Origin of the sequence: Ruminococcus sp. zg-924, assembly GCF_024433635.1 — a bacterium.
Lineage (GTDB): Bacteria > Bacillota > Clostridia > Oscillospirales > Acutalibacteraceae > UBA7067.
The window spans coordinates 1-108,302 of record NZ_WNJZ01000006.1; the positions used below are offsets into that span (position 1 = coordinate 1).

At 44.2% G+C, this 108,302-nt stretch carries 93 protein-coding genes and 4 other annotated features; of the genes, 74 read left to right on the plus strand and 19 right to left on the minus strand.

Features of this window, described 5'->3' with window-relative positions:
• Positions 1-352: 352 nt before the first annotated feature.
• Together GMA13_RS03885 and GMA13_RS03890 are read left to right on the plus strand one after the other, a co-directional pair.
• Complete coding sequence (locus GMA13_RS03885; RefSeq protein WP_255884207.1) at positions 353-1,315, plus strand: ROK family protein; 963 nt, start codon at positions 353-355, stop codon at positions 1,313-1,315.
• A gap of 17 nt (positions 1,316-1,332) precedes the next feature.
• Entirely contained in the window at positions 1,333-2,607 is a 1,275-nt protein-coding gene (locus GMA13_RS03890; RefSeq protein WP_255884209.1) for an SPFH domain-containing protein, read from the plus strand.
• A gap of 326 nt (positions 2,608-2,933) precedes the next feature.
• On the opposite strand, the gene ilvC is transcribed toward GMA13_RS03890, so the two are convergent.
• The 6 genes from ilvC to GMA13_RS03920 all read right to left on the minus strand — a co-directional run bounded on the left by ilvC (position 2,934) and on the right by GMA13_RS03920 (position 9,347).
• Complete coding sequence (gene ilvC, locus GMA13_RS03895) at positions 2,934-3,941, minus strand: ketol-acid reductoisomerase (RefSeq protein WP_255884210.1); 1,008 nt, start codon at positions 3,939-3,941, stop codon at positions 2,934-2,936.
• 61 nt (positions 3,942-4,002) lie between these two features.
• A complete protein-coding gene (gene ilvN, locus GMA13_RS03900; RefSeq protein ID WP_255884212.1) occupies positions 4,003-4,491 on the minus strand; it encodes an acetolactate synthase small subunit in 489 nt (162 codons plus the stop codon).
• 14 nt (positions 4,492-4,505) lie between these two features.
• Complete coding sequence (gene ilvB, locus GMA13_RS03905; RefSeq protein ID WP_255884215.1) at positions 4,506-6,131, minus strand: biosynthetic-type acetolactate synthase large subunit; 1,626 nt, start codon at positions 6,129-6,131, stop codon at positions 4,506-4,508.
• A 65-nt stretch (positions 6,132-6,196) separates the two neighbouring features.
• A complete protein-coding gene (locus tag GMA13_RS03910; RefSeq protein WP_255884216.1) occupies positions 6,197-7,651 on the minus strand; it encodes an aminotransferase class I/II-fold pyridoxal phosphate-dependent enzyme in 1,455 nt (484 codons plus the stop codon).
• Positions 7,652-7,665: 14 nt separating this feature from the next.
• Positions 7,666-8,580: a cohesin domain-containing protein gene (locus GMA13_RS03915; RefSeq protein ID WP_255884218.1), complete on the minus strand. Its 915-nt coding sequence runs from the start codon at positions 8,578-8,580 to the stop codon at positions 7,666-7,668.
• On the minus strand, positions 8,577-9,347 hold the full coding sequence (locus tag GMA13_RS03920; RefSeq protein ID WP_255884220.1) for a TatD family hydrolase: 771 nt from the start codon (positions 9,345-9,347) through the stop codon (positions 8,577-8,579). The genes GMA13_RS03915 and GMA13_RS03920 overlap by 4 nt, the downstream gene beginning before the upstream one ends.
• A 260-nt stretch (positions 9,348-9,607) precedes the next feature.
• On the opposite strand from GMA13_RS03920, the gene GMA13_RS03925 reads away from it, so the two are divergent.
• Positions 9,608-10,774, plus strand: a complete 1,167-nt coding sequence (locus GMA13_RS03925) for a C39 family peptidase (protein WP_255884222.1) — start codon at positions 9,608-9,610, stop codon at positions 10,772-10,774.
• A gap of 71 nt (positions 10,775-10,845) precedes the next feature.
• Here GMA13_RS03925 and GMA13_RS03930 read toward each other — a convergent pair whose 3' ends face one another.
• Positions 10,846-11,547, minus strand: coding sequence for a DUF6062 family protein (locus GMA13_RS03930; protein ID WP_255884224.1), 702 nt, complete (start codon positions 11,545-11,547; stop codon positions 10,846-10,848).
• Between the two features lie 109 nt (positions 11,548-11,656).
• Here GMA13_RS03930 and GMA13_RS03935 point away from each other — a divergent pair, with 109 nt between their 5' ends.
• From GMA13_RS03935 to GMA13_RS04020, 18 genes are all read left to right on the plus strand, one after another.
• Entirely contained in the window at positions 11,657-12,490 is an 834-nt protein-coding gene (locus GMA13_RS03935; RefSeq protein ID WP_255884226.1) for a DNA-3-methyladenine glycosylase, read from the plus strand.
• An 80-nt stretch (positions 12,491-12,570) separates the two neighbouring features.
• The gene (gene metG, locus GMA13_RS03940) at positions 12,571-14,523 is read left to right on the plus strand and encodes a methionine--tRNA ligase (RefSeq protein ID WP_255884228.1); all 1,953 of its coding nucleotides are present in this window, start codon (positions 12,571-12,573) and stop codon (positions 14,521-14,523) included.
• Between the two features lie 93 nt (positions 14,524-14,616).
• Positions 14,617-14,763 (plus strand): six-cysteine ranthipeptide SCIFF, encoded by a 147-nt coding sequence (gene scfA, locus GMA13_RS03945; protein ID WP_255884229.1) that lies wholly within the window; start codon positions 14,617-14,619, stop codon positions 14,761-14,763.
• Between the two features lie 93 nt (positions 14,764-14,856).
• Positions 14,857-16,233 (plus strand): thioether cross-link-forming SCIFF peptide maturase, encoded by a 1,377-nt coding sequence (scfB, locus tag GMA13_RS03950; protein ID WP_255884269.1) that lies wholly within the window; start codon positions 14,857-14,859, stop codon positions 16,231-16,233.
• Between the two features lie 169 nt (positions 16,234-16,402).
• Positions 16,403-17,104: a site-2 protease family protein gene (locus GMA13_RS03955; RefSeq protein WP_255884231.1), complete on the plus strand. Its 702-nt coding sequence runs from the start codon at positions 16,403-16,405 to the stop codon at positions 17,102-17,104.
• Between the two features lie 9 nt (positions 17,105-17,113).
• A complete protein-coding gene (locus GMA13_RS03960) occupies positions 17,114-17,851 on the plus strand; it encodes a ScpA family protein (RefSeq protein ID WP_255884232.1) in 738 nt (245 codons plus the stop codon).
• Positions 17,832-18,428: an SMC-Scp complex subunit ScpB gene (scpB, locus tag GMA13_RS03965; RefSeq protein WP_255884233.1), complete on the plus strand. Its 597-nt coding sequence runs from the start codon at positions 17,832-17,834 to the stop codon at positions 18,426-18,428. The genes GMA13_RS03960 and scpB overlap by 20 nt, the downstream gene beginning before the upstream one ends.
• Before the next feature lie 21 nt (positions 18,429-18,449).
• Positions 18,450-19,094, plus strand: coding sequence for a DUF2953 domain-containing protein (locus tag GMA13_RS03970; protein ID WP_255884235.1), 645 nt, complete (start codon positions 18,450-18,452; stop codon positions 19,092-19,094).
• Positions 19,095-19,182: 88 nt separating this feature from the next.
• Positions 19,183-19,596 carry a GerW family sporulation protein gene (gene ytfJ / locus GMA13_RS03975; RefSeq protein ID WP_255884237.1) on the plus strand — a complete coding sequence of 138 codons (414 nt, stop codon included), beginning with the start codon at positions 19,183-19,185 and terminating at the stop codon, positions 19,594-19,596.
• A gap of 54 nt (positions 19,597-19,650) precedes the next feature.
• Positions 19,651-20,796 carry a D-alanyl-D-alanine carboxypeptidase family protein gene (locus GMA13_RS03980; protein WP_255884238.1) on the plus strand — a complete coding sequence of 382 codons (1,146 nt, stop codon included), beginning with the start codon at positions 19,651-19,653 and terminating at the stop codon, positions 20,794-20,796.
• Between the two features lie 15 nt (positions 20,797-20,811).
• Positions 20,812-21,558 carry a pseudouridine synthase gene (locus GMA13_RS03985; RefSeq protein WP_255884239.1) on the plus strand — a complete coding sequence of 249 codons (747 nt, stop codon included), beginning with the start codon at positions 20,812-20,814 and terminating at the stop codon, positions 21,556-21,558.
• Between the two features lie 10 nt (positions 21,559-21,568).
• The gene (locus GMA13_RS03990; protein ID WP_255884240.1) at positions 21,569-23,455 is read left to right on the plus strand and encodes a YgiQ family radical SAM protein; all 1,887 of its coding nucleotides are present in this window, start codon (positions 21,569-21,571) and stop codon (positions 23,453-23,455) included.
• Positions 23,436-24,332 (plus strand): ComEC/Rec2 family competence protein, encoded by an 897-nt coding sequence (locus GMA13_RS03995; RefSeq protein ID WP_255884241.1) that lies wholly within the window; start codon positions 23,436-23,438, stop codon positions 24,330-24,332. The genes GMA13_RS03990 and GMA13_RS03995 overlap by 20 nt, the downstream gene beginning before the upstream one ends.
• Positions 24,333-24,344: 12 nt before the next feature.
• The gene (locus GMA13_RS04000) at positions 24,345-24,506 is read left to right on the plus strand and encodes a DUF3006 domain-containing protein (RefSeq protein ID WP_255884242.1); all 162 of its coding nucleotides are present in this window, start codon (positions 24,345-24,347) and stop codon (positions 24,504-24,506) included.
• A gap of 87 nt (positions 24,507-24,593) precedes the next feature.
• Positions 24,594-24,791, plus strand: coding sequence for a hypothetical protein (locus tag GMA13_RS04005; protein ID WP_255884243.1), 198 nt, complete (start codon positions 24,594-24,596; stop codon positions 24,789-24,791).
• A gap of 88 nt (positions 24,792-24,879) precedes the next feature.
• Positions 24,880-25,122: a binding site (T-box leader), on the plus strand.
• Between the two features lie 172 nt (positions 25,123-25,294).
• Positions 25,295-26,518 (plus strand): tyrosine--tRNA ligase, encoded by a 1,224-nt coding sequence (gene tyrS / locus GMA13_RS04010; protein ID WP_255884245.1) that lies wholly within the window; start codon positions 25,295-25,297, stop codon positions 26,516-26,518.
• Between the two features lie 20 nt (positions 26,519-26,538).
• Entirely contained in the window at positions 26,539-26,973 is a 435-nt protein-coding gene (mscL, locus tag GMA13_RS04015) for a large conductance mechanosensitive channel protein MscL (RefSeq protein ID WP_255884247.1), read from the plus strand.
• Between the two features lie 42 nt (positions 26,974-27,015).
• Positions 27,016-28,101 (plus strand): D-alanyl-D-alanine carboxypeptidase family protein, encoded by a 1,086-nt coding sequence (locus GMA13_RS04020; protein ID WP_255884249.1) that lies wholly within the window; start codon positions 27,016-27,018, stop codon positions 28,099-28,101.
• A 39-nt stretch (positions 28,102-28,140) separates the two neighbouring features.
• Here the strand turns inward: GMA13_RS04020 and GMA13_RS04025 are convergent, their stop codons facing one another.
• Positions 28,141-28,683 carry an N-acetylmuramoyl-L-alanine amidase gene (locus tag GMA13_RS04025; protein WP_255884251.1) on the minus strand — a complete coding sequence of 181 codons (543 nt, stop codon included), beginning with the start codon at positions 28,681-28,683 and terminating at the stop codon, positions 28,141-28,143.
• A gap of 162 nt (positions 28,684-28,845) precedes the next feature.
• Positions 28,846-29,733 (minus strand): polysaccharide deacetylase family protein, encoded by an 888-nt coding sequence (locus GMA13_RS04030; RefSeq protein ID WP_255884253.1) that lies wholly within the window; start codon positions 29,731-29,733, stop codon positions 28,846-28,848.
• A gap of 155 nt (positions 29,734-29,888) precedes the next feature.
• Here GMA13_RS04030 and GMA13_RS04035 point away from each other — a divergent pair, with 155 nt between their 5' ends.
• Entirely contained in the window at positions 29,889-30,305 is a 417-nt protein-coding gene (locus GMA13_RS04035) for a transcriptional repressor (RefSeq protein ID WP_255884255.1), read from the plus strand.
• A gap of 51 nt (positions 30,306-30,356) precedes the next feature.
• Positions 30,357-30,902 carry an NADH peroxidase gene (locus GMA13_RS04040; protein WP_255884256.1) on the plus strand — a complete coding sequence of 182 codons (546 nt, stop codon included), beginning with the start codon at positions 30,357-30,359 and terminating at the stop codon, positions 30,900-30,902.
• A 113-nt stretch (positions 30,903-31,015) separates the two neighbouring features.
• Here GMA13_RS04040 and GMA13_RS04045 read toward each other — a convergent pair whose 3' ends face one another.
• Complete coding sequence (locus GMA13_RS04045; protein WP_255884258.1) at positions 31,016-31,360, minus strand: phenylpyruvate tautomerase MIF-related protein; 345 nt, start codon at positions 31,358-31,360, stop codon at positions 31,016-31,018.
• Between the two features lie 620 nt (positions 31,361-31,980).
• On the opposite strand from GMA13_RS04045, the gene GMA13_RS04050 reads away from it, so the two are divergent.
• The gene (locus tag GMA13_RS04050; protein WP_255884260.1) at positions 31,981-32,253 is read left to right on the plus strand and encodes a hypothetical protein; all 273 of its coding nucleotides are present in this window, start codon (positions 31,981-31,983) and stop codon (positions 32,251-32,253) included.
• A gap of 8 nt (positions 32,254-32,261) precedes the next feature.
• On the opposite strand, the gene GMA13_RS04055 is transcribed toward GMA13_RS04050, so the two are convergent.
• Positions 32,262-32,840, minus strand: coding sequence for a DUF6512 family protein (locus GMA13_RS04055; protein ID WP_255884262.1), 579 nt, complete (start codon positions 32,838-32,840; stop codon positions 32,262-32,264).
• Between the two features lie 227 nt (positions 32,841-33,067).
• A complete protein-coding gene (locus GMA13_RS04060) occupies positions 33,068-34,714 on the minus strand; it encodes a C1 family peptidase (RefSeq protein WP_255884263.1) in 1,647 nt (548 codons plus the stop codon).
• Positions 34,715-34,812: 98 nt separating this feature from the next.
• On the opposite strand from GMA13_RS04060, the gene gpr reads away from it, so the two are divergent.
• From gpr to GMA13_RS04105, 9 genes are all read left to right on the plus strand, one after another.
• Positions 34,813-35,700, plus strand: coding sequence for a GPR endopeptidase (gene gpr / locus GMA13_RS04065; RefSeq protein WP_255884264.1), 888 nt, complete (start codon positions 34,813-34,815; stop codon positions 35,698-35,700).
• A gap of 58 nt (positions 35,701-35,758) precedes the next feature.
• Positions 35,759-36,823, plus strand: a complete 1,065-nt coding sequence (gene spoIIP, locus GMA13_RS04070; RefSeq protein ID WP_255884266.1) for a stage II sporulation protein P — start codon at positions 35,759-35,761, stop codon at positions 36,821-36,823.
• Between the two features lie 100 nt (positions 36,824-36,923).
• Positions 36,924-37,466 carry a hypothetical protein gene (locus tag GMA13_RS04075; protein ID WP_255884268.1) on the plus strand — a complete coding sequence of 181 codons (543 nt, stop codon included), beginning with the start codon at positions 36,924-36,926 and terminating at the stop codon, positions 37,464-37,466.
• A 46-nt stretch (positions 37,467-37,512) separates the two neighbouring features.
• The gene (locus GMA13_RS04080; protein ID WP_255910463.1) at positions 37,513-39,249 is read left to right on the plus strand and encodes a glycoside hydrolase family 13 protein; all 1,737 of its coding nucleotides are present in this window, start codon (positions 37,513-37,515) and stop codon (positions 39,247-39,249) included.
• Positions 39,250-39,428: 179 nt separating this feature from the next.
• Positions 39,429-39,617 carry a 50S ribosomal protein L28 gene (gene rpmB, locus GMA13_RS04085; protein ID WP_255883675.1) on the plus strand — a complete coding sequence of 63 codons (189 nt, stop codon included), beginning with the start codon at positions 39,429-39,431 and terminating at the stop codon, positions 39,615-39,617.
• Between the two features lie 70 nt (positions 39,618-39,687).
• The gene (locus GMA13_RS04090; RefSeq protein ID WP_255883674.1) at positions 39,688-40,803 is read left to right on the plus strand and encodes an acyltransferase; all 1,116 of its coding nucleotides are present in this window, start codon (positions 39,688-39,690) and stop codon (positions 40,801-40,803) included.
• 170 nt (positions 40,804-40,973) lie between these two features.
• Entirely contained in the window at positions 40,974-42,677 is a 1,704-nt protein-coding gene (locus GMA13_RS04095; RefSeq protein WP_255883673.1) for an Ig-like domain-containing protein, read from the plus strand.
• The gene (locus tag GMA13_RS04100; protein ID WP_255883672.1) at positions 42,677-43,720 is read left to right on the plus strand and encodes an alpha/beta hydrolase; all 1,044 of its coding nucleotides are present in this window, start codon (positions 42,677-42,679) and stop codon (positions 43,718-43,720) included. Before GMA13_RS04095 ends, GMA13_RS04100 begins: the two co-directional genes overlap by 1 nt.
• Positions 43,721-43,867: 147 nt before the next feature.
• Positions 43,868-45,229, plus strand: coding sequence for a citrate/2-methylcitrate synthase (locus tag GMA13_RS04105; protein WP_255883671.1), 1,362 nt, complete (start codon positions 43,868-43,870; stop codon positions 45,227-45,229).
• 142 nt (positions 45,230-45,371) lie between these two features.
• Here the strand turns inward: GMA13_RS04105 and GMA13_RS04110 are convergent, their stop codons facing one another.
• Positions 45,372-45,827, minus strand: coding sequence for a C-GCAxxG-C-C family protein (locus GMA13_RS04110; protein ID WP_255883670.1), 456 nt, complete (start codon positions 45,825-45,827; stop codon positions 45,372-45,374).
• A gap of 122 nt (positions 45,828-45,949) precedes the next feature.
• Between GMA13_RS04110 and GMA13_RS04115 the strand changes: the two genes are divergently transcribed.
• Entirely contained in the window at positions 45,950-46,795 is an 846-nt protein-coding gene (locus tag GMA13_RS04115; protein ID WP_255883678.1) for a fumarate hydratase, read from the plus strand.
• Between the two features lie 24 nt (positions 46,796-46,819).
• Positions 46,820-47,368, plus strand: coding sequence for a Fe-S-containing hydro-lyase (locus GMA13_RS04120; RefSeq protein WP_255883669.1), 549 nt, complete (start codon positions 46,820-46,822; stop codon positions 47,366-47,368).
• Positions 47,369-47,495: 127 nt separating this feature from the next.
• On the opposite strand, the gene GMA13_RS04125 is transcribed toward GMA13_RS04120, so the two are convergent.
• The 3 genes from GMA13_RS04125 to GMA13_RS04135 all read right to left on the minus strand — a co-directional run bounded on the left by GMA13_RS04125 (position 47,496) and on the right by GMA13_RS04135 (position 49,814).
• Positions 47,496-48,158: an HAD family phosphatase gene (locus GMA13_RS04125; protein ID WP_255883668.1), complete on the minus strand. Its 663-nt coding sequence runs from the start codon at positions 48,156-48,158 to the stop codon at positions 47,496-47,498.
• 63 nt (positions 48,159-48,221) lie between these two features.
• On the minus strand, positions 48,222-48,380 hold the full coding sequence (locus tag GMA13_RS04130; RefSeq protein ID WP_255883667.1) for a rubredoxin: 159 nt from the start codon (positions 48,378-48,380) through the stop codon (positions 48,222-48,224).
• Positions 48,381-48,464: 84 nt separating this feature from the next.
• A complete protein-coding gene (locus GMA13_RS04135; RefSeq protein WP_255883666.1) occupies positions 48,465-49,814 on the minus strand; it encodes a PepSY1/2 domain-containing protein in 1,350 nt (449 codons plus the stop codon).
• A 202-nt stretch (positions 49,815-50,016) separates the two neighbouring features.
• Between GMA13_RS04135 and GMA13_RS04140 the strand changes: the two genes are divergently transcribed.
• The 5 genes from GMA13_RS04140 to phoU are packed head-to-tail and all read left to right on the plus strand — an operon-like array spanning position 50,017 to position 54,138.
• Positions 50,017-50,931 carry a substrate-binding domain-containing protein gene (locus GMA13_RS04140; RefSeq protein ID WP_255883665.1) on the plus strand — a complete coding sequence of 305 codons (915 nt, stop codon included), beginning with the start codon at positions 50,017-50,019 and terminating at the stop codon, positions 50,929-50,931.
• Positions 50,928-51,797 carry a phosphate ABC transporter permease subunit PstC gene (pstC, locus tag GMA13_RS04145; RefSeq protein WP_305119691.1) on the plus strand — a complete coding sequence of 290 codons (870 nt, stop codon included), beginning with the start codon at positions 50,928-50,930 and terminating at the stop codon, positions 51,795-51,797. Before GMA13_RS04140 ends, pstC begins: the two co-directional genes overlap by 4 nt.
• The gene (gene pstA / locus GMA13_RS04150) at positions 51,790-52,692 is read left to right on the plus strand and encodes a phosphate ABC transporter permease PstA (RefSeq protein WP_255883664.1); all 903 of its coding nucleotides are present in this window, start codon (positions 51,790-51,792) and stop codon (positions 52,690-52,692) included. Before pstC ends, pstA begins: the two co-directional genes overlap by 8 nt.
• A gap of 28 nt (positions 52,693-52,720) precedes the next feature.
• Complete coding sequence (gene pstB / locus GMA13_RS04155; protein WP_255883663.1) at positions 52,721-53,470, plus strand: phosphate ABC transporter ATP-binding protein PstB; 750 nt, start codon at positions 52,721-52,723, stop codon at positions 53,468-53,470.
• Positions 53,470-54,138: a phosphate signaling complex protein PhoU gene (phoU, locus tag GMA13_RS04160; protein WP_255883662.1), complete on the plus strand. Its 669-nt coding sequence runs from the start codon at positions 53,470-53,472 to the stop codon at positions 54,136-54,138. The genes pstB and phoU overlap by 1 nt, the downstream gene beginning before the upstream one ends.
• A 297-nt stretch (positions 54,139-54,435) precedes the next feature.
• Here the strand turns inward: phoU and GMA13_RS04165 are convergent, their stop codons facing one another.
• A complete protein-coding gene (locus GMA13_RS04165; RefSeq protein WP_255883661.1) occupies positions 54,436-56,415 on the minus strand; it encodes a VanW family protein in 1,980 nt (659 codons plus the stop codon).
• A 331-nt stretch (positions 56,416-56,746) separates the two neighbouring features.
• Here GMA13_RS04165 and GMA13_RS04170 point away from each other — a divergent pair, with 331 nt between their 5' ends.
• The 3 genes from GMA13_RS04170 to GMA13_RS04180 all read left to right on the plus strand — a co-directional run bounded on the left by GMA13_RS04170 (position 56,747) and on the right by GMA13_RS04180 (position 60,250).
• On the plus strand, positions 56,747-57,886 hold the full coding sequence (locus tag GMA13_RS04170; protein WP_255883660.1) for a glycosyltransferase: 1,140 nt from the start codon (positions 56,747-56,749) through the stop codon (positions 57,884-57,886).
• 138 nt (positions 57,887-58,024) lie between these two features.
• Positions 58,025-59,161, plus strand: coding sequence for a lysylphosphatidylglycerol synthase transmembrane domain-containing protein (locus GMA13_RS04175; RefSeq protein WP_255883659.1), 1,137 nt, complete (start codon positions 58,025-58,027; stop codon positions 59,159-59,161).
• A gap of 69 nt (positions 59,162-59,230) precedes the next feature.
• Positions 59,231-60,250 carry a glycosyltransferase gene (locus GMA13_RS04180; protein WP_255883657.1) on the plus strand — a complete coding sequence of 340 codons (1,020 nt, stop codon included), beginning with the start codon at positions 59,231-59,233 and terminating at the stop codon, positions 60,248-60,250.
• 148 nt (positions 60,251-60,398) lie between these two features.
• Here the strand turns inward: GMA13_RS04180 and leuA are convergent, their stop codons facing one another.
• Both leuA and pyk read right to left on the minus strand, forming a co-directional pair.
• A complete protein-coding gene (gene leuA, locus GMA13_RS04185) occupies positions 60,399-62,102 on the minus strand; it encodes a 2-isopropylmalate synthase (protein WP_255883655.1) in 1,704 nt (567 codons plus the stop codon).
• A gap of 72 nt (positions 62,103-62,174) precedes the next feature.
• Positions 62,175-62,397: a binding site (T-box leader), on the minus strand.
• Positions 62,398-62,560: 163 nt separating this feature from the next.
• The gene (pyk, locus tag GMA13_RS04190; protein WP_255883654.1) at positions 62,561-64,321 is read right to left on the minus strand and encodes a pyruvate kinase; all 1,761 of its coding nucleotides are present in this window, start codon (positions 64,319-64,321) and stop codon (positions 62,561-62,563) included.
• Between the two features lie 226 nt (positions 64,322-64,547).
• On the opposite strand from pyk, the gene rpmE reads away from it, so the two are divergent.
• The 31 genes from rpmE to dusB all read left to right on the plus strand — a co-directional run bounded on the left by rpmE (position 64,548) and on the right by dusB (position 107,966).
• Positions 64,548-64,751 carry a 50S ribosomal protein L31 gene (gene rpmE, locus GMA13_RS04195; protein ID WP_255883653.1) on the plus strand — a complete coding sequence of 68 codons (204 nt, stop codon included), beginning with the start codon at positions 64,548-64,550 and terminating at the stop codon, positions 64,749-64,751.
• A gap of 74 nt (positions 64,752-64,825) precedes the next feature.
• Positions 64,826-65,452 (plus strand): YigZ family protein, encoded by a 627-nt coding sequence (locus tag GMA13_RS04200; protein ID WP_255883652.1) that lies wholly within the window; start codon positions 64,826-64,828, stop codon positions 65,450-65,452.
• A 100-nt stretch (positions 65,453-65,552) separates the two neighbouring features.
• Entirely contained in the window at positions 65,553-66,554 is a 1,002-nt protein-coding gene (locus GMA13_RS04205; protein ID WP_255883651.1) for a deoxyguanosinetriphosphate triphosphohydrolase, read from the plus strand.
• 24 nt (positions 66,555-66,578) lie between these two features.
• Positions 66,579-68,354, plus strand: a complete 1,776-nt coding sequence (dnaG, locus tag GMA13_RS04210; RefSeq protein ID WP_255910475.1) for a DNA primase — start codon at positions 66,579-66,581, stop codon at positions 68,352-68,354.
• A gap of 32 nt (positions 68,355-68,386) precedes the next feature.
• A complete protein-coding gene (gene rpoD / locus GMA13_RS04215) occupies positions 68,387-69,484 on the plus strand; it encodes an RNA polymerase sigma factor RpoD (protein ID WP_255883647.1) in 1,098 nt (365 codons plus the stop codon).
• Between the two features lie 10 nt (positions 69,485-69,494).
• Positions 69,495-69,881 (plus strand): metallopeptidase family protein, encoded by a 387-nt coding sequence (locus GMA13_RS04220; RefSeq protein WP_255883646.1) that lies wholly within the window; start codon positions 69,495-69,497, stop codon positions 69,879-69,881.
• Positions 69,882-69,955: 74 nt separating this feature from the next.
• Positions 69,956-70,178: a binding site (T-box leader), on the plus strand.
• A gap of 146 nt (positions 70,179-70,324) precedes the next feature.
• On the plus strand, positions 70,325-71,347 hold the full coding sequence (locus GMA13_RS04225) for an ABC transporter substrate-binding protein (protein WP_255883644.1): 1,023 nt from the start codon (positions 70,325-70,327) through the stop codon (positions 71,345-71,347).
• A 33-nt stretch (positions 71,348-71,380) separates the two neighbouring features.
• Complete coding sequence (locus tag GMA13_RS04230) at positions 71,381-72,349, plus strand: ABC transporter permease (protein ID WP_255883643.1); 969 nt, start codon at positions 71,381-71,383, stop codon at positions 72,347-72,349.
• Complete coding sequence (locus GMA13_RS04235; RefSeq protein ID WP_255883642.1) at positions 72,336-73,127, plus strand: ABC transporter ATP-binding protein; 792 nt, start codon at positions 72,336-72,338, stop codon at positions 73,125-73,127. Before GMA13_RS04230 ends, GMA13_RS04235 begins: the two co-directional genes overlap by 14 nt.
• 263 nt (positions 73,128-73,390) lie before the next feature.
• The gene (gene feoB / locus GMA13_RS04240; RefSeq protein ID WP_255883641.1) at positions 73,391-75,748 is read left to right on the plus strand and encodes a ferrous iron transport protein B; all 2,358 of its coding nucleotides are present in this window, start codon (positions 73,391-73,393) and stop codon (positions 75,746-75,748) included.
• 1 nt (position 75,749) lies between these two features.
• Positions 75,750-75,929, plus strand: coding sequence for a hypothetical protein (locus GMA13_RS04245; RefSeq protein WP_255883640.1), 180 nt, complete (start codon positions 75,750-75,752; stop codon positions 75,927-75,929).
• Between the two features lie 206 nt (positions 75,930-76,135).
• Positions 76,136-78,010, plus strand: a complete 1,875-nt coding sequence (locus GMA13_RS04250; protein ID WP_255883639.1) for a nucleoside-diphosphate sugar epimerase/dehydratase — start codon at positions 76,136-76,138, stop codon at positions 78,008-78,010.
• A gap of 78 nt (positions 78,011-78,088) precedes the next feature.
• Entirely contained in the window at positions 78,089-79,912 is a 1,824-nt protein-coding gene (gene glmS, locus GMA13_RS04255; RefSeq protein ID WP_255883638.1) for a glutamine--fructose-6-phosphate transaminase (isomerizing), read from the plus strand.
• A 218-nt stretch (positions 79,913-80,130) separates the two neighbouring features.
• Positions 80,131-81,255 (plus strand): cysteine desulfurase family protein, encoded by a 1,125-nt coding sequence (locus GMA13_RS04260; protein ID WP_255883637.1) that lies wholly within the window; start codon positions 80,131-80,133, stop codon positions 81,253-81,255.
• 25 nt (positions 81,256-81,280) lie between these two features.
• Positions 81,281-82,471, plus strand: a complete 1,191-nt coding sequence (gene thiI, locus GMA13_RS04265) for a tRNA uracil 4-sulfurtransferase ThiI (RefSeq protein WP_255883636.1) — start codon at positions 81,281-81,283, stop codon at positions 82,469-82,471.
• A 1-nt stretch (position 82,472) separates the two neighbouring features.
• On the plus strand, positions 82,473-84,680 hold the full coding sequence (gene srtB / locus GMA13_RS04270; RefSeq protein WP_255883635.1) for a class B sortase: 2,208 nt from the start codon (positions 82,473-82,475) through the stop codon (positions 84,678-84,680).
• Positions 84,681-84,696: 16 nt separating this feature from the next.
• On the plus strand, positions 84,697-85,083 hold the full coding sequence (locus tag GMA13_RS04275; RefSeq protein WP_255883634.1) for a hypothetical protein: 387 nt from the start codon (positions 84,697-84,699) through the stop codon (positions 85,081-85,083).
• Between the two features lie 294 nt (positions 85,084-85,377).
• Positions 85,378-86,493 carry an acyl-protein synthetase gene (locus GMA13_RS04280; RefSeq protein WP_255883633.1) on the plus strand — a complete coding sequence of 372 codons (1,116 nt, stop codon included), beginning with the start codon at positions 85,378-85,380 and terminating at the stop codon, positions 86,491-86,493.
• Positions 86,494-86,512: 19 nt separating this feature from the next.
• On the plus strand, positions 86,513-87,781 hold the full coding sequence (locus GMA13_RS04285; RefSeq protein ID WP_255883631.1) for an acyl-CoA reductase: 1,269 nt from the start codon (positions 86,513-86,515) through the stop codon (positions 87,779-87,781).
• A gap of 66 nt (positions 87,782-87,847) precedes the next feature.
• Positions 87,848-88,083, plus strand: a binding site (T-box leader).
• A 79-nt stretch (positions 88,084-88,162) separates the two neighbouring features.
• A complete protein-coding gene (ilvB, locus tag GMA13_RS04290; RefSeq protein WP_255883630.1) occupies positions 88,163-89,827 on the plus strand; it encodes a biosynthetic-type acetolactate synthase large subunit in 1,665 nt (554 codons plus the stop codon).
• 28 nt (positions 89,828-89,855) lie between these two features.
• On the plus strand, positions 89,856-91,427 hold the full coding sequence (gene cimA / locus GMA13_RS04295) for a citramalate synthase (protein WP_255883629.1): 1,572 nt from the start codon (positions 89,856-89,858) through the stop codon (positions 91,425-91,427).
• Between the two features lie 172 nt (positions 91,428-91,599).
• Positions 91,600-92,991 (plus strand): citrate/2-methylcitrate synthase, encoded by a 1,392-nt coding sequence (locus tag GMA13_RS04300; RefSeq protein WP_255883628.1) that lies wholly within the window; start codon positions 91,600-91,602, stop codon positions 92,989-92,991.
• Between the two features lie 69 nt (positions 92,992-93,060).
• Entirely contained in the window at positions 93,061-93,507 is a 447-nt protein-coding gene (gene spoVAC, locus GMA13_RS04305) for a stage V sporulation protein AC (protein WP_255883627.1), read from the plus strand.
• Positions 93,508-93,859: 352 nt separating this feature from the next.
• Positions 93,860-97,591, plus strand: a complete 3,732-nt coding sequence (gene rpoB / locus GMA13_RS04310; RefSeq protein ID WP_255883626.1) for a DNA-directed RNA polymerase subunit beta — start codon at positions 93,860-93,862, stop codon at positions 97,589-97,591.
• 21 nt (positions 97,592-97,612) lie between these two features.
• Complete coding sequence (gene rpoC / locus GMA13_RS04315) at positions 97,613-101,173, plus strand: DNA-directed RNA polymerase subunit beta' (RefSeq protein WP_255883625.1); 3,561 nt, start codon at positions 97,613-97,615, stop codon at positions 101,171-101,173.
• Between the two features lie 348 nt (positions 101,174-101,521).
• Positions 101,522-101,941: a 30S ribosomal protein S12 gene (gene rpsL, locus GMA13_RS04320; RefSeq protein WP_255883624.1), complete on the plus strand. Its 420-nt coding sequence runs from the start codon at positions 101,522-101,524 to the stop codon at positions 101,939-101,941.
• A 162-nt stretch (positions 101,942-102,103) separates the two neighbouring features.
• Positions 102,104-102,574 carry a 30S ribosomal protein S7 gene (rpsG, locus tag GMA13_RS04325; protein WP_255883623.1) on the plus strand — a complete coding sequence of 157 codons (471 nt, stop codon included), beginning with the start codon at positions 102,104-102,106 and terminating at the stop codon, positions 102,572-102,574.
• Positions 102,575-102,592: 18 nt separating this feature from the next.
• Positions 102,593-104,689 carry an elongation factor G gene (gene fusA, locus GMA13_RS04330; protein WP_255883622.1) on the plus strand — a complete coding sequence of 699 codons (2,097 nt, stop codon included), beginning with the start codon at positions 102,593-102,595 and terminating at the stop codon, positions 104,687-104,689.
• Between the two features lie 91 nt (positions 104,690-104,780).
• Positions 104,781-105,983 carry an elongation factor Tu gene (gene tuf / locus GMA13_RS04335; RefSeq protein WP_255883621.1) on the plus strand — a complete coding sequence of 401 codons (1,203 nt, stop codon included), beginning with the start codon at positions 104,781-104,783 and terminating at the stop codon, positions 105,981-105,983.
• 206 nt (positions 105,984-106,189) lie between these two features.
• Positions 106,190-106,972 (plus strand): putative ABC transporter permease, encoded by a 783-nt coding sequence (locus GMA13_RS04340; protein ID WP_255883619.1) that lies wholly within the window; start codon positions 106,190-106,192, stop codon positions 106,970-106,972.
• 16 nt (positions 106,973-106,988) lie between these two features.
• Entirely contained in the window at positions 106,989-107,966 is a 978-nt protein-coding gene (dusB, locus tag GMA13_RS04345) for a tRNA dihydrouridine synthase DusB (protein WP_255883618.1), read from the plus strand.
• The last annotated feature ends 336 nt before the right edge of the window (positions 107,967-108,302 follow it).

A 108,302-nucleotide genomic window follows, 5' to 3' on the forward strand; every position in this document is an offset into this window, starting at 1 on the left:
GTGTGTAAGTGCCGTGAGGCATTCAGCTTGGCAGTACTAATAGGTCGAGGGCTTGACCACAGTCCTTTTGGTTAACTCAGTGCAATGTTTCTTCTTTTCTAAATCTTTATTCAGTTTTCAGGGTGCTCTTCACAATGAATATCAGTGATTTAAGCAGAGGGTTAAACCTCTGCTTTTTTGTTCTCTGCAAAGTTAACAAGCGATTAGAAGAAAAACTGTAAATACTCAACAAAATTATATTTTTTTCTATTATAACCTTTATTATATTTAGTGCATATGCTATAATTTACTTGTATTTTTACGCCTAAAAACTGCATATAATTAATCACAGATGTAAGAAAGGGATGTTATTATGTTTCATTTAGGAATTGACCTCGGCGGCACCAATATTGTTGCCGGAATTGTAAACGAAAAATATGAAATCGTTGCCAAGGCAAGCTGTAAAACTGCTGTGCCAAGACCTGAAGCAGAGATTTGCGACTCTATGGCTGCATTGTGCAAGGAGGTTGTAAAAAAGGCCGGCATTAAAATGGCAGATATTAAGGAAATCGGCATTGGTGTTCCGGGTGCTATTAATCCTGCAACGGGTGTTGTTGAGTATTCAGCTAACCTGTTCTTTCACAATTGGGACCTTGGCGAAATGATGTCTGAAAGGCTTGATAAAAGAATTCTTATTGAGAATGATGCAAACGCTGCCGCTTATGGTGAATTTCTTGCCGGCTCTGCGAAGGGAGCTACAAATTCTATTACAATAACACTTGGTACGGGCGTAGGCGCAGGTATCATTATTGACGGAAAAATTTACAGCGGTTCTAACTATGCGGGCGCTGAGATGGGTCATATGGTAATTGTGATGGATGGCAGAGAGTGCAATTGCGGCAGACGTGGTTGCTGGGAAACATATGCCTCGGCTACCGGCCTTATAAATATGACAAAAGAAGCAATTCTTGGTGAAAGAGCAGATTCTTCATATATGCTCAAGGCGCTTGACGGTGATATTTCCAAGGTTAACGGAATTACGGCATTCGATGCAATGCGCAATGGCGACGCAACCGGTGCAGCCGTTGTTGAAAAATATATTAAGTATCTCGGCTGCGGTATTGTTAACGCAATTAATATATTCCAGCCGGATATTCTGAGCATAGGCGGCGGTATCAGCCACGAGGGTGAAACCTTGCTTGCTCCGCTGAGAGCTTATGTTGAAAGAGAGAGATATACAAAGCATAATGACAAACAGACAGTAATCTGCGCTGCTACACTCGGTAATGACGCCGGTATTATTGGTGCGGCTATGCTTAGGCCTGTTAAAAAATAAAAAAGGGGAATTGAAAAATGGGACTTATTAAAATTCTTACAGGAGCCGTTGGCGGTGCTATCAAGGAGCAAACCCTTGAAGCTTATCAGCCGTCTGAAATGGGCGATACAACCGTGTTTGCTCCGGCTGTTGCTCCGCATTCAAATAACAACAAGTATGCCAGCACAGATGGCGTAATCAGCAACGGCTCTATTATTCAGGTTTACGATAACCAGATGATGATTCTTGTTGATGGCGGACGTGTTGTTGACTACACTGCAGAACCCGGCTACTTCAAGGTTGAGAACTCTTCTATGCCTTCAATGCTTAACGGTCAGTTCAAGGATACCTTTAAGGATGTATGGAACAGAATTAAATTCGGCGGCTCTACTCCGCAGACTCAAAGAGCATTCTACATAAATCTTCAGGAGATTAAGGGTATCAGATTCGGTACCCCAAATCCGTTGAATTATTTTGACAGCTTTTACAATGCCGAGCTTCGCTTAAAGGTTCATGGCGTTTATTCAATGATAATTAGGAATCCGCTCCTTTTTTATGAGAATGTTGTACCAAAGGAGTATGTAACAGGCAACAAAAGACTTGATTACTCACAAATTTCGGCTCAATACAACGGCGAATTTCTGACTGCTCTCAGTACAGCTATTGGTCAGATGTCAGCAGCAGGCGAGAGTATCCGCTTTATTACCTCTAAGGGTGATCAGCTCAGTGCTTATATGCAGACGGCTCTTGATCAGCTCTGGCTTCAGAACAGAGGTATGGACTTGTTCTCTGTCGCCGTTTCTGCTCCAACCTACGATGAAACCTCGCAGAAGCTCATCGACAAGAGAAATGAGATTGCTTTACAGGCATCAGCTGTTTCTGATCCTGCAGCGCAGGCTGCCTACCTTGCAACAGCAGCAGGTCAGGCTATGATTAATGCCGGCAGCAATGATGGCGGCAGTATGGCAGGCTTTATGGGTCTTGGAATGGCTATGAATCAAGGTGCAAACATTCTTGGCGGCTATCAACAGCAGCAGATTGCGGCGCAGCAGGCGGCAGCTCAAAAAACAACAGTTGCAGGCGGCTGGAAGTGTGAATGTGGCACAGAGAATACAGGGAAATTCTGTCAGAACTGCGGCAAGCCAAAGCCGGTTGAAAGCGGCGCTTGGAAGTGTGAATGTGGTGCAGAGAATACAGGTAAGTTCTGCCAGAACTGCGGCAAGCCGATGCCGAGTGACGGCAAATGGAAGTGCGAATGCGGCACAGATAATTCAGGCAAGTTCTGCCAAAACTGCGGAAAGCCAAAGCCATAACGTAATAATCGGTGTTTATAGCATAATTTCAGGGGCGTACGATTTCGTACGCCCCTGAATGTGCTTCTCATACGATTTCTAAGGTACATATAATCGTGGTCACAAAATCCTATCAGCAGTAAGCCGTCAAGATTACACAAAGAAGCAAATTTGATTATTTCCTGCGGAGAAGTTAATTTTTTACCATTATATACTGTCCGTTTTACTCTATATCTTTTGACAGAGAGTTCAGGTAGGAAGCTATGATAAAATTATTATCCCTAGGTGCAGAAACACCCTCGGAATTAACCGAGGGTGTCGAATTTGATATAATAAAGTGCGCTTAATTAGTCAGCGTACTTGTCCTCACCGTTCCATGAGTACATCTTTCTAAGCTCTGCGCCAACCTTCTCAAGCTGGTGCTCAGCAGCAATTCTTCTGCATGAGTTGAAATGTGCTCTGCCGTTCTTGTTCTCTGCAATCCACTTTGAAGCGAATGTACCGTCCTGAATCTCTGAGAGAACCTGCTTCATCTCTTTCTTTGTTTCCTCTGTGATAAGGCGCTTACCTGTTTCGTAGTCGCCGAACTCAGCAGTATCGGAAATTGAATATCTCATCTTCTTGAAGCCGCCGCTGTAAATAAGGTCAACAATGAGCTTCATCTCATGGATACACTCAAAGTAAGCGTTCTCCGGAGCGTAGCCTGCCTCAACAAGAGTTTCAAAGCCTGCCTTCATCAAAGCTGTAACGCCGCCGCAAAGAACAGCTTGCTCGCCGAAGAGGTCTGTTTCTGTTTCAATCTTGAAGGTTGTTTCCAAAACGCCTGCACGGCTGCCGCCGATGCCTGCTGCATATGCAAGACCAATTTCTGTTGCTTTGCCTGTTGCGTCCTGCTCAACAGCGATAAGACAAGGAGTACCCTTGCCCTCAACGTACTCGCTTCTTACTGTGTGGCCCGGAGCTTTAGGAGCAATCATAAATACGTCAACATTTGACGGAGGTGTGATTTGCTTGTAGTGAATGTTGAAGCCGTGTGCAAATGCAAGTGCCTTGCCCTCTGTGAGGTACGGCTCGATGTCCTTCTTGTAAAGGTCAGCCTGCTTTTCATCAGGAACAAGAATCATAATGATGTCTGCTGCCTTTGCAGCCTCGGCTGTTGTCATTACTGTAAGTCCGGCCTTCTCGGCTCTTGCACGGCTCTTGCTGCCCTCGTAAAGACCTACAACAACGTCAACACCGCTGTCGTGAAGGTTAAGTGCGTGTGCGTGACCCTGGCTGCCATAACCGATGATAGCAACCTTTTTACCCTTTAAGAGATTAAGATCACAGTCTGCTTGGTAGTAAATTTTTGGCATAATAATTTTCCTCCTTGCCAATTTGGCATTATTGTATATGTTATTTCTGTAAAACCGCTTATTAGTTTGTGCTTGCTGTGCCTTTTTCGATGGCAACAGTGCCTGTGCTTACGATTTCACGGATACCATATGGCTTTAATAAATTCAAGAGTATCTCTGTTCTTTCTGTTGTGTCGGAAAATTCTATTGTAATGGTGTTAGCCGCAACGTCGCACACGTTTGCGTGCATCATTTCGGCAATCTTAAGAAGCTCCGGCCTCTTTGGGGAAGGACAGCATACCTTTATAAGTGAAAGCTCACGGCTTATATAATTGCCGTCCTCAAGAGCCTTAACCTTGATAACGGGGATAAGCTTATTGAGCTGTTTTTCAAGCTGTTCCAAAACATATTCGTCACCGTCGGCAACGATAGTGATTCGTGAAAGCTTAGGGTCGGTTGTTACACCAACCGCAAGGCTGTCTATGTTAAAGCCTCGCCTTGAGAACAGTCCGGATATTTTACTTAAAACACCGGCCTGATTTTCAACCAGAACTGTTAATGTGTGTTTCATATAAAATTCCTTTCTTAAATCGAGGGTGTTTCGGGGCTAACATTGCATACAAGCATAAACGAACTGTCGCTTTTAAGCATTTCCTCGGCAATTTTCTCAGCCTCTTCGTTTGAGTTTGCGCATGCAGACGGAATGTTGTATGCTTCGGCAATCTTCATAAAGTCGGGTGCGTCGTCATCAAGGAAGGTTGCGTTGAAGCGTCCTTTATAAAGATTCTTTTGCAGCTCCCTTACCATTCCGAGCCTTACGTTTCTCATAATGATGATTTTTATGTTCAGGTGGTTCTGGGCTATTGTGCCAAGCTCATTCATACTCATCTGGAACGAGCCGTCACCGCAGACAACAACAACCTCTCGGTCCGGTCTGCCAAATTTTGCACCAATAGCGCACGGAATGGAATAGCCCATTGTGCCCATACCGCCTGTTGTTAAAAATCTGCCTTCTTTTATGCGGAAATTGTTAGCGCACCATATTTGGTTTTGTCCAACGTCAGCCGCTAAAATTGCCTTTGACGGCAGCATTTTTGATAAGGTTGCAACAAAACGCCTTGGCTCAACATAGCCCTCAAATTCCTGCGGAATACGGAACAAATCTGTTTTCCAGCGTTCTACTGTATCGTCCCACATAGGTGAAACGTGGTATTCGCCGACTTCATCAGCAAGCCTGCTCATAATATTGCGCATATCGCCGACAATCGGAACGGTTGTTTTTATATTCTTGCCTATTTCGGCAGGGTCAATATCAATATGTATAATCTTAGAGCGTTCAGAAATCTGGTCGGGTGCGGCTACTGCTCTGTCACCGAGTCTTGCGCCGCATACGATAATCAAATCCGACTCATGAATAACCCTGTTTGCAACGCCCTTGCCGTGACTGCCGAGCATACCGAGATACAGCCTGTGCTCAGACGGCATAACGCCGATGCCCATCATTGTTGAAACAACGGGAATACCTGTTTTTACGGCAAAATCTACAAGCTGAAGCTTAACACCGGATGAAAGCACACCGCCGCCTGCAACTATAACAGGACGGGAGGAACTGTTAATAAGCTGAGCCGCCTTCTTTATCTGAACAGCATGTCCTTTTACATTCGGCTTATAGCCTACTATATTGGCTTCCGTAGGATATTCAAAGCTTTCAATCTTGTTTGTCTGCATATCTATCGGAATATCAATAAGAACAGGACCCGGTCTGCCTGTTGTGGCAATATGGAACGCTTCCTTGAAAATTCTCGGCAAATCAGCTGTGTTCTTAACAAGATAGCTGTGCTTTACAAAAGGCTCGCAAGCTCCTGTTATGTCTGCCTCCTGAAAAACGTCACGCCCCAAAAGATCGCTTCTGACCTGTCCTGTTATTGCAATAATCGGAATTGAGTCGGTATAAGCCGTAGCAATACCTGTAATTAAATTTGTAGCGCCCGGACCGGAGGTTGCAACGCAAACACCCGGTTTGCCGATTGATCTGGCGTAACCGCTTGCGGCGTGTGCGGCGTTTTGCTCCTGTCTGACAAGTATGTGTTTTATATTAGAGTCTAAAAGTGCGTCGTAAAATGGGCAGATAGCGGCTCCGGGATAACCAAAGATGACGGATACACCCTCGCTTTCCAAACATTTTACCATAATTTCAGCACCGCTTATCATGTTTCCGTCACTCCTTCTAATTCACAAGCTTTTACCTATTATTATAGTATGTCATAATCAATAGGTCAAGTTTTTGCGGCGTTTTTTTCGCAAATTAGCTGATTATCAATAATTGTTATATACTCTGCACAGCCCGAAGCACTGCTTTTTAACAATACACCTGCCGATTTTAGCTCAGAAATGACTATGAGAAGCTCTTTGGTGATAATCTCGCCGGGCACAACAAGCGGTATTCCCGGCGGATATGCAAATAAAAACTCTCCACATATTTTGCCTCCGGCTTGCACAAGAGGTATTTCTGTTTTGTCAAGCTCATCGGCTTCAAATATCTCCATTGCCCTGATATAACCTGTCGGCATTGCCGCAGACTTAGGCGAATATGAGCCGACAGTGCCGCAGTCAATTTCACGCAGAGCAGATATAAGGCGGTCAAAACCCTCGTCAGTGTCGCAGTATGAGGTCATTGCAACAACGTAGTTGAGCGAGGACATTTCAACCTGTATTCTGTATTTATCAAGCAGAATTTTGGAAAGCTGCGCACCTGAATATCCGTTTTTTACTGCACTTATGATGAGCTTGCTTCTGTCAAAAGCGAATATTTCGCCGTTCTTTTCGTATTGGCTGTTCCCGTAAAAGAGAATATCTGTATGTTTAAGCTGTTTTACTTTTTCTGAAAAATCATCAAGCCGCTTCAGATAAGCAGAAAAGAGGTTTTTGCCGCTTTTTTGCAGAATATTAATCGTGCTGTCTATGCTTTCCGTTATCAGGTATGACGGTGAGCTTGTTTCAAAAACAGCAAGCTTCTGCGCTATTTTTTTGCTGTCGGCTAACTTGCCGCAAACGTGCACAAGTGCGCTCTGCGTAACTGCGCCCAAGGTTTTGTGTGTGCTTTGTATAACAATGTCTGCGCCGCTTTTTACTGCGCCGTTAGGAAAGCCGCCAAAAAGGCCGAGATGAGCACCGTGTGCTTCGTCGACAATAAGCGGTACGCCGTAATGGTGGCATAAATCGCTTATCGTTTTTATATCCGATATTATTCCTTCGTATGTAGGGGACGTGATGATTACTGCTGCGGTGTAAATGTTCTGCTTTAAAAGCCTCTCAACGTCTGTTGGGTTGATTGAGCCGTAGCACCCAAACGGCAGTGGAATGGTGTTTGGCGTTATGTACTGAGGTTTAAGTCCGAGCAGGGAAATTCCGTTGTAAACCGACTTGTGGCAGTTCCGTGCGCAGATGATTGTATCGCCTCGCTTTGTGCAGGCGGCAAGAGAGGCTAAAATGCCGCAGGTGCTTCCGTTTACAAGAAAAAAGGTTTTGTCTGCGCCGAAAAAGCAGGCGGCGTTGTCCATTGCGTCTTTAAGTATTCCGTCAGCACAGTGCAAATCGTCAAGACCGTCAACCTCGGTCATATCATGAGTGATTGACAGCGGCATAGCCATTTCGGCGTTTCGCTTGTGCCCCGGCATATGAAAGGGATAAATACCCGATTCCGAGTAAAGTTTAAGTGTATTGTAAAGCATTTTATTTTCCTTTGTTACTTCTCCTTGCCTTCAAACAGGTCGGCGTTATCAGATTCAAAAGCTTCGTTGAGTGCGTTGGTGTCGGAAACAGGAGGTTGTACATTATCGCTGTTGATTGCTTTCTCGTCCTGTTCGGCGTCAGGATTGCTCTGTTTTGCTTTTTGAGCCTGCTCAGCTTCGCCGTGTTTTTTGCCGACTTTGTAAATGGCGAATACAGCGCAAACAACGCATAGAGTGATAACTGCACCGAGCATAATATAAGCTGTATTTGACTGCGCCGCTTCCTTTGAACCAAGGCTTACGATTCCGTTTTGGTGTTGCTGTGTCAAGCCTTCTGAAGATTCGCTGCCGGATATACTGCTGCCTTTGTCGGCTGAAGAAGCCTTGCTGTTTGAGCTGCTTGATGACGGCTTTGAATTAACCTTTGTTCCGCTTGAGCGTGAAACACTGCCGCTTATCTTATCGGCAAGCTCAACAGGGTACTCTACGCCGTAGCTGCAAGGAAGATAGCTTTCGTTACAGCACACAGCCTGCTCACAGTAAAGTGTGATATAAGCATTGCACGGGGTTGACAGCGCCTTGAATTTAAGCGATATAATGCCGTTTTCTTCACCCGTCAGCGGCTGACCCTTTGTGTTCAGAAAAACAAGCTTTGTTGTACCGCCAACAGTGTTGTATTCAAGCTTTCCGTCTGTTCCGTCGCAAAGCTCAGCCGATTTAAGCTCCATTACAGAAGAATCAAAGCAGACTGTAAATATTGCGGCGGCAACGTCACCACCGCCAAAAACATTAAGCTGTGCTTTAAAGCTCTTTCCTGTCTGAACCTTGCTGTTAAGCGTGAGTGAATAGCAGTATTCTGCGGCAAGCACAGGCTGAGTTGCAGAAAGGAGAATCAGCACAGCGGCAAGCATAGAGATAATGCGCTTCATATTGATATACCGTAGGTTAAGCAGGCGTTTTCAATGTTTTGCGTCAGCAGCTTGTCTATTGTAATGCCTCTGATTTCAGCAATTTTTTCGGCGGTGAATTTTATCATACGTGAGTCGCACCGCTTTCCTCTGTACGGAACAGGTGTAAGATACGGGGCGTCGGTTTCAAGCATAAGACGGTCAAGAGGAATTTCACGTACTACATCAACGCTGTGCCGAGCGTTTTTGAAGGTGACAACACCGCCTATGCTTATCGACATACCAAGCCGCACAACCTCTCTTGACAACTCAACGCTGCCTGAAAAGCAGTGAACTATGCCCATGGGGCGGTACTTCCTCAAAAGCTCGTATGTGTCGCCGTGAGCGTCACGGTCGTGAACTACAACAGGCAGGTCAAGCTCCTTTGACAAGGCAAGCTGTTTTTCAAAAACCTCAAGCTGAATTTGCTTAGGCACGTTCTTCCAATAGTAGTCAAGGCCTATTTCACCGATTGCAACAGCCTTTTGGTGCTGCAAAAGCTCAGCTATTCTGTCAATAAAGTCCTTTGGTGCGCTTTCAGCGTTTTCGGGGTGATAGCCTGCGCTTGTGTAAAAGCCGGCGTATTTTTCCGCTGTGCTTATCCCGAACAGGGTTGTTTCAATGTCGGTGGCTCCGTTAACAATTCCGACTATTTCGCCGCTGTTTAGCATTGTGTCAAGCAGCTCATAACGGTCGCTGTCAAATGCTTCGTCGTCATAATGTGCGTGTACGTCAAATATTTTTTGCATAATTTTCACCAAATAAAAGAAAGAATTTTTACCCATTCCGACATCGTTTTGCAGAACTTTTTAACCAAATTGTTAAATATTTTTTTGAGTGTCGAAAACGAATGACGAAATGAAATTTATGTGTTAAGATTATTACATCAAACCGTGTTTTAATTATACTCAATAACACGGCTTAATTCAATAAAAACGAGTGTTGATTGAATATGAATGGATTGAAATTAAATTCAAAAAACAAAATAACTATCATGGTTATTTTGTTTTTGTTTGTTATTTTAGCGGCTTTGTTTATTGCCGTTAAGGTTATATTCCCGTTTGAAAGCGCAGAAACAGCGATGAAGCCTGCCCGGGTTGAAAAGCAAACGGTTGTAAACCTAAGTTCCGCAGTTGAGAGAGAGCCTGCCAAGGCTAATGTTGAGCAGACCGAGAATGATGAGAAAACCACCGAAAGTACCCGCTCTATTGATACAAAGCAATTCACCGACGAAAGCAAGCTTGCCTTTGAGCAAAGCGAGTATAATGCGCAGGTGTTTGCAAGTGTTGATTTAAAGCTTAAAGTCAACTCCGATTCAATTTTGCCGACAAGCATCAAGTGGACGTTAAGTGATGAAAAAGCGGGCGAGCTTAAGGTGAAAAACGGGACAAGCGCAGTGCTAACTATTAATAAGGTCGGAAAGTTTGAGGTAACAGCGTCATCCCCTTCGGGGCTTTACGCAAAATGCACAGTGGTTTCCGTATCGCCGAATAAACATCGGATAGAAAATGTTCCGTTTATATCACAAAACGGACAATATCCCTCCGGCTGTGAGTCAATAAGCGCAACAATGCTATTGAATTACTACAATTATGATATAACGCCGGAAACCTTTATTGACGGTTATCTGCATATGGATTATCTCAGAATAAGCGATGACGGAATGTATGTTGTGGGGCCGGACCCGTACACTGCGTTTATAGGTACACCGTATAATGAGGATTCTCTTGGGTGCTATCCGCCTGTAATAGTTGACGCTCTTAACAAGGTTTTTGACGAAACCGATTCTAAAAATACAGCTAAGGATACAACAGGAATGAGCCTTGAAGAGCTGATTGATACATATATTGTTCAGGATGAACCGGTGCTTGTGTGGTCAACAATGTATTTGTGGAGCCCTGTTGAAACCGATAGCTGGATTGTTCAGGGCGCCTCTGAAAATTCACCCTATAATGACGGGGATATATATAATTGGATTGCAAACGAGCATTGCCTTGTGCTTACAGGCTATGACGAGCATTATTATTATTTTAATGACCCGTTGTCCTACGGCAATACGGTGCAGTATGAAAAGTCGGCTTTTAATATGCGATTTGAGCAGTTAGGAAAATGCTCCGTTGCTATAAACGGCGGAGTGCTGAGTAACAAAATCAGCGTAAAAATGCCGCAGGAATAAACACCAAATTTTAAACGAGCCGGAACAGAAAAGCTAATTGATAAAAAACTATAATTGTGATTCAATCCTTATCACTCGATATAATCCGGTTTCTCTGAGGTCAGAAACTCCACGCTGCGCTCAATGGAATCCCTTGAATTGCCCCAATCCTGTCCGTTGCTTCTGTAATCAAACATTTTGCAATAATGCGAAATATCGTCCTTGAGCGTGCTTAAATACTTGCCCGAAAGCTTTGCCGTGCTCTTGTAAAAGTCCGACAGCTGTGAGCCTTTCATACCGCCCTTTGATGATGCGGATTTTATAAGCATCGTGTAATGCGGCAGACATATAAACGGCTGCTGCTCAAAAAGCTTTCTGAATTCGGGATCGTTTGCAAAGCTTGAAAAAATAGTTCTGAACATATGCTCCATACCCCAGTTTATTTTGTCGCACACATAGCAGCTGCGTTGAAGCTGTTCAAGTGCGGCAATATTTTTTTTGTCGGGCTTGCCCTTGGCGTTTTCGCTTATAAGCTTGTTTTTTATATTGTCAAGGTGAGTTTCAAGGATAAGCGCATTTTGCAGTCTGCGGCCCTTGCCAACCATCATATGAAAATGCTTTGTGCAAAACCCCTTTTCGTTTGTTTCTATTCTTACATCAGGCTCCATCATAGCAGCGCCTAAGATATAGTCAAGATAATTCTGTTCAAGCATATTGTGAAGTCGACAGATAGGACAGCCGTCCTTAGGACCGAACACATCATTTATCGGAATGGTGCAGATAGTTTCTTTCATAAGCTTACGTCCTTTCACTTGGTTATTAATAAATATATTGTAGCACAAAGTGCCGCTTTATGATATACTCATTACAATAAAAGCTATAATTTTGTAAAGCGGTGTCAATATGGAATGTGAAGTATTAGAAAACGAAATTGTATATAGGGGAGTGGCTGACCTCAACCTTGGGCAAACTCTCGACTGCGGGCAGAGCTTTCGATGGGAGGAGCAGGAAAACGGTGATTTCAGGGGTATAGCCTTTGACCGTGAGATTACGGTGAGACTTAAGAGGGGCGACCTATATATAATTGGCGGTAAGGCAGAGGATAACAGGCTGTGGAGCGATTATTTTGATTTAGACCTTGATTACGGCGCAATAAAGCGTGAGTTGTCTAAGTTAAGTCCCGTACTGAAAAGTGCGGCGGAATATGCGCCGGGTATCAGAATACTCAGGCAGGACAGCTGGGAGGCTCTGTGCTCGTTTATTATATCTCAAAACAACAATATTCCTCGAATCAAGGGGATAATAAAAAGACTGTGCGAGTGCTTCGGCGATAAAACAGCAGACGGCGGCTACACCTTTCCGAGTGCCGATAAGCTTTCAGGGCTTAGTGTGGAGGATTTGTCGCCACTGAGAAGCGGATTTCGGGCAAAATATCTGATTGATGCGTCGCAAAGGGTAAGCTGTGGGGAAATAAGCCTTGACGATGTGCAGAAAATGCCGATAGACGAGGCAAGGCAGAGCCTTATGAAAATAAAGGGTGTAGGGCCAAAGGTTGCCGAGTGCGCATTGCTGTACGGTATGCACAGGCTGGAGTGCTTTCCGATGGATGTTTGGATGAAGCGTGCAATGGCGGTGCTGCTGCCGGAATTTACAATAGAAGACTTGGGTCGGTACGCAGGAATTGCACAGCAGTATATTTTCCATTACAGCCGTATGCATCCTGAGCTTTTTGAATAATTGTGCTGTTGCACTTTTTTACATAAATTGCTATAATTAAATATACAGCTCATTTGCTGAAGTTAAGGAGGAATCACTCTATGTGTAAGAAAGAACCGTTTTACATTACAACACCAATCTATTATCCGTCCGGCAATCCGCATATCGGGCATTGCTACACCACTGTTGCCTGCGACAGTATTGCCCGTTACAGACGAATGCAGGGATATGACGTAATGTTTCTTACAGGAACAGATGAACACGGTCTTAAAATAGAGCAGAAGGCTGCCGAAAAGGGAATTACCCCAAAACAGTATGTTGATGAAATAGTTGAGATTTTTAAGAACCTTTGGCAGTTTATGAATATAAGCTATGACAGATATATACGCACAACGGACGATTATCACGTTGAAACAGTGCAGAAAATCTTCAAGGAGCTTTATGACAAGGGCTATATTTACAAGGGCGAGTACAAGGGCAAGTACTGTACACCGTGCGAAAGCTTCTGGACGGACAGCCAGCTTGTTGACGGCAAATGCCCTGAGTGCGGCAGAGAGGTTGTCGAGGCTAAGGAGGAGGCATACTTCTTAAGGATGTCGCCGTTTGCCGACAGAGTTGAAAAGCTCCTTACCGAAACCGACTATCTCCAGCCGAAAACAAGAGCAGTGGAGCTTGTAAATAACTTTATCAAGCCCGGGCTTGAGGATTTGTGCGTGTCGAGAACATCGTTCAAATGGGGAATTCCCGTTACCTTTGACGAAAAGCATGTTGTTTATGTCTGGATTGACGCTCTTTCAAACTATATATCTGCTCTCGGCTTTTATAACGATAAATATAACGACTTTGAAAAATTCTGGCCTGCAAATGTTCATATGGTTGCTAAGGATATTATGCGATTCCACGCTATTATATGGCCCGCAATGCTTATGGCGCTCGACCTTCCGTTGCCAAAGCACCTTGCAGTTCACGGCTGGATTACCTTTAACGGACAAAAAATGTCAAAGTCGCTCGGCAACGTTGTTGACCCGCTTATTTTGGGTGAGCGCTACGGAGCAGACGCTATCCGCTATCATATACTGCGTGAGATGGCTCTCGGCGCAGACAGCTCGTTTTCAAATGAGATTATGATTAACCGAATTAACTCCGACCTTGCAAACGGACTTGGTAACCTTGTTTCAAGAACCGTTGCTATGGTTGAAAAATACTTCGGCGGCACACTGCCGACCGAGCGTGAAAGCGGTGACTTTGATGATGAGCTGATTGAGTGCGCAACAGCGCTTAGTGCCTCAGTTGACGATTATATGGACAAGACCCAGCTCAACAACGCTCTTGCTGAGATTTTCAAGGTTGTGTCACGTGCCAATAAGTATATAGACGAAACAATGCCTTGGGTTATTGCAAAGGACGAAAGTAAAAAAGCAAGGCTTGCAACCGTTCTCTATAATCTGCTGGACACAATACGAATTGTTGCAACTCTGCTTTCTGCATTTATGCCGACAACTATGCCGAAGGCTATTGAGCAAATAGGCGGCTGTGAGAAATGTGCAAGCTATGAAAATGCCGACAAATTCGGCGTTCTGCCACTTGATGTAACCGTTAAGAAGGGCGAGGCTCTGTTCCCAAGAATTGATGTTGACAAGGAAATTGAGGAGCTTAACAGCATTATCAAGAACAGTGAGAGTGCAAAGGAACAAAAGGAAGAGAAAAAGGTTAAAATTGAGGGCCTTGCACAAATTGGTATTGATGATTTTGCAAAGGTTGAGCTAAGAGTAGCCAAGATTGTTGACTGTGAGCCTGTTAAAAAGGCGAAAAAGCTATTAAAGCTTACGCTTGACGACGGTGAGGGCGAGAGAATTGTAGCCTCCGGCATTGCAAAGTTCTACACGCCTGACGAATTAAAGGGCAAGAAGATTATCCTTGTTGCTAACTTAAAGCCGGCTGTGTTGTGCGGTGTTGAAAGCTGCGGAATGATTCTGGCGTCAGATGACGGTGACGGCGGCGTTAAGGTTATCTTTGTTGATGACAGTATTCCGTGCGGCTGCAAAATAAGATAATCGCTATAATCGCATTATGCAGATATTGACATAAGCGTAAAAATAGGATAAAATAATTTTGGAACAACCTAACCCGAAAGAGGTGAATTCACAGTGAAAAGAATTCAGACAGTTCAGACAAGAGATCTTGCAGAATCTGCAAAGAAGGGCGGCTGCGGCGAGTGCCAGACATCATGCCAGTCAGCTTGCAAAACATCATGCGGCATTGCAAACCAGCAGTGCGAAAAGAGCAAGAAATAATTGCTTTTTAGAATTAATAATCGCTGTATGGCAATGGCTGTGCGGCGATTTTTTCTGCAATGGGTTTTCTTAACGGAGAGAAAGGATAACGGTATGATTCATCAATATAAGCTCAACGGATATAACATAGTTTTAGATGTAAACAGCGGCAGTGTTCACCTTGTGGACGAGGCGGCTTACGATATAATTGCACTTTACGGCAAGAAAAACGCTGATGAAATAGCGGCGCAGATAACCGAAAAGTACGATAACATAACAGCAGATGAGGTTTACGAGGTTCTTGATGATATAAAGTCGCTTAAGGAGCAGGGCAAGCTCTTCAGCGAGGACAAGTATTTGCCGTTGGCGCAGGAGCTTCAAAACCGCCCGACCGTTTTAAAGGCTTTGTGCCTGCACATTGCGCATGACTGCAACCTTGCGTGCAAATACTGCTTTGCAGGTGAGGGCGAATACTGCGGCGATCGTTCGCTTATGAGCTTTGAGGTCGGCAAGAAGGCTCTTGACTACCTCATTGAACATTCGGGAACAAGAAAGAACCTTGAGGTTGATTTCTTCGGCGGCGAACCGCTTATGAATTTTGAGGTTGTAAAGCAGCTTGTTGAGTATGCAAGAGGCAGAGAAAAGGAGTGCGGCAAGAATTTCCGATTTACGCTTACAACAAACGGTGTGCTTCTTGATGAAGAGATAATGGACTTTGCCAACCGTGAGATGCACAATGTTGTTTTGAGCATTGACGGCAGGAAGGAAACTAACGACAGAATGAGGGTCAGCCGAAATGGTAAGGGTAGCTATGACCTTATACTGCCGAAATTCCTTGAAATGGCTGAAAAAAGAGGGCAGAAGGACTACTACATAAGAGGAACCTACACACACTACAACACAGACTTTTCAAACGATATTCTTCACCTTGCCGATTTGGGCTTCAAGCAGCTTGCAATGGAGCCGGTTGTCGCTTCTATGGACGCTGATTATGCGCTGAAGGAGGAGGATTTGCCTGTTCTGTGCGAACAGTACGAAAAGCTGGCGGTTGAAATGCTCAAGCGTCACAGAGGCGGAAACGGCTTTAACTTCTTCCACTATATGATAGATTTGACAGGCGGTCCGTGCATTTACAAAAGAGTTGCAGGCTGCGGAGTGGGTACTGAATATATGGCTGTAACTCCGTGGGGCGACTTTTATCCCTGTCACCAGTTTGTGGGCGACCCGAAATATCTTATGGGCAATGTAGATGACGGCGTGACTAACCTTGACGTATGCAATGAGTTTAAAAGGTGCAACGTCTATGCAAGAGAGGAATGTAACGATTGCTTTGCAAGGCTGTTTTGCAGCGGCGGTTGTGCGGCGAATGCTTACCATTCAACGGGCAGTGTTACAGGTATATACAAGCTTGGATGTGAGCTGCACCGCAAGAGAATTGAGTGTGCTATAATGCTCAATGCGGCTATCAGCATTGATAATGAGAACCAATAATTGCTGAATTGTGCGCCTTCCTGATGGAGGGCGTTTTTTTATTTGTGCGTGGTTTATAACATTTCTCTCGTTTCAACGCTTTGTTATCCTTGTAATTTTGCAGGCGATAATGTATAATGCTAATATGAATTTATAAATTAGGGTAATATACCCTCACGGAGGTATGAATATGCTGCTTGAAGCTATACAAGGGCGGCTTTCGTTTGAGAGTGCAGTCGCCGGAATACTTGCTTGTCTTGTGATTATTTTTTTGGTATTGCCTTTTCATGAATGGGCGCACGGTTTTACGGCTAACCTATTGGGTGACAGAACAGCAAAATACAGCGGAAGATTGTCTTTAAACCCAATGTCACATATCGACCCTCTCGGTGCGGCGTGTATTTTACTTATCGGCTTTGGCTGGGCAAAGCCTGTTCCGGTTAACCCGAACAATTTTAAACACCCCAAAATCGGTATGGCTATAACTGCGGCGGCAGGCCCGTTTTCAAACCTTGTGGCGGCTTTTGTTGGTGCGCTGATTTTTAACCTTATTATATTTGTTAACCCTCGCATGTATTATGAGTCGCTTCTCTCAGGATCGGGATTTGTGTACTATGTGGTGCTGTTTTTAGACAACTATATTTCAATCAATATCGCCTTAGCGGCGTTCAACCTCATTCCGATTCCTCCGCTTGACGGTTCAAAGGTGCTTTTTGTGTGCCTGCCGGCAAGAATTACAAACGTGATTTATCGCTATGAGCAGTTTTTTATCATCGGAATATATGTTCTTATTTTCGCCGGATTTTTAACAGGCCCGCTTGCTGTATTTCAAAGAACGTTGGCAAGCGGTGTTATGTGGCTTGCAAATCTGCCGTTTTTGCCGTTTGCATAAGGAGAGAATATGCAGCAGAGTACGAAGCTTCAATACAAGCTTGAGGCATTTGAAGGCCCGCTTGATTTAATGCTGAGCCTGATTGCAAAGCACAAGCTTGATATATATGACATACAAATATCTGAGCTTTTAGAGCAGTATATGATACAGATAAACGCCATGCAGGAAAATCAGATGGACATAGCAAGCGAATTCCTTGAAATGGCGTCAAGGCTTGTGTACATCAAGTCGGTTATGCTGTTGCCGAAGCACGAGGAAGCCGAGGAGCTTAAAAAAGAGCTTGAGGGACAGCTTCTTGATTATCAGGAGTGCCGCAAAACAGCAAAGCTTTTGGGTGCAATGTCCTGCTTTGATATATACGCAAGGCAGCCGGCGAAAATTGAATACGATATGACCTACACAAGACTGCACAAAACACAGGATATAGCCGATGCTTTTGTGTCGGCGGCAGGCAGAGGAAAGCGGCGGTTGCCGCCTCCTGTTGACGCTTTTTCGGGTATTGTAAAAAGAAAAGTTGTGTCGGTTAATTCAAGAATAGTCTATGTACTGCGCAAGCTGCGGGGAGGACAAGAGGTAAAGTATTACAGCCTTTTCCCAAACGGCAGCGAAAAGTCAGAGCTTGTTGCAACCTTTCTTGCTCTTTTGGAGCTTATCAAAGGCAAGCGTGTCAGGGTAAACGGCGATGACGATAATGCAACGGTTGTAATTGTAAAGGAGGATTTGGCCCTTGACGGACAAGGAAATTAAGGCGGCTTGCGAGGCGGTGCTTTTTGCCTGCGGTGAAAGCGTTAACGCAAAAAGAATTGCACAGGCGCTGGAGCTTGATGAAAAACAGGTGGAGCCTCAGCTTGAAGCCTTGGTAAAGGATTATGAAAACGATAACCACGGAATCGCTGTGATAAAGCTTAACGACAGCTACCTTATGTGCAATAAAAAACAGCACGGCGAAGCGATAAGACGGGTTATGGATATTAAAAAGAATTCCCCTTTGTCGCAGGCGGCTCTTGAGGTGCTTGCTGTTGTGGCATATAATCAGCCTGTAACAAAGGCATTTGTGGAGCAGGTCAGAGGCGTTGACTGCTCAGGAGTTATAGGAAGTTTGACAACAAAGAATCTTATTGAGGAAAAGGGCAGGCTTGAGCTGCCCGGACGTCCGCTGCTTTACGGCACAACAGAGAACTTCTTGAAGTGCTTCCAGATTTCAAGCCTTGATGAGTTGCCTGAACTGCCAAAGCAACAATCGGATAATAAGGACGAAAACGCCGAAAACGCCGAAGATGACGACAAAGAAAACGGCGATTGCGAAAACAGCACGAGCGAATAAATTCTGTTAGGAGGGTGTAAAATGACTGCGCTTATTGTTATATCGGCAATAATCCTGTTTTTTTTATTCCTCCTGTTTATGCCCGTTGTATTATATGCCGATTTTACGGACGAGCTTCGCCTAAGTATTCGTTATCTGTTTGTTAAAATCCGCCTTTTACCTGAAAAGCCGAAAAAACCTAAAAAGCAAAAGGAGAAAAAGGCTGATAAAAAGGCGAAGGAAAAGACCGAGCCTGAAAAGCAAAATGAAACCGTAAAGAAGCTCAAAGAAGTTTTGAAAAAGACCGGTGTAGGCGGATTTTTGGAGATAGTTGCAGAATGTGCAAAAATAATCGGCAGCGGCGCAATGGGAATTGTCCGACACATTGTAATTTCAAGGCTTAATATTGAAATCAGAAACGGCGGCGAGAATGCGGCGCAAACGGCGATTAACTACGGCTATATTTCAGCTGCACTTTATCCGGCTGTTTCGGTTGTTTTGAGTAACATAAAAAAATACAAAAGCGCCTGCGTGCAGATTTTTCCCGACTATGACAGCAAGAATACAACGGTAAATTGCAGCGTTAAGGTAAAAATAAAACTGTGGTGGATAGCAGACTCAGCCTTGAAAACTCTGTTCGGATTTGTAAAAGAGCTTATGAAGCTGAAAAAAATGGAAATACTATAATGGAAAGCCAATGCTTTTTACCTGCACTTTCCAAGAAAAACCTATTATAATTTTATATATAACTAAAAATAAAAAGGCGGTGCTTTAAATGAGCGAACAGCAAAATCATCCTATTCAGGGTCTTATGGACACAACACTGGACAAAATCAAGCAGTTGATTGACGTAAACACAATAATTGGTACACCAATAACAACGCCCGACGGCACAACAATAGTTCCCGTATCTAAGGTGAGCTACGGTTTTGCTTCCGGCGGCAGTGATATTCCGTCAAAAAATGCTATTAATAAGCAGGTTTTCGGCGGCGGCAGCGGCGCAGGAGTTTCTATAACTCCGATAGCGTTTATTGTTGTTAATCAGGGCGACGCTAAAATTTTGAGAATTGACAATGACAGCAACACTGCCGATAAGATTGCAGAAACTGTTCCGCAGGTTATTGATACAATATCAGGCATTTTCAAAAAGGACAAAAAGAAAACCGAGGACAAAGAAATAGCCGAATAAACAGAATAAAAAGAGCATAATTATTGCTGTATACAAAAGTAAGGAGTAACTGCCTTGAAAAAACGCATAACAGCATTAATTATCTCTTTTTCTATGATATTTGCCATTTCGCCAAGCGTTGCCGCCGAGGATGAAATTTCGGTTTCTGCACAGGCGGCGGCTCTGCTTTGCATTGATACGGGAGAGTTTCTGTTTATCAAAAACGGCGAAGAAAGGCTTCCTATGGCAAGCACCACAAAAATTATGACCTCTCTGCTGGCTCTTGAGGCGGCGCAAAAGAATGACAAAGAGGTGGTATTTACAAAGGAAATGATAGCCGAAGGCTCGTCTATGGGGTTGAAGCTTGGTTATAAGCTCGCTCTTTCCGACCTTGCCGCAGGTATGATGACAGTGTCGGGCAATGATTCGGCAAATGCGGCGGCTATTGGGGTAAGCGGAAGCTATGAGAAATTTGCCGAGTTGATGAACAAACGTGCAAAGGCATTGGGGCTTGATAATACAAGCTTTGTAACGCCGTCCGGTCTTGACGATGAAAACCATTATTCAACAGCCTGCGATATGGCGCATTTAATGGAACACGCTATGAGCAATAAGACCTTTGCCGAGCTTGTAGGGCATAAAAGTGTTAAGGTTGATTTTATATCTCCTGAGGATTTGTGCGTTACATATACGTCGCACAACAGGCTTTTGTCGTTGTATGAATACTGCACAGGAGGCAAAACAGGCTTTACCAAAAAGGCAGGGCGGTGTCTTGTTACAGCCGCCGAGCGTGACGGCAAACATCTTGTAGCTGTTACCCTCAATGCGGGCGACGATTGGAACGACCATATTAAAATGTATGACTACGGCTTTTCACAGCTTGAAGCTATGCACTATGATGATACGGCATACCATAAAAGCGTGGCAGTTGTCGGCGGTGTTTGCGAGAAGATAAGCGTTGGTGCGTATTCCTCTGCTGACTGCGTAGTAAGCTGTGCGGATAAGGATAAAATAAAACGAGAGGTGCAACTGCCGCATTTCTTGTATGCTCCGGTGAACAGCGGTAACGTTGTGGGCAGGATTGTGTATAAATTAAACGGCAAGATAATAGCAGAAAATGCTTTGGTGGCGGAGGATAACTGTGCCGCCTATGAAGAGAAAAAGGGGATTCTTGAGCTTATTGGCGATGGAATAAAAAAGATATTTGGAATTCGGGATTAAGGAAAAGGATGAATTATGGCAAAATATGAAAGAATAAGACTTCAAAAGCTGCTTGCAGACTGCGGCGTGGCTTCAAGAAGAAAGTCGGAGGAGCTGATTGCGGCAGGAGCCGTTAAGGTAAACGGCAGAATCGCAAAAATAGGAGATAAGGTTGACCCGTATAACGACAAGGTTCTTGTCAACGGACAGAAGATAACAGCAAGGGCAAAGCCGAAGCACTACTACATTATGCTTCACAAGCCGAGAGGATATGTCACAACAATGAGTGATGAAATGGGCAGAAAATGCGTGGCTGAGCTTGTGCGTGATATTCCCGGCAGAGTTTATCCGGTGGGCAGACTCGACCGTGACAGCGAGGGATTGCTGCTTATGACTAATGACGGCGACTTTGCAAACAAGGTTATGCATCCTGCAAAGCACGTTTATAAGGTTTACCGTGTTACAATTCGTCCGGGCATTACAGAGGAGCAGCTGACGCAAATGTGCGTTGGTATGATGATTGACGGGCGTAAAACTGCGCCTGCCGAGGTAAGAGTTGTGACAAGGCAGGAGGGCAGATGCGTTTTAGAGATTGTATTGCGTGAGGGCAGAAACCGCCAGATAAGAAAAATGTGCGAGCAGCTCGGTATGGAGGTTGCAAGACTTAAAAGAATAGCGATAGGACAGGTTAAGCTTGGTATGCTTCAGCCGGGCAAGTGGCGTGAGCTTTCTCAGGATGAGGTAAAGCGTCTTATGGCTGAGCCGAATACTACTGTCAGATAGGGGAATTGATATGGCGTTTTTGCCTGTGACAAGAGAAGAAATGGACAGGCTCGGCTGGGGTCAGCCGGACTTTGTATACATATCGGGGGACGCATATGTTGACCACCCAAGCTTTGGCGTGTCGATAATTTCAAGGGTGCTTGAAGCGCACGGCTATAAAGTGGCTATATTGTCACAGCCGCAGTGCGACGAGGACTATATGCGTTTTGGAAAGCCGAAGCTCGGCTTTTTGGTAACCTCAGGAAATATAGACAGTATGGTGGCGCACTATACAGCCGCTAAAAGAAAGAGAAGCGATGACGCATATTCACCTGGCGGCAGGGCAGGTTTAAGACCGGACAGGGCGGTAATTGTATACACAAAAGCCGTAAAAAGGCTTTATCCCGACAGCTTTGTTATGATAGGCGGCCTTGAAGCGAGTCTTCGCCGTTTTGCACACTATGATTATTGGGACGATAAGGTCAGACCCTCAATTTTAATAGACAGCGGAGCCGATATTTTAAGCTTTGGTATGGGCGAAAACCAGACGGTTGAAATTGCAGACAAGCTGCGTGACGGCTGTATGAAAGAGGAGCTTTATTCAATAAGGGGAATTTGCTACTCTGTTCCTACAAAAGACTATAAGCCTATGAGCGTTACCGAGTGCCCGTCATACGAGCAGGTGTGCCTGTCAAAGGAGGAATACGCTCTTGCGACAAAACGGCAGATGGAACAGCAGGACGCAGTAAGGGGCAAGGTAATAATACAACGTCACGGCGACAGAATATTGGTGCAGAACAAGCCTATGCCGCCGCTGACAACTGATGAGCTTGATTTCGTCTACTCACTGCCGTATGAAAGATATTACCACCCTATGTACGAAAAGGACGGCGGCGTTCCGGGCATAGCTGAGGTTGAGTTTTCCATAACCCACAACAGGGGCTGTTTTGGTGCCTGCAATTTTTGTTCAATAGCCTTTCATCAGGGCAGAGCTATAACTGTAAGAAGCAAGGAATCAGTTCTTAAGGAGGCAAAAATGCTCTCTGAGAATCCAAGATTCAAGGGGTATATTCACGATGTTGGCGGCCCTACGGCGAACTTCCGTCAACCATCGTGTAAGATACAGGAGAAGGCAGGACTTTGCAAAAACAGAAAGTGCCTTGCTCCAACACCGTGCAAAAGTCTGCAGGTTGACCACAGTGAATACCTTGATATTCTACGTGAAATGAGAAAAATTAAGGGCGTAAAAAGGGTGTTTATCCGCTCTGGAATACGCTTTGACTACCTTATGGAGGATAAGGACAAAGAGTTTTTCACAGAGCTTGTTGAGCATCACGTAAGCGGTCAGCTTAAGGTTGCACCTGAGCATTGCTCGGCGGCTGTTCTTGACCAAATGGGAAAGCCGCATATCGAAAGCTACATCCGCTTTGCCCGTGAGTTCTACAAGACAACAAAGCAGGTAGGCAAGGAGCAGTACCTGGTGCCGTATCTTATGTCCTCGCATCCCGGATCTACGCTTAAGGACGCAGTGGAGCTTGCGCTGTTCTTGAAGAGGGAGAAAATCCGACCTGAGCAGGTGCAGGATTTCTACCCCACACCGGGTACGGTGTCAACCTGTATGTTTTATACAGGGATAAATCCGCTAACAATGGAAAAGGTCTATGTGCCGAAATCGCCGAAGGAAAAAGCTATGCAAAGGGCGCTTTTGCAATACTTCAACCCCAAAAACAGGGACAAGGTTATTGATGCACTGATAGCCGCAGGCCGTGAGGATCTGATAGGTACCTCGCCTTCCTGCCTTGTGCCGCCTAACGGAAAATACAGGGCGATGCAGATGAAAAAACAGCAGGGAAGAGCAAACGGCAAGCACAGACCGCAGCAAAACGGCAGAAAAAGAAATGGCAGACAGAAAAGATAAGCGTATTCCGAATGCAGTCAGGCTTATAATAGTTATAGCCGTTGCCGCTTCAATCATGATAACTGCGCTTAACGGCTGGAGTGGTGTTTATCAGCTTGTCGGGCTTAGGGATAATATTGACTCAAAAAATTCGCTGACCGCTTCGTTTTTCAGTGTTGGCTGCGGTGACTGTTGTATAATAAGCAGTGCAGGCAAGCATATTTTAATAGATGCAGGCGAGAGCAGTTCAAAGGACAGCGCCTTGCACTACATACATCAAAACGGTATTGATAGAATAGATTTAGCGGTGATAACCCATTTTGACAGTGACCACTGCAATAATTTTCTGAACATTTTAAACGAGATAAAGGTTGACAGGCTTGTTACAAGCTATGCCTTTGATGGTGATGATTCCGGCACAGGGATAATAGCGGCGGCTCTTAAAAGCGGAGTGGCAGTTGAGTATATGGGTGCAGGCGATAAAACAGAGGTTGGCAATGTCGGTATAACCGTTTTATCACCGTCTGAAATTTATTCCGCAGAAAATGACAACAGCCTTGTGCTAAGGCTTGAAGCCTTCGGGAGGTCAATGCTTTTTATGGCTGACTGCGGTACTAAAGCGGAGCAGGATATTGTTAATTCCTGTGATAACTTGAAATGCGACATACTCAAGGTTTCACATCACGGCAGCGGCAAAAATACAGGAGAGGAATTCCTGCAAAGGGCAATGCCGGAATATGCTGTTGTGTCGGTGGGCATAAATAGCTACGGCTTGCCGTCGGTTGAAACAATATCAAGGCTTGAAGCGTCAGGCGCAAGGGTGCTAAGAACCGATAAATCAGGTAAAGTATCGTTTGAAATATCAGAAAAAGAAATAAAGGTTAAAACAGATTATTAAAGGAGAAAGCTTATGAAAAGCCTTAAGATAGAAAATTTTGAAAGAGAATTTGCAATCTGCGCCGATAAGGATAAATCATATTTTGCCATTGAACAAAATGAGCTTCCAAGCTGTGTGAAAAAGGGTGATATAATCTTGATTGACGATGAGGGCAAAATTACATTAAAAAAGTAGCATTATTGCGACCTTGTTTTTAGCTGTTGTCAGATAATTTATGTTGTCTTGTGAAAATCCTAAAGCATTTCCGCAGGACTTACTGATGTGCTTAAAAACGAAGATTGTACGGCTTTGTTTCCAAGCTTAGCGGCTGATTCAGGCAGAATTTTGCAAGATAAATGCTATCAGACACTGACGAAAATTAAGGCTGTTTTGGAAGATGAAAGGCTTGATGATAAGGAATGTTTTATTAGAATTGAGGAAATTGTTCGGTTTTTTGAAAAAGAAGGAAGTGCCTGTTGAATATCGCCATGATTTTTAATTAGCACATTTTATGCTCTTTTTGGCTTGAATTCTTGACAAAACAAAGCGTTTTATTTATACTTAAGCTATAAAGGCTGTGAAAAGAAGAAGTAAACCTGCAAAGACGGCGCAGAGAACCCGTGGCTTGGTGAAAACGGGAGCGTTTTTCGGTTGAAATACATCTTGGAGCTGCCCTGCTGAACGCATTTGGTGAGTAGGTCGGGACGGTTTTCCCCGTTACAGGAAGAGGTAATGCAAGTTACCCGTAAAGGTCTGTACCGTGAGGTGCGGATAAATTGAGGTGGTACCACGGACCAAATCCGTCCTCTTATCTTGAGGACGGTTTTTATATTTCGTCCTCTGTTATATACAGTAATGTTTTAAGTGTGAGAGAAAACACTGAAAACGGCGTGGGCATAGCCCGCAATTAAATTGCCCAACAGGCAAATATCACTGCAAGGTCGTCAGACTAACGACCTTGCCATATACGGGGGAGATTAGAAATGGGAGTTTATGAAGAGCTTCAGGAGCGAGGCTTAATCGCTCAGACAACAAACGAGGAAGAAATAAGAAGGCTTGTTAATAACGGCGAGGCTGTTTTTTACATAGGCTTTGACCCAACGGCAGACAGCCTGCACGTGGGGCACTTTATGGCGCTTTGCCTTATGAAAAGACTACAAATGGCAGGCAATAAGCCGATTGCTCTTATCGGCGGCGGTACAGCCATGATAGGCGACCCGTCGGGCAAAACCGATATGAGAAAGATGATGACAAAGGAAACAATCGAGCACAACTGCGAATGTTTTAAAAAGCAGATGAGCCGCTTTATCGAATTCGGCGAGGACAAGGCTATTATGGTAAACAACGCCGATTGGCTGCTCGACTTAAACTATGTTGAGCTTTTGCGTGAGGTAGGCGCACATTTCAGTGTAAACCGTATGCTGGCAGCAGAGTGCTATAAGCAGAGAATGGAGAGAGGCTTAAGCTTCCTTGAGTTTAACTATATGATAATGCAGAGCTACGATTTCTACACTCTGTTTAAGAAATACGGCTGTAATTTGCAGTTCGGCGGCGATGACCAGTGGAGTAATATGCTCGGCGGTACAGAGCTTATCAGAAGAAAGCTTGCTAAGGACAGCCATGCTATGACAATAAAGCTTCTGCTCAATTCCGAGGGTAAGAAGATGGGCAAAACGGAAAAGGGCGCAGTATGGCTCGACCCGGAAAAGACAAGTCCGTATGATTTCTATCAGTATTGGAGAAATGTTGATGACGGCGACGTTATCAAGTGCCTCAAGATGCTCACATTTTTACCGCTTGAGCAGATTTATGAGCTTGAAAAGCTTGAGGGCAGCGAATTGAACCGTGCTAAGGAGATTTTGGCATACGAGGTTACAAAGCTTATTCACGGAGAGGACGAGGCTAACAAGGCTCAGAGTGCTGCAAGGTCTATATTCGGCGGCAAAGGCAATGAGAATATGCCTGAAACAAAGCTTTCCGATGAAGACTTTGTAAACGGTGAGATTGCTGTTTTAGATGCTATGGTTAAGGCAAAGCTTGTTTCTTCAAAGAGCGAGGCAAGACGTCTGGTTGTTCAGGGCGGCGTCAGCGTTGACGATGTAAAGGTAACCGACCCGACCCAGACCATTGCCAAGTCTACACTTGAAGAGAATGGCTTTGTTGTAATAAAGAAAGGCAAAAAAGCCTTTAACAAAATTATACTTTAAGAAAGGAAAGGCGACAGGGTATGAAGAAATTTTTAAACGAGTTCAAGGCATTTATTATGAGGGGCAATGTACTTGATCTTGCCGTTGCGGTTATCATCGGCGCAGCTTTTCAGGCTATTATAAGCTCGCTTGTAGATGATATTATCTCACCGATACTCGGTTTGTTCGGCGGCGTTGATTTCAAGGCTTTTGTGCTCGACATAAACGGAGTACAAATTAAGTACGGTTCCTTTATCACCGCAGTTATCAACTTCCTTATTATGGCTCTTGTAATATTTCTTATCATTAAGGGTATTAACAAAATTACAGAGCTTGGCAAGAAGCTTTCTAAAAAGGAAGAAGAGGAAGCGGCGCCTACAACAAAAATTTGTCCGTTTTGTTGCAGCGAGATTGACATAAAGGCATCACGCTGCCCACACTGCACATCTGTTCTTGAAGAGAAAGATTCTGAATAAGTAATTTAGTTCCCACTATTCTTATGAAAGCGAGGCAACATAATGGACGGCTACGAAGATTACTTTGGCTTGGGCGATATTGACGGCGTTGAGCGTCAGCCAAGGCAAAGGCGGTCTGAGCATCGCCGCAGCTCCGAGCAAATTCCAAAACAAAGAGAAAAACGCAAAAGCAGCGACAAAATCGGTAAAATCGGCAGCAGAGCATTTCTGATTGCTGTGGTTGCGGTAATATATGTCAGCGCAGTAATTATGATGCTTGCTTTCAGTAATGGTATGGGTACTCGTATAAAGGAGCAGGAGGAGGCTACGATTGCTGCAAATATTCTTGAAAATCCCGTATATCCCAACGATTACAAAACTGTGCAGCTTGATAACTCCGAAGTGAACGACGGCTTTTTGTTGCTTATCAACAACGAATATGCCTGTCGGCATGACGGAATAGACCTTGCAAATGTCAGCGAGAATTACAACAAGACCTATCAGGTAACGGACTATGCTGTTGAGGCTAACAAAACCACAATTGACCAGATGAACCTTATGTTTGCCGACTTTAAAAAGGCGGTGGGCGAAAATGACCTTATGATTTCCTGCGCATATCGCAGCATGGCTTTGCAGGATCAGCTGTATAAGGAGGAAATTGAAGAGAAGGGCGAGGCGGAAGGCTCTAAGTGGGTTACAAAGCCGGGACACAGCGAACATCAGTCCGGCTATGCGTTTGACTTAACGCTTATGGCCAAAAACGGCGGCATAACAGAATTTGACGGCAAGGGTAAGTATGCGTGGATTAAGGATAATTGCGAAAAGTACGGCTTTATCATCCGCTATCCGCAGGAAAAGACAGAGCTTACCGGAATATATCATGAACCATGGCATATTCGCTATGTAGGTATAGCTCATGCTTGTTATATAAAAGAGAACAATCTGTGCCTTGAGGAATATATTTCTCTAATCAAGGGTTACAGCGTACAGAAACCTTTGGAGTATCAGGACTGCGAAATGAACCGCTGGTGTATTTATTATGTGCCGGCAGGCAGTACGGCAACCAATGTTCCTGTGCCGAATGGCAAGCAGTACGAGATAAGCGGAAATAATGTTGACGGTTTCATCGTCAGCGTGAAAATGAACTGATTTTGGGCGGCTCAAACTGAGCCGCCCTTTTTGCAGATATTACGGTTCTCTGAATGGTACACCCAGAAATTCAGTTACGGACAGCGCAAGATTCCTTGCGATTTCGCCGATATTTTCCCTTATCCACTGTGCGTCATTAGGGTTGTCGTGGTATGCAACTTCAATAAGCACAGAGGGAGCCTTTGTCCTTTTCAGCTCGGCAAGGTTAGCAGACGATACCGTTTTGACGAGATTAGGGTTAGGATATATAGCCTTGAAATTTGAGGCAATAATCTCTGCCGCTGCTTTTCCCTTGCTGCTTGTAGGGTAATAGTAAACATCTGTGCCTGTCAGCTTGCCTGCAAGGCTTTCCGGCGCAGCGTTTGAGTGAAGCGCAAGGTGTAAATCATACCTTTGCTCATTCGACAGCGCAATCGCCCTGCCAAGGCTTTCGTTTGGGTTGTTGCGGTTTACGGTTATTCCGCTTGCCAAAAGATAGGGGATAAGCTCGTCGGCAATCAGGTTCATATAGTATTCCTCGTTGCCGCCGTCAACATATGGGTTGAACTCCTGTGTTGAGGGACTGATGAAAACTGATGGCAAAATATCATCTCCTAAAATAGAAAATATAAATAAAGCGGTGTGGTTAAAATTCTTAGTTGCTGGTTTGGTGCTGTAAACTCTGATTTATTGCACACTTACGCTTCACCGACTTAACCTAAAAGATAATCATATTAATCAATATATGAAGCAGACAGCAATATGTTACTTGTTTTCATTCGGCAGAATCTTGTCAAAGAATTCCTCGCTTGTAGTATTGCCGGTTCTTAAATATCTTCCTATGCAATAAAGGCACTCAGAATTTCCGATTTCAATAATGTTCAGCTTTTCATTGCAGGAGAAAGACATCTTAAAGCCCATTTTCTTTATTACCTGCTCTGCTTCGTCGCAGACCTCTCCGAACGGATAGGCAAAGCCAAGGGGAGTAAACCCCACGTTCTTCTTAAACAGCTCCTGCGCCTTCGTTAAGTCTTCTGTCAAAAGCGTCTTGTAGTTGTCGGTGTTTTCGCCGGAGCTGATTTTTGTTCCTTTTCTGGATAAATTTTGATGCATATCGTAAGAATGATTCATAAGCTCTACGTGCTTTGAGTCTACCATTTCCTTGAGCTGCGCCCATGTGCAGTGGGAATAAGACGGGGATAGATGCTCTTTTTCGGATGTTGTGTCTGCGTTTATAGCAATAGGTGAAAGAATAAACTTTATGTTTTCCTCCTTTGCCGTTTGATACGCATACAAATAGTTGTTGTAATACCCGTCGTCAAAGGTGAGCATTACGCATTTTTCAGGCAAATTCAGCTTGCCGTCGGTGTAATCAAGCAATTCCTGTGCGCCTATTATCCTGTATCCCCGCTCTTTTAAGAATTTAACATCGCTTTTGAAAAGCTCAGGCGAGATAACGTAATTTCCCTGAAGCCTTTTATCCTTTAAAAGCGAATGGTACATTATAACCGGCAGGACAATGCTGTTTTTCCTGTTCACTGCGCTTGTTCTTACCGTTTCCGCTCCCGGATACGCTATGAAGCTTAATAGCAAAAAAGTAAAAATCAGCACAAGTGCAATAAGGTTTTTTGAAACCTTGAAGTTGATAAACAAAATATTACCTCCTGTGACAGAAAATTCAAAAATTATGAATTAATTTAAAATATTACAGTTTTCGCCTTTACATTTCTATGCTAATGTGTTATTTTATATACAGAAACAAGGATGATTATCGTTTTTATTTATAAGAGTTCGGATTGAGGTGTAAGATGAGAAAGCTGAATTTCAGTAAAAAGCGTGACGCTGTGCTGGCGGTACTGCGCTCAACAAACACTCATCCGACTGCTGAATGGATTTACCAAAGGCTTAAGGTGGATTATCCTGATTTCAGCCTCGGCACAGTCTACCGTAACCTCGCCTTGTTCAAGGAGCAGGGACTTGTTGTATCTGTTGCAAATGTGAACGGGCAGGAGCGCTATGACGGAATAACATCTTGCCACGCACATTTTGTTTGTAAAAAATGCGGCTCGGTGTTTGACGTTGACTGTATGGGTGACAGCAGAAGCTTTGATGACCAAATTGCAAGGCTGTACAACTGCGAGGTTGATCATCACAACCTTTGTTTCTACGGTACCTGCGAAAGATGCAGGACTGAGCTTTTTGAAAGTAAGGCTCAGAATGTGTAAGCTAACAATTCAGTTATACTGAATAAATTTATAAAAGTGAGGAGATTAAAAATGAAAAAGTTTGTTTGTCAGGTTTGTGGTTACATCTATGAAGGTGAAGCAGCACCGGAGTTCTGCCCGCAGTGCAAGGCTCCTGCTGATAAATTCAAGGAGGCTAAGTCAACAGGCAACTATGCAACAGTTCATGAGGTAGGCGTTGCTCAGGGCGTAGATCAGGAGATATACGAGGGCTTGCAGGCTAACTTTACAGGCGAGTGTACAGAGGTTGGTATGTACCTTGCAATGGCAAGAGTTGCTGACAGAGAGGGTTACCCTGAAATTTCAGCAGCCTTCACAAAGTATGCTTTTGAAGAGGCAGAGCATGCTGCAAAGTTTGCAGAGCTTCTTGGCGAGGTTATCACAGACAGCACAGAGAAGAATCTTCAGATGAGAGCAGAAGCAGAAGAGGGTGCTTGTGCAGGTAAGTTTGAGATTGCAAAGAAGGCAAAGGCTTTGAATCTTGACGCTATTCATGACACAGTTCACGAGATGGCTAAGGACGAGGCAAGACACGGCGCTGGCTTTGCAGGTCTTTTAAAGAGATATTTCGGTAAATAATTATCGGATATATTGTCTGAAGTTTATATTAAAAATTAAGGGTATGCCAAGCGGCATACCCTTTTTGTCATTTGGAAAATATTTTTCAGATTTGAGCAGATGTATTTCTTTCATCAGAAATTACTGCCGTTCCAACCCCAGTTTGTCACACCCTCATATTTAATATATATACGGTCAGGCGAAATTCCAAGCACATTATTGTAGATTTCGCAGAGCTTAGCTGTAAGAGCAGAGAAAGCCTCGTTGTTTTCTGCGCCAAACACGCTTACCTCAATAAAGGCTGTCGGTGCGCTGTTGTCTCCGGCAAAATAAAGTGAATATTCGTCCTCAAAGCCTGCCATAAGCCATTTCTCACTCTTGCCCGGAATAATAGAAATTGCTTCGCCAAGCTTAGATTTCAGCTCCAGCTCCTGCTGCTTTGTGAGCTTTGTGCTGATTTTAGAATTAATAAACGGCATAGTCGCTCCTCCTTGATTTTATATATCTGATAATTTTTTAATGCAGTATGCTTTTTGACATACTGTGTTTTTATTATACCACATATTTCTTAATAAGGGTAATGCTGTCAACATAAGAAATACAATAAAATTCGGGTGTCAGCAAATGTGTTATATAATTCAAATCTATATTAATTTTTATGCACAGCAGCCACAGGACAGTTACGAGTTTGTAACCGAGTTTATTTCTTGTAAGGTGTTGACAAACTAAAAATTACAAATTGTTTAAAAATATTGCAAGATTTTTACATTGAGCAATACTGTTAACAAGTGGAAAATGTTAATAACATCGTTTTTTTGCTTAAAATAGCGTGTTTTATCCTTAGTTTTGCTCATTATTAACATAGTTATCAACATTTTTATTGATAAAAAGGAATTTACAAATCGTATAATTCTAATGTGGAACAAAAAATCGGGAAAATTATGTCGAAAAAATCATATTATTTTTATAAAAACTGTGCAAATATTTTTGAGGCAATTCGTTCGATGGTGTATATCTGCATATTTTTGTGCCAAATATCATTTTGAGGTTGATTTTTTGAGAAAAATAAAACAAATTTGTAATAAAAAGGAGCAAGACTATGATTAAGGGAATAAATAAACAGATAATAGAAATAAATCAGACAGGCAGTCTTTATTACGAGAAGGCTCTGCTTGTTGTAAAGCCGGAGTTTTCGTCGGTTCAGCAGCAGCTTTTGGAGCGTGAGGCTATAAGAATACTTAAAAAGATGGACGCACCGTCAAGCTACAAGCGAAAGAGCAGGCTTGCCGTTAAAATTCTACTTGGTTGTACCTGTGCGCTGAGCGGCGGATTGCTTGCATATTTTATGTTTAAGGCAGGTTTGATAGGCTGAGCATTTGACTATACAAATGCGGCGTTGTCAACATATGACGCACCTAAGCTGCTGCCGGGAATTCCGTAGCCGCCTGTTATAGGGTCTTTAAACAACAGAGCCTTTGGCGGTACGGCTGTGAAGGAAAAGTACATTACAGCCATCAGCACAAGCGCAATAAGCGACGGTGCAAACCACCGAGCCACACCATTCCCAAGAGAATAAACTTTATACGATATATATTGAGCAAGCGCACAGACTATAAGTGAGATAAGAATGTCCACCCACAAAAGATGAGTTCCGACTATTGCAGTGTATGAATAAAACAGAACGATTATTCCAATTGGAATAGAATAAAGGCCTGCAACCTTGCCTACTACAAATGCCTTGAAGCTTGGGCGAAGATAGGCAAGCTCTAAAATTGCCCAGATTATATACGGCGCAATAAAAATCTTAATATGCTCCCAAGTGCTTTCGTTTACAGCCCCGAAAAGTACCGATAAAACGTGTCCTCCGCTTTGGTCGTAAAAAAAGTGAAGTTCTGCGCCGAGCAGAAAAATAAATATTGTGCCGATAATGCCCGACAGCTTGAATGATTTGTTTTTCACGCACAACCCTCCATAGTAATTTATTTGACTTATGTTGACCGCACGGCAGTGCAATTCTGCCTGCGGCAGAGTGAAATAGATTGCTTTGCAAATACGTGTTTTTTATATGTATATTATTGTTAGTGCGTGATAATGTCATAAAAAACCCGAACAAAACAGAGCCGTTAAAGGCTTTGCTTTGTTCGGGTTACATCACAAGTGTACTGAATTTTCGCTGTGAACTTAGATTAAGCAATTATGCCAAGGGAGATTTTTTGTGTAAGCAGTGCGTCAAAAAGAGTGACTGTGCCGTTTTGGTCAATATCAGCTACATATTTCATAATATCACTGCCAAGCGTGGTTAAACCTACAACCTGTTTTTGCAGCTGTATAGCATCATACAGAGAAACATTTCCGTCACAGGTTACATCGCCCTTTTGAACGTTGGTAACAGCTCTGATTGTGAAATTGCCACCGATATCATCTCCGTAATCTCTGTAATAATCGGTAAGGTTTATGGTCATATTATTAGAGTTTATATATGAGCGATCGTTAATTGTTCTCGGCAAAAACCGGAACTCGTTTGTTCCATATGATCCGTACCATTCACAGCAGCCGATGGAAACAGGAGTGTTTTCATCATACGAGGTGAGCTTAATGCCGATTGCACCCTGAGAATCGGTAACCTTGTAGGATTTAACGGGTATGTTGTGTATTCCTGAGTATTCAATGGTTCCGCTTGCAAGCTTAGTCCAAAGAAGTGTGTTATCGGTTGGAACACCGTTTACGGTAGGAATATAGTAAATTGTGTAGTCAGAGCCTGCTGCTGTGGTTGAAAATTCAACGCTGCTTATTACAGGCGTTTTCTTTGAAAAATCGAAGACGTTAATGAATGTGGCGTCATACACTAAGCTGTCATTATTATCAAAAAAAGTCATTTCGTACAGCGGACCGTAGGAGTCAACGGTCAGAAGCTCATTGCAGGTGTGGTTTTTGATTATGTCGCTAACAGCGAAGTTGCCGCCGAAAATTTCATTGCCAAGGTATTTGTCCTCGTATGAAATCCACATATAATCTAAGTCGTTTCCCCAGGAATTCTTAATAAGCCAAGCACCGTCATTTTGTGGTCGGGTACCGGCTTTAAAGTTTTGCTTTGAATAGCTGTCATCCCAGCCTACAACAAAAACTGAATGTGCGCCGGAGGCTATCTCTTCAACTGAAAGCTCGTCGTCGCAGAAAAAGGCATTTGTGTCATAATTAACATATCGTGTATGCATAGAAAACGAGGCTGTAACACCGCCGCACTCCATAATTGCTTTCTTGAATTCCTCTGCGTTAAGCTTCGGGCCTGACAAATATTTTATTCCTCCGGCATAAAATAACGGCTCTAACTGAGGAAGCTCCTCAAAATAGCTTTCGGTGCGGCTCATATAAGGCAGCTCGCTTTCAGCTACAACTCCGCCGGTTGTAAGATAGCCGTAGCCTGTATAAGGAAAAGCTCCGGCGTTTACACGGTCCCTCTGCCAGCCTGTACCGTCCTGTCTTGTGGACGCCCAGTAGTTAGCATACTCCTCTGATAAATCATATTTGCCGTAGCCGTTTTTGAGCAGAGCAGTTTCCATAGCTGCTGTGCTTGAAAAGAAAACACAGGTGTTTTGTATGCTCTGATCCTTTACGGATGTAACATAACCCATATCAACGCTGCTGTAATACTTTGGAAGCGACGATGCTTTGCTATCTGTTTTATTGAGATAGTTTTCGTCTGAAGCGCCCTGTTCAATAATAACGCCGCCTGTTCTGCCTGATTTTACAGAGTCGGTATCCTTTGCATAAGCCAAAGTATGCGGACAGACAATCAATGCTGCCGCAAGGACAGCTGAAAGTAGCTTTTTCAAATTAATCAATTCCTTTTTTAAATTGGGATAACCCAACTGCATTTTACCATAATAAATATATATATGTAAAGGATATATGTAAAGGATGTGTTTTAGCTTTGCAGATAAGAACAGACCTTGCTATGGAGGCAAGAGAGCTTGCAGGAGAGGATACGGAAGGCGTAGAACTTACAAAGAGGGATTACGGTGATATCGTGATTTCGTCGCTGCTTGTCAAAACAAACAGTGCGGCTCAAAGCATAGGAAAGGATATGGGAAGCTATATTACAGCTGAGATGGACACGCTCACTGACGATTTCAAGGAAACAGACAAGCGGCTTGAGCTTATTGCGCAAAATATAAGGCGGCTTCTTCCGCAAAAGGGCCTTGTGCTTGTTGCAGGACTCGGTAATGATAATATAACGCCGGACGCATTAGGCCCGAAGTCTGCAAGAGGAGTGCTTGCAACACGGCACATAAGAGGCGAGCTTGCAAGAAGCACAGGTCTTGACAGACTGAGGGCGGTAGCTGTGCTTGCAACAGGAGTTACGGGGCAGACAGGAATAGAAACAGGAGAGCTGATACTAAGCGTGGCGCAGAGGATAAAGCCTGCGGCTGTTATTGTGATAGACGCACTTGCGTCACGCAGGCTTGAAAGGCTCGGCTGTACCGTTCAGATTTCGGACACGGGCATATCTCCGGGTGACGGAGTAGGCAACCACCGAGCTAAAATTAATCGTGATACCGTAGGCGTTCCCGTTGTATCAATCGGTATACCCACCGTAGTTGACGCCTTTACGCTTGCCGCAGATTTACTGCTTGACAGCGACGAAAGCTCGCCTGAGCTTATCAAGCGAAGTGTTTACCCAAACGGACAGAAAATGGTGGTAACACCGGGCGAGATAGATTTGCTTGTTGAGAGAGGCTCAAGGCTTATCTCAATGGCGGTGAATGTTGCTCTTCAGCCGAGTTTAAGCGTTTCCGACCTTATTTCGCTTGTTCGATAGTCATATATTTTTTTGCACGGCATAGTCTTTTACAAGAAGAAAAAGAGGTTGTTGCGCAATGAATATCAAATCGGGCAAAAAGACGGCGGCAATGGCTATGGCGGCTGTGGTGTTCCTATCATCCGTATACTGTACCTTTTCACGCTTGCCAAAGGCTTTCTCGCAGGAAGAAAGCCTTTGTATGGCGGCGGGGCTTGCTATGCCTGTGTCGAATAATATAGAAGATGATGAAGCGCAGGACAATCAGAGTGAAAGCTCGGTGGCTGATAAGGCTGAGAGCGCAACCAAGCCGGCGGATGAACAAAAAACAGAAAAAGCAACCGCAAAGCCTAAGGAGTATGGCGGCGAGGCTTACCCTGTTATAGAAAACCAATACGGAAGTGCAGGAGAAATAACGATAAAAAACACAACTGATTTTGATATAGATGTTGATTACGAGCTGTCACAGCCATTGGGCTTTGAACCGGAGAAAACCGACGAGCCACAGGTGCTTATAGTGCATACGCACACAACCGAGGCGTACCTGCAGCAGGACAACGGAGTTTATTACTCGGAATATACCGGCAGGAGCAAGGACGACAGCGAGAACATAACATTGGCAGGCAGAGCAATGGCAGACAGCCTGAGTGAAAACGGAATAAAGGCTTTGCACAGTGCTACTCACCACGATGACCCAAGCTACAACGGCTCATATGACAGAAGTGCAGCAACAATCTATGAATACCTTGAAAAGTATCCGTCCATCAAGGTTATAATTGACTTCCACAGGGATTCTATCGGCTACGGTGGTGAGGACGGCAAAATCAAGCCGACCTTTATGGTAAACGGTGAAAAAGCGGCTCAGATAATGATTATGAGCGGCTATGACCCCGCTGGTAATTATGATTATGCTCATTGGGAGGAAAATCTGCGCTTTGCGCTGAAAATTCAACAAAAGGCGGAGCAACTCTACCCCGGAATGACAAGGCCGCTGTACTTCGGCGACTTTGCGTATAATATGAACATAAATTCAGGCTCGCTTCTTATTGAGGTTGGCACAGAGGTTAACACCCTTGATGAAGCGTGTCGCACGGGAAAGCTTCTTGGCAGGGTGCTTGCTAAGGTGCTGAAGGATGAAATGTAGCTTTTACATAAATGTTAAATTTTTGTTTCGGTATAGACATTACAGCGTCTTGCGGATATAATTTAAGCTAAGATAAATCTCTGCGGGACGGAGGAGTAAAATGAAGTTTAAGGTGCTTTTAGCCGCCGTATGCTGTGCTGTTTTACTGTCACTCTCAACTGTTTCAGCCTTTGCGGCGCCGGATGACAGCAGTTATTTTGATGATATATACAGCTGGGTAAGCAGTACGGTGAGCGATATTACCGATGATTATTCAAGCAATAACAACAATAATGACGATGAACAAAGCGAACCCGACTATTCTGATAATACATCGTCCGACAATACCTCGCACGAGGACGAAACGAATAATTATGAGCCGACAGAGCCTTATTATGAGGAAACCGAGCCAGTTGAGGAAACTGAGCCGATTGAGGAAACCGAATCTTCGCAGGAAAGCAGTAATTGGTATGACTGGTTCTCTGTTTCTCAGCCTGAAACACAGTCTGAAACGGAAACTCTGCCGCCTGATAACGCCGACTCAAGCAGTGCCGGCACAACGGAATATGTAGGATTTGGTCTGTTTATGTGGGTGGTAATTATTGTCGGTGTTTTGCTGACGCTTGGAATTTTGACGAACACGCATATACGCAAAAAGTCTTAAGAAACACCGCACAATTTGCGGCAAAAGCTTTAAATCGGAGGAAAAAATGAAAAGGGACGCAATTTTGCACAATTCAAGGGACAATATGTGTTATCAGTCAAGCCCTGATGAAATAGTAATTTCGATACAAACGGGAAAGGATATAACCTCGGTTGAAATACAGTGGGGCGACCCGTTTGAGGCGGGAATTATGGGCGGCGCCGAAGCTTGGAGCGGCAAAACGGAAAAGCTTACAGATGTGCTGGAGCTTGAAAACCATCTATGGTGGTCTATCCGCTTAAAGCCGCCGTACAAAAGGTGTAAGTATTTCTTTACAATAGAAAGCAGAGATGAACGGCTGTGCTACTTTGAGGACGGCTTTTACGGTGAAAATGAGCTTCATATACCGGGCAAGCGTATGCAGTGCTTTTTCTTTCCGTGGATGAACAGCTCCGATTTTTTTGAAACGCCGAAATGGGTTGAGGACGCCGTTTGGTATCAGATATTTCCGGAACGGTTTGCAAGAGTCGGGGAGTATGAGCCGCACCTTAAACCTTGGAAAAGTGAGAAAATAAGGGGCTTTAACTATAAGCTTCGCTATGGCGGAAACCTAAAGGGCGTTACAAGCCGCCTTGAGTACCTTCATAATTTGGGTATAACCGCCATTTATTTCAATCCCATATTCAAGTCTCCGACAGATCACAAGTACAATATTGACGATTATTATGAAATTGACGAGGAATTCGGAACAAAGGACGATTTCAGGGAGCTTTGCAGTAAGGCCCACTCGCTCGGAATAAAAATAATGCTCGATATGGTTCTGAACCACAGCGGAATTAATTTTCCTCCGTTTGCCGATTTAATGAAAAACGGCGAGCGCTCGAAGTACCGTGATTGGTATATGGTTAACAAATTTCCCATTACGCTTAATAAGGAAACAAGGGACGGCAGATTTTATTCGTTTGCATTTACTCAGTTTATGCCAAAGCTCAACACAAACAATCCGGAGGTTATGGATTACTTCGCAGGCGTTTGCGAATACTGGGTTAAACAGTTCGGCGTTGACGGACTGCGCTTTGACGTTGCAAACGAGGTTTCGCACAAATTCTTAAAACTAATTCGCAGCAGAGTGAAGGCAATAAACCCTGATGTGTATCTTCTGGCTGAAATCTGGCACGATTCAACGCAATGGCTCAGGGGCGACGAATTTGACTCAATAATGAATTATCCTTTGACCGAAACAATATCCGGCTTCTGGCTTAACAAGGCTCTTAGCTCAAAGCAGCTTGAACAGGGCATAAACCGCTGTGCCGTTATGTATCCGGAGCAGTCCTCAAGGGTAATGTTCAATCTGCTTGATTCGCATGATACCGAACGGCTTTATTACCGCTGCGGACACGATGAGGATATTTTCTTCCAGCATCTTACCCTGCTTTTCTCATTGTATGGAAGTCCGTGCATTTATTACGGTACAGAGATTATGCTTGACGGCGCTCATGACCCTGACTGCCGCAGATGTATGCCGTGGGACGAGATTGACAGCGGAAAATATGACGGAATAATGCAGCAGGTTAAGACTTTGATAAAAGCAAGAAAGGAAAACCCTGAGCTTAAAAGCTTGAATACGGAATTTGTCGGCAGTGGAGATAACAGGCATATAAGAATGATTAAGGACAAGCGTGTGCTTGTTGCGGTAAATGCCGACAGTACCCCGATGAAGCTTGAGTACAGCGACATTATTTTTGCAAGAGGGCTTAACGCCAATACGCTTGAATGTGGCGGCTGCGCCATTTGCAGGGTGTAAAAATCAAAGTTTGGTGATTTCGGCACAATAATTTGTGGTTTTGAATTTTTGAAATACAACTAAAAAATTATTTTTAGAAATTTAAAAAAATTGCTTGCAATCCGGCGGTAAATCTGCTATTATAACTAATGTTGCATTATTTAAATAAACTCTAATCAGCATCAAGGAGGTGCAGACACATGGCAAAATGTGAAATCTGTGGCAAGGATGTTGCTTTCGGCATCAAAGTTTCCCACTCACACAAGCGTTCAAACAGAACATGGAAGCCAAATGTACAGCGTGTAAGAGCTATCGTTAACGGCACACCAAAGCGTATCAACGCTTGCACCCGTTGCCTGCGTTCAGGTAAGGTTACAAGAGCTGTTTGATAACATTTATTGACATTTAGGAGCCGCAAGGCTCCTTTTTGTTTGCCTATTTATTAAGGGAGTGAACTCATTGAGCTTTTTTAAGCAGTCAACAGGCAAAATGCGTGAATCGGGAATTGAACTGTTGCGTATTATTTTAATGTTTCAAGTGGTGTTTCTGCATATTTGCTGTTATGGCGGGTATTCCGATAACCTGAGCGACGTCGGCGGAATACAAAGAGGGCTATACTGGTTTATGATGTTTTTGAGCAGAACGCCGGTGTATGTTTATATTGTTATTTTAGGCTATTTTTCGGTATCCTCAAATTCAAACAAAACGCTTAAGGGCGTTGTGCCGAAGATTAAAAAGATGTATGCGCCGATGCTGTTTTTTTCTTTGACAATACCTGCATTTATGTTTATCACAGGCTTTGTTCAGGTGACGCCGCAGGCTGTAATCAAGTCGTTTTTTCCGGTGCTTTCAAGAACCTGGTCGTTTATGACCTTGTATCTTATTGTTATTCTGTTAAGCCCGTTTGTTAACAGATGCCTTAACAATATTTCTAAGCGAGAGTTTATGGCGCTGCTTGGAATACTGTTTTTCATTTTTTCCGTATGGACTATGCTGAGCAGCATAAAGCCGATAAGCTCGGTGATAAGATTGGACGGCGTAGCCGAAACAAACGGCGGCAAGGGGCTTTACGGCTACTTGTTTATGTACATACTCGGTGCATATATCAGGCTGCATATTCCTAAGCGAAGCAAAGCAGATTGGCGATTTATAGCCGCTTTTGTTGTTCTTGCAGTGCTTAATACGCTTTTGGTTTATTGTATTCCGGGTTATGAGCGTCCGGCGATGTTTAACGATAACCCAATTAGCGTAATACAAGGCGCTTGCCTGCTGCTTTTCTTCAGAGATTTAAAATTCAAGTCGAGAATTGTGAACCACATTGCACTGTTGAATCTCGGCGTATATATGATTCATGAGCATCCGATGGTAAGAAGCCTTATATGGGATAAGCTGTTTGCTTTCACAAGCGACGCTGAGTTTTACAGCTCGTTTCCGCTTTATGTGTTCAGTGCGCTTGGAGTATGCGCAGTTATATTTATAAGCTGTGCAATTATCGAGCAGCTGCGCCGAGGCTTGTTTGCAATTGTTCCGGTAGCCGTGAACAAGTTAAGAACACATATAAAAAACAGAACGTAAACTATTCAAAAGGTGTGCCTGAGCGGTGCGCCTTTTGTCATATATTAGATAAATTACTGTTATTTACCGACTTTTTGTTGACCTTGCGGTTTGCATTAATTATAATAAAGGTATAGATGCTAATACTATTTTAAAATATTTTTCTTTAGTTGAAAGGATTGGGGCATTAAATGAAGAAAGCCGCAATTATAATATCCATAGTTGTAGTGCTGTTTGCAGTGGGAATAGCCACATTGCTGTACTTTAATCCGACGGCAGCGGCACAGATTGCTTTTTGGGCAAAGCCGACAGAGGCGGAAACTCAGCCGACAGAGCCGCCTACTGAAACCCAGCCGCAGGTTACGGAGCTTACGCTAAGCGGGAAGGACAAGCTTAAAAGGGGCGATACGGCAGAGCTTGCCGTGAAATACTTGCCGCAGAATGCCGCAGTTCCAAAGATTAGCTGGAGCAGCTCTGACGAAAAGGTTGCCACTGTTGACAGCGAGGGCGTTGTAAAGGCGATAACAAAGGGTGAATGTCAGATTAGTGCCGTTACCGACAGCGGCGTGAGAGCGGATTTTAAAATCACTGTTAAGGACGAGGAGCTTGACAAGGTAAATATACTCAATAATTATCTTATTGAGATACCTGACAGTCGCCTTGAGCCGTACAACAAGAAATCAACGATGCTTGTAACACTTGAAAGAGCCGAGATAGGCGACTTCAACGGAGATAAGAGCAACGAGCTGCTGATGATGTTTAAAAGTGCTTCAGGCTGTGAATTTGCTCAGATAACTGCGCTCAACAGCGTTGACAGTACGTACGAGGTAAAGAATTTTTCTTCGTTTGCCAATGTGTTTGAGGAAAATTACGACAGCTACAAGGAAATCATTATGAGCGGCGATGACTGTGTTTTAATCAAGTCAACCGCTGTTTCAAGCGATTTAAAAAACAAGACAAGGACAAGAGAGGTAACAATTACCACGCTGTATTCAGGTGGAGCGTCTGAAACATCACGATATAAGGATGTTTATAAATACAAGGACGCAGAGATGAAAAAGCTTGATAAGGGCGAATTTATTATAGACGGGGAGAGCTACGAAGAGGCAAAATATCTTTCAAAGCTTGCAGCAGCAACTGACGGATTCAATGAAATTGGCAGTACCCTGAAAAGCAGAAAAGCGACAATGCCTATGGGGAGATTTGTAAAGCTTGAGCCGGTGTTCGATTTTGATAAGGCGTATGATTCGCTGATTGAGTGGAAAAGCGACAAGCCGGAAATAGCTAATGTGAACGACAGCGGCGTTGTAACAGGGGTGCGTTCAGGATCCTGCGTTGTAACCGGTACGCTCAAGGGTATGGACAGTGCAGTGGCGAGAGCCGTTATTAATGTGCGTGAAAGCTCGGAGGCGTTGTCGGAGTATCTGACACAGGAAAAGGGCAAATCCATAACAGGAGTAAACGGGTCAACGCTGAGCTATATGGGCGCTATGACAGCCGACATTGACAGTGACGGAGCAAAAGAGCTTTTGCTTTATTACAAAAGCGGCACAAGCGTTCAGGTTGATGTGTGCGAGGACAAAAACGGCAGTGTTGAGCGTGTGTCCGGAGCTTTCAGCGACACGCTGAAATACGGTGATATTGAGCTTGCTGTGTTCGTAAACAATGCAAACGACGAGCTTATTCTCAGTGTCAGCAATCATTCATACAGCAGTAATGAAAGCCTTGAATTCAGCTTCTATCAGTATAAGAAAGAAAAATTTGAAAGTTGCAGCAGTAAGTATAAGATAGTTAAGGGCAATAACACCTCATACTATCAGGACGGCAACAGCATAACAAAGGCGGAGTTTGAACGGCAAACAGGACATTACAGTAAATATATGGAGTTTAAGTAATGGAAAAATTAAAGCAGATTTTAACGCTGATGTCTTTTGTAGGTGCTTTTTTTGCAGGCGTGTTTATGGCGGTAAAATGCAAAAAACCGAAGGGTATGACAAATATCGGCGCAATTGCAACCGAAACAACACGTATGCTATGCCGCACGCCTACTATGCGTGACGGAGGGCTTGTTAAGTACGGCAGGCGTGAATCGTTTAAGCCGTCAAAATGGAAGACCCCGAAGGGTTACAGCCTTAAAAAGTATAATATCGGAGGTGCTTTACCTGCGGAGCTGCTTGCAGACAACACAAGCAAATGCAAGCAGAAGGTTATATACCAGATTCACGGCGGCGCTTTTTTGATGAAATTTAATGACTGTTACAGAGGAGTTGCCGTTAAGCTTTCAAAGCTAAGCGGCGGTGCGTCGGTTTTCTCAATTGATTACCGCATAGCGCCGGAGAATAAGCACCCTGCGGCGCTTGACGATGCACTCGCCGGTTGGGAGTGGCTTTTAAGCCGTGGTTATAAGCCGGAGGATATAATACTCTTTGGCGACAGCGCAGGCGCTAATTTGTCGATAGCTCTTACAGAAAAGCTGATTGAGCAGGGCAGGCAAACTGCAAACTCAATTGTCTGTATGTCACCGTGGTGCGATTTGGCAGGAGAGGGCGAGGCGTTCAGCTATAATATTTACAATGACCCAATGTTCGGAAGAAAAAAGGGCGCTCTCAGCGGCAGTTACATAGATAATCCTGAATTTATACTCTCATATGTGGGCAACAGCGATCCCCACGATAAGTACCTGAGCCCTGTTCACTGCGATTTCAAGGGCTTTCCGCCTATGCTTATTCAAGTTGGTACATATGAGGTTCTTGAAAGCGATGCGATAACAATTTATGAGAAGATGAAGCAATGCGGAAACAGAGTGATACTCACAAGATATCCCGGTATGTTCCATATGTTTCAGATGATAGGCGATATTATCCCTGAGGCAAAAAAATCCTGGGCGGAGATAGGCGGGTTTTTGCATCGTCAGTATAACGATGTCTTATTTCAATAAACAAAATTCGGAGCTTTCTTTGCGTTGTGAGGGAAGCTCTAAAATTATTTATTATTCGTTCATAGATTAATAACGGATTTATGCTATAATACTATAATCGGTAATTCTAAAATTTAATCAAAGAAAGGTTAAATATAGGTGATAAGAGTGAATGAAGACGTAAAGAAGCTCCAAAGTTTTATTGATTATGGTACAGAAAAATATATTGAGAATGACAAAATCGACCAAGAGCTTTTTAACGAGCTTAATGTAAAGCGTGGCCTGCGTGATAAAAACGGAGTTGGCGTTTTAGCAGGGCTTACAACAGTATCGTCGATAGTTTCCTCAAAAATTATTAACGGCGAAAAGGTGCCGTGCGACGGCGAGCTTTCGTTCAGAGGTTACAACATAAACGACCTTGTAAACGGAGCGTCAAAGGATAAGCGTTTTGGCTTTGAAGAGGCAACCTATCTGTTGCTTTTCGGTGAGCTTCCGAATCAAGAGGAGCTCGACGATTTTACCGCACTTTTGGGAAAGCTAAGAAGACTGCCGACCAATTTTGTGCGTGATGTTGTAATGAAAGCTTCAAGCGGCGATATTATGAACTCGCTTACACGTAGTATACTTACGCTTGCCTCATATGATACAAACGCAAACGATACATCAAAGGAAAATGTTCTGTTCCAGTGCCTTAAGCTGATTGCAGAACTGCCGATGCTTGCGGTTTACGGCTACCACGCATACAATCACTATGAGCTTGACGGCAGTATGTATATTCACAGACCCGACCCGAATCTGTCGACAGCTGAGAATATTCTGCGTATGCTCAGACCCGATATGCAGTACACAGAGCTTGAGGCGAGGGTTCTTGATATTGCGCTTATGCTTCATATGGAGCATGGCGGAGGCAACAACTCAACCTTTACGACCCATGTTGTAACCTCTTCAGGATCGGACACATATTCGGTTATGGCGGCGGCTCTTTCATCTCTTAAGGGGCCAAAGCACGGTGGTGCTAATATCAAGGTGATTGAGATGATGGATGACCTTAAGAAGAACGTAAGCGACATAAAGGACGAGGAGCAGGTGAGGGATTACCTCAAGAAGCTTTTGCATAAGGAAGCCTTCGACAATAAAGGACTTATATACGGAATGGGGCATGCCGTTTATTCGCTGTCTGACCCAAGAGAGCGTGTGCTTAAGAGCTTTGTAGGCGGTCTTGCCAAGGAAAAGGGCAGAGATAGCGACTTTGAACTTTATGCGCTTGTAGAGAAATTGGCACCCGAGGTTATCGCAGAGGAGCGTAAAATATATAAGGGTGTTTGTCCGAATGTTGATTTTTACAGTGGCTTTGTTTACAGTATGCTGAACATTCCGTATGAGCTTTACACGCCGATATTTGCGATTGCAAGAGTTGTCGGCTGGAGCGCACACCGTATGGAGGAGCTTGTAAATGTAGACAAGATTATCCGACCGGCATACAAAAGTGTTGCTCAGCCGAGAGAGTATAAATCGCTTGACGAAAGATAACAACCATAAAATTTGTGCGCTATTATGCCTGCAACTTGACATTTTGCGGCATACAGCGTTACGGCTTGATATGCTGTGAGCAGGAGTTAAGTTAATCGTTAATTAAAAACCGGAGCATCATTGCGGTGCTCCGGTTTTCGCTTTAAGCTTTGTTTTTTGCAATATACCCGTCAAGAATCTCAGCCGCATTATATACAAGCAAGGGACACGGGCGCTTTTTGTAGTACTGTTCAGTTCTCTTGTCGGGTGTCGGCAGTGTTGGGGCGTTTTTGTCAAGTCCTAAAATTTCACGGCAGATTATGGAACCGTTATTTTTGCGGTATTCACCTGCAAGCTCCTGAATAATCCCATAAAGCTCCTTCTTTTTTTCAAAGTTTTTGGGGTCGCTGTAACCGAACAGCATAGAGGCAGCCATCGACATTCCGATTACGGCTCCGCAAACCTCTCTCATTCTGCCAAGCCCTCCGCCAAAGCCGCTTGAAATAAGCGCAGCGGTTTCCTTATCAATTCCACATTCGTCAGCAAAGGCAATAAATACAGCCTGAGAGCAGTTGTAGCCCTCCATAAAAAGCTGCTTTGCCTGTTCTGCCTTAGTCATAATCTCACTCCTGTTGAAAATTGTTGTTTTCTATATTATACTGCAAAAAATTGATATTGAAAACCCGTTCGCCTTGGATTATAATATAATAACACGAATTTAATCGGGGGTTAATTATGGAGATAAGAAAAATAAATGCCCGTACAGTTACCAATGCGGTAAAAAAGCTGTTTATGGACTGTAATTATTATATTGGGGACGATATTACGGCGGCTCTTAAAAGAGGCTTGGAGTGCGAAAAGTCGCCTGTTGGCAAAAGCGTTTTATCGCAGCTTTTGGAGAATAACGAGATTGCAGCGAATGAGCAGATTCCGCTTTGTCAGGATACAGGTATGGCAGTGCTGTTTGTTGAGTACGGAGACAAGGTTGTAATTGAGGACGGCGGTTTTGAGGACGCCGTTATGCAGGGCGTAAGAGAAGCCTATGACGAGGGCTACCTGCGTAAAAGTGTGGTGAGTGACCCTGTGTTTGACCGTAAAAATACGGGCGACAACACGCCGGCGGTTATCCACACAAGAATTGTAAGCGGCGATAAAATAAAAATTCTTGCAGGCGGTAAGGGATTTGGAAGCGAGAATATGTCGGCTATTGCAATGCTGACTCCGTCAAAGGGCGTTGAGGGTGTAAAGGCATTTGTACTTGATACAGTTAGAAGGGCAGGCCCTAACCCGTGCCCGCCTATGATTGTAGGCGTTGGAATCGGCGGTACGTTTGAAAAGGCGGCACAGCTTGCGAAAAAGGCGACGCTCCGAGCAATTGATACAAGCAACGAGGATGAGAGATATGCTAAAATGGAGCAGGAGCTGCTTGGCGAGATAAACAAAATGGGCTTTGGCCCTGCCGGTCTTGGCGGCAGCACAACGGCAATCGGAGTAAATATTGAAACCTACCCAACCCACATTGCAGGTATGCCGGTTGCGGTGAATATATGCTGCCATGCGGCTCGTCACAAAAGCACCGTAATTTAACCACAAGCGAAAGGATTGAGATATATGAAAAAGCTAAGACTTCCGCTGAGCGAGGAAGATATACTCGGACTAAAGGCAGGCGACAGTGTTTTGCTGTCCGGCACTATGCTTACGGGTCGTGACGCAGCACACAAAAGGCTTTACGAACTGATTCAAAACGGCGAGGAGCTGCCTGTTGATATCAAGGGAGAACTTATATATTATGTTGGCCCTGCCCCGGCTAAGCCGGGTTATGCAGTAGGTCCGGCAGGCCCGACATCCAGCTACCGTATGGATAAATATGCTCCGGCACTTATGGACTTAGGGTTAAGAGGAATGATAGGCAAGGGCGCACGTTCACAGGAGGTTATTGACTCTATCGTGCGGAATAAGGGTGTGTATTTTGCCTGTATCGGTGGTGCGGCGGCGCTCATTGCAAAGAGTATTAAAAGCGAAGAAATCCTCTGCTATGAGGATTTGGAAACAGAAGCTGTAAGGCGATATACTGTTGAGGATTTTCCGTGCATAGTTGCGGTTGACTGCTACGGCGGCAATGCGTATGAGGACGGAGTTAAGAAATATTCACAGGAGTAAAACAGTGAAAGGGAGATGCCAAAAGCGCACCTTCCTTTTTTAATGCTTTGGTTTTAATAATAAAAATAAATTTCTAAAATCTCGTGTTAAGTTGCTGAAACAAAAATACCTGCTCGTTGTCTGTTGTTCACCCGTTATTTATCCTGTCTATTATTTCTATAACCTCAAATAAATCCTTTGCTACGGTGTAGGCTTTGCCAATGATTTCATCATTCGGCGGCAGCATATCGGGTACCATAACGGTTACCATTCCTGCCGAATATCCTGCCCTTATTCCGTTGTGGCTGTCCTCAAGGCACATACATTCACCGCAGGGTATGTTAAGGCGGCTTGACGCTTCGATGAAAATGTCCGGCGCAGGCTTGCCGTGTTCAATCATATTGCCGAAAACGGCGGCGGAGAAATATTTGAATATATCTGCACGCTTAAGCAAATCCTCGGCTACCGCCTGACTTGTTGAGGAGGCAACAGCGCATTTTATTCCGCTGTTTTTCAGATATGTAAGCAGCTTGTCAATTCCCGGCTTTTTCGGAACTCCGTTTTCCTCTATGCATTTCCGAAAACATTCAAGGTTCATTTGCCGCATACGGTCAAAGTCAAACCCATCGCCAAACACAGATTTGTAATAGAGCTTAGCGTCGGGTGAACGCTTACCGACAGTCTGCTTGAACATATCAAGAGTGATTTCATATCCCATTTTTGCGGCGTTTTCTTTAGACAGCTTGTATGTTGTCCATTCTGTGTCAAGCATAAGACCGTCCATATCAAATACAACTGCGTTAATTCTCATTTTTTCCTCCAGGTTAAACACATAGTAAAAATCGGCCTGTGTACTACACAGACCGATTAAGAATTATTCCTTTACAAACTCTTCTTTTCCTGCGCCGCAGATTGGGCAAACAAAATCGTCCGGTAAATCTTCAAACGCTGTTCCCGGTGCAACTCCCTGCTCCTCGCAGCCCTCTTCAGGGTCGTAAGTCCAGCCGCACGGCTCGCAAACATATTTATCCATTTGAATTCTCCTTTGCAATTTGATGAGTATATTATACTACTATAATTTCAGAATTAAAAGAGTAATTTTTGAATTTCCTGAAAATTATATTGTCAGTACTCCGTTGTCTGATTTCAACAGAATTAAAATCTGCTCCTCAAGTCCCGTTTCGCAGTTGATATATACAAGTATATCCTCGCCGTCAACACCCTTGCACAAAAATTCATAGCAGAGGTATTCAATATCGCCGTGAATCGGTACAACCGCAAGGCGGGAATTTTTTTCGGTGAGATACGGGCTTAGGCTTCGGCGGGCTGAGCTTAGCGGAAGATACGGTTCGGTGTTTCTTATGCAGTGGTTCATCAGATAATTTTCCGCATTGTAAGAAACAATTTCGCCGTTTTGCATTGACACGCCTACCTTAATCAAATCGCCGTAGCACACAGCTTCGTCCTGCATATAGGCGAAGTTGATAATGCATATATTGTTGTTGATTACGTAATAGCTTTCTTGCATATTTTTAAAGCCGTTTTTATTTAGAAACTCGGCGGCTTTTTTTATTGCGTCCTTATATTCAAGCGACTTGCCGTTTGGTGAGTCGCTTTTTGTCATTTCAACAATAAAGCCGCCCTGCTTTGATACGGTTATATATTCGTTGTCGCCTGTTGACAAAACGTAGGAGGGTATTTTGCCCTGTGTCGGCTCAAGCATTGTCAGGGCATCTGCTGTGGTGGACAGAAACTTTGCGGCTTTTTCAGTGGCTTGATGCTCACTTATTTCGTTATAGTTGCCAAGAAATACGCTTTCTCTGTTTTGAGTGCTGTCTGCAAACGGGCCGTCATATATTAAAGTAGGGTAGCTTGCGAAGCTGTTGTTGATTTCACCAAAATCATAATCAAGCGTGAATTTCTGCGGAGGTTCCTCAGTTAAGTTGCCCTGTATTGTCTGTTTAACGCCAAGCTGTGTTTCGCCGTCGCTGTATTTTGCCGACAGCTCTTCTAAAATAGGTGAGAGCTTATCTGCGTAGCTTGACAGGCTGACGAGAGTATCACGGTTTTGCGATGAAAATTCATACCCTCTTGAAGATGCGTTTATTATACTGCGTGAGTAGTCGCCGACCTGAGAGAGAAATTTGTGCAGCTTTTCACCCTCTGAGGAGGTTACAGGCAAACGTGACAATGCCGATTTTGCGCCTGCACTGTCGCTGCAAAGCTTTGCAGCCAGGGACAGCCGACCTGTGCTTGTGTTGGCGTAAATACCCTTTTCCAAAGAGGACTTTATGCTTGTCATATAGTCCGAAAGCTCTGACAGAGCCAGTTGATAGCCCTGTTCAATTGTGTTTCGGTAGCGGTTTGCAACTGAAAATCCTGCAAAGCAAGCGCACGACACAAGCAGTAAAAGCGCTGCACCGAAGCTTACAAGCCGCACAACCTGTCTTTTAGTAAGTCTAACCATTTTATCACTGTCCTATTTGGGTATGAATAATGTATTTCCTTAACTAATTTTCCCAGACATGGACGTATAATACATAAAAAGAAAAAAATTCATTTTACAAAGCTTTTACCTGTTTGTGTATTTGCTTTTTACAACTTGGGTTTATATTCATAAGCGTACCAAAGAGGTAAATAATAATCAACTCAGAAGAGGAGAATGAAAAATGAAAAAGACATCAAGGGTATTAACACTGGCAGCAGCGGCGCTTATAGCTGTATCAGCATTCGCAGGCTGCGGTAATTCTTCAAGCAGTGCAGGTTCATCTAACGACAGTTCAGCGGCAACATCAACATTCGACACAAGCAAGACGATTTCAGTAATAACAAGAGAGCAGGGCTCAGGAACAAGAGACGCATTTGTTGAGCTTACAGGTGTTCTTGTAAAGGACGGCGACACAAAGACAGACAACACAGCGGCAAGCGCAATTACAGTTAACGGCACAGAGGCTGTTATTACAAACGTTAAGGGCAACGATGCTGCAATCGGCTACATTTCACTCGGTTCACTTAATGATACAGTTAAGGCGGTAAAAATTGAAGATGTTGAAGCAACAGCAGAAAATGTAAAGTCGGGCGATTACAAAATCAGCCGTCCGTTCAATATTGCATACAAGGGCGAACTTGAGGGTCTTGCAAAGGATTTTGTTGACTTCATTATGAGTGCAGACGGCCAGAAGGTTGTATCTGACAACGGCTATGTAACAGTATCTGAGAACGCAGCATACAGCGGCTCAAAGCCGAGCGGCAAGATTGTTATAGCGGGCTCATCTTCAGTATCTCCGGTTATGGAAAAGCTTATTGAGGCTTACAAGACAATTAACACAGGCGCTGAGATTGAGCTTCAGACAACAGATTCATCATCAGGCATGACAGCGGCTATTGAGGGTACATGCGACATCGGTATGGCTTCCCGTGAGCTTAAGGACAACGAAGTGTCAGAGCTTAAGTCAGAAACAATAGCAAAAGACGGTATCGCAGTAATCGTAAATACAAACAATACAGTTGAAAGCCTTACAATTGAGCAGGTAAAGGCAATCTATACAGGTGAAACAAAGGTTTGGAGCGACGTAATTAAATGAGAATAAACAGAATAAAAGAAAAGGCTATGCAGGGGGTTTTCTTCCTGACAGCCATAACAAGTATAGCGGCGGTAGTCCTTATTTGTATCTTCTTATTCTATAACGGTATTCCCGCAATAGCGGAAATTGGGATACTCGATTTTGTAGGCGGCCAGAAATGGGCGCCTACAAACGAACCCGCAAGTTATGGAATATTGTGTATGATAGTCGGCAGCGTTTATGTTACCGCAGGCGCAATAATAATAGGTGTTCCAATCGGTATCCTTACGGCGGTGTTTCTTGCAAGATTTTGCCCGCCTGCACTCTATAAAATTCTTAAACCTGCAACAGAGCTTCTTGCAGGTGTTCCGTCAATTGTTTACGGCTTTTTTGGTCTTATGGTAATAGTGCCGTTTATCCGTGACAATATTGGCGGAAACGGGCCGAGCTTGCTTGCGGCTTCGATAGTATTGGGAATTATGATACTGCCCACAATTATCGGCGTGTCCGAGTCGGCAATCCGTGCTGTGCCGGAAAGCTATTACGAAGGCTCGCTTGCTCTTGGTGCTACAAGAGAGAGAAGCGTGTTCAAGGCAATTCTTCCGGCTTCAAAATCAGGTATATTAGCCGGCGTTGTGCTGGGTATCGGACGTGCAATAGGCGAAACTATGGCGGTTATCCTTATAGCAGGCAATCAGGTGCAGATACCAAGCTCAATTACAGACGGTGTAAGAACGCTGACAGCAAACATAGTCCTTGAAATGGGATATTCAACCGGACTTCACCGACAGGCACTTATAGCAACCGGCGTTGTACTTTTTGTGTTTATTCTGCTGATAACCCTTTCAATGCAGGCTATAAAGAGTAGGAGTGAGAAGAATGGCTGACGCTATAAATGAAAAACAGTCTGAGATTAAGGCTATAAATAAAATTGCTTTTTCTCAAAGACTAAAGGAGTACAAAAGAAAGCCGCTTTCACTTGTTATGTATCTTATAGTTGTACTGGCAGCGGCACTTTCTATTTTCGCATTGGTATTTCTCATAGTTTACATACTTGTAATGGGTGTTCCGCATTTAACACCCGACCTGTTTGCGTGGGAATATAACAGCGACAATGTGTCGTGTATGCCGGCGATTATCAATACGATTATTATTACATTGCTCACACTGCTTATCGCTGTGCCGTTTGGTATCGGTGCGGCAATATACCTTGCAGAATATGCAAAGAGAGGCAACAAGCTTGTCAAGGTAATAAGAACAATGGCTGAAACCCTGTCGGGTATTCCGTCAATTGTTTACGGCTTGTTTGGTATGCTGTGCTTTGTTACGGCATTTCAATGGGGATACTCGGTTCTTGCAGGCGCATTTACACTGTCGATAATGGTACTTCCTACCATTATGCGTACAACCGAGGAGGCGCTTATAGCTGTGCCGGACTCTTACCGTGAGGGAAGTTACGGCCTTGGTGCAGGCAAGCTCAGAACAATTGTTAAAACAATTCTCCCAAGCGCAGTGCCCGGAATACTTGCCGGTGTAATTCTTGCAATAGGCAGAATTGTTGGCGAAACGGCGGCTTTGATTTATACGGCAGGCTCTACGACAGGACTTGTAGACGGAGTTATGTCATCGGGCAGAACTCTTGCAATTCATATGTATATGCTTGCAAACGAAGGACTGCATACAGATCAGGCATGGGGTACGGCAGTTGTACTGCTTGTGCTTGTGCTTGGAATAAACACTCTGTCAAGCTTTATTGCAAAGAAACTGAGCAGCAAGAAATAACGCTCTGAGAAAGGATATATGGGCATAAATGGACAAATTTACTATTAAAGATATGAATCTGTATTACGGCAAGTTCCACGCCTTAAAAGGTGTAAATCTGAATATGCCGAAAAATCAGATAACAGCGTTTATCGGGCCTTCGGGCTGCGGTAAATCTACACTTTTAAAATCACTCAACAGAATGAATGACCTTGTTGAGGGCTGTAAGATAACAGGCGACATCAGGCTTGACGGCGAGGATATTTACGGAAATATAGATATAAATATTCTGAGAAAAAGAGTGGGTATGGTTTTTCAAAAGGCAAACCCGTTCCCAATGAGCGTGTACGACAACATAGCCTACGGTCCACGAACACACGGCATCAAGAGCAAGGCGAAGCTTGACGAGATTGTTGAAAGCTCGCTTAAGGATGCCGCAATATGGGATGAGCTTAAGGACAGACTCAAAAAGAGCGCCCTTGGTCTTTCCGGCGGTCAGCAGCAGCGTTTGTGCATAGCAAGAGCCTTGGCTGTAAAGCCGGAGGTATTGCTGATGGACGAGGCAACCTCTGCTCTTGACCCTATTTCAACAGGAAAAATCGAGGAGCTTTGCTTAAAGCTTAAAAATCAGTACACAATAATTATGGTTACTCACAATATGCAGCAGGCTCTGCGTATTGCAGACAACACTGCGTTCTTCTTACTCGGAAAGATGATTGAATACGGCAACACTGACCAAATCTTTTCCAACCCAAGGGAGAAGGAAACCGAGGAGTACATAACGGGGAGGTTTGGCTAATGCGAGAATATTACGATATTCAGCTTAACGATTTAAACAATCAGATAATAGAGATGGGAAGTCTTGTTGAAAAGTCTGTTGCGTACAGCGCAATGGCACTTGTGAAATCTGATATTGATAGAATAAATAAGGTCAGCGAATATGAGAGTGCCATAAACAGAAAGGAAAAGGATATTGAAAGCCTTTGTGTAAATTTGATTATGCACAATCAGCCGGTGGCTAAGGATTTGAGATTTATATCGGCTGCTTTAAAGCTTGTTACTGACCTTGAAAGAATAGGAGACCACGCCGAAGATATAGCCGAGATTTCTAAGTTTGTTGATTCACAGAACTGTCATCTTGACAAAACGGTCTTTTCAGAGATTGCGGATACAGCAGTTAATATGGTTAATTTAGGCGTTGATGCGTTCATAAAGAGAGATTTAGACCTTGCGCAAAAGGTGGCTGAGATGGACAATACGGTTGACCAATTGTTTATCGAGATTCGTCAAAAGCTTGTTTCAGGACTTAAGTCCGGAGAGTATGATTCAGCTCCGGCACTTGATTTGTTCCTTGCAACAAAGTACTTTGAGAGAATAGGCGACCATGCGGTTAATATTGCTGAGTGGGTGGTTTACTCGCTTACAGGCAAGCTTGAAAATCTTGATGATTACGGCATCGAGGAATAATTATCAGCTTTTTACTCAAAAATATATTATACCCAAGAAAAAAGGCACGGCTTGTTCGTGTCTTTTCTCTTGCAAAAATCTTTTATCAGTCATTCGTTCGGCTCAATCAGTGTTTAGCAAAAACAGAACGGTCTGTGCCGAATGAGGCATTAAAAAACCTTACCCATAAACGACCAAAGGAACCCCATTGTAATCCCTCTTGCTTTTACCTTTGTTCGCTTATCGGATTGCTTTAGCGGCAAAACAAAGCTCCCCTGCATACTGCTGCACAGGGGAGCTTTAAGTGTATTCCGTTATTTATGAAATTTTGAGGTTCTTTTTCGGGTCTTCAATCTTGTTCGACACATTACCCGGATCGCCTGCGACAACGTAGTGACCGTTTTTCAGGCTGTACACTGAGTCCGGAAGATCCTCTCGCTTAACCTCTTTACCTTTTTTATAGTATACTCGGTCCGCTTCAAAACCAAAGCTTTCGCTTCCGATCCATGAACATTCGGACTCGGTTCTTATTTCGTCCCATTCGCTCGGTTGGAAACCGTATATCTCACAATTGAGAGTAACTCCGTCCATCCAGGTGTGAACAAAAATCTGGTAATCTGTGTTGTTTTTCATCTTGAGGTCGAGGTTTGGGTAGTCGATTGTAGCGTCAAGACCGCCGTAAACGTATACGGAGGTATAGAAGTGGTTTGCTCGCTCCTCTACTCCCATGTCTGAAAGCAACATTGCGTTATAAATTGTTGTTGCTGCCTGACATATACCGCCGCCAATGCCCGGAACATACTGCTCGTTCATAATAACGCTTGCAGGCAGATAACCGTTTTCAGGCAGGTTGCTGTCGCCTGTGCACTCGTTAAACGAGAATATCTTGCCCGGGTCAACTATTGTTCCGTCAATAGCCGCAAGCGCAGTAGCCATATTAGCGTTTGCATTGTAGCCGTTTGTCGATACTGTGCTGAACTGACCGATTAGCTGTACGTTGTTTTTAACCTCATCCATCTTGTGCTTTGGTTTTTCGGTTGTGGTTTCTACGGTAACGTCACCGCTCTTGGCGCCGTTTTTGAACAGCTCCTTTATATCTTCTGTGAGCGCTTCTTGGTTGATAACTGTGCCGTTGCTGCCCTTAACCCATTTGAACATTTTCTCAAAGCTCTTAGCGTAGGGGTCATATTTCTCTGCGTGCGGCTCAACGGCCTTTTTGTCAATCTTTGCAGCACTTCTGTTTACAACCTTTTCAATGGACGAATCGCTTACAATGCAGGATACAGCAAAATCAACCGTACCATTTTCAGCGTCTGCTGTTACGTTGTATTTATCCGGTACAGCAAGCTGGTCAATAGTACCGTTATTTATTGCGGTGTTTACGTCACGGCTGTACTGAACAGCCTGCTCAAACACCTCGTCCGTGTTAAATGTATATGTAAAGTCGTCCTGCGTAAATGAAAGCTTCTTGCCGTCGCCATAGTTTACATTAAGGGTGAACTCCTCCTTAAAGTCGCTCTCCTTAAGCTTTATAAGAGCCTTTGCTTCCTTCTGGTTCTTTCCGCCGATGTCAATGCCGGAAATTGAAACGCCCTTGGCAAATACAAACTCGTTTTCATTTGTCTGGGTAGCTCCTTTAACCTCCGGTATAGGCGCTGCAACAGGAATGGACTCCGGTGTCAGAGCCATTGCCGCAAAGAACGAACAGGCGAGAAGCACTAAAACTGCGGCGACTCCGCCTAATACGAAGCCTTTTTTGCTCTTCTTCGTTTCAGCCGACTTATTCGGCTCGGCAGATATTACTGCCTGCTGCGTTGTGTCGGCGTTTATGAGGGCAGGAATTTCGGAAATTATTTTATCCGCTTCAGAATCAGGTGTGCTGTTGTTGGCTTGCGAAACATCTGTTGCTTGTTCGCTGTTGTCATCAATGGCAACTGCGGCAGCCGGCTGCTGCGCCGTTGCTGCTTTCTCAGCCTGTTTTGCTGCTTGCTTTTCAGCCTTCTTCTTTTTCTTTTCCGCTTTTTTGTCGGGCTTTTCTGCTTGTAATTGCTGCGGCTGCTGCGCTGTGAAGCCTGCGCTTATATCGACAAACTCCTCTTCCTCAGGCTCTGTCGGCTCGACCTTTTCCGTTTGCTCAGGCTCTGTCGGCTCGACCTTTTTCGTTTGCTCAGGCTTTGGCTGTTCGGCTTTTGTGCTTTCAGACTTTTCAGCGTCATTTTGAATGTGCTGCTGTCTAACTTCGTTTAAAATATCATCTATTTTAGAGTTAATGTCTTTTTTGTTGTTGTCATTACTCATTTATATACCTCCGGGATTTGATTGGCGGTACAAATTAAATTTGTACTATTATGTGTTGCCAACTAATGCTGTGTCTGTTACAGCTACTTATATTCTACTACATAACGCCGACAAAAGCAAAGAAAACGAAGCAAAAAAACGAACAAAGATAATAAATTAACAGTTTGTTTTTTTGTATGTCATAATTACGTTTTTTATCGGATGCATAATTTGCTTTCAAGAAAGGTGTTGAATTTTTTGTTTGTTTTGGTATAATGATTTAAATAGGGATATTTTGATAAAGGACAACGGGTAAATAACAAAAGAAAATTAGCTGAAAGGATAATAACAGATGCGTGTATTGATTTTTACCGCTTCAACAGGCGGAGGACATAAAAAAGCGTCAGCGGCACTTGAAGGCTATTTGAAATCCCGTGACAGTGAGGCTGTTGTAAAAACTGTTGACGCACTCAAGGCTGTCAGCAAGGCGTTTGACAAGCTGATAAGCGGCGGCTATGTTTTTCTTGCAAAGCATGCGCCGAGGGTTTATGGCAAGATGTACCGCCGGTCCGACAAGGACACAAAGCTCAATTCTCTTGTTGATAACGTAACCGGCAGTGTGTCAAAGAAAATTTTCCCGATAATTGACGAATTCAAGCCCGACGCAATAGTTACAACTCATCCTTTTGCGGCTGAGATGGTGTCTGCAATAAAGGAAAAATTCAAGCTGACGGTTCCGCTTATTTCAATAGTAACCGACTTTGCACCGCACAAGACATATATTCAGCCTAATGTTGACTTTCTTGTTGTTTCAAGCGATGAAATGAAGTATCAGCTTGAAAATTTAGGAGTAAAAGGAAGTAAAATACGAACACTTGGAATACCGGTTGACCCTGTGTTCTATATAAAACAGGATAAGAACGCTCTGCTAAATGAAATGGAGCTTGAGCAAGATGTCCCGACAATACTTATGATGGCGGGGAGTTTTGGTGTGTCGGACGTGTTCGACATATACGAGGGAATTTTGAATATACCGGAAAAATTCCAGCTCATTATCATTACAGGAAATAACAAAAAGCTTTACGCCGAGTTTGAGCAAAGGCTTGAAAAGCAAGGCGACGGCGGAAAGAGAACAAGGCTTCATTTCTTTGTCAATGACGTTTACAGATATATGCACGCAAGCGACCTGCTTATTACAAAGCCGGGCGGCTTAACCGTTACCGAGGCGCTTGCGTCGTGCCTGCCTATGGCTATATTCAAGGCTTATCCGGGGCAGGAGGCTGATAATGAGGATTACCTTATCAGAAATAATATGGCTATTCAGCTTCCAAAGGGCAAAAAATGCGCCCCTGTTATTCAAAGGCTGATAACCGACTCTGAAAAGCTTGATTCAATGAAGCATTCCTGCGAGGAATTCTTTAAGGGCAAGGCGGTTGAAACAATTTCCGATTTAATTTTGGAAGCATGCGGAAATAATTGCGGTGAAAACTAACATAAAACAGCAAATTATGCTGCAAATAACGAATAAAATAACAATTGTTTTGTATGACTTAAAATGGTATACTAATCCTTAGCTTTAAGATACACCAAAAAGAAAAGGTTTTACCGCATTACTCTAAGGAGGAAAGCTTTGGGAACTAAAAAGAAGTCTAAAATCAGCTTTAGTTTGATTTTGAATATTTTTGTTATCCTGATGTCTGTCGGACTTGTTATATACTTTTTTATCTCTCCGGACGGACTTATGGATTTGCTCAGAAATTCACCCGGTACAATAAATTGGATCTGGGTTTTTGTAGCGTTTGTAGCTTTTATGATGAACATAGTTATGGATGTGTTCGTTACATATTTTTTTATCAGGTCAGAATTTAAGAGTTTCACGATGTGGGACGCAGTAAAAACAAGCTGCGTCGGGCAGTTTTTCAGCGCTATCACTCCATCGTCAACGGGCGGCCAGCCAATGCAGATTTATCTGTTGTCAAAAATGGGGATAAGTGCAGGCTTTTCAACCTCTTGTATGACGCAGAAGTTTATTGTTTATCAGCTTACAACAACGGCGATAAGTATTTTTGCAATTTTTCTGCGATTTGATTATTTTGTTGCAACTATGGACACGCCCTACAAATGGAGCCTTGTTATATTGGGTTTTGTATCTCAAATCGGCGTGACAACATTTTTGCTTATTGTTTCTTTTTGCAGAGGACTTTCAAAAAAGCTTTTAAACCTTGTCAGCAAGATTATGCATAAACTCAGGTTTATTAAGAACCCTGACGAAAAGACACTCGCTTTTGAACAGCAGATTGAAAACTTTCACGAGGCTAATAAAAACGTATTCAGGTACAAGAAGAGAATGGTATTATACTATTTGCTTGTGTTCTGCCAGGTAATTTTTATTCTTATTTGCCCGTATTTGCTTTACAGAGCCTTTGGCTTCAGCGGTGCAAGTCCTGTTGATATGGTTTGTGCTCAGGCGTATGTAAACCTCACATCAAGCCTTATACCTCTGCCCGGTTCATCGGGAATTGCAGAGTTTGCATACAATATGTTTATGGCAGAATACTTTGCAAACGGCACGCTTAAATCTGCAATTTTAATCTGGAGGTTTATAACCTACTACGCCGTAATAGTATGCACAGCACCGTTTTCACGCTTTACAAGCGGTAAGAATAAGCAAGGCAAAAGACAGAGTATTGACGACCGTCTTATTAATAGCGTGAATAATGAGATGTTTAACGAAGACAGTGACGAAAAACAAACAAGCGAGAACTGAATTGGGATACATAGTATTAAGTATGCCCTTAGTAAACGCTTGGTATAATTTGAGAATAATGGTGAGCTGATGAACGAAACCGTAAAAAAAGATTATTTTAACCGAGAGGATATAACCCGTGACAATATGCCGGAGGTCAGCGTTATAGTTCCTGTATATAATGTTGATATGTACCTGAAAAGATGTATTGACAGCATAATCAATCAGATTTTCACAAACATTGAGATAATTCTTGTAAATGACGGCTCTCTTGATAACAGTCCTCAGATATGTGACGATTATGCAAGGCTTGACAGCAGAATAAAGGTTATTCACAAGAAAAACGGCGGCTTGTCAGACGCAAGAAACGCAGGCATAGCCGTATCAACGGGCAAATATCTTGCCTTTATTGACAGTGACGATTATGTTGACCCAAGCTATATTGCCGTTCTTTATTATGCAGCTAAGCGCAACAATTGCGATATGTCCTACTGCAACTATGCTATTTACAAGCAGGATAAGGGAACGCATAAGTCAATTAACGTGAGAAAGCCTCTGCCGGGAGTTACAAACGGCAAAAGAATGGCACGCCTTACTATGCGTGATTTCAGAAGCCGTGCGTATGTGTGGAATAAACTTTATAAGCGTGAGCTGTTTTTTAACGAGGACCAGATACGCTACCCGAAGATGTATTTTGAGGATACAGCAACAACTGTAAGGCTTATGTATCACGCCGACAGTGTTGTTGTGGTTGATAAATGCCTTTATTATTATACAAAACGGCCGGGCAGTATTGTATCTCACCTTGACATAAAGAAGATGAGCGATTACATAAATGCACTCGGTGTGCTGAGAAATTTCCTTGAAAAGCACGGTGACTACAAGCATTATAAGTGGTCGCACCGATGGCTTGGAACCATAATGTTCTTTGCTATGCCGTTTAATATTGTAAGAGCTTTATTGCTTGAGAAAAATAAGGACAACTTGTTTAAGAAGAGCTTTAAGGGAATAGTTGCCGGCTGGAAATGTATTTTGAAATTTACTTCAAAGCATTTTGAAGCAACAGACGAGGTTGTGCCCGAAATGCCTTATCCTTTGGTTGAGGAGTAAAATTGAACAGATAAAATAAAAGGGAACGGCTTATGCCGTTCCCTTTTGGTTAGAGCTGTTTCTCATTTTAACATTTTATCGCATCAAGCCGTAACGGTAAGAACCGTTGCTGCAAGTTAAATTATACTTTTTCTTCGATAAAATAAATTTACTTACCGTGCTTTAACAGGTAGTTTGCACGGTTGATTGCGTTGAGCAAGCCGTAGATTGAAGCCATATTGATATTGCTGCCAATGCCTACTCCAAAAATGCCTTTGCCGTTTTTACGCAGAAGCTCAATATATGCAATAGCCTTTGAGTCGCTGCCCTCGCTTATTGCGTGTTCGCTGTAAGAGAGAAACTTATAGCAGTCAACGCCGATTGACTTCATGGCGTTAAAGAAGGCGTCAATCGGGCCGTTGCCTGTGCCGCTGATATTTTTCTGTGAAATATCGCCGTCAATATTTACCGACAAAACGCCGTCAAAGGTAACCTGATCGTCATCCGTTGAGCCGCTTTGAGTGATTTGGTGTTTAACTAAATCGTACTTTTTAGGAATGTAAAGATATTCTTTTTCAAAAACGTGGAGAAGCTCCTTTGGTAAAAGCTCACGTCCAAGCTTGTCACACTCCACCTGAACAAGAGCGCCGAACTCAGGATGCATTTTCTTCGGTAGATGATAGCCGAAGGTGTGCGCCATAACGAAGGCGGCTCCGCCCTTGCCTGACTGTGAGTTTATTCTTATAATCGGTTCATACTCACGGCCAATGTCAGCAGGGTCAATCGGAAGATACGGAACCTCCCAATAGTCGGAATGTGTTTCTTCCATATACTGGGTGCCTTTATTGATAGCGTCCTGATGTGAGCCTGAGAATGCTGTGAACACAAGCTCGCCTGCATATGGGGTTCTTTCGTGAATCTTCATCTTTGTGCAGCGTTCGTAAACCTCCTTAAGCTTTGGAATATTGCTTAAGTCAAGCTGTGGGTCAACGCCCTGTGTGAACATATTCAGACCTACCGTAACAATGTCAAGGTTGCCTGTTCTTTCGCCGTTGCCGAACAATGTACCCTCAACTCTGTCTGCGCCTGCAAGCAGTGAAAGCTCAGCAGCCGCAACACCGCAGCCACGGTCATTGTGCGGATGAACGCTTATTATAGCTGCCTCACGGTTCGGCAGATGTTTGATGAAATATTCAACCTGGTCTGCAAAGGTGTTTGGTGTGCACATTTCAACGGTGTTCGGAAGGTTCAGAATAACAGGGTTTTCCTTAGTGCTGCCCAAAGCCTTCATAACCTCTGCGCATATATCAACAGAGAAGTCAACCTCTGTACCGCTGAAGCTCTCAGGCGAATACTCAAAGCGAATGTTTGTGTCTCCCTCATAGCTGTCAGTAAGCTCCTTAATTAGCTTTGCGCCCTCGACCGCAATCTTAGTGATTCCTGCCATATCCTGGTGGAAAACAACCTTTCTTTGAAGTGTTGAGGTTGAGTTGTAGAAATGAACAATTACGTTCTTGGCACCCTTGATTGCGTCAAAAGTCTTTCTGATAAGATGTTCTCTTGCCTGAACAAGCACCTGAATTGTCACATCGTCCGGAATGTGACCGCCCTCGATAAGCTCACGGCAGATTTCGTATTCTGTTTCTGACGCAGACGGAAAGCCAATTTCAATTTCCTTGAAGCCGATGTCACAAAGAAGCTTGAAGAATTCGAGCTTTTCCTGTAAATTCATAGGGTCGATAAGAGCCTGGTTACCGTCACGTAAATCAACACTGCACCATATCGGCGCTTTTGTAATTGTCTTGTTCGGCCACTGTCTGTCTTCAAGCTGAATTTGCTTGAAGGGGATATACTTCTTATATGAGTCTAACATAAATATTCCTCCCGTAATTCTGTTTTTAATTCACAAATTCACAAATAAAAACGTCCCCTAAGCGATAAGCGCAAAAGGGACGAATAAAATCCGTGGTACCACCCTAATTCAAGCATAAATGCTCCTCAAAGGCTTCCAACAAAGCCCCGACCGATAACGCAGTCCTGCGTTCTGCCCTGTTATCGGGCAGACAACTCCGGAATGAGCTATACATACGAACACAAACGCTGCCTTACACCACCCGACAGCTCTCTTTGCCTTGCCGCCCGTATCTTGTTTCCTTCATAGTCTTTAAGTGATAATTTTAATTGTTACTCCTATTATATGGATAAATTAAGCGCTTGTCAACAACTTTTGATAAAATTTGTTTTGGGGCTTTTAGATAAAATTTGTTTTGGTGCTGTGCCAAAACAAAAGCTGCCTCCCGACAGAGACAGCTTTTAAAGCGTTGTTATTAATTAATCTTTAAGCTTTGCGGCGTTTGCGCTGAATACAATTCCTCTTGAGCCGTCAAGCTTTACGGTTGTGCCTGTTCTAAGCAGCTTTACAGCGTTCTGTGCGCCGACAATAACCGGCTTGTCGAGAGCTGAGGCAACTATGGCGGCGTGAGAGTTAAGTCCGTCTTGCTCGGTGATGATTCCGCCTGCCTTTTTAAGCTGCGGCAGCATATTGTTTGTTGTTTTTGCTGCAACGATAATATCGCCGTTTTTAAACTTGTCGCTTACCTCGCCCTCGCTTTCGCAGACGCAGATTCGTCCGATAATGCTTTGGTGAGTAACTGCTGTACCCGATACAAGCACATTTCCGACAAGGTGAACCTTGAGCATATTTGTTGTACCCGAAACACCAAGGGGAATACCGGCGGTGATTACGGCGAGGTCGCCGTTTTTAACAAGACCGTGCTTTTCGGCTACGTCAACAACGTGCTCAAACAGCTCGTCTGTGTTTGTCTTTTCTTCAACTAAAATTGGAATAACACCCCAAGAAAGGTTCATCTGGCGCAAAACCTTTTCGCTTGTTGTGCCGCTGATAATCGGGCAAGCAGGACGATATTTTGAAATCATTCTCGCTGTCTGACCTGTTTTAGATACCGTGATTATCGCAACTGCGCCCAAATCGTGCGCTGTTGTGCAGGTTGCGTGTGATATAGCCGAGGTAACGTCCGGCTGTTCTGTGAGATGACGTTTTCTGAAGCGTCCGATATAGTCAATGTCGTTTTCTGTGCGCTCGGCGATTTTAGCCATTGTTTTAAGAGCCTGAACAGGGTATTTGCCGGCGGCTGTTTCACCGCTGAGCATAATTGCGCTTGTGCCGTCATATATAGCGTTGGCAACGTCTGTTGCTTCAGCTCTTGTCGGGCGTGGGTTTATCATCATTGAGTCGAGCATTTGTGTTGCTGTGATAACCTGCTTGCCTGCATTGTAAGCCTTGGTGATAAGCTTTTTCTGAAGAATCGGAATGTCCTCCATCGGAATTTCAACACCCAAATCTCCTCTTGCAACCATTATGCCGTCGGAAACTCTGATAATATCGTCTATATTGTCAACACCTTCAGCATTTTCAATCTTTGCAATAATTCTGATGTTGTTGCAGTTGTTTTTGTCAAGCTCTGATCTGAGCTTTAAAATATCGTCGCTTGAGCGGGTGAAGCTGGCGGCGATGAAGTCGAGGTCCTGCTCAACAGCAAAGGCTATATCCTTTTTGTCCTGCTCACTGATAAACGGGAGAGAAAGGCGTGTTCCGGGAACATTAATGCCCTTGTGTGACGCTATCTTTCCGCCGTTTAAAACCTCGCAGACTATGTCCTTTTTTGTGATTGAGGTTACGAGCATTTCAATAAGACCGTCGTCAACAAGAATTTTGTCACCCCGTCTTACGTCCTTCGGCAAATCAGAGAAGGTGATTGAGCAGTGCTCCTTGTCGCCCTCAATGTCATCTGTTGTAAAGGTGAAGGTCTGACCTGTTTCAAGTATTTCACTGCCGTTTTTAAAATTCTTTGTTCTTATTTCCGGCCCCTTTGTGTCGAGGAGCAGGGCAACCGGAATGTCAAGCTCAGCTCTGAGTTTCTTAACAACGTCGGCTCTCTTTCTGTGGTCCTCGTGAGTGCCGTGCGACATATTCATTCTTGCAACAGACATACCGTTGAGGATAAGCTCACGCATTACGTTTTCGTCATCTGTTGCAGGACCGAGTGTGCATATAATTTTAGTCTTTCTCATTTTGCATCCCTCTTTTACTGAAGTATATATTAATAGGTTTACAGTTTAATTATATCTCAAAATTGCGCTTTAAACAAGGAATAATTGTAAAACTTATGAAAAAATAAAGTTTTGCAATCGTTATTTTAACAAATTTAGCTCAAAGCAAAAAAAGTTCTTGATTTTTTATCCGTTATGTGATAAAATCCAAATGTTATCACGGTTTCAGCGAAAGAGGTGAAAAGAAATGAAAAAGGACATTCATCCGAATTACGAACAAACAACAATCACTTGTGCTTGCGGCAACGTAATTGAAACAGGCTCGACAAAGAAGAATATCCGTGTTGAAATTTGCTCAAAGTGCCACCCGTTCTTTACCGGCAAACAAAAGCTCGTTGATACCGGCGGACGTGTTGACAGATTTAAGAAGCGTTACGGTATGGGAAAATAATATGGATTATCGGCAGGTGGCACAGCGGTGTCACCTGTTTTTTTTACCATATTTTATAAAATCGGAGAGATATTATGACGGATTACAAAACGGTAAGCAAATCAGGCGTTGACGAGTTTGTGGAAAAGCGCTCACGTTTTATCGGGTATTGCGAGCCTGTTACAACACAGGCGCAGGCTCTTGAATTTATAGAAAAAATAAAATCAAAGCATTGGGATGCAAAACACAATGTTTATGCTTATATCCTGCGTGAGGGAGGCATAAAACGGTACAGCGACGACGGAGAACCGCAGGGTACGGCAGGAGTGCCTGTTTTGGAGGTTATGCAGAAAATGGGCATAACCGACGCTGTTGTTGTTGTAACAAGATACTTCGGCGGTATACTGCTTGGAGCCGGCGGCTTGGTGAGAGCGTATTCTCACGGTGCTAAAATAGCCGTTGAGTCAGCCTGCCCTGCTATAATGCAGCTTTGTGACAATTGCACGCTTAAGTGCAGCTATAATCAGTACGGCAGGGTGTCGTCTGTTGTGCTAAGCGGCGGCGGAGTTGTTTTGGACAGCGCTTTTACAGATCAGGTTGAGATGAAATTTCGGGTGAAAAAAGGCTGCCTTGACAAAATCAACAAGGAGCTTGCAGCGGCAAGCAGCGGCGAGGTTGAGGCTGCTTCAATTGACGAAAGCTATTATTTGCAGGAAATTTAAGAAAAAATAAAATAATTAAAGGATTTTTTGAATTTTTGCAGTAAATTATATTGACAGGTTTTATTATGAAGTGCCGAACTGCCGAAAGGGAGTGGTGTTTTTGACGATTAACGAAAAGATTTGCTATTGGGAGGAACAGCGTTTTTCACCCTTAGCCTGTCTTGCAAAAAACACGAAGGGCAGGCTCGTTTATGAAGAGCCGTCTGCTATGCGAACAGAGTTTCAGCGTGACCGTGACAGAATAATTCACTGCAAGTCATTCAGGCGACTAAAGCACAAAACACAGGTGTTTCTCTCGCCTGAGGGCGACCATTACAGAACAAGACTCACGCACACGCTTGAGGTGTCGCAGATTGCCCGAACCATAGCAAGGGCGCTCGATTTAAACGAGGACCTGACCGAGGCTATCGCATTGGGGCACGATTTGGGGCACACTCCGTTTGGGCACGCAGGTGAGCGTGCGCTTAACGATTTGTACCCGGACGGTTTTCGCCATTTTGAGCAGAGCGTGAGAGTTGTTGACCTGCTCGAAAAGGAGGGCAGGGGTCTTAACCTTACATATGAGGTGCGAAACGGAATCTTGTGCCACACAAGAGGAAAAGACGCTGACACGCTTGAGGGTCGGGTTGTTAGAATTGCCGACAGAATAGCGTATATAAACCACGATATTGATGACGCCGTAAGAGCCGGAGCGATAAGCGTAAGCGATTTGCCGAGCGAGTATGTTGAGCGCTTTGGTGCAACAACAAGCGAGAGAATTAACTCGATGGTTGTAAATGTTGTTGAGAACAGCAAAAACGGCGAGATAAAAATGGAGGACGGCTTTTTTAAGAGCTTTAACTCTCTGCATAAGTTTATGTTCGACTATGTTTATAAAAGCGAATACGCAAAGTCGGAGGAGAAGAAGGTGCCGCACCTTGTTGAGTGCCTTTATTCGTACTTTGTCGAGCATCCGCAGCTGCTTGACAAGGAGCTTAGAAAAATTGCAGACAACGAAGGTGTTGAGAGAGCCGTATGTGATTATATAGCCGGAATGACAGACCATTACGCCGTTGCGGTCTATGAAAATTTATTTATTCCGAAGTTCTGGCAGAAGATGTAGAAAACTGATTGATTGAAACAGGGGGTGGTTTTTTTGCCGTTGCCGGACGAATTTTTGGATGAGCTTAAGGCGAGAAGCGATATTTCGGACATAGCTTCGTCCTATGTCAGCCTTAAAAGACGAGGGAGAAACCTTGTTGGTCTTTGCCCGTTCCACGGCGAGAAAACACCGTCTTTTAATATATACCCTGAAAACGGCTCGTTTTACTGCTTTGGATGTGGTGCAGGCGGAGATGTAATAACCTTTGTGCGCAGGATTGAAAACCTTGATTATATCGAAGCGGTTAAGTTTTTGGCGCAAAGGGCAGGAATGGAAATGCCAGAAAGCTCCTATGATAAAAGTATGAGCGATTTGCGCAGGCGTGTGTATGAAGCAAACAGGGAAGCCGGACGGTTTTATTATTCAATGCTTTATACTGCCGCAGGAAAGGCAGGGCTTGATTACCTGCGAGGCAGAGGTTTGAGCGAAAAGACGATAAAGCATTTCGGGCTTGGGTTCAGTCCCGATAACCGCTTTGCTCTTGTTGACTATCTGAGGGCTAAAGGCTTTAAACCTCAGGAGCTTGTGGCGGCAAACCTTGTTTATCAGAATAATAACGGGAATTTGTCAGACAGATTTTATAACCGGGTGATGTTTCCGATAATAGATTTAAGGGGAAATGTGATTGCGTTTGGCGGCAGAATAATGACCGACCAGAAGCCGAAGTATCTGAACACCTCGGATACGCCGGTTTTTAAAAAGAGCAACAGTCTTTTTGCGCTCAACTTTGCGAAAAATGACGGAAAACGCAGTCTTATCCTCTGCGAGGGTTATATGGACGTTATTGCCCTGCACCAGGCAGGCTTTACTACGGCGGTGGCAACTCTCGGCACTGCTCTGACTCAGGAGCAGGCTATGCTTATGAAGCGCTATGCCGACACGGTTTATATTTGCTACGATTCGGACGAGGCAGGTCAAAAGGCGGCTCAAAGGGCGATAGGTTTTTTGAGAAACGCAGGAATTGATATAAGGGTAATTGCCGTTCCGGGCGCTAAGGACCCTGATGAATTTATAAGAGAGAACGGCGCAAAGGGACCCGAAAAGTTTATGCAGCTTTTGGAGAAAAGCGGAAACGATATTGAATACAGGATTTCAAAGATAAAGCAAAAATATATTTTAACCGAGCAAAGTCAGGTTGTGGCGTACCTTACAGAGTGTGCAAAGCTGCTTGCAACGGTTGAAAGTCCGATTGAAGCTGATGTTTACGCAGGAAAAATAAGCGAGGAAACATCAGCCCGCAAGGAGGCGGTGCTCCAGCAGATAAACAGTTACCGTAAAAAAACAGGCAGAGAAAAAACAAAACGGCAGTTCAGGGAAATTCAGACGGGTATTTCAGGCAGGGACGACAGAATTAATTCGGAAAAAGCAGGAAATCTGCGTGCTGCAAGGGCAGAAGAAGCGTTGATTGCATATATTATTAATAATCAGGATATGGCTATTAGGGCACATTCTCTTTTGCCGCCTGAAAAAATGGTTACATCGTTTAACAGGCGGGTGTATAAAATTATTACTGAGCGGGCAATTCAGGGCAGAGGAATTATGCCGGCGGATATTTCAGGCGAGTTCACTGTTGATGAAAACGCTAAAATCGCAGGTATGCTTGCCTCTTTGGGCAGCGAGGTTAATTCGCCCGACGCCTGTGAGGACTGCATAAGGGTTATATTGTCGGAGGGAGAGAAGATAACGGCTGAAAAGGCAGCCGACGCCGACATAAGCGATATTGAAAAATATCTTGAAAAGCTTAAACAGCAAAAGAAATAAAAGGGACTTGTCAAAAGAAAGGAAAGATGGAAATGGCGATGTTACAGACAGCACCGGACAAGAAGACTATTGTCAAAGAGATTTTGGAGCTTGGTAAGTCAAAGGGCGAGATAAGCACAAAGGAAATTTTCGACGCAATGGGCGAGGTTGTTTTTGAACCTGATCAGATTGAAAAAATCTATGATAGCCTTGAGCAGATGAATGTTACCATTGTCGAGGATTTTGACGATGTGCCGATTGAGGACATCAAGGTTGATTCAAAAGATGACGAGGCGATTGAAGAGGTAAGCACGGACAACATCGCAATTGACGACCCTGTTAAGGTTTATCTTAAGGAGATAGGCAGGGTTCCGCTGCTTTCGCCTGATGAGGAAATTGAGCTTGCAATTAAAATCAAGGAGGGCGACAGTGCGGCTAAAAAGCGCTTGTCAGAGGCAAATCTGCGACTTGTTGTAAGTATAGCAAAGCGATATCTCGGAAGAGGTATGCAGTTTCTTGATTTGATACAGGAGGGTAACCTTGGCCTTATAAAGGCGGTTGAAAAGTTCGACTACACAAAGGGCTTTAAGTTCTCAACCTATGCAACGTGGTGGATAAGACAGGCTATAACAAGAGCTATTGCCGACCAGGCGAGAACTATCAGAATTCCGGTGCATATGGTTGAAACAATAAACAAGGTTAAAAAGGTTTCAAGCCAGCTTCTGCACACAAACGGCCATGAGCCGACAGCAGACGAGATAGCAGACGTTCTTGGTATGCCTGTTGATAAGGTAAGAGAGATTATGAGGGTTGCACAGGAGCCTGTGTCGCTTGAAACCCCGATAGGCGAGGAGGAGGACAGCCACTTGGGCGACTTTATTCCGGATGACGACGCTCCGGCTCCGGCTGACGCTGCATCACACACCTTGCTTAAGGAGCAGCTTTCAGAGGTGCTTGATACACTTACCCCAAGAGAGGAGAAAGTGCTCAGACTCAGATTTGGTCTTGAGGACGGACGTTCACGCACTCTTGAAGAGGTTGGCAAGGAGTTTGACGTTACAAGAGAGAGAATAAGACAGATTGAGGCTAAAGCACTGAGAAAGCTCAGACATCCGAGCCGCAGCAAGAAGCTTAAGGACTTTCTCGACTGAGGAAATATAAATGTTCACTATTGATGAAACAAATGAGATGCTTGATGAAATAGTTGATACTCTGCCTGAGCCGCTGTTTCGGGAATTGAGTGGCGGCGTAATTATTCTGCCGCAGCTCAAAATTCACCCGAAGGCCGTTGACAACGACCTTTACATAATGGGTGAGTATTCACGCTCATCTATCGGCACGCTTATTAAGATATACTACGGCTCGTTTGCAAGGGTTTACGGAAATGTATCACGTGAGGTATATTATGAGCAGCTAAGGCGTGTGCTTGTGCATGAGCTGAGGCATCACAACGAAACTCTGGCAGGCTACCGTGACCTGATTTTATACGATGAAAACCAGATTGCGGAGTACCTTAAGAGGAAAATTCGGGAGCATAAACAACAATAAACAACAAAAAACTGAAATAAATGCAATAAAATTGTTGACATTCAATGATTTGTGTGCTAAGATTATCTACAATAACAAAACCGTTGATAAGGAAGTAAAGCCTTCGGCGAGCGCACAGAGAGCCTTTGTTGGTGGGAATAAGGCGGCTATCGGGTTGGCAAATGGACCTTTGAGGGTGCGGCGGAAATGCCGCAACGTGTGCTTACGTTACAAAGCGGGAGCGTGTTGGCGTTCTGTGAGCGGACGATTTATCGTCAATCAAGGTGGTACCGCAGATAAGTTTATTCTGTCCTTGGATTACAATAGTAATCTGAGGACTTTTTGTTTTAGGAGAGATTTTTATGAAGCTATATACAAAACGATGGCGAGGCTGCATTTGTTTTCCGAGAAGAATTAAGAATTAATTTTAAATTATAAATAAAATTATGAAAGAGGTAATTCAAATGAAAAAGGTATTATGTTTAGTTCTGGCACTTTTAACATGTCTTGTTGTTTTTGCAGGCTGCTCAGGCGGTTCAAGCTCAGCAGGTTCAAGCTCTGACACTTCATCAAACAATCAGAGCACAGGCGACAAGGTGAAAATCGGTATCATTAAAGTTGTTGAGCACACATCACTCAACACAATAGAGGAGTCAATCATCAAGCAGCTTAATAAGCTTGGCTATGTTGACGGCGAGAACGCAGAAATCAAAGCTTTGTCGGCTCAGAATGACCCGTCAAATGTTCCTGCCATGATGGACAGCTTTGTTGCAGACAACACAGACATTGTTATAGCAATTACAACTCCGGTTGCAAGCGTTGCTCTTAACTATGCCGACCAGGTTCCTGTTCTGTTTTCGGCTGTTTCAAACCCTGTTGAGGCAGGTCTTACAACAACGCTTGAAAAGCCTGACAAAAATGTAACAGGTACCTGCGACGCAGTACCGGTTGAGAAAATCTTTGATATGGCTTTGGAGCTTACACCGGACATTAAGACAGTAGGTCTTATCTACAATTCTGCTGAGGACAGCTCGGTTGCTAATATTGAAAACGCAAAGAAATACTGCGACAAAATCGGTCTTAAGTATGTTGAGGCTAACGTAGAAAACAGCTCAGCTATTCAGCAGGCTGCCGAGTCGCTTGTAACAAAGTGTGACGCAGTGTTCTCACCGACAGACAACACAGTTGCAGAGGGCATGGCTGTATTGTCACAGGTTTGTGCAGACGCAAAAATTCCGTGCTATGTAGGTGCAGACTCAATGGTAAAGGACGGCGGCTTTGCAACAATCGGCATTAAGTATGAGGATTTGGGAATTGAAACAGCAAATATGGCTAAGAAGGTGCTTGACGGCACAAAGATTTCAGATATTCCTGTGCTTGTATTTGACGACCTTTCAACATATGTAAATACAACAATAGCCGAGAAAATTGGCGTGGAGCTTCCGGAATCGCTCCTTAACAACGAAAAGACAGTAGTTTTTGAATGATTCCGTCTGAATCAGAAAAGGATAGATTGATTTATGCAGTTTTTAACATTGGGCTTAGGTTCGATTGAGCAGGGCCTTATATATGCAATTATGGCTATCGGCGTGTTTGTGTCGCTGAGAATACTGGATATTCCCGACCTAACTGTTGACGGCTCGTTCATAACGGGTGCGGCGGTGTCGGTTATGATAACAAATATGCAGCCGTCAAAGGAAAGCGGCTTGCTGTTTGCAATACTCTCGCTTGTGCTTGCTTTGCTTGCAGGAGCAGTTGCAGGAATGATAACCGGCATTTTACAGACAAAGCTGAAGGTTCAGCCCCTGCTTGCCGGAATACTAACGATGACAGGTCTTTATTCGATAAACCTTATCATAATGGCTGAAAAGCCGACGGTTAACATCAACGGCAAAACAAGCATTTTTTCAGACGCTCAGGCATTTGCAGTTGATTTGCTCAGCGGTAGTATGGACATCAGCGTAGCCAAGAAGCTGGCGGATATTCCGATTCTGCTTGTAGTAGTAATTGCAGTGGCGGCTGTTCTGTATTGGTTCTTGAGAACACAGATTGGTATGTCGATAAGAGCAACCGGTGACAATGTTGAAATGGTAAACGCAAGCTCCATAAACTCAGACGCAATGAAAATACTCGGACTTGCAATTGCAAACGGGATTGTTGCTTTGTCGGGTGCAGCATTGGCACAGAACCAGAACTTTGCTGACGCTAAGGCAGGAACGGGTATGGTTGTTGTTGGAATAGCGTCTATAATCATAGGTGAAACAATATTTGGCAAACGCTCGGTGCTTAATAACCTGATTTCCGCAATTTTAGGTGCAGTGGTTTACAGAATATTTATTACGGTAGTGTTCCAAATAGGACTTCCGGCATCGTACTTCAAGCTTTTGTCGGCTATAATTGTTGTTATAGCAATAAGCGTGCCGATAGTAAGCGAGAAGATAGTCAGAAGAAACGCAAGGAGGGCAAAAAACAACAATGTTAAAGCTTGAAAATGCGTGTATCACCTTTCACCCGAACACAGTAAATGAGCGCCGTGCGCTTGACAACGTAAATCTTCATCTTAAAAAGGGTGATTTTGTAACTGTAATAGGCAGCAACGGAGCAGGTAAATCAACAATGCTCAACGCTATTTCCGGAACTTATATTATCGACAGCGGCTATGTGTATCTTGACGGTCAGGATGTGACAATGCAGAAAAGTTATAAGCGTGCAAAGCACATTGGCAGGCTGTTTCAGGATCCGTTAAAGGGAACTGCCCCGAATATGACGATTGAGGAAAACCTTGCGCTTGCATACAGCCGAGGTTCAAGAAGAGGCTTGTCGAGAGGAATAAAAAAGTCAGATGAGCAAATGTTTCGTGAGCAGCTCTCACGTTTAGGGCTCGGACTTGAGGACAGACTGAAATCAAAGGTGGGGTTGCTCTCCGGCGGACAGCGTCAGGCGCTTACACTTTTAATGGCGACTATCGTTACGCCGAAAATGCTGCTGCTTGACGAGCACACAGCGGCTCTTGACCCGAAAACTGCAAAGCAGGTTATGGATATTACTAACGAAATTGTCAAGGAGAATAACATAACAACTCTGATGGTTACGCACAACATCAAGGACGCTTTGCATACGGGCAACAAGACGCTTGTAATGTCCGGCGGCAAGATTATAACAGTGTTAGAGGGCGAACAGCGAGAGAATATGACTCTTGAAAAGCTGATGAAGCTCTATTCAGATGCAGCAGGCGATTCGTTTTCGGACAAAAATTTGCTGGATTAATCAAAAAGAATACAATATTATACCGGTCACTCCCTGTTTTAGTATGGGGAGTGGCTTTTTTTGACATAAAATGATAAATTGCTATCTTCATAGAAAAAATTGTGCTATAATTAATCTGTATTGAGTAAAATGTTAAGTATGGAATGTTGAATGGCTGCTTACTAAGGTAATGTTGTCAATTAAAACAATATAATTTAATTAAGGTGTGGGCAAAACCCGCCGATAAATTGCCCGGAGGGCAAAAGTCATAGGGAGAATATAGTATGAAGCTGAACGAATTAAAGGCAGGGCAAAGCGCTGTTGTTAACACTGTCGGCGGAGAAGGCGCACTGCGGCAGCATTTTCTTGACATGGGGCTTATCCCCGGCGTTGAAGTGACAATGGTAAAGCTTGCGCCTATGGGCGACCCGATGGAGCTTAGAATCCACGGCTATGAGCTTACGCTTCGTCTTGACGATGCAAAAAATATTGAAATTGACAGTGTAAAGGCAAAGGAAAACAACGGCAAGGCAAAGCTCAGGGCGGTTGACACCGCTGTTCATCCCGGCTTGGGAGAGGGAGGAATATATCACACAAAGTCGAGCGGCGACCCTCTGCCACAGGGTGAGTGCCTGACATTTGCGCTTGCAGGAAATCAAAACTGCGGCAAGACAACGCTTTTTAATCAGCTTACCGGCTCTAATCAGCACGTTGGAAACTTTCCCGGCGTAACGGTTGACAGAAAGGACGGCTCAATAAAGGGCAAGGCGAACACTCTTGTTACCGATTTGCCGGGTATATACTCAATGTCACCGTATTCAAGTGAGGAACTTGTTACGAGGGAATTCCTGCTCAGGGACAGGCCAAGGGGTATTATTAATATAGTTGACGCTACGAATATAGAGCGAAATATGTATCTTACTATGCAGCTTATGGAGCTTAATATACCTATGGTGCTGGCTTTGAATATGATGGACGAGGTAAGGGAAAACGGCGGTTCGGTGCGTGTAAACGCAATGGAGCATATGCTTGGAATCCCCGTTGTGCCGATTTCAGCGGCGAAAAATGAGGGTATAGACGAGCTTGTAAGCCATGCTTTGCACGTTGCAAAGTACCGTGAACGTCCGGGCAGAACCGATTTTTGTTCGCCGGACGATAACTGCGGCGCAGTACATAGATGCCTGCACGCTATAATGCACCTTATTGAGGATCACGCTAGGCAAGCAAAAATTCCTGTTCGCTTTGCCGCCGCAAAGCTTGTTGAGGGTGATAGTCTTATTCTTGATGCACTTAACCTTGATAATAACGAAAAGGATGCGCTTGAGCATATCATAGTGCAGATGGAGGAGGAAAGAGGACTTGACAGAGCCGCCGCCATTGCCGATATGCGCTTTGGGTTTATTGAAACGGTGTGTGACGCAGCTGTTGTAAAGCCCAAAGAGAGCCGTGAGCACGCACGAAGCGCTGCTATTGATAAAATTCTAACAGGTAAATTCACAGCTATACCTGCCTTTGTATGCATTATGGCGCTGGTATTCTGGCTTACGTTCGGCGTTATCGGCTCCGGCTTGTCTGAGCTTTTGAATATGGGCATAGATTGGCTTACGGGCGTTGTTGACGGCGGCCTTACCGCTTACGGAATCAACGAGGTTGTCCATTCGCTGATTATAGACGGCATATTTGCAGGAGTCGGCAGTGTTCTGAGCTTTTTACCTACTATTATCACGCTGTTTTTCTTCCTGTCTATATTGGAGGACAGCGGATATATGGCAAGGGTTGCATTTGTTATGGATAAGCTGTTGCGAAAAATAGGTTTGTCGGGCAGAAGTATTGTGCCTATGCTTATCGGTTTCGGTTGTACTGTTCCGGGCGTTATGTCAAGCCGAACTCTGCCGTCTGAACGTGACAGAAAGATGACGATATTGCTCACACCGTTTATGAGCTGTTCGGCTAAGCTGCCGATTTATGCTCTGTTTACCACTGCATTTTTCCCCGAAAACGGTGCGCTTGTTATGATAGGGCTTTACTTTACGGGTATAATTATCGGAATATTATATGCGTTTTTACTCAAGGGCACTATGTTCAAGGGCGAGGCCGTGCCGTTTGTTATGGAGCTGCCGAATTACAGAATGCCGGGAGCGAAAAATGTGTGGCTGCTTTTGTGGGATAAGGCGAAGGATTTTATTTCAAGAGCGTTTACTGTTATATTTGTTGCAACGATTATTATTTGGTTCTTGCAGAGCTTTGACACAAGGCTTAATATAGTTACACGCTCGCAGGACAGCCTGCTTGCAGCAATTGCGGGTCTTATTTCGCCTGTGTTTGCACCTTTAGGCTTTGCCGATTGGAAAATTTCAACCGCACTTATCACCGGATTTACAGCAAAGGAGAGCGTGGTTTCAACACTTACGGTACTGCTCGGCGGTTCAACAGCAGCAATTTCCACTATGTTCACACCGTTCTCAGCATTGGTGTTTTTAGTGTTCACTCTGCTTTACACCCCTTGTGTTGCGGCGATTACAGCAGTAAAAAGAGAGCTTGGCGGAAAATGGGCAATAGGTGTTGCGGGGGTGCAGTGCGTTATTGCGTGGATAGCGGCATTTTTACTGCACACAATAGGACTTGTAGCAGGGTGGGTGTAATATGGACGCACTCAGCATAATTTTACTAATCATCATTATTATTGCGTTTGCCGCAGCGGTAAGGTACATCTGGCGCAGAAGAGGAAAATCCTGCGGCGGCTGCTGTAAGGATTGCAGTATATGCTGCAAAAACGCAGGGAAGAATAGTGTAAACAGAGGAAACGACAGGAATAAATTATAGGCAATGAATTTGAAAACCTATTAAATTATTTGACTTTTTATCGACAAAATATTATAATCATCTTAAAATTGCCCTAAGCATAGGGTAATGCCGTCGGTGACGTCAGCGTATATGGCGTAATGTGCTGTCGGCGAGCTAATTTTGCGATACGTCATGTCGGAAAAGCCAAATTAATTGTCTGTTTCTACTAAGAGGTAATGATATAGATGAAAAATATTTCACCCAGAAAGCTTGTGCTTTGCCTTGCGGATATGTTTGTTGCGTGCGTTGGCTGCTTTCTGTCAAACTATTTGCTTTTGATTGTGTCGAACGGTCGGCGTTCGCTGAATAATTCAGAGCTTGTTGTTTTTACAACACTTTACATCGTTTTAACAGCCGCAGGGCTTTTGTTCAGCGGTGCATATAATAAATATTGGCGCTACTTTAAGATTAAGGATTATCTTTCGTGTATTTTAGGAACGGGAATAAGCAGTGTTTTTGTGCTGCTAATTACCTATCTTATCTACCTGCCGAAAAATCCTGCGTTTTCGTTTACAATTTTATCGTTTGTTATAATTACATCAGGGATAATCGCTTTCCGATTCTGCTTTAGAAGAACCTTTTTGTTGCTCACCGACCACGGTCAGATAGAGATGAAAAAGCGCACTATGATTGTTGGTGCAGGTCAGGCGTGCAGAATAATCCTGCGTGAGATTGAAAGCGCAAGGCTTGACCCGAACAACCCTTCAAACCAGTATCTCCCTGTCGGCATTGTTGACGACGATCCCAAAAAGCTCCGTACAGAGGTAATGGGCGTTGAGGTAATGGGCAACTGCGAAGATATAATCAGCCTTTGCAAGAAGGAGAATATCGAGGTTGTTCTATTTGCCATTCCGTCGTGCACTGAGGCGCAGAGAAGATATATTCTTGATTTGTGCTCAGAAACGAGCTGTGTTGTTAAGGTTGTTCCGTATTTAAGCGAGCTGTTTTTAGATGAGGAACAGCCAAAGCTTATGCATCAGATTGCCGACATCAAGGTTGAGGACTTACTTGGACGTGACCCGATTATCTTTGATAAGGATGACATAAAGGAAATTATCAAGGATAAGGTTTGTATGATAACGGGCGGCGGCGGTTCAATAGGCAGCGAGCTGACAAGGCAGATTGCCGCATATAACCCAAAGCAGATTATTATTGTAGATATATATGAGAACAACGCCTATGACATTCAGCAAGAGCTGATGATGGATTACGGCGACAAGCTTAATCTTGTTACGCTGATAGCGTCGGTGCGTGACAAGGAAAAGATGAAGATAATTTTTGAAAAGTACAAGCCCCAGCTTGTATTCCACGCAGCAGCGCATAAGCATGTTCCGCTTATGGAAACCTCGCCTGAGGAGGCTGTTAAAAACAACGTAATCGGAACGTATAATGTAGCTTCGCTTTCGGAGTTTTATGGCGTTGAAAAGTTTATGATGATTTCAACCGATAAGGCGGTAAACCCAACTAACATTATGGGCGCAACAAAGCGCTGCTGTGAGATGATTGTGCAGTATATGGCTCAGTTCAGCACATCGAAAACGGCGTTTGTTACAACCAGGTTTGGCAATGTTTTAGGCTCAAACGGCTCTGTTATTCCTCTGTTTAAAAGGCAGATTGAAAGCGGCAGACCCGTTACGGTTACTCACCCGGAGGTTATACGCTACTTTATGACTATACCGGAGGCTGTGTCGCTTGTTTTGCAGGCAGCGGCTATGGCTAAGGGCGGAGAAATTTTTGTTCTTGATATGGGTTCGCCTGTTAAGATAACTACGCTTGCCGAAAACCTTATAAGAATGTACGGCAAGGTTCCGTACAAGGATGTTGAAATTAAATTCACAGGACTTCGTCCCGGTGAAAAGCTCTTTGAGGAGCTTTTGATGAGCGAGGAGGGACTTAAGGCGACCGAGAATAAGAAAATATTTATCGGCAACCAAATCCCAATAAATTCCGAGGTCTTTATAGAAAAGCTTGAAAAGCTTGAGCAGTGTGCAATTGCAAACGAGCCAGGTAAAACTGTTGAGGCTTTGCACGCAATTGTGCCGACGTTTAATCACGAATAACTCAATTTGGAAATATAATAACTGTGGCAGACTTTTGTAAATTCACAGCAAAGCAAATTTTAACACGGAGGTAATGGTATGTGTGGAATAGTCGGATATGCCGGTTTTCGAGATTGCAGCGACGTTCTTGTTGATTCGCTGTCAAAGCTTGAATACAGAGGCTATGATTCCGCAGGAATAGCCGTTTTTGAGCAGGGTGCAATAAAGGTATGCAAGGCTCAGGGCAAGCTTGAAAAGCTCAAGGAAAAAATGGAGATTGAGGGCAAGCCTCACGGCTGCGTTGGCATAGGACACACCCGCTGGGCAACTCACGGCGAACCGTCTGACGTTAACTCACATCCGCACAGCGGAGCAAGGGTTACTGTTGTTCATAACGGCATTATCGAAAATTACAGGGAGCTTAAGGAGTTCCTTGTAAACCGGGGTGTTGAGTTTTTGAGCGAAACCGACACAGAGGTTGTGGCTCAGCTTTTAAACTATTACTATGACGGAAGTCCCCTTGACACAATTATTAAAACAATAGGTGAGCTTGACGGTTCGTTTGCTCTTGGCATAGTATTTGCCGATTATCCGGAGTACATCTATGCTGTTCGCCGTGAAAGTCCGCTTATCGTCGGAGTTGGAGAGGGCGAAAATTACATAGCGTCAGACGTTCCTGCAATTTTGAAGTATACAAAGGATTATTATCTTCTTGACCACGATGAAATTGCTGAGTTGTCTAAGGATGAAATAAAGATTTATGACGAGCACAAGGAGCTTGTAGAAAAACAGCTTATGACCGCCGACTGGGACGAAAGTGCGGCTGAAAAGGGCGGCTACGAGCATTTTATGATAAAGGAAATTAACGAGCAGCCGAATTCTATTAATATGACGGTTAAACCGAGGGTCGAAAACGAGCTGCCGAACCTTTTTGAGTGTGGAATTACGCACGACAATATCAAGAATTTCAGGAACATATTTGTTGTAGCCTGCGGCACAGCGATGCACGCCGGTTTGGTTGGCAAATATGTTATTGAAAAGCTTGCAAGAGTACCTGTAACGGTTGATATAGCAAGCGAGTTCCGTTACCGTAATCCGATAGTGGGCGAGGGCGACCTTGTAATTATTATTTCTCAGTCGGGTGAAACGGCAGACAGCCTTGCGGCTATGCGCCTTGCGAAGTCGCTCGGAGCGAAAACACTTGCTATTGTAAACGCCAAAGGCTCGTCTATTGCAAGAGAGGCTGATATGCTTATTTATACCCATGCGGGTCCGGAAATTGCGGTTGCCTCAACAAAGGCGTATATCGTTCAGCTTTCCGTTATGTATCTGTTTGCATTTGAGCTTGCTCTTGCAAAGGGTAAAATAGATGAGGATGAGTGCAAAAAGCTGACCTCCGCCTTGCTTGGCACTCCTGAGCTTATGGAGAAGATACTTGCAACTGACCTTGAAAAGGCGCAGTACATCTCAACGCAGCTTATAGCTGCCGACAGCCTTTTGTATATCGGCAGAGGCTTTGACTATGCGCTGAGTATGGAAGGCTCGCTTAAGCTGAAGGAAATATCGTATATTCATTCCGAGTCATATGCGGCAGGCGAGCTTAAGCACGGCACAATCTCGCTTATCACAGACGGTATGCCTGTTATAGCCGTTGCAACGCAGTCTGATTTGCTTGAAAAGACGGTGAGCAATATTGTTGAGGTTAAGTCAAGAGGTGCGAAGGTTATCCTCATAACAAGAGAGGATTTCAAGATTGACGAGAAGGCTTACGATTTCCGCATAGACGTTCCCGTTACAAACGATATGCTAATGCCTATGCTTGCAGCTGTTCCCATGCAGCTTATAGCATATTACACAGCGGTGCTAAGAGGCAACGATGTTGATAAGCCGAGGAACCTTGCAAAGTCGGTAACTGTTGAGTAAATATAAATTTTATCAGGGGTTGTATCAAAACTGCGGTTTAGCTTTAACCGTTCCGTTTTGGCACAACCCTTTTTGTGTTTTGCGAATATTAAAAAAGTCTGAAAACTTTGTTAAATTTTAATATTCCCTTTTCTAATGCGCCGATTTCGTGTATAATATAGTGTAAGATTATCGGCGGGAAGCACAACAGCATAAATCAGGCAGTCGGGAGTATGAAAATGCAGGTTTATTTTGACAACAGCGCAACAACAAGGGTTAGCAAAAACGCAGCGGACAAGGCTTACCGGATTATGACAGAGGTCTATGGCAACCCTTCCTCGCTGCACAGCCTTGGCATTAAGGCAGAGGCGGAGCTTACCTCAGCGAGAAAGAGTGTTGCAAAAAGCCTCGGCGCAGACGAAAGGGAAATTTATTTTACAAGCGGAGCAACTGAGGCTAACAACCTTGCTCTGTTCGGCACAGTGGAAAGCCGCAAGCGCACAGGCAATAAAATTGTTACCTCCGCCATTGAACATTCCTCGGTTATTGACGCTTGCAAAAGGCTTGAAAATATGGGATATGAGGTTGTATATTTAAAGCCGAGGGATGACGGAAGAATAAGCGAAACCGATTTGCAAAATGCTGTTGACGAAAATACCGTTCTTGTCAGCCTTATGGCTGTGAACAACGAAACGGGTGCGATTCAGCCGTATAACGCAGTAAAGAGAATAATTAAGCAGAAAAATTCACCTGCACTTTTTCACTGCGACTGTGTTCAGGCTTACGGAAAGCTTATGATTAAGGCTGAAAAAATCGGCGCAGACCTTTTGAGTGTTACAGCGCATAAGATTCACGGTCCTAAGGGCGTGGGCGCAATTTACATAAAAAGGGGAACAAGGATTATTCCCCAGCATTACGGCGGTGAGCAGGAGAGTAAAATAAGACCGGGTACTCAGGCTTCGGCTTTGATAGGTGCCTTTGGCTGTGCCGTAAACGAAATTGACTACTCTGCAATAAATCACGTTGCTGAAATAAGAGATTATATAAAGACGTTTGTAGAAACGCTTGACAGAGCCTATATAAATTCGCCGAAGGACGCACTGCCGTATATCCTGAATGTTTCGATTGAGGGAATCAGGAGCGAAACGATGATGCACTTTCTGGCGAGCAGAGAGATTTACGCTTCAAGCGGTTCTGCGTGCGCTAAGGGCAAGCAAAGCCACGTGTTGACAGCTATGGGACTTTCAAAACAGAGGACAGATTCAGCCTTGCGCCTTAGCTTTTCAAGGCTTAGCACAATGGAGGAGGCAGAGTATTTCTGCCGTGTGCTAAAGGAAGGCACAGAGAGCCTTGTAAGAAAATAGGATTATCACCGAAAGGATTAAATATATGAATGAGCTTATACTGATAAAGCTTGGCGAGATTGCCTTAAAGGGTCTTAACCGCAAAACCTTTGAAACGGCTCTTGTCAAGAATATTAAACACAGAATTTCATCGCTTGGCGGCTTCAGCGTTAAAACAGCGCAGTCAACAATCTATGTTACTCCGGCAAATGAGTATTCGGACATTGACGAGGCGGAGCAGAGAATAAAGACTGTGTTCGGCATAGCCGCTTATTCAAGAGCAGCAAGAGCCGAAAAGGATATGGACGATATACAGAGGGTTGCTATTGAATATCTCAGTGATGAGCTTTCGCAGTGTAAAACCTTTAAGGTTGAGGCAAAACGCTCTGACAAGAAATTTCCGCTTAAATCACCTGATATTTGCCGTGAGCTTGGAGGCTGCATTCTTGAGCGTTTCCCGCATCTTAGCGTTGACGTTCATAATCCTGAGATAACGGTAAACGTTGAAATAAGAGATTTCGGCGCATATATTCACGGCCCGGCTAAAAGAGGAGTCGGCGGTATTCCTGTTGGAACAGGCGGCAAGGCGGCAATCCTTATAAGCGGAGGCATCGACAGTCCCGTTGCGGCTTATATGATGGCTAAAAGAGGTGTTGAGCTTACAGCCGTCCACTTTGCTTCACCGCCTTATACAAGCGAACGAGCAGAGCAGAAGGTACAGAAGCTTCTGGAGCTTGTGTCGAGATACAGCGGCAGAATGATAATGTATACGGTGCCGTTTACAAGAATTCAGGAAGAAATCCAAAGCAAGTGCCCTGAGGAGCTTTTTACAATAATAATGCGCCGCTTTATGATGCAGATAGCGCAGAGAGTTGCAGAGCAAAACGGCTGCGCTGCGTTGATTACGGGTGAAAGCTTAGGGCAGGTTGCAAGCCAGACCATAAGCGCAATTGCCTGCACCGATGAAGCCTGCACAATGCCTGTGTTCAGACCGCTTATCGGTATGGACAAGGAGGAGATTATAACAATCTCAAGAAAAATTGACACGTTTGAAACATCTATTGAGCCGTATGAGGATTGCTGTACGGTGTTTACGCCGAAGCATCCACGTACACGCCCTATACTCAAATATGTTAAACTCGCTCAGGAGATGCTTGACTGTGACGCTCTTATAAACGAGGCTCTTGAAAACCTCAAGGTTACAAAAATCGGCTACGATTTATACAAGGAGAACTGAAATGAATATAGAAATTTACTCATTAAACAGTGGCAAGAGTGATAAGGAATTCAAGAAAAACCTGCCAATGCTTATTACAAGGCTCAACCGCAGAAATATGCATGTTCTGAATAATACCGAGGTCGATAACGACGAGGAAAGTCTTATTAAGGCTATTTTGTCAAGCGAAAAATCGCAGGACGAAATTGAAATGGTTATCATTCGTAACGCCTATGACAGCAGTAAAGACAACACGGTTCACAATACGCTGTGCCAGCTTTGCAGCTGTGACTACACGCCTGTAAAGCAGATGCTCAATGAGCTTAATAAAGCTGAGGATGAGTCTGACTTAACGTCAATTCAGGAGCTTTCCGAAAGCGGCGTAAGCAGGGCAAATGCCGTTTCACTTGGAGATATAGGCAAGGGTAATGAGGCTTATTGCTTTTTCTATAATAACCTTTGCATTATTACCCTGCCGGATGAAGCACTGACGGGTGTTAAAACAGAAGAAATGATTAAGGAGGCTGTTGAATCTGCCGCACTCAGAACAGCGCTTCCGAATGAATCTGTTTCAGAGCTTGGACTTGAGTTTGTTATAGAGCCGATTGTTAAGAAGAAAAAGAAGAAAAAGCGTGGCTTTTTAAAGAGTGTTATCCCTATGAAGGGCGACAAGCCTGCCGAGGTTATAAGAAAGCTTATTCTGATTGCTGCGAGCCTTACATTTATAATTACCGCCGGTTATCTTATCAACTATCTTGTTATTGCGCCTATGCTTAATGATAATTTAATGAATGATCTCAGAGCGACTGTTTCTGCCGATATACCGAGAGTGCCTGAAAATCAGGTGGACGATGACGGTGAAGACAAGCCGAAGAGCAGCAGAAATTGGAAGGAGCTGCAAAAGGTAAACAAAGAGATTGTTGCGTGGCTGCAAATTCCCGATACGAAAATTGATTACCCTGTTGTGTCGCACAAGGGTGACGATATAAACAACCAATACTACCTTTATAGGGACATAAACGGCAATTCCTCCGGCTACGGCAGCATCTTTATTGACTACCGCAGTGAGGGCAACGTGAATGCGAAGAATGTAATTATGCACGGACACCATATGCAGGACGGAAGAATGTTCCAGAATCTTATGAATTACGGTACATATTCGGGCAATCTTGATTACTACAAGGAACATCCTATTGTTTATTTTGATACTCCGGAGGGCGACTGCGACTGGAAAATTATTTCGATTTACAAGACCAATACTCTTGACCAGCACGGCGATTATTTTGATTATTTAACAGGCACTTTTAACAGCGACGCTGAGTTTATGAATTACGTTTACTTAATCAGGGAACGCTCGCTTATTGACTGTCCTGTTACTGTAAACGAGGATGACCAGCTTATTTCACTTTCAACCTGTTCATACGAATACAGCGAGTTCAGAACCATTGTTGTTGCAAGAAAGTGCCGTCCGGGTGAGAGCAGTGATGTTGACGTTAAAAAGGCAAAGGTTAACGAGGACGCACTGTGGCCTGATGTGTATTACAGTGCAAACGGCGGCTCTAAGCCAAAGGTTACAAGCTTTTCAAAGGCATATAAGGCAAAGGAAATTGACTGGTATGACGGCAAGGGCAAACTAAAGGGCAAGGAGCGTGCATTTACTCTGCACGACGCAGCAGACGCTGCAGCGGCAAATAACAACAGCTCATCATCAAGCACAGAGCTGAATCTTAAGGAAAAGGGCATAAGCTTCAGAACCAATGAAATTACGCTTGAAAACGGCACAAGCAGCCGACTGACGGTTGTTTGGAATCCCGATAACGTAGCGGATAAAACGCTTGAATGGAGCACAACCGACGTTGGCGTTGCCGATATTGACAGTGACGGTGTTGTTTACGCTATGTCGCCTGGCACTGCTGTTATAACGGCAAAAAGTAAAAACGGATATGAGGCTAAGTGTGAGGTTACGGTGCTTCAGCCTGTTACGCAGATGAGCATAAATTACTCTGGCTATGATTTCTACGAGGGAAGCTCAATTCAGCTTACTGCAACGATAGGTCCGGATAATGCGTCAGATAAAACATTGCATTGGAGCAGCAGCGACCCAAGCGTTGCAACGGTTGACAAGAACGGTCTTGTAAAGGGAATTTCACCGGGATATGCTGTTATTACGGTGAAATCGAGCAATGATTTGGAGCTTACGTGTGAAGTCAACATTATGCCGCTTCAGTAGTTTGTGTGGTGAATTTATGGATTGTAATTTGATATTTTATTCTGCACGCAGAACAGGCTACTGCGAAACAGCTCTTAAGGCTTCGTTGTCTGTCGAAAAATACAGGATAGCCCGTGTGCTGTCGGCATTTAACCCCGAAATGCTTGGAGATAAAATAAACGAAAGCCTTTCTGAGTGCAACGTGATATTTATTATAGGCGGAATCAGCCGTGACGATGAGCTGTCAACACCTGATTTGCTTTCAAAGGCATTTTCAAAAAATACGCCGCTTCCGAAAAGTGAAAAGCTTACTCTAAACGGCAAGGTATCAGGATATAAGCTGAGCTGCTTAAAGCAGACAATATATCTACTGCCCGATGAACCTGACGAGATAGCACAGCTTGCGGCGGTTATAGTAAAGTAAAAAATCTGATATGCATATAACAGACAGCCGCCTCCTTCCGGAGGCGGCTGTCTGCTGTGATTAATGGGTATAGTTCAGTTTGAAATTGTTTCATATGCAAATTGTCCGGATGCGATGGGTAAAGAAAGCTACAACCTTTGAAAAGTTTCGGTTAGCTGCGGTTATACCAACAAATTTACTGTATTAATCAGCATATAAATCATTCTATAATTTAGTATTCCTATTGCAAATCAAGTGGCGTGTGTTATACTGATAATATATACTATAACAACCGGGTATAACGGGGTGAATTGTGTGGGTTGCGATAAAAAACTGTTCAAGTATAAAAAGCCGTATGACTTGACGGGCAGTGATGAGCTGTTTGTTGCGGCTATGCGTGAAAATGCTGCTTTTCAGTACGTGCACTGCGCTGATTACAGGCGCATACTTGATGAAGCCTCATTTGACCCGAACAGTATAAGCTCGTTTGATGATTTGGTAAGGCTCCCGTTTATTCCAACGCTCTACTTTAAGCACCACCGCCTTGAAAGCGTACCCCATAAGCGACAGCTGATAAAGGCGACCTCGTCAGGAACAAGCGGCGCACAATCGAAAATAGGGTTTGACTTTCGCTCGCTAAAAAACGGACTTGATATGGTTATAAGCGTCGGAAAATACCATAGGCTTTGGTCGGCAAAACCCGTCAACTATATAATATTTGGTTACCAGCCGAGCAGGAGCAACAAAACCGCAATAAGCAAGACTGCTTTCGGGTTTACATTTTTCGCCCCTGCTTTAAGCCGCACATATGCGCTCGAAATGAACGAAAACGGCTATAAGCTGTCATTCGACAGGGTGCAGCATATGCTGCGAAAATGTGCCGAATCAAAATTTCCGATGAGGACAATCGGTTTTCCTGCGTATACATATTTTCTTCTTAGAAATATGAAGGAAAACGGCGTGCATTTGAAAATGCCAAAGGGCAGTATGGTGACTCTCGGCGGCGGCTGGAAGCAATTTTACGCCGAAAGAGTGGATAAGCAGGACTTCTACAGCCTTGTATATGAGGTGCTTGGAATTGAGCAGGAGAACATTGTTGAGTTTTTTGGCGCAGTTGAACATCCGATTTTATATGCCGACTGCAAATGCCACCACTTTCACATACCTGTTTACAGCCGTGTTATCATAAGAAACCCCGACGATTTTTCGCCTGTAAAGGACGGTCAGCCCGGACTTGTTAACCTGTTGACCCCTATGGTGCGCAGTATGCCGCTTCTGAGTGTTATGACGGACGACATCGGTGTGCTCCACAGTGAGCCTTGTCCGTGTGGAGAAACGTCGCCATGGCTTGAAATTATCGGCAGGGTCGGAATAAGCGACATTGTAACCTGCGCAGCAGGAGCACAAGAGTATTTGAACAGAGCTGAATAATAATGCACGAGGTAAAATTATGATACTGTATAAGGGTGAAATTTTGGAGGACAGCCGTCAGGAGGAAATAATAGCCTCTCTTAGAAACGAGCTTTACAAACCGCTTGAAGCGGGTAAAGAGCTGCCTCTTGATAAGGTTATAAATGCCTGCGACAGTCTGGCAAGGGCGGTTCTTGACGGCGTGTATGACGAGATTCTTCTGCCATACCTTAAGAAATTCAGTATAAGCCGGCAAAGATTCATCGGGATGGCCCGGTTGTTCTTGGAAAAATCGCTTAAGTATAAATGTAGCGTTGAGCTTTGTGACGATGAAAGGTTAATAGACGGCGGTATAATCAGAAAGCGTTTGCCGCTTGGTGTGCTTTTACACATCGCCGCAGGAAATGTTGATGCGCTGCCTGCGTACAGCGTTATTGAGGGTCTTTTAAGCGGTAATATAAATATTCTTAAACTTCCGGCAGGGGATTCAGGTCTGTCAGTGCTGCTGCTCGGTGAGCTTATAAAAATTGAACCTGCGCTTACTGACTATATCTATGTCTTTGACGTTCCGTCAACCGAAACGCAAACCCTGAAGTCGCTTGCCGATTTATGTGACGCTGTTGTTGTGTGGGGCGGTGATATGGCTGTTAAGGCAGCAAGACAGCTTACAGGAGTAAACACGAAAATAATAGAATGGGGGCATAAGCTTTCGTTTGCATATGCAGATATATCAGCTGATGAAGAACAGCTTATGGAGCTTGCTGAGAATGTATGTGCAACCAACCAACTTTTATGTTCCTCATGCCAGGGAATATTTGTGGATACGCAGTCATATCAGGAGCAAATAAGCTTTGCCGGTAGGTTCTTTGAAGCACTCAAACGCATAAACAGCACAGTGGGACAGGTTGATTTCGGAATGAGGGCGAAAAATGCGATAAGCATATATAATGAGCGGCTTGAACAGCACAGCACCAAAAACGTTATTATGTCATCCGGTGGTGTGAGCGTTATCTGCACAGATGACAGCGAGCTTAAGCTATCATATCTATATAGAAATGTATGGGTGAAAAGGCTTACGCACGATAAAATTGTGCAGACCTTAAAGCCGTATAAGAATTATTTGCAGACAGCCGCCGTGCTGTGCCCGAACCACGAAAAGAGGGCGGAAATATGCAAAAAACTTGCCAATGCAGGCGTTGTCAGAATTACATCCGGTGGAAATATGTCGAGAACGGTGTGCGGTGAGGCTCACGACGGGCGTTATCCTCTGCGTGAATACAGCCGCATAGTTGAAAGTGAGTTTGTTTGATGATTGAAAAATTATCTATTGACAAATTCCTCGTAGCGATATAAAATAAATCGTAACAGAATATTTTAAAAGGCTTTGACAGGGAAGAGTACTACGGACAAGCTTTTTCAGAGAGCCGCCGGTTGGTGTAAGGCGGTATTGCCCCAAAGGAAAATCACCCTTGAGTTTTCGGCTGAAGCGCATATGCGTTTTAAGCTTGAACGGTTGTCCCCCGTTATAGGGGCGAGCATTCGGCTTTTGCCCGATGCTTTGAGAGGCTCATATGAGCAAGCAAGGTGGTACCGCGGTTTTTCGTCTTTGCAGTCAGTTAACTGATTGTAAGGGCGTTTTTTTATGCCGCATCAGATATGCAATGTGAAATAAGAAAGGATATGGATTAATATGAAATTAAACGGCTCGGATATTATTGTAGAATGTTTGCTTGAGCAGGGCGTCGATACGGTTTTTGGCTATCCCGGCGGCGCAGTGCTGAATATCTATGACGCACTGTATAAGTACAGCGACAAAATAAATCATATTCTTACGGCGCACGAGCAGGGTGCGTCACACGCCGCAGACGGCTATGCACGAGCAACCGGCAAAACCGGCGTTGTTATAGCAACATCGGGTCCGGGAGCAACAAATCTTATAACAGGTCTTGCAACCGCAAAAATGGACAGTTCGCCTATTGTTGCAATAACGGGAAATGTTACAAGGGATTGCCTTGGACGTGACAGCTTTCAGGAGGTTGATATAAAGTCAATCGCCGCACCTGTTACAAAAAAGAGCTACTGTGTTATGAGTATGGAGGAGCTTGCCCCGACAATCAGAGAGGCTTTTGAGCTTGCAAACTCAGGCAGAAAAGGTCCTGTGCTTATTGATATTCCAAAGGACATTACCGCTCTTGAAACTGAGTATGAGATGCAAAGCCCGAAAAAGAAGGAAATCTATGTAAGTGCGGATAATGACTATCAAAGAGCGGCTGAGCTTATTAAGGCTTCAAAGCGTCCGTTTATCTACGCAGGCGGCGGAGTTATCGGCAGTAATGCGTCAAATGAGCTTTTGGAGCTTGCAAAGAAGATTGATGCACCTGTGTGCTGTTCGCTTATGGGCATAGGCGGTATGCCTGCTGACGAGGAGCTGTATTTTGGTAACTTAGGAATGCACGGAATGTATGAAACGGGAATGGCTACCCTCAATGCCGACTGCATTATTGCAGTGGGCGCAAGGTTCTCGGACCGAGTTGCGGGTGACCGCAAAAGGTTTGGTGAAAACGCTTCAATCATACATTTTGATATTGATAAAAAGGAAATCGACAAAAACATTAAGACCGACTGCGCTATTCTTGGTGAGATAAAGGAAACAGCTAAGGCTGTTGCGGAGCTTTTGCCACAGCTTGAGCACAAAGAATGGATAGAGCAGTTAAGGAAATGGAAAAAAGAAGGGGAGATTAAGCAGACCGAGGGTGATTATCCTTCTCCGTATCACATTCTGTCAGCGGTGCAGAGTTTAAAGGGTGACAACGATATTATTGTTACAGACGTAGGACAGCATCAGATGTGGACGGCGCAGTTTTGCAGATTCAACAAGCCGAGAACATTCCTGACCTCGGGCGGACTTGGTACAATGGGCTTTGGCATGGGTGCTTCAATCGGAGCACAGTGCGGCAAAGAAAAAAGCCGTGTAACGCTGATAACGGGCGACGGAAGCTTTCATATGAATTTAAACGAGCTAGTAACACTGAAAAGCTTTAATATGCCGATTGTTGTATGCGTTATGAATAACACGGTTTTGGGTATGGTAAGACAGTGGCAAAAGCTTTTTTACGGCAGACGTTTTTCACAGACAGACCCACACAGGGCAACTGACTTTGCGGCTTTGGCTCACTCCTTCGGAGTTGAGGGAATGACCGTAACAAGGGCTGAGGATGTTGAAGCGACGCTTGAAAAAGCGTACAGCCTTAATGCACCTGTTGTAATAGACTTTCATATTTCGCCTGACGCAAATGTTCTGCCGATGATTCCACCGGGAAAAACAGCAGACGCTATGATAATGGAGCTTGACTGATTCTTTTATAAGTGATGGTGAAAATTAAATGAAGCAAATAGAGATTTTCGATTCGACCCTGCGTGACGGCGCACAGGGCGAGTCAATATCGTTTTCGGTGCAGGATAAGCTTGCCATTGTTAAGGCTCTTGACAGGCTCGGCGTGAAATATATTGAGGCAGGCAACCCGGGCTCGAACCCAAAGGATTTGGAATTCTTTGAAAAAGCGCAGAAGCTTAAGCTTGAACACTCAAGCCTTGTTGCATTCGGCAGCACAAGGCGAAAGGACATTAAGGCGGAGCAGGACAGCAACCTCAGCGCTCTTTTGGGAGCAGGGACAGAGCTTGTTGCTGTGTTTGGAAAATGCTGGCGACTGCACGTTACCGAGATTATCAACACAACCCCTGATGAAAACCTTGCGATGATATACGATACCTGCGAATTTCTTAAGAATAAAGGCAGGAGGGTAATTTTTGACGCCGAGCATTTCTTTGACGGTTACAAGGATGACCCCAATTTTGCGCTGACAGCTCTTGAAAGCGCCGTTAACGGCGGTGCTGAATGTCTTGCGCTGTGCGACACAAACGGGGGTACATATCCCGATGAAATGTACGATATTGTGTCGGTTGTATGCAAGCGTTTCCCAAATGTTAAGGTTGGAATCCACACCCACAATGACAGAGGAATGGCTGTTGCAAACTCTATTATGGCTGTTAAGGCAGGAGCTGTGCAGGTGCAGGGCACGTACCTTGGCTACGGCGAAAGATGCGGAAACGCCAATTTGTCAACGGTAATACCCGATTTGATGTTAACGGGCGAATATCTGTGTATTCCGCAGGAGCAGCTCAAAAATGTAACAATGACGGCACGTGAGATAGGTGAAATTTCAAACACCTCGATAAAGCGAGGTGAGCCGTTTGTGGGCATAAGCGCATTTGCACACAAGGCAGGTATGCACGCTGACGGTGTGCTGAAGCTGCCACGCTCGTTCGAGCATGTTCCGCCGGAAACGGTTGGTAATTCACGCCGCTTTCTGATGAGCGAAATATCGGGCAGGAACGCTTTGCTTGAAAGGATAAAGAAAATAGACCCGACTATTGAAAAATACAGTGAGGAAACCTCGGTAATACTTGACTCGCTTAAGAAAATGGAGCAGCAGGGATATCAGTATGAGGGTGCTGACAGCAGCCTTGAAATGCTTATCCGCCGCAGCCTTGGCAGATACAAGCCGTTTTTTGAGCTTATCAACTACAAGATTGTATCAGGCAGACCTTGCGAGAGTGCCGAATGCAGCGCAACCGCAACAGTTAAGGTTGCCGTGAACAACAGGGTTCAGCTTATGGCGGCAGAGGGCAACGGTCCGATAAGCGCAATGGATTTAGCGCTCAGGCAGGCTCTTGAGGTATTCTACCCAACGCTTAAGAAAATGCACCTTATCGACTATAAGGTTCGTGTTATGGATTCAAAAAGCGCAACGGCGGCAACTGTAAGGGTACTTATCACCTCGTCTGACGGGGTTAACGTTTGGACAACGGTCGGGGTTTCTGCCGACGTTGTTGAAGCGAGCCGAATCGCCCTTACCGAGTCTGTTGAGTATCATCTTATACAAGAGAACTTGTGAATTAAACAATTGGTTTTGTTTAACTCTACATAATAAGCGCAAAATTCTGTGAAAGTTTGAATTCTGTGCTTTAATGTGCTATAATAGAAAAAGACTATAAATTAATGACATTTTGATGTCCGTTATGTGAATAAACGGTATAGGTACATATTTACCCAAGGAAGTGAGTTAATTGGAACACAAGAGAGAGTTTAGCAAGATTACCCCGGAGATATTGGAGTTAAGCAAGCTTTGCTTTGAAAACAGCAACATTGACCCGGAGCTTTACGGCAAGTACGACGTTAAAAGAGGTCTGCGTGATGTAAACGGCAAGGGTGTGCTTACAGGTCTTACCGAGATTTCAGATGTCAACGCTTTCATTGAAAAAGAAAACGGGGAAAGAATTCCAATTGACGGTCAGCTTTATTACCGTGGCTATGAAGTAGAAGCGATAGTTGACGGCTTTATTAAGGATGACCGGTTTGGATTTGAGGAAGTAACATACCTTCTTCTTTTCGGACAGCTTCCGAATGCACAGCAGCTTGACGAGTTTCGCACTTTGCTTGCATATTATCGTTCGGTGCCGATGAGCTTTGTAAGAGATATTATTATGAAATCACCGAGCAAGGATATTATGAATTCACTTGCAAGAAGTGTGCTTACCCTGTATTCCTATGACAGCAATCCGGACGATACATCGCTTCCGAACGTACTGCGTCAGTGCATACAGCTTATTTCGCTGTTCCCTATTTTATCGGTTTACAGCTTTCAGGCTTACGGTTATTTCCACGATAACAAGAGCCTTTTCATACATAACCCGCAGACGGAGCTTTCAACGGCTGAGAATATTCTCTATATGCTCAGACCCGACTCTAAGTACACAAAGCTTGAGGCTAAGCTTCTTGATATGGCTCTCGTTCTTCACGCAGAGCACGGCGGCGGTAACAATTCAACCTTTACAACACATGTTGTAACCTCTTCCGGTACAGACACCTACTCGGCAATAGCGGCGGCTCTCGGTTCTCTTAAGGGTCCGAAGCACGGCGGCGCTAACATTAAGGTTGTCCGTATGTTTGAGGATATCAAGGCTCATGTCAAGGATTATTACGATGACGAAGAGATTGGAAATTATATAACAAAGATTCTTCACAAAGAGGCGTTTGACCACAGCGGCCTTGTTTACGGCATTGGTCACGCAATCTATTCTATTTCCGACCCACGTGCAAGAGTGTTCAAGAAATTCGTTGAGCGTCTTTCAAACGAAAAAGGCAGACAAGACGAGTTCCATCTTTACAACACTGTTGAAAGACTTGCCGCACAACAGATTGCAAAGGAACGCAGGGTGTATAAGGGAGTCAGTGCAAATGTTGACTTTTACAGCGGCTTTGTTTATACAATGCTTGATTTGCCGCAGGAGCTTTTCACTCCGCTGTTTGCTATTGCAAGAATTTCCGGCTGGAGTGCTCACAGAATTGAGGAGCTTATTAATTCCAGCAAGATTATCCGACCGGCATATATGAACGTGCAGGAAAAAAGGGAGTACGTTGATTTGGCGGACAGACCGGAATCGACGCACGAAATTTAAATCATTCTCCGCATATACTTCTGCATAACCGCCGCAAAATCCGCACAAACTACCCTTGAGGTGAAGCGGATGAAGGTAACTAAGCAGGAATATTCTAAGATGGCTGAGAAGGCGTCGCCGAATAGTCCGATTTTACTTGATTGTGTAAAGGCGTTTTTATTTGGCGGCGGCTTTTGTGTTATAGGGCAGATTTTTATGAACCTGTATAAAACGGCGGGGCTTGACAAGGAAACGGCTTCTGCCGTTGTGTCGATTACTATGATTTTTCTGGGTGCAGCTTTGACGGCTGTCGGCTGGTACGAGAAAATAGCTAAGCACGCAGGAGCAGGCAGCCTTGTGCCGATAACAGGCTTTGCAAACTCCGTTGTTGCTCCGGCGATAGAGTTTAAGGCAGAGGGCTTTGTGCTTGGCTTGGGCGCAAAAATGTTTATAATAGCCGGTCCGGTTATAGTTTACGGCACACTTGCGTCTGTTATTTACGGGTTGATTTACTTCTTTTTTACAAGAATAATTTAGCGTAAAACCAACAACGCCGCCGAGCGTACAATTTAATTCTTATAAAGAAACCGCAGCGAGTTTTCCCTCGCTGCGGCGATTTTTTTATTATTTTAAAGGAAATTTAAAGTTTTTTCCGAAAATTTGTTGACAAGCTATTTTACTTGATGTATACTTGTAAAATGCAACATAATGGCATAGAGTGCCTGTTTCCGATGGTCTATGCGGAAATATTAGCACAGAATTTACAAAAAATCAAGTATTTTTTTAAATTCAATCGGGTTCACCATTCGGCAAATTCTTCTTTGTTTTTGCCGTGCGAACTGTGCCGACTGTTAAAAAAATAAATTTTTTGGAATGGAGTGAACGCCCAATGGTAAATGTCAAGCCTGTTAAACTTGGCAGCAGAGAGAGGATGAACTTCGCAAAAATTGATGAGGTTATTGAGATGCCTAACCTCATTGAGGTGCAGAAGAATTCCTATAAGTGGTTTTTAGAAAAAGGGCTGAAAGAGGTTTTCAAGGATGTTTCGGGTATTACCGACCACAACGGAAATCTTGTTTTGGACTTTATCGACTACACTCTGGATGTTGACCACCCAAATTACAGCGTTATCGAGTGCAAGGAGAGGGACGCTACATTTGCAGCACCTTTGCGTGTCACCGCACGTCTTTTGAACAAGGAAACCGGCGAAATCAAGGAGTCAAACGTCTTTATGGGCGACTTCCCTCTTATGACGCCAAGCGGCACATTTGTTATAAACGGTGCTGAAAGAGTTATAGTTTCTCAGCTTGTTCGTTCTCCGGGCGTTTACTACAAAATGGAATATGACAAAACAGGTAAAAAGCTGTTTTCAAACACAGTTATCCCGAATCGTGGTGCTTGGCTTGAATATGAAAACGATGTTAACGACGTTTTCTATGTCAGAATTGATAAGAACAGAAAAATTCCTATCACAATGTTTATAAGAGCGCTCGGCCTTGGCACAAACCAGGAAATACTGGATTATTTCGGCGAGGACGAAAGAATGCTTGCCACGCTGGAAAAGGATAGCTGCACAAACATTGAGGAAGGTTTGCTTGAGGTTTACCGCAAGCTCCGTCCGAGTGAGCCGCCGACTGTTGACAGTGCACGTACACACATTAACAATCTTTTCTTTGATCCGAGAAGATATGATATGTCACGTGTGGGCAGATATAAATACAACAAGAAGCTCGGTATTGCCGACAGACTTAAGGGCAACAGACCGTCTCAGCCAATTGTAAACCCTATGACGGGCGAAATTATGGCTATGCCGGGTGAGGTTATCAGCAAGAGCCTTGCTATGGAGATTGAGGACGCAGGTGTAAATATTGCTTACCTCGATGTTGAGGGCAAGGAAATTAAGGTTATCTCAAACGGTATGGTTGACATTTCAAAGTATGTCAGCTTTGACGCAGAGGCTGAGTGCGAGCTTAACGAAAAGGTTTGCTTTGCCGTACTGCGTGAAATCCTTGAGGAGTGCGGCGATGACGAGGAGACTCTTAAGGAAACTCTCAGAGCCAGAAAGGCAGAGCTTATTCCGAACCACATAACCATTGACGATATTTTCTCAAGCATCAACTATATGAACTGTCTTGCCTGCGGAGTTGGTACTACCGACGATATAGACCATCTCGGCAACCGCCGTATCCGCTGCGTTGGCGAGCTTTTGCAGAATCAGTTCAGAATCGGCTTCTCAAGACTTGAAAGAGTTATCAGAGAAAGAATGTCGCTCCAGGCACAGGACACAGACGGACTTTCACCTAACTCTCTTATCAATATAAGACCTGTAACGGCGGCTATTAAGGAGTTTTTCGGCTCTTCACCGCTTTCACAGTTTATGGATCAGACAAACCCTCTTGCGGAGCTTACACATAAAAGACGTCTTTCGGCTCTCGGCCCGGGCGGTCTTTCAAGAGACCGTGCAGGATTTGAGGTTCGTGACGTTCATTACAGCCACTATGGCAGAATGTGTCCTATCGAGACTCCTGAAGGACCGAACATCGGTCTTATCTCCTATCTTGCGTCCTTCGCAAGAATCAACAAGTACGGCTTTATTGAGGCTCCGTTCCGCCGTGTTGACAAGGAAACGGGAATTGTTACCGATGAAACAATATATATGACAGCCGACGTTGAGGACGAATTTATCGTTGCGCAGGCTAATGAACCACTCGACGAAAACAACCGCTTTGTAAACTCCAAGGTTAACGGCCGTTTCAGAGATGAATTTGTTGAGCTTGAGGCTGAAAGATTCGACTTGATGGACGTATCTCCGAAGATGGTTGTATCTGTCGCTACGGCTATGATTCCGTTCCTTGAAAACGATGACGCCAACCGTGCTCTTATGGGTGCAAACATGCAGCGTCAGGCTGTGCCGCTGTTAAAAACACAGGCTCCTATCGTAGGAACAGGTATGGAATACAAGGCCGGCGTTGACTCTGGCGTTTGCGTACTGTCAGAGGAGGACGGCGTTGTTCTGAGCGTAAGCGCAGACAAGGTAACTGTTCAGTATGACAGCGGCAGAGTTCAGGACTTTGCAATCACTAAGTTTATGCGCTCCAACCAGGGCACCTGCTTCAACCAGATTCCTGTTGTTGAAAAGGGTCAGCGTGTTAAGGCTAATGATGTTCTTGCAGACGGCCCTGCAACAGACCACGGCGAGATAAGCCTTGGTAAAAATGCTCTCATCGGCTTTATGACATGGGAGGGTTACAACTACGAGGACGCTGTTCTTATCAGTGAAAAGATTGTAAGAGATGATGTTTATACATCAATTCATATAGAGGAATACGAAACAGAGGCAAGAGATACTAAGCTTGGCGCTGAGGAAATCACAAGGGATATTCCGCAGGTCGGCGAGGATATGCTTAAGGACCTTGACGAAAGCGGTATTATCCATATCGGTGCAGAGGTTCACGCCGGCGATATTCTTGTAGGTAAGGTTACTCCTAAGGGTGAAACCGAGCTTACAGCCGAGGAAAGACTTTTGAGAGCTATCTTCGGTGAGAAAGCAAGAGAGGTGAGAGATACATCATTGCGTGTGCCTCACGGTGAAAGCGGTATTGTTGTTGACGTTAAGGTATTTACAAGAGAAAACAGCCACGACGAGCTTCAGCCGGGCGTAAACAAGGTTGTAAGATGCTATCTTGCTCAGAAGAGAAAAATCTCGGTTGGCGATAAGATGGCAGGCCGTCACGGAAACAAGGGTGTTGTTTCAAGAATTCTTCCTGTTGAGGATATGCCGTTTCTTCCGGACGGTACTCCGCTTGACATCGTTTTGAACCCACTCGGCGTTCCGTCTCGTATGAACATCGGACAGGTACTTGAGGTTCACCTGGGCTACGCTGCTAAGGCTTTGGGCTGGCATATTATGACGCCTGTATTTGACGGCGCTCATGAGTCGGATATATTTGAGGCGTTTAAGCAGGCGGGACTCAGCGAGGACGGCAAGACATGGCTTAAGGACGGCAGAACCGGCGAATACTTTGATAATCCGGTTACAGTCGGATATATGTACTACCTAAAGCTTCACCACCTTGTTGATGATAAAATTCACGCCCGTTCAACAGGTCCGTACTCGCTTGTTACTCAGCAGCCTCTTGGTGGTAAGGCGCAGTTCGGCGGTCAGCGTTTCGGTGAAATGGAAGTTTGGGCGCTTGAGGCTTACGGTGCTGCTTATACACTTCAGGAAATCCTCACAATCAAGTCGGATGACGTTGTGGGCAGAGTTAAGGCTTACGAGGCTATCGTAAAGGGTCAGAACATTCCACAGTCCGGCGTTCCGGAGTCATTCAAGGTTCTTGTTAAGGAGCTTCAGTCGCTTGCACTTGATGTTAAGGTGCTCGACAAGGATGATCAGGAAATTGACCTTCGCCAGAACTTTGACGATGATGATATTCCTGTTGTTGCTGATAATGAGGAGCTTGAGGTTGGCGAAACCGTTGCAACTGACGAGACGTTTGACAGCTATATTGTTGATAATGAGGACGACGATGACAATATGCTTGATGACTCCGCCTTCTACACCGAAAACTCCGATTTGTTTGACGATTACGGCGACGGCTCAGGCACTGACGAGCAATAATAAAGGGAGGTCTTTATAAATATGGAATTTAATGTGTTTGAATCAATTAAGATAGGTCTTGCATCTCCCGATAAAATAAGAGAATGGTCATACGGCGAGGTTAAAAAGCCGGAAACCATAAATTACAGAACACTTAAGCCGGAGCGTGACGGCCTTTATTGCGAGCGTATTTTCGGACCTACAAAGGACTGGGAATGTCACTGCGGCAAATACAAGAGAATCCGCTATAAGGGCAAGGTGTGCGACAAGTGCGGCGTTGAGGTTACAAGAGCAAAGGTAAGACGTGAAAGAATGGGTCATATAGAGCTTGCGGCTCCTGTATCTCATATCTGGTACTTCAAGGGTATTCCTTCAAGAATCGGTCTTATGCTTGACATTTCTCCTCGTCTGCTTGAAAAGGTTCTCTATTTCGCAAATTACATTGTAACAGACCCGGGCGATGTTCGTGGTTTGACAAAGATGCAGATTCTTACGGAAAAAGATTACCGTGAAATGCGTGAAAAATACGAGGATGATTTTGAAGCCGGTATGGGCGCAGAGGCTGTAAGAAAGCTTCTTGAGGAAATCGATCTTGAGGCGCTTTCATCAGAGCTTAAGGAAGAGCTTGAGAATGCATCTGGACAGAAAAAGGCAAGAATCCTGAAAAGACTTGAGGTTGTCGAGGCGTTCCGTTTGTCGGGCAACCGTCCTGAATGGATGATTCTTGAGGTTGTTCCGGTAATTCCGCCTGATATTCGTCCTATGGTACAGCTTGACGGCGGACGCTTTGCAACAAGCGACTTAAATGACCTTTATCGCCGTGTTATTAACAGAAACAACCGTCTTAAAAGACTTTTGGAGCTTGAAGCTCCCGATATTATCATCAGAAACGAAAAGAGAATGCTTCAGGAGGCTGTTGACGCTCTTATCGACAACGGCAGAAGAGGCAGACCTGTAACAGGCCCGAATAACAGAGCGCTTAAATCTCTTTCTGATATGCTTAAGGGTAAGCAGGGACGTTTCCGTCAGAACCTTCTCGGTAAGCGTGTTGACTATTCCGGACGTTCCGTTATCGTTGTTGGACCTGAGCTTAAAATGTATCAGTGCGGTTTGCCGAAGGAAATGGCTCTTGAGCTGTTCAAGCCGTTTGTTATGAAAAGACTTGTTGAAACAAAGGCTGTTCAGAATATAAAGGCGGCAAGAAAGGCTGTTGAAAGAGCAAAGCCTGAGGTTTGGGATGCTCTTGAGGTTGTAATCAAGGGTCACCCGGTTCTTCTAAACCGTGCACCGACACTTCACCGTCTTGGTATTCAGGCTTTTGAACCTGTGCTTGTAGAGGGCAGAGCGCTTAAGCTTCATCCGCTTGTTTGTACAGCGTACAACGCCGACTTCGACGGCGACCAGATGGCTGTTCACGTTCCGCTTTCCGCTGAAGCTCAGGCTGAGGCAAGATTCCTTATGCTTGCCGCAGGCAACCTTTTGAAGCCGTCAGACGGACGTCCTGTTGCTGTTCCGACGCAGGATATGATTCTTGGTTCGTACTACCTTACACTTGATAAGGACGGCGAAAAGGGCGAGGGCAAAATCTTCCGCAATGTTGATGAAGCATATATGGCTTACGAAACAGGCGTTATCAGCCTTCACGCTAAAATCAAGGTAAGACGCTTCATAAACAAAAACGGTGTTGAAAAGCACGCTATTGTGGATACAACAGTTGGTAAGATTATCTTCAACAGACCTATTCCTCAGGATTTAGGCTTTGTTGACAGAACCGACCCGGCTAACGAGTTTAAGTACGAGATTGACTTCCTTGTTGGTAAGAAGAAGCTCGGACAGATTATTGACAAATGTATAAGAGTACACGGAACAGAGGTTACCTCTCGTGTGCTTGACGATATAAAGGCACAGGGTTACAAATACTCAACAAAGGGCGCTATTACAGTAGCCGTAATCGACGCTGAAATTCCGCCTGCAAAGAAAGAAATCATTGCTAAGGCAGAGCAGGACGTTGATAACGTAAGAAACCTCTACAAGATGGGTCTTCTCTCTAATGACGAGCGTTATGCAAAGGTGCTTGACATTTGGGGTGACGCTACCGACAAGGTTACTAAAGCGCTTGAAAATAACCTTGGTAAATATAACCCGATATTCATGATGGCTGACTCAGGTGCCCGTGGTAGTATGAGCCAGATTCGTCAGCTTGCAGGTATGCGTGGACTTATTGCGAATACATCTGGTAAAACAATTGAAATTCCTATCAGAGCTAACTACCGTGAGGGCCTTAACATTATGGAATACTTCATCTCCTCTCGTGGTGCTCGTAAGGGTCTTGCCGATACAGCGCTTAGAACTGCTGACTCAGGTTATCTTACAAGAAGACTTGTTGACGTTTCTCAGGAGGTTATTATCCGTGAGGATGACTGTCATACACACGAGGGTCTTGAGGTGTTTGATATTCGCAACGATCAGGAGCTTATCGAGGGTCTGCACGAAAGACTGCTCGGCCGTTATCTGCTTGAGGACTTCTGCGATGAAAACGGCAACGTTCTTGTTTCCAAGGATGTAATGATGGGCGAAAAAGAGGCAGACATTATTGTTAATTCCGGCGTTGAGAGAATCAAGATTCGCTCAATTCTCGGCTGTCGTGCTAAGCACGGAGTCTGCAAGAAGTGCTATGGCTCAAACCTTGCAAACGGTCAGCCTGTTACAGTCGGTGAGGCTGTCGGAATTATTGCTGCTCAGTCTATCGGTGAACCGGGTACACAGCTTACAATGCGTACCTTCCATACAGGCGGTATCGCATCTGCAGAGGATATTACACAGGGTCTTCCACGTGTTGAGGAATTGTTTGAAAGCAGAAAGCCGAAGCATCTTGCTATTCTCAGTGAGATTGACGGTGACGTTCGCTTTGAGGAAATTAAGAACAACCGCCACGCTGTTGTATATAATAAGGAAACAGGCGAGGAACGCTCCTATCTCATTCCGTTTGGCTCAAGACCGAAGGTTGAGGACGGACAAAAGATTAAAGCCGGCGATATGATTACCGAGGGTTCTAAGAATCCGCACGACATTCTTGCAATCCAGGGTGCAGACGCAGTTCAGGATTACCTTATTCAGGAGGTTCAGAGAACCTACCGTATGCAGGGTGTTGATATCAACGATAAGCACATTGAGGTTATCGTTCGTCAGATGATGAAGAAGGTAAGAATTGAAGACTCCGGAGATACAAACCTGCTTCCAAGCTCACTTGTTGACAAGAGCGAGCTTTACGCCGCAAATGACGAGATTCAGAGAAGAATTGCGAATGGCGAGGAGGGCTTGCAAGAGGCAACCTACACACAGACTCTTCTTGGTATTACAAAGGCATCTCTTGCAACAGACAGCTTCCTGTCTGCGGCTTCGTTCCAGGAAACAACAAAGGTATTGACCGACGCTGCCATCAAGGGCAAGGTTGATCCGCTTATGGGACTTAAGGAGAACGTGCTTATCGGTAAGCTTGTACCTGCCGGTACAGGTATGCACCGTTACAGCGGTGTTCAAATTGAGGAAAACGGAGTAACAGCTCCGGCATCGGACGTTATAGCCGATGAGGTTATTCGCTGATAAATATTTTTCTAATATAAGGTGCCGTTCCGTGTGCGTCACGGGGTGGCACCTTGCTTTTAATTAAGATTAAAGATGTAAGACAACTATTGAACATTCATTATAGGAAACACGCAAAAACCGCATAAATATCGCAAATACAGAAAAAAATAGTTGACAGAATAAGGCTTTACGTGATAGAATAAATAATTGTCGAGCGGCGGTTATTTTGCAGTAGAAAAACTGTAAAACTTGTTGAAAAACCGCATAAGCTTGAGTGAATTTGTGTCTATTACCAATAAGTGTAATATTGATGCAAGAGCTGCGCATAATAAACTGCGCACAAGAAATTTTGAAAGGAGGAAGATTATGCCAACCTTTAACCAATTGGTTCGCAAGGGTCGTGAGGTTTCTGAAAAGAAGGCAAAGGCACCGGCACTTTTGAAGGGATGGAACGCTAAAAAGCGTAAGGCTATTGACCAGAGCTCCCCACAAAAAAGAGGTGTTTGCACTGCTGTTAAGACAGCTACCCCGAAAAAGCCTAACTCAGCTCTCAGAAAGATTGCCAGAGTAAGACTTTCCAACGGTATCGAAGTCAGTTCCTATATCCCGGGCGTAGGCCACAATCTGCAGGAGCACTCCGTTGTTCTTATCAGAGGTGGTAGAGTTAAGGACCTCCCTGGTGTGCGTTACCACATCATCAGAGGAACACTTGACGCACAGGGTGTTGCAAAGCGTATGCAGGCTCGTTCCAAGTACGGTGCAAAACGTCCTAAGGCAGGTAAATAATAAGGAATTGGCAGCTACCCAAAGGAAAGGTTATTATTTTGACTTAAACCAGTACAATACAAATGTGCTTTTATATATAATAAGCCTTTTGTATTGGCCAACGGGAGTTTGTCGCTTTCGAGTACCTATGATATCTCTTATTTTGTGAAGGAGGGAAGTAAAGTGCCAAGAAGAGGCTCAATAGCAAAACGTGATGTATTGCCGGATCCGCTTTACAATTCAAAGCTCGTTACTCGTCTTATCAACAATATTATGTATGACGGCAAAAAGGGCGTAGCTCAGAAGATTGTTTACGGCGCATTTGACATCATCAGCGAAAAGACAGGAAAAGAGGCCCTTGAGGTCTTTGAGCAGGCTATGGAAAACGTAATGCCTGTATTAGAGGTAAAGGCTCGCCGTGTCGGCGGTGCAACTTACCAGGTTCCAATGGAAGTTCGCCCGGAGAGAAGACAGACCTTGGGTCTTCGCTGGATCTCAACTTATTCAAGAGCAAGAAGCGAAAAGACAATGAAGGAAAGACTTGCAGGCGAAATCCTCGATGCAATCAACGGTGCCGGCGGCGCTGCTAAGAAGCGTGACGACACACACAAGATGGCAGAGGCGAACAAGGCGTTTGCACACTACAGATGGTAATAGAACAAGGAGGATTTTATGGGCAGAAAGGTGTCTCTTGAACAAACAAGAAATATCGGTATCATGGCTCACATTGATGCCGGTAAGACAACTACTACCGAGCGTATCCTTTTCTACACCGGTATCAACCACAAGATAGGTGAAACCCATGACGGTGCTTCAACTATGGACTGGATGGTACAGGAGCAAGAAAGAGGTATTACAATTACATCTGCTGCAACAACTTGCTTCTGGAAAGACAGCAAGGGCAAGGATGTAAGAATCAACATCATCGATACACCGGGACACGTTGACTTCACTGTTGAAGTTGAACGCTCACTTAGAGTTCTCGACGGTTCGGTAACTGTTCTTTGTGCAAAGGGCGGCGTTGAACCTCAGTCTGAAACAGTTTGGCGCCAGGCTGATAACTATGGTGTTCCAAGAATGGTTTATGTAAACAAGATGGACATCATGGGCGCAGATTTTTACCGAGTTGTTCAGATGATGAAGGACAGACTTAAATGTAACGCAGTTCCAATTCAGCTGCCTATCGGCGCTGAGGACGACTTCAAGGGAATTATCGACCTTATCAAGATGAAGGCTGAGGTTTATTATGATGACCTCGGTAAAGATATGAGAGAGGAAGAAATTCCGGACGATCTCAAGGAAATTGCGCAGAAATATCACGATGAGCTTATCGAGCATGTTGCAGAGCAGGACGAGGAGCTCATGGAGAAATATTTCAACGGCGAAGAGCTTACTGAGGAAGAAATTAAGGCTACAATCAGAAGAAGCACAATCGCCAACACAATGGTACCGGTTACTTGCGGTACTTCTTACAGAAACAAGGGCGTTCAGAAGCTTCTTGACGCTATTGTTGACTATATGCCGGCTCCGACAGATGTTCCGGCTATCAAGGGTATTAACCCTGAAACAGAAGAGGAGACAGTTCGTCACTCTTCAGACGAAGAGCCGTTCTCAGCTCTTGCATTCAAAATTGCAACTGACCCGTTTGTTGGTAAGCTCTGCTTCTTCAGAGTTTACTCAGGTATGATTACAGCCGGTTCAACTGTATATAACTCAACAAAAGATAACAACGAAAGAGTTGGCCGTATTCTTCAGATGCACGCTAACGACAGAAAAGATATTGACACCTGCTATTCCGGTGATATCGCTGCTGCTGTTGGTCTTAAAAATACAACAACAGGTGATACTCTTTGTGACGAGAAGCACCCTGTTATTCTTGAGTCTATGGAGTTCCCGGAGCCTGTTATCAGAGTTGCAATCGAGCCTAAGACAAAGGCCGGTCAGGAAAAGATGGGCATAGCTCTTGCAAAGCTCGCAGAAGAGGACCCGACCTTTAGAGCTTATACAGACGAGGAGACAGGTCAGACAATTATCGCAGGTATGGGTGAGCTTCACCTTGAGATTATTGTTGACAGACTTCTTCGTGAATTTAAGGTAGAGGCTAACATTGGTAAGCCTCAGGTTGCATACAAGGAAACAATCCGCAAGAATGCTGACGTTGACAAGAAGTATGCAAGACAGTCTGGTGGTAAGGGTCAGTACGGTCATGTTAAGATTAAGGTTGAGCCTAACCCGACTAAGGGCTACGAGTTTGTTAACTCTGTTGTCGGCGGTTCTATTCCTAAGGAATACATTCCGGCTGTTGACCAGGGTATCCAGGGCGCAATGCTCAGTGGTGTTCTTGCAGGCTACAACGTAGTTGACGTTAAGGTTGAACTTTACGATGGATCCTACCACGAGGTTGACTCCTCTGAAATGGCATTTAAGATTGCCGGTTCAATGGCATTCAAAGAGGCTATGCAGAAGGCAGATCCGGTTCTCCTTGAGCCTATTATGAAGGTTACTGTTATTGTACCTGAGGAGTATATGGGCGACGTTATCGGCGACCTTAACTCACGCCGTGGTATGATTCAGGGCATGGAGGCTGAAAACGGCGCACAGAGAATTAACGCTTTTGTTCCGCTTTCCGAGATGTTTGGTTATGCAACAGATATGCGTTCAAAGACTCAGGGTCGTGGTCAGTATGTAATGGAGCCGAGCCACTATGCAGAAGTTCCGAAGTCTGTCGGCGAGGCTATTATTACAGCACGCAAGAAATCTGAGGAATAATTTTTAAAATATACTTGCAATTTTCATTTATTATTGCTAAAATAAGTTTAAGACCAAATTTTTATTATTTTTTTCAAGGGAGGCTATTCCAATGGCAAAAGAAAAATTCGAAAGAAATAAACCGCATATTAACATTGGTACAATCGGACACGTTGACCATGGTAAGACAACTCTTACAGCTGCTATTACAAAGGTGCTCAACCTTGAGGGTAAAGCAAGCTTTGAGGATTATGCAAACATCGATAAGGCTCCGGAAGAGAGAGAGCGTGGTATCACAATCAACACAGCTCACGTTGAGTACGAGACAGATAAGCGTCACTATGCTCACGTTGACTGCCCAGGCCATGCTGACTACGTTAAGAACATGATCACCGGTGCTGCTCAGATGGACGGCGCTATCCTCGTTGTTTCAGCTGCTGACGGCCCGATGCCGCAGACAAGAGAGCACATCCTTCTTTCAAGACAGGTTGGCGTTCCGTATATTGTAGTATTCATGAATAAGACTGACCAAGTTGACGACGAAGAGCTTCTCGACCTTGTTGAGATGGAAATTCGTGAGCTTCTTGACGAGTACGAGTTCCCGGGCGACGACACACCGATCATCCGTGGTTCTGCTTATGTTGCTCTTTCAAGCACATCAACAGATCCTGCTGCTGATGAGTACAAGTGCATTCACGAGCTTATGGACGCTGTTGACGAGTATATCCCGACTCCTGAGCGTAAGGCTGACCAGCCGTTCCTTATGCCTGTTGAGGACGTATTCACAATCACAGGCCGTGGTACAGTTGCTACAGGTAGAGTTGAGAGAGGCGTTATCAAGGTTAACGAGGAAGTTGAAATCGTTGGTCTTACAGACGAGAAGAGAAAAGTTGTTGTTACAGGTCTTGAGATGTTCAGAAAGACTCTTGACTATGCAGAGGCTGGTGACAACGTAGGCGCACTCCTTCGTGGTGTTCAGAGAACAGAAATCGAAAGAGGCCAGGTTCTTGCTAAGCCGGGTTCAATTCACCCGCACACAAAGTTCCATGGTCAGGTTTACGTTCTTACAAAGGATGAAGGCGGCCGTCATACTCCGTTCTTCAACAACTATCGTCCGCAGTTCTATTTCAGAACAACTGACGTTACAGGCGTAATTTCCCTTCCGGAAGGCACAGAGATGTGCATGCCTGGCGATAACGTAGAGATGGACGTTGAGCTCATCACTCCGATCGCTATCGAAGAGGGCCTTCGTTTCGCTATCCGTGAGGGTGGCAGAACTGTTGGTTCAGGCGTTGTTACTGCTATCAACGAGTAATTTAATACTATAATTTAGTTATTTAAATTTACTATTTGGGGCTTAAGTCGTTTGATTTAAGCCCCTTTTCATTTGACATAAAGCCCACTCGCCGTTATAATCAGTATAGTTACTTAAGTATAATTTGTGGTTACAGAGTACGCTCAACAGCGTTACTTTAGCTTTGAAAATTTTAAAAACTAAGTTAAGGATGGTTTATTGTATTTATGAAAACCGAAAGTGATAGTCCGGCTGTATCTGTTGACGAGAGCAAAAAAGTTGACGGTAATGAAACAAGTACTAAAAAACCGAAGAAAAGCTTTGCAAGTGGAATTAATTTTTATAAGCTTGTATGGATTTTTTTGATAGGCAGCTTTTTGGGAGTTGTCTGCGAGGTTGTTTTCTGCTTACTCGTGGACCATAAATATGAATCACGACAGGGTGTAATTTACGGTCCGTTTAACCCTGTTTACGGCGTCGGCGTTGTTTTAATAACTGTGTGCCTTTATTGGCTGAGGAATAAGCGTGATTTCTGGACGTTTCTATGCGGTTCTCTTCTCGGAGCTGCAAGTGAATATATTTGCAGTTGGTATCAGGAAACCTTTATCGGTACTGTTTCGTGGGATTACAGTAATATGTGGGGAAATCTTAACGGAAGAACTTGCCTGCTCTATGCCGGAATATGGGGCTTTCTTGCTATGCTGTGGATGAAATTTATTTTGCCGATAGTATCAAAGCTTGTTGAGGGTATTCCTAACAAAATTGGCTATCCGCTGACGTGGATACTTTTGATTGCAATGCTTGCAAATATATTCATATCGTCTGCTGCTGTTAACAGAATGACGGCAAGACATCAGGGAATAGAGCCGCAAAATGCATTTGACGAATTTTTGGACAAAACCTACCCTGACGACTATCTGATTTCGGTTTACTACCATATGCAGTACGCTGCCGACGGAACTGACACTGACGCCTATAAGGAAACAGCATCTGAAAAACAACTTCCTTAAGAGTGAGGATTATGAAATGAAGATTGGTAATGTTGAAATAAAGGGTAATGCCGCACTTGCGCCAATGGCAGGTGTCGCAGACCGCGCCTTCAGAGAAATTTGTACAGATTTTGGCGCTTCATACGTTGTTACGGAAATGGTAAGCTCAAAGGGCATTTCGTATAACAGCAAAAAATCGGCAGAGCTTATGGTTGTTGAGGACTCGCCTTGCCCTGCCGCAGTGCAGCTTTTCGGTGATGACCCTCAAACTGTTGCATACGCCGCCAAATTTGCGCTCAATTACTCTCCGGATATAATCGACATCAATATGGGTTGTCCTGCGCCCAAAATAAGCGGAAACGGAAGCGGCTGTGCCTTGATGAAAACTCCCAAGCTCTGTGGTGAGATTGTTGCGGCTGTAAAATCTGCTGTTAATATACCGGTAACAGTAAAAATCCGTAAAGGGTGGGACAGTGAGAACGAAAATGCGCTTGAAGTGGCGAAATACTGCGAGGATAACGGAGCAGATGCGGTGACAATTCACGGCAGAACGAGGGAGCAGTTTTACAGCGGCAACGCTGATTGGGACATAATCGCACAGATAAAGTCTGCGCTGCATATACCTGTTATAGGCAACGGAGATATTGTCGATGCTCAGTCGGCTGCTGCAATGTATGAACAGACAAACTGCGACTATATTATGGTGGGCAGAGGTGCACTTGGAAACCCATGGATTTTCAGGCAGATCAATGCTTGGTTTGACAGGGACACTTTCATAGTGCCACCGTCCATAGACGAACGTCTGTCGGTGATGTATCGACATATAAAGCTTGCGTGTGAGTATAAAGGCGAGCGCATTGGTATACGAGAGGCGAGAAAACATATAGGCTGGTATCTTAAGGGCTTTCACGGTGCTGCAAAGTTCAGAAATGAGGCAGGCATGGTTAATACTCTTGAGGACGTAGAAAGGTTGATATATACCGTAAGAAGCGAGGCTTTTAAGCAGGGATTATAGGATAATAAAAAATTGGATAAAAACGAAAAAATAATGAAAAAAAGACTTGACAATTCAGCAGAGGGTTGATATAATAGTGAAGCTGTCGCAAGAGAGGCGAGAGGAATTAGAAAAGCTTGAAAAAAGCTTAAAAAATTCCAAAATAAGTCTTGACAGAAGCGAATGAGAGTGATATAATTAATCTCACTGAGCTTGAGAGATGAGCAGGTCGAGAGCAACACAAAAAGTTGTAAAAAACGGCTTGGGAATCGCAAAATCTTGTGTTCAGAACAGGACCTTGAAAATTAAACAACGCAATCAATTAACCCGTAATTAATTTGAGTTTACTCAAAATTA

What these genes read in the sequence shown, in the direction of transcription:
- GMA13_RS04130 (WP_255883667.1), bottom strand. Translation starts at nt 48,380, where the DNA reads ATGGATAAATATGTTTGCGAGCCGTGCGGCTGGACTTACGACCCTGAA.
- rpsL (WP_255883624.1), top strand. Translation starts at nt 101,522, where the DNA reads ATGCCAACCTTTAACCAATTGGTTCGCAAGGGTCGTGAGGTTTCTGAA.
- rpoB (WP_255883626.1), top strand. Translation starts at nt 93,860, where the DNA reads ATGGTAAATGTCAAGCCTGTTAAACTTGGCAGCAGAGAGAGGATGAAC.
- dusB (WP_255883618.1), top strand. Translation starts at nt 106,989, where the DNA reads ATGAAGATTGGTAATGTTGAAATAAAGGGTAATGCCGCACTTGCGCCA.
- GMA13_RS04165 (WP_255883661.1), bottom strand. Translation starts at nt 56,415, where the DNA reads ATGAGTAATGACAACAACAAAAAAGACATTAACTCTAAAATAGATGAT.
- GMA13_RS03920 (WP_255884220.1), bottom strand. Translation starts at nt 9,347, where the DNA reads ATGCAAAAAATATTTGACGTACACGCACATTATGACGACGAAGCATTT.
- GMA13_RS04250 (WP_255883639.1), top strand. Translation starts at nt 76,136, where the DNA reads ATGAAAAATATTTCACCCAGAAAGCTTGTGCTTTGCCTTGCGGATATG.
- GMA13_RS04275 (WP_255883634.1), top strand. Translation starts at nt 84,697, where the DNA reads ATGGATTGTAATTTGATATTTTATTCTGCACGCAGAACAGGCTACTGC.
- scfB (WP_255884269.1), top strand. Translation starts at nt 14,857, where the DNA reads ATGATTCATCAATATAAGCTCAACGGATATAACATAGTTTTAGATGTA.
- GMA13_RS03935 (WP_255884226.1), top strand. Translation starts at nt 11,657, where the DNA reads ATGGAATGTGAAGTATTAGAAAACGAAATTGTATATAGGGGAGTGGCT.
- GMA13_RS04170 (WP_255883660.1), top strand. Translation starts at nt 56,747, where the DNA reads ATGCGTGTATTGATTTTTACCGCTTCAACAGGCGGAGGACATAAAAAA.
- GMA13_RS04135 (WP_255883666.1), bottom strand. Translation starts at nt 49,814, where the DNA reads ATGGTTAGACTTACTAAAAGACAGGTTGTGCGGCTTGTAAGCTTCGGT.
- GMA13_RS04120 (WP_255883669.1), top strand. Translation starts at nt 46,820, where the DNA reads ATGAAAAAGCTAAGACTTCCGCTGAGCGAGGAAGATATACTCGGACTA.
- phoU (WP_255883662.1), top strand. Translation starts at nt 53,470, where the DNA reads ATGCGAGAATATTACGATATTCAGCTTAACGATTTAAACAATCAGATA.
- GMA13_RS03995 (WP_255884241.1), top strand. Translation starts at nt 23,436, where the DNA reads ATGGCAGACAGAAAAGATAAGCGTATTCCGAATGCAGTCAGGCTTATA.
- GMA13_RS04045 (WP_255884258.1), bottom strand. Translation starts at nt 31,360, where the DNA reads ATGCCGTTTATTAATTCTAAAATCAGCACAAAGCTCACAAAGCAGCAG.
- rpmE (WP_255883653.1), top strand. Translation starts at nt 64,548, where the DNA reads ATGAAAAAGGACATTCATCCGAATTACGAACAAACAACAATCACTTGT.
- spoIIP (WP_255884266.1), top strand. Translation starts at nt 35,759, where the DNA reads ATGAATATCAAATCGGGCAAAAAGACGGCGGCAATGGCTATGGCGGCT.
- metG (WP_255884228.1), top strand. Translation starts at nt 12,571, where the DNA reads ATGTGTAAGAAAGAACCGTTTTACATTACAACACCAATCTATTATCCG.
- thiI (WP_255883636.1), top strand. Translation starts at nt 81,281, where the DNA reads ATGAATGAGCTTATACTGATAAAGCTTGGCGAGATTGCCTTAAAGGGT.
- GMA13_RS03930 (WP_255884224.1), bottom strand. Translation starts at nt 11,547, where the DNA reads ATGAAAGAAACTATCTGCACCATTCCGATAAATGATGTGTTCGGTCCT.
- GMA13_RS04000 (WP_255884242.1), top strand. Translation starts at nt 24,345, where the DNA reads ATGAAAAGCCTTAAGATAGAAAATTTTGAAAGAGAATTTGCAATCTGC.
- GMA13_RS04075 (WP_255884268.1), top strand. Translation starts at nt 36,924, where the DNA reads ATGAAGTTTAAGGTGCTTTTAGCCGCCGTATGCTGTGCTGTTTTACTG.
- GMA13_RS04110 (WP_255883670.1), bottom strand. Translation starts at nt 45,827, where the DNA reads ATGACTAAGGCAGAACAGGCAAAGCAGCTTTTTATGGAGGGCTACAAC.
- mscL (WP_255884247.1), top strand. Translation starts at nt 26,539, where the DNA reads ATGAAGAAATTTTTAAACGAGTTCAAGGCATTTATTATGAGGGGCAAT.
- GMA13_RS04235 (WP_255883642.1), top strand. Translation starts at nt 72,336, where the DNA reads ATGTTAAAGCTTGAAAATGCGTGTATCACCTTTCACCCGAACACAGTA.
- GMA13_RS04080 (WP_255910463.1), top strand. Translation starts at nt 37,513, where the DNA reads ATGAAAAGGGACGCAATTTTGCACAATTCAAGGGACAATATGTGTTAT.
- GMA13_RS04125 (WP_255883668.1), bottom strand. Translation starts at nt 48,158, where the DNA reads ATGAGAATTAACGCAGTTGTATTTGATATGGACGGTCTTATGCTTGAC.
- GMA13_RS03955 (WP_255884231.1), top strand. Translation starts at nt 16,403, where the DNA reads ATGCTGCTTGAAGCTATACAAGGGCGGCTTTCGTTTGAGAGTGCAGTC.
- cimA (WP_255883629.1), top strand. Translation starts at nt 89,856, where the DNA reads ATGAAGCAAATAGAGATTTTCGATTCGACCCTGCGTGACGGCGCACAG.
- GMA13_RS04040 (WP_255884256.1), top strand. Translation starts at nt 30,357, where the DNA reads ATGAAAAAGTTTGTTTGTCAGGTTTGTGGTTACATCTATGAAGGTGAA.
- pstA (WP_255883664.1), top strand. Translation starts at nt 51,790, where the DNA reads ATGGCTGACGCTATAAATGAAAAACAGTCTGAGATTAAGGCTATAAAT.
- glmS (WP_255883638.1), top strand. Translation starts at nt 78,089, where the DNA reads ATGTGTGGAATAGTCGGATATGCCGGTTTTCGAGATTGCAGCGACGTT.
- GMA13_RS03915 (WP_255884218.1), bottom strand. Translation starts at nt 8,580, where the DNA reads ATGAAGCGCATTATCTCTATGCTTGCCGCTGTGCTGATTCTCCTTTCT.
- fusA (WP_255883622.1), top strand. Translation starts at nt 102,593, where the DNA reads ATGGGCAGAAAGGTGTCTCTTGAACAAACAAGAAATATCGGTATCATG.
- pyk (WP_255883654.1), bottom strand. Translation starts at nt 64,321, where the DNA reads ATGAGAAAGACTAAAATTATATGCACACTCGGTCCTGCAACAGATGAC.
- GMA13_RS04260 (WP_255883637.1), top strand. Translation starts at nt 80,131, where the DNA reads ATGCAGGTTTATTTTGACAACAGCGCAACAACAAGGGTTAGCAAAAAC.
- GMA13_RS03960 (WP_255884232.1), top strand. Translation starts at nt 17,114, where the DNA reads ATGCAGCAGAGTACGAAGCTTCAATACAAGCTTGAGGCATTTGAAGGC.
- GMA13_RS04100 (WP_255883672.1), top strand. Translation starts at nt 42,677, where the DNA reads ATGGAAAAATTAAAGCAGATTTTAACGCTGATGTCTTTTGTAGGTGCT.
- ytfJ (WP_255884237.1), top strand. Translation starts at nt 19,183, where the DNA reads ATGAGCGAACAGCAAAATCATCCTATTCAGGGTCTTATGGACACAACA.
- pstC (WP_305119691.1), top strand. Translation starts at nt 50,928, where the DNA reads ATGAGAATAAACAGAATAAAAGAAAAGGCTATGCAGGGGGTTTTCTTC.
- GMA13_RS04020 (WP_255884249.1), top strand. Translation starts at nt 27,016, where the DNA reads ATGGACGGCTACGAAGATTACTTTGGCTTGGGCGATATTGACGGCGTT.
- GMA13_RS04285 (WP_255883631.1), top strand. Translation starts at nt 86,513, where the DNA reads ATGATACTGTATAAGGGTGAAATTTTGGAGGACAGCCGTCAGGAGGAA.
- GMA13_RS04225 (WP_255883644.1), top strand. Translation starts at nt 70,325, where the DNA reads ATGAAAAAGGTATTATGTTTAGTTCTGGCACTTTTAACATGTCTTGTT.
- GMA13_RS04200 (WP_255883652.1), top strand. Translation starts at nt 64,826, where the DNA reads ATGACGGATTACAAAACGGTAAGCAAATCAGGCGTTGACGAGTTTGTG.
- GMA13_RS04230 (WP_255883643.1), top strand. Translation starts at nt 71,381, where the DNA reads ATGCAGTTTTTAACATTGGGCTTAGGTTCGATTGAGCAGGGCCTTATA.
- leuA (WP_255883655.1), bottom strand. Translation starts at nt 62,102, where the DNA reads ATGTTAGACTCATATAAGAAGTATATCCCCTTCAAGCAAATTCAGCTT.
- feoB (WP_255883641.1), top strand. Translation starts at nt 73,391, where the DNA reads ATGAAGCTGAACGAATTAAAGGCAGGGCAAAGCGCTGTTGTTAACACT.
- ilvC (WP_255884210.1), bottom strand. Translation starts at nt 3,941, where the DNA reads ATGCCAAAAATTTACTACCAAGCAGACTGTGATCTTAATCTCTTAAAG.
- GMA13_RS04095 (WP_255883673.1), top strand. Translation starts at nt 40,974, where the DNA reads ATGAAGAAAGCCGCAATTATAATATCCATAGTTGTAGTGCTGTTTGCA.
- rpmB (WP_255883675.1), top strand. Translation starts at nt 39,429, where the DNA reads ATGGCAAAATGTGAAATCTGTGGCAAGGATGTTGCTTTCGGCATCAAA.
- GMA13_RS03990 (WP_255884240.1), top strand. Translation starts at nt 21,569, where the DNA reads ATGGCGTTTTTGCCTGTGACAAGAGAAGAAATGGACAGGCTCGGCTGG.
- ilvN (WP_255884212.1), bottom strand. Translation starts at nt 4,491, where the DNA reads ATGAAACACACATTAACAGTTCTGGTTGAAAATCAGGCCGGTGTTTTA.
- GMA13_RS03910 (WP_255884216.1), bottom strand. Translation starts at nt 7,651, where the DNA reads ATGCTTTACAATACACTTAAACTTTACTCGGAATCGGGTATTTATCCC.
- GMA13_RS03970 (WP_255884235.1), top strand. Translation starts at nt 18,450, where the DNA reads ATGACTGCGCTTATTGTTATATCGGCAATAATCCTGTTTTTTTTATTC.
- rpoD (WP_255883647.1), top strand. Translation starts at nt 68,387, where the DNA reads ATGGCGATGTTACAGACAGCACCGGACAAGAAGACTATTGTCAAAGAG.
- tuf (WP_255883621.1), top strand. Translation starts at nt 104,781, where the DNA reads ATGGCAAAAGAAAAATTCGAAAGAAATAAACCGCATATTAACATTGGT.
- tyrS (WP_255884245.1), top strand. Translation starts at nt 25,295, where the DNA reads ATGGGAGTTTATGAAGAGCTTCAGGAGCGAGGCTTAATCGCTCAGACA.
- GMA13_RS03890 (WP_255884209.1), top strand. Translation starts at nt 1,333, where the DNA reads ATGGGACTTATTAAAATTCTTACAGGAGCCGTTGGCGGTGCTATCAAG.
- rpoC (WP_255883625.1), top strand. Translation starts at nt 97,613, where the DNA reads ATGGAATTTAATGTGTTTGAATCAATTAAGATAGGTCTTGCATCTCCC.
- pstB (WP_255883663.1), top strand. Translation starts at nt 52,721, where the DNA reads ATGGACAAATTTACTATTAAAGATATGAATCTGTATTACGGCAAGTTC.
- GMA13_RS04245 (WP_255883640.1), top strand. Translation starts at nt 75,750, where the DNA reads ATGGACGCACTCAGCATAATTTTACTAATCATCATTATTATTGCGTTT.
- GMA13_RS03985 (WP_255884239.1), top strand. Translation starts at nt 20,812, where the DNA reads ATGGCAAAATATGAAAGAATAAGACTTCAAAAGCTGCTTGCAGACTGC.
- ilvB (WP_255883630.1), top strand. Translation starts at nt 88,163, where the DNA reads ATGAAATTAAACGGCTCGGATATTATTGTAGAATGTTTGCTTGAGCAG.
- spoVAC (WP_255883627.1), top strand. Translation starts at nt 93,061, where the DNA reads ATGAAGGTAACTAAGCAGGAATATTCTAAGATGGCTGAGAAGGCGTCG.
- ilvB (WP_255884215.1), bottom strand. Translation starts at nt 6,131, where the DNA reads ATGATAAGCGGTGCTGAAATTATGGTAAAATGTTTGGAAAGCGAGGGT.
- srtB (WP_255883635.1), top strand. Translation starts at nt 82,473, where the DNA reads ATGAATATAGAAATTTACTCATTAAACAGTGGCAAGAGTGATAAGGAA.
- GMA13_RS04035 (WP_255884255.1), top strand. Translation starts at nt 29,889, where the DNA reads ATGAGAAAGCTGAATTTCAGTAAAAAGCGTGACGCTGTGCTGGCGGTA.
- GMA13_RS03885 (WP_255884207.1), top strand. Translation starts at nt 353, where the DNA reads ATGTTTCATTTAGGAATTGACCTCGGCGGCACCAATATTGTTGCCGGA.
- GMA13_RS04340 (WP_255883619.1), top strand. Translation starts at nt 106,190, where the DNA reads ATGAAAACCGAAAGTGATAGTCCGGCTGTATCTGTTGACGAGAGCAAA.
- GMA13_RS04220 (WP_255883646.1), top strand. Translation starts at nt 69,495, where the DNA reads ATGTTCACTATTGATGAAACAAATGAGATGCTTGATGAAATAGTTGAT.
- GMA13_RS04050 (WP_255884260.1), top strand. Translation starts at nt 31,981, where the DNA reads ATGATTAAGGGAATAAATAAACAGATAATAGAAATAAATCAGACAGGC.
- GMA13_RS04140 (WP_255883665.1), top strand. Translation starts at nt 50,017, where the DNA reads ATGAAAAAGACATCAAGGGTATTAACACTGGCAGCAGCGGCGCTTATA.
- GMA13_RS04180 (WP_255883657.1), top strand. Translation starts at nt 59,231, where the DNA reads ATGAACGAAACCGTAAAAAAAGATTATTTTAACCGAGAGGATATAACC.